The sequence below is a fragment of the Aquimarina sp. BL5 genome (genome assembly GCF_003443675.1).
GTDB lineage: Bacteria > Bacteroidota > Bacteroidia > Flavobacteriales > Flavobacteriaceae > Aquimarina.
This window is the reverse complement of record NZ_CP031963.1, coordinates 5800172-5915514: the sequence shown is the minus strand read 5'-3', so window position 1 is coordinate 5915514 and position 115343 is coordinate 5800172. Positions and strand designations below refer to the sequence as shown.

Here is a 115343-nt window from a genome sequence, read left to right as displayed (position 1 = left end):
ATTTCATTTTTGCTAATTTCTATAAATTAAAAACCGGTAAAGAATGTAAACATTCTTTACCGGTCTAAAAAATTATGGTTTCAATTATTTCACTATAATTTTTTTCACTATTCTCTTATCGTTATTTTTAAGATCAACTAGATAAACTCCCGAACTGTATGCTGATAAATCAACAGTAGTAGTTATTTTGTCTGTTTTAAAACTTTTAACTACACCGCCAATAATATTGTATATAGTAATTTCGGATTCACTATCAAAATCAGCTAATTTAATGGTAAACTCTCCATTTGCAGGATTTGGATATAGAGTTAAAACATTAGGGTCTTCAAACTCTCCAATTCCCAATACAGCAGAACCGATAGGAATTTCCCAAACACCACGTCCGTATGTAGCTACTCTTAATTTACTTGTTCCGTAATGTACTTCTAAATCATTAGATATTACATTAGGTAATCCTTCTCCGTAAACTTCCCAGTCTGTACTTGAGTTATTTCTGTGAAAAACTCCAATATCCGAACATAAGAAAAGATCTCCATCCCCTCCTGTTAAATATAGAATTTTATGCATAGGCACGTTAGGTAATGTTCCAGATATATTGGTCCAATTAGCTCCCGAATCATCAGATTTAAAAACTCTATTTCCATCATTATATCTACCATAACAAATATAAACTTCTGCAGGATTAGTAGAATTCACAGCAATGCTAGTTACTAGACCATTTACAGGTAATGTTAATGTATCCCAACTTGAACCTCCATTGGCAGTTGTATAAACACCATTTCCATCTGTTACGTAAAGAACTTGATTATCTGAAGGAGCTACTGTAATTGCTCTTGGAGATGCACCAGGAGAATTAAGATTAGTCCACGTATCTCCTGAATTAGATGAACTATAAATATCACCAAATCCACCATAAATGGTGTTAGGGTCTGTAGGATCTATCTCCAAAGGCCAAACAAATCTTGCTCCACCTGGTGTATTAAGTCTTGTAGTTCGTGTTGCCCATCCGTCTGTAGTTCTTTCTACATACCCTGCTTGACTACAGGTCCAAGCTACATTAGAATCACTATAATTCCATAGTGCTTCTACTCCATCTGACCCAAAATTTCTATTAATCCATTCTGTTCCATTGTATTGGGTAATATCATTATCCTGAGCACCCGCTAATAAGAAATCTGCATTTTGTGGAGTCCCAGCTACTTTATAATATTGAGTAATTGATAAACCAGAAGATAAATCTTCCCAAACATCATCGGTTGTAATATCACCTCTAAACAAACCTCCATCATTAGCAGAAAAAACAATAGAACTACTCCCAGGAAGGAATTCTAAATCATGATGATCAGAATGTACATAAAAAAATGGAGTTCCAGGAACCCAATATCCATCCAAATATTTTTGCCAAGTAGTTCCACCATTAGTACTTCTCCATCCGTCTACTCCTCCAACAATGATTAAATCTTTATTGTCTGGAGCTACTAATATGGTTTGATTATAACCTCCTTGTGTACTTAAACTAGAAGGTGTAGTTATTGCCAATGAATTCCAAGAAGCTCCTCCATCAGTAGATTGATAAACATTTCTATTGTTCATACCTACTAAAAATTCTGGATCAATAGCAGTAGTAGCAATATCGAAACGACCAGAGCTACCCAACCCCGTTGATGAAGTCGTCCAATTTTCTCCATTATCTGTGGAAATATAGAATAATGTAGATCTACCTCCTGTTGCAAATAAAGTGGTAGCTGATCCTTCTTTATACATTATATCATTAAAACTTGCAGTAGTTGTTTTTAGATTCCAAGTTGTTCCCCCATTAGTGGATTTATATATCCCACCATTAGTTGTTGCAAAAATAGTGTCTGGGCTATTAGGATCTATAAGTAAATGTGCGATTAATCTAGTTTGTGTAACTTCATAATTTAAACCGGTTGCGGTCCAAGTCTCTCCGTGATCTGTCGATTTTAATACTCCAATTGAATTATTTTGGAAACCATCAAAATCTCCCGTAGCCATATACATGATATCACTGTTGGTAGGGTGAAAAACTATATCAGATACTCCTAAATTTGGTATCATATCTCCTTTTGGAGTCCAATTTGCTCCTGCATCATCAGATCTCCAAATTCCACCTCCTGGCGCGCCTACCCAAACTTCATTACTATTAACTGGGTTAAAGGTAACTACATTCAATCTTCCCATACCTGCATAAAAAGTAGTCTCAGATTCTGGAATCACTTTAGGACCTATTAAAGTCCAGCTAACTAAATTTTCACTTTTTTCTACAGGATTATTTTCCTGATATTTATTCCATTCATTATAAGCTATTAAAGGACTTGGAAAAGAACCATCCCCATTGATACGGCTTTCCCAAAAATAAGCCCAACGCTCAAATTGCTTGATTTTTTTTCTATCTGCTCTAGCACTACTTTTGCTAATTGAAGTATACTCCTGGCGTTTTTCTTTTACCACTTCAAAATAGTTACTGTTATCTTTAGCAGGTGAATTACGCCAATCTTGCGCTGTTACTATATAACAACTTAAAACTGTTATAAAAAAAAGGGAAATTTTTCTCATCTATGTGTTAGTTAAAATTAGTCTCTACTAATTAAAACAACAAAAACATACAAAACCCTACTTTTTTTTGAGCTTTACTTTTTGAAAGCTGCGGAAGTCGACATAAATCCTTTGATAAACTTCTTCAGTTTGAGAGAGGGAACTTTATCTATATTTTCTATCAGAAAGCTTTTATCCGCATCTATTTCCCTATAATATCTAGTAATTCTAGGAGCGCTGGTTTGTACACTTAATCTAATCATCCTTAATTCTATATTACTAGGATCGGATGCTATTGCTTCTTCAATTAACTTCTTCCCTTGTTTAAAAAAAGATATTTTATCTCCTCTCTTTTCAGAAAATGAAGCCTTCAGCGTTAGTGCACATCCGTAGTACGCTGATAAAACCGAGTTCCCTTTATAGTTTGCACTCCGTGTTAATTCATAAAACTTCTCGACATTCTCTTTGGAATCTTTTGCGTGCTTACAAGAATTTCTAATTTCAGTAATATCAACTGTAGCGACATTTCCAAAAAGTAAACCAATAAATAAGAGAAAAAATTTCATGTCTTCAATTTATACTTTAACAAAAGTTACTACAACTTTTAGCGCTAGAGTGTCATCATATTTTACAGTACTCTTTACTTTAATTTCTTCTTCGCTATCCGTAAAATCATTCGTAATAACTAAATCTGGAGTCTTTTCTGGATTGATTACAGCCATAAACTTCACATTAGAAGCCTTTTTCATAAACAATGAACATCCTTTTCTGTTTTCTGTAAGCTCCTTAATAATTTGTAACGTACAAACTCCGGGAGTTATCGGATTACCAGGAAAATGACCTTTAAAAATATCACTTTTAGGGTTTAAAGAAACAGTAGTAGTTTGTACACCATCTCTTACAGAATCTTCATTGATTTTATATAAATCAGCTATTAACATATTATTTTTTTAGGAAATTTAAATCTATATTTAGTTTGATATTTTTATGATCAATACGTATGTTTTTAGCTATCAAATCTTTAGAGACATCATTAAAAAGTATAATAAATTTTTCTTTTCTTTTAGTTGTATGAACTATTTTATGCAATCTCATATCTGATTGATTGTAAAAGTAGTAATTACTGCGTTTGTCTCTTACGTTTTTTAGAACATTATATGTATCATCGTAGTATTTTCCTTCAACCGTTCCTCTTTCTTTGATTAATAATGAAAAATCTCTGATCAAGGTATTTAAGATAATTTTCCTATCTAGCTGTTCTACAATTGAATTAATTTTGTACTGATTTTTCTCAAACTCTATATCAAAAAAAGTACTTCCGAATTGTGAGGTAAAAACGATGCGATGCTTTTTTGGCGTTACTTTTTTCAAAATAAGAATACCACTAAATTCATTGCCATACACTGCTATATCTGCTTTATACACATAGTCGATATTAGCGTTCGAAAAATATGCATTCTGTACCACATCATTACTTTTCACTTCAGATTCTGTGAAATTATCTACAGTTGCAACTTTACAACCGAAAACAGATATAATAAGTATACTAATGAGCAAATATCGCATCAGGAATAGGTTTATTTACAGATGTATTCTGAAACTTTATAAGTGTATAATCTCCTGATGGTTCTATTAATTTGACACTGGATACTAAATATTTTTTTGACTCAAAGCTTAAAACAATCTGTTTAAACATATTTTTTAAAGTCTGATCTTTTGGAGACAGTTTTGCTAGATATTGGTTATTATACTTAAAAAAATTCATAGAAAACTGAGTATCATCTAGCATATCACCACTTACACTCTTAGCAATTAAATCATTCAGTTTTTTAAAAACTTTATTCGAAGCAAGATTGATATCACTTTTTTTACCTGCATCGTTAATAAACAGTTTCTTGTTCTTAAAAATTACGCTATACTCATATGGTTTTGTGTAAGACCATTTGATAATATTTGGTGATTTAAAATATAAATCCCCACTACTTTCTATATCATTAGACAGAAAATCAATATGTTTTATTTGCGTAAATGTATTTACAATTGTTTTAGACTGCTTTGCACTGGTGCTTACAGCATTCTTAAAAGTACCTGCTTCCAATTCGGAAAGCGCCACTTCTTGAGCTTGTAGACAAGAAAAATTTATAAATAGGCAAAACAATAAAAATCTAAGCATATGCTTGTATCGAAAATAGTTCATCTATAGTAACTGTTGTAAAATTATTCCTTTGCAAAAATAGCAACAATTGTTCCAATACTGCTACAGTAATTATTTTTGTGTCATGAAGTAGTATAACATCTCCGCCCTTTAGGTTCTTTGTAATTCTTTTAAGTATTACTTTTTCTGAAGGAATTGTTGTATCAAATGATCTCTTATTCCATCCAATAACGGTATGTCCAGTCTTTTTAACAGCTCTAGCAATATTTGGATTTGTAATTCCATATGGAGGCCTAAAAAGCAACGGCTTTTTTTTAGAAAACTTTTCTATTATAGTATCCGTTTCCTTAATTTCATTAGTAAACTTATTTGTACTGTAGATATCAATAAGTTTATCGTGGGTAAAGGTATGATTACCAATTATATGATTTTCTTGAATAATCTTTTTAAGTATATCAGGATGTTTTTCGATTTGCTTTCCAATACAAAAAAAAGTTCCTTTGACATTATATTTATTCAATACTTCCAGGATTTTTAACGTATTAAAATCTGGACCATCATCGAATGTAATGGCTATTTTTTTCTCCGTTAGTTTTGGATTGCTACTTAAACTTTTAAGGAAGTATCCAGATCTTATATTTGTAACTCCATAAGCGGTAATAAAGAACCAAAGAAGCCCTAGCACAAGTAAACTCCACCAAGGAAGTTTATTGAAACCAATTGCGGTAACGATAAGAATACCTGCAATTATGGATATAATATTGACTATTTTCCTAATCAGCATCGTTGCAACAACGCAATACTATGATTTTTTCCAAGATATTGATTATATAAAAGTATATTATTATGGTTACCTGCAGTAACATCATTAACTTTTAATATTGCCGGTACTTGATTTGTTTCAAAAATTTTACAAGCAAGCCAAAACCCAAAACCAGAAGCAACATGAAAATCACCTATCAAATGTTTATAACACAATTGTTCTATATTTGAAAAAATCGAAGATTGTAAATTTTTATAATAATTATCGTGTTTTACATCTCCATTATTACCTAAAACTACGGCATCTATATCTTCTAACGACAATCCTTGACGTAACACAAATTTTTCGATATTTGCCTTTATTTCATCTGGCGTTGCTTCACTTATGGTTTCTACATCTATAATATTAGCTAAACTTTTATCGGTTTTTGTTCCTAAAACCATAAACGTAGCCCCTTCACTAGCAACTGTACCCGATGTATTGGAGTCCAATAAATTAATTACGTCAATATCATCATTTTTAATCTGGCCATCTAATTTATGTAATAAAGTAGAGTTTTTTGCAATTTCATCAATACCACCAACCAAAATATTTTTCCCGGATTCTTCTGACAACATTAACTGAGCATCCATTATACAAGTTTCAAACGAAGCGGCTCCTTGAACGTAAGTAACATTATACGCTTTGCATCCTAACCCTAAGGCTACTTGCCCCCCAACTGTATTATGTGTTGATTGAATAAATAGCGTTGGTGTCAAAAACTGTTCATCATTATGAAGAATGTTTTCTAAAAACTTTTCTGAATCCTGTTTACAGCCCATTCCTGTGCCTGTAATTATAGCATCAGGCATTTCCACTCCAGAATCTTTTAAAGCCATTGATGCGGTTGTTACGCCCATCTTCACAGATTTAGACATCCGCCTCATAGCCGCCGGCTTTATATAGTCTTTATAATTAGGATCATGACATCTAAATATAGATTCATTATAAGGAATTAACACGTCTAAAAACGAATCTGGATCCGTGGTAGGTTGTGCAGAAATACTAGCAATACCATTAATAAAACAATCGCTCATTATTTTGTAAAGATTAAAGTGGAACAATTGCCTCCAAAACCAAAAGAATTGGATAAAATAGTATTCACTTCTTTAGCAACTAATTCGGTTTGCGGGACTAACGAAAACTCTTTCATTTTAGTTTTGAAATTCAAATTTGGGAAAATCAGATTTTCCTTCAGCGATAAAAGCGAATAAATCGCTTCTACAGAACCCGCTGCAGCTAGAGTATGTCCTGTAAATGCCTTTGTAGAACTAAATACAGGTATGCTTTCTTCACCAAAAATTCGAGTCATAGCCACACCCTCTGATAAATCATTATTAGGAGTTGCAGTTCCATGAGCATTTACATAATCAATGTCTTTAGCCGTCATATTAGCAACCTTCAATGCTTTATTCATAGCAAGGTACGCACCTTCTCCATCTGATGATGAAGCAGTTTGATGATAAGCATCATTCGCATTTGCCCAACCAGCAACACGACCTAATACTTTTTTATTTTCTTTTTCTACTATAGCATCGCTCTCTAATACTAAAAAAGCTGCCGCTTCTCCTAAGTTCAATCCTTTTCTGTTATCATCAAAAGGAGTACACTCTGAATCAGATAAAATCATTAAAGTCCCAAAGCCGTTAATGGTAAACTTAGACAAAGCATCTGTTCCTCCAACAATCATTCTGTCAATCTTACCTGCTTGAATCATACGAGCACCAAGCATTATTGCATTTGCAGCAGAAGAACAGGCAGTACTTATTGTAGAAACGTATCCATTAATTCCTAAATAATTAGAAATAGATAGTGTAGTAAAACCAGCATGTTGAGCCTGAATAAATCTTCTATTGTCTTCAATTTCAGTATATTCTAAATAATGTTTTTCGGTAGTATCCATACCTCCAACACTAGTTCCTGAAACAAAACCAGTTCTATATTTATTTATATCTGAGATCTGTGCGTCCTGTAACGCTTCTTTTGCTGCAATAGCTCCAATCATAGCTGTTCTAGAAAAACTATGTAAAGGTTGTAAGCCCAGTTCTTCTTCCAGGATATTATTATTTTTTTTAATCTCCCCCACCATGATTTGATCACTATGACGAGTTTTCAACATCTCGATTCTAGAAATTCCAGGAGATACTGATTTTAAAGCATTAAGATTTTCTTCTACGTTATTTCCTATAGAAGATATGATTCCCATACCAGTAATGGCAATGCCTCTATTCATATTATTTTGTGCGGTGTTTCGAAATATAATCAGCCATTACGCCAACAGATTCAAATATAGCTTTACCTTCTTTTGGATCTTTTAGCTTAATTCCATAATCTTTTTCTAATAATACAATTAGTTCAAGTGCATCAATAGAATCTAAACCTAAACCGTCACCAAAAAGAGGATCATCGTCTCCTATTTCACTTACCTCTACATCCTCAAGACTTAATTGCTCTATTAATTTTTCCTTTAGCTCTTCTGTTAATTCAGCCATACTCATTGATTATATAAATTATTTAATTCTTCTTTTGTCAGCTCTTTTTTACCTTTTTTTGAGAGAAAAGCCAAAAATACGTCATATTTATCATTATCCAAATCTACCCACCCACAAATAACATCGCTTGCTTTTCCGGTATTCATTAAAATTTCAGAATATTTAGACATAAAATCAGCATCAAAACTTTCTGTAACAAAAAATGCATTCTCACTTTTCATCTTATTCCTAATACTTATCTCTCCCATAATGATATTGGGAAGTGTATATACAAAAACTGCTGGAGATGGATAAAAATCCTCCCTATCCATAATACTTGTTTGATGTTTTCTATCTGTATCAAGGCTGGATGATCTATTCGATAAAACCAGTGCAGTATCTTGGTCTATTTTTTCCCTATCCCTGAATAAAACTTCTGAAGCTAAAAACCCTAACTTACACAACTCATCCATTTTATGAAATTTCGGGTACTTTAATTCTAAAAATTTATAAACTCCTTTCGCAAAATCCTTCAAATTATCCGATTCCGAATCAATATATAATTCATCTCCATTTTTAAAGACCTTTTTATCTCGAATGGCACAATAATCTGATATGTAATATTTTTCTTTAATCACAATACTTCTTTTTCTATAACCAGCGCCACATTACATCCTCCAAAGCCAGATGCTGTTTTTAGAACCCGAGTCAATTCTTTTTTATGATTCTTGGCAATTACATTAATGGATTCCGAAACTCCCAATTCTTCAAAACCTAAAGAAGCGAATAGCTCATTATTAATTAAACAATGTCTGGCTATGATACTTTCGATCAAGGCAGAAGCGCCTAATGTGTGGCCGTAATACCCTTTTAGACTATTGATAGGAACACTTTGCATTCCTGCTCTATTAAAAGCAATGGCTTCCATTTCATCATTATATGGAGTCGCTGTACCGTGTGCAGTTATGTAATCTATCTGATTACTCTTTACACCTGCTTCTTTTAAAGCTCTTTTGATACTTATATACAATCCTTCTCCTGTACGTGAAGGTCCAGAAATATGATTCGCATCATTAGCCGAAGCATCACCGCTAATACTGATCGCTTCTTCTGTTACATTCTCCTTATTAGAACTCAACCACGCACTAGCCGCTGCCTCTCCTAAACTTATACCTGTCCTGTTTTTACAAAAAGGTTTACATGGAGCAGTACTTACTGCCTGAAAAGAAAAGAAGCCAGAAAGTGTAAATTCAGAAAGCAGATCTCCTCCGATCACTACTACATCTTCAAAAATTTCGGACTGAATCATTCGTTTTCCAATAGCCAAAGCTAATCCTCCAGAAATACAGGCATTAGATAAAATTACAGGCGTATGATCTAACTTAAAATAATGCTGAATCGTTTTGGAAATACTTGCCAGATAAGCTTTCTCATCAGAATGGCCTCTCAAATTATTAATATTTCCTTTTGTAGTAGAAATAACAACTCCGCATTTATTAATATCTAAAGAAGAATTCTCTGAGAGTAATTTAGAAACAGATAACAACATCATCTTTTCTAACTTAGTATATCCTGAATCATTTGAGACAATTTTCCAAGCTGTAGAGAGTTTATCATTATTAATCACTGCCCCAAAAAATGGTTCTGACCAAATATAATCATCATCCACTTTTTTAATTCCGGTCTGATTTAAGCGAAGGTTTTCTATATTTTCTTCGGTAGAAAATCCAAGAGGAGAAATTATATTATCGGCAACCAAGTAGACTTTTTTCATAATAACCCCACTTTACGTTTCCAATGAAGAAAGAACTCTGGAATATTAAGAGACATATTACCTTCCATATCCAAGAATACTTGCGTTGTTTCGCCTACACAAACTAGTTCCTTATTTTGATTATATACATTATATCTAAAAATCATTTTTGCAGCTGGACTATCTACATACACTGTTTCTACTGTTGCAATATCTCCATATTTAAGCGGTAACTTATGATCACAATTAGAATTAACGATCGGTGTTACATAATCATTATCTTTCACATGAAGGTAAGAAATCCCGTGACTTCGACCAAAAGCTTCTCTTCCTTCTTCGAAATAGGTTATGTATATACCATGCCAGACAATGCTTAAAGGATCACAGTCATTAAATCTGACTCGAACCTCATGAACATGTTTGATATCTGTTATAATTTCTTTAGACCGCTTTTTTCTTTTCATAGTATAATATAGCGATTACGATAGTACTAATAAAAAAACCAATTAGCAAACCAATTTCGGGAAGAATGTCTATCAAACTACCCTTTCTTAAAAAACAATCATAAAAAGCTTCCAATCCCCAATTCATAGGAGAAATTTTTGCTATTAGCTGCATGGTATCAGGCATTGCAAATACAGGAACCCAAACTCCTCCTATTGCAGCTAACAAAACAACTAATACAGCTCCAAAAGGAGCTGCTTGTTCGTGTGAACTAAAAATAGTTCCTAACAAAATTCCTAAGCCAATAGCTCCCAATCCGGAAGATAAAGCCACAAGATATAATAATCCTAGATTATCTCCCAAATCTAAAATAGGTAACCCTAATTCCGGAAAAACATAAATCCCTAAAAGCAAAATTAAGGTAAACTGTAATAAACTTACTAATAGGAACAAAAATGCTTTACCCGCTATAATTGTTAAATAATTGATTGGCGTTGTTTGCAAACGGACGAATGTTCCTTGTCCTTTTTCATGCACGAGATTTAATGATAATGGTAAAATCATAAAGAAAATTGCAAACAATGTCCAAGCCGGTATATTATGCTGTACCGAATTAGGGAGAATTAATTCTCCAGATAACGAAGGGTTTATCTGCTCATATTTTACAAAATTATCTCGATTAAAAGACTTAAGACTTTCTGATGCTCCTAATTCTTTTTCGAAAGCTTCGTAAATCGATTTAGTCTCTATACTTGCTACCAATTTATCTACTGCAAATATTACAGAACTTCTAAAGGTCTCCTGTGTTATCGGATCAAAATAGAGTTTTACTACCTTACCTGATAGTTTTTTTTCAACATCTTTTACTTTTAAAGAGTCCGCAGCACCTTCAAACTCCTCAAGAATTTTAGTAATGTTTTTATCTATTTGTTTCTGAAGTCCATCACTCAATCCTCCAGGAATAACGACTGCTAGTTGGTAGTCACCGGAAGCAACTAAAAGCTTTGCTTTTTCCTCAGTTAACGGAATATTATCTATTTCCGAAATTGGTTCTAGAAACTCTATATTGGAAAAACTCTTTTGAATTTCTCTTGATAACTTGCCTTTATCTTTATCTACTAATAGAATTTCGATAGAGTTACTTGAAATTGATTTAAAAGTAGCATCCTGAATTAATGTAATCGCAATTACCAATAAAATAGGCATTACAAACAATATAATCAACCCTCCAGGATCCCTTAGAAGCAATAAAAATTCTTTTTTTATGGAAGCCAAAAATCTATGCATAATCACGAAGTTCTCTTCCTGTAAGTTCTATAAAAACGTCTTCTAAGTTTCTTGCCTCTTTAGTGTTAGAAATTAATTCGGACGGTGTGTTTTCTGCTATAATCTTTCCTGAATCAATAATCCCTACCAAGGAACACAAATCTTGTGCTTCTCTTAGATGATGAGACGTATAGATTATAGTTGTGCCTGCTTTATTTAACTCTTGAAGCTTAGTTGTTATTGCTTGTTTTGATTGAACATCTACTCCTACAGTAGGTTCATCTAAAAACAGTAACTCTGGATTATGAAGTATTCCTGCAATAAGATTTACTCTTCTTTTCATTCCACCAGAAAATGTTTTAATTTTTTTATCCGCAAAAGGTAGTAATCCTAATTGATCTAAATGAGATAAGACTACTGGTGTTAATTCAGATTTTGTCATTCCGAACATACTCCCGAAATACAGTAAATTCTCCTTTGCAGTTAATTTTGGATACAACGCATACTCCTGAGGCACCACACCTATTGTTTTCCTTATCTCTTTAGCTTGTGTTCTAAAGCTCTTACCGGAAATCAATACTTCTCCAGAAGTCGGTTTAATCAAACCACATAAAATAGATATTAATGTTGTTTTCCCTGCTCCATTGGGTCCTAAAAGACCATATATCTCACCCCTATTAATTTCTAAATTTACAGTATCTAAAGAAAGAAAAGTAGCCCCTTTATATTGTTTAGAGATATTTTTTATCTGAATCAAAGGAGTACTATTCATCATAAACTATTTAATTGCTTTTTTAAGATCTAAAAAGAAAGCTTTCTCAGCTAGAGCAATCATATCTAATTTATCTGCAATTTTATTATAAGCATCGGTTTCTCTGCTTCTATTCTTATATAGCCTGGAAGCATCAATGGCAAAATCTCTCCATTGATCACCAATCACAGTCATTTCTTTCGAAAGTTCTGCAAGTCTTGGGTTTTCCATAATTACGGAAGCTTCTTCTAAAAACGCAGCAAAAATGAATCGAAAACCTCCACCACCAGTTCCTATTTCTTCTTGCATACGCACTAATTGTCCCAAATAATGATTTGTCTTTTTTGCACCAATCTTATCAGGCCATTTACGAATTTGCTTAGCAACATATCTGATCCCTCTATAACCAACTATTGGAACTGGAGCTAACATACGTCTATATGCTTGTTTAATCCCCTTAGTAATCGCTTTTTTAAGATCTATATGATCTGGTAATTGTGTAGGGTAATAAATATGTCCATTTGGTGCAAACGGTCCTTTAGCAAAACGTACTTTCTCCAATTCTTTAGAAGACAAGGTAGTTACTTCTGGCATTACAGGATCACTAATTAAATAGTTATCTCCTTCTTTTCCATAAACAACCAGGTTATGCGCATTAAAGTGAAATCGATACTCATCAGGAAAATACGTTAAATTATAGACTCCTACCTGTAGTCCCACCGGATTATTTTTAGCCAATTCAGCATCAAGTGTTTGCTGTGCTTTTTCTGTAGATTTGAACTTATGTCTTTTAATTTTAAAACCCAGTCTCTTACTAACCCTAGAAAAGATAAATCCGGGAACAGGTCTAAAACTAAATGCAGGTGCAAAATTAACCTTTATAAAAGGTATATATATAAAGAAAACTCCAGAGGCTATACCAAAAACCATTGGTTCACTTATCTTGAGTCCATTATAATTTAATAAATTAGAAACCACCCCATTTTCGCAATGGGCAGATTGGTTGTGTTCAAAGTTTATTTTCAAATCTTTGGATTTTTAAGTTCTTCTAAAGAGACCTCGAAAACTTCAGCGTACTTCTTTAATGTCTTTTCACTTAGTTTTTTAAATATTTTAGCTTTTAAATGTCTTTTTACTTTCCATTGCCAAAAACCAACATATCCAGATAAAACTACAACATCCATTCTATTTAACTCCATATAATATGCGATAGGGCTAAGTTCTCCTTGTTTTATTTTATGGATGGTTTCCTGAAGTTGTTCTTCTATTAATTCTAAAGACTTATTTAGTGCGATCGTTTTTGCTTCCCATCCAGAACTGAGTGCTTTCCCATACTTTCCGTCTTTATCAACTGCATATACTATTTCTTTTATATTTGCTTTGGAAAGACTACTTTCATCCTGAGGCACTTCTTCTTTCTTCATACAACCAAAAAATTAAAATTTAAAGATTTTTATATAACTAAGAATCTACTATAATAGTTTTCATTTCTGAGGTAGCAATTAAATTTCCTACTGAATCATTTACACTAATTTTCACTAATGAAACCTGCATGATTTCTGCAATAATCTCTACAGTAGTTATTAGTTCAGTTCCTATTCTTGGTAAGGTGTGAATAGTAGCATCTTTTATAGAACCTATAAATCCTGTTTTAGGTTTATCGTCTTTTCCACGATTTATATATCCTCTATATCCTCTATGTAAAGCGATACTTTGTGCCATATTTTCAATAATACCTCCTTCTGTAAAATATTCATCAGAAGTCAATATATTATCAGATGTTACTTTTAAACCAGAAACAACCTTTTCTGAATTAAAGTACAATAGCTTATCAATCATCACAAATGGATCTTTTTGCGGAATCAATTTCTTTATGAAATCAATATCTGTTATATCACTTTCTAATTGATTATCCATTAGCACACAGTAAACAAAATATGAAAATATGAAAAACGGCCACTTTCGGGAACAATCACTAAAATCTTATCTCCAAATTTTAATTTTCCAGAATTTTTAAGTTCGTTAATCATTAAATATATAGAAGCAGAACCAACATTACCTACATTAGCTAAGTTAGTAAACCATTTCTCTTTAGGTATATTAACATTTTGGTTTTCTAATTCATCATACAATTTGCTCTCAAAATAAAATGAAGATAAATGCGGCAGAAAATAATCTACTTCGTTTATATCAAAATTATTCTTGTTAATAGCATCCTTGAGACTAGAAACCCCTTTTTGAATAATATGTTTATCCAAAACTTTTACATCTTGCTTTAGTGAAAAAACAGATTCTGACAACCATTCTTCAGGCTCATATTCACTCCAGGGCTTAAGACTTCCATCTTCATTTTTATCTCCTCCAGCATACATACAAGCCTCTAACTCATGAGCATAGGAATATGCCTGCATCCAATCAATACGCAATGGATTTTCTCCTTTAGGTTCATTTTCTAACAAAAAAGCTCCTCCTCCATCGGATAACATCCAACGCAGAAAATCTTTTTTAAAGCCAATAATTGGTTGTTCTTCTAAAGATTTCAAACTCTCTACTTCTTTATCGAACTTTATAGATTGCATCCAAGTAGAAACTCTTTCTGTGCCGGTACAAACCGCATTTTTAGTACTTTCTGATCTAACGGATAGAAATCCATATTTTAACGCACTCATTCCTGAACAACAAACACCAGAAGCAGTATTTAACTCAATACTACCTTTTGTATCTAACAATCCATGTACCATAGAAGCATGAGAAGGCAATAAATTATCAGGAGTTGATGTTCCACAAGAAAGCAATTCTATTTCGTTTTCAGAAAAACCAGAATCACATAGGCTCTTAATTGCTTCTGAAGTAAGCTGAGCATTATTATGAGTTATATTTCCATTATTATCCACGGCATAGTATCTTTCTTTAATACCATTGTTTCTTAAAACAATTCTTCTCGCTCGTGAAGGCTGATCATCAATCATCCCTAGTCTCTTCTCCATTTCATCATTCGAGACCGGATCATTCGGCAAGAAATGCCCTGTTTTTGTTATGTAAACGTTTTTCATAAATATTGATTACTTATCGTAATCTTGTTGATTGATAATATTTGATGTCCTTTTTTATACGTGTATAAAAAGGCAAATAAGTCAACAAAAATATAATAAAAACTATTGGTACAAAAACCCAAATAGCAAATTGGAGGTAATACTCAAAAAAGTTTAACCATTTCGCCCTCCTTTTTGGTGATTTTAGCCCTATCTTATATATTTGCGCTGACCACTTACTAAAGATATGATTTCCAGATTTATCTGATCTAATTAAGAAAGGTTTTATCCGAACTGCTCCATCTTTTACCAACTCTTCTTGTAATGGTTCAAAATTTTCTTGAAAAAGATATTTTTTTATAATTAACCCAAATTTTCCAGCTTCTTTTATATCCTTATCCGATACACCTGGTTTTGGAAAAACACCCAAATATTTGGTTTTCTTTCCCCCCATCATCCAATGCACAATAGTAATAACACTTATATGATTCCAATGACGATCTACAAATGCTATATTCCCGACCAATTCGGTTTTACAATCTACCAACAATCTTTTGACCTTTTCCTGGGCTAGAATCCACATATTCCTAGAACCATTAATGGTTATAATAGGAGTATCTTTTAGCAATACTTTTGCATCATCTCCTTTCAGAAAAGAATTAATTGGAATTGATGGTGAAAGATACCAAACAGTATAGCCAAATATGATCAAATCATACTTTTTATTTTTTATCGAATCAGGAATCGGCTTGTTAGGCTTTGGTATCTGCAAATAAGACTCAGGAAACACCTGTAGAAAATCTTTCTTATCCCACGGAAATTGATAAGGTTCTTCTGGACAAATTTTATGTACTGTAACAGAGCAATTTTCCTCTAGCTGTAGCGGTCTAACGAGATTTGTTAATATATCACCTAATTGACCACTTTGGCTATAATACAATACCAGTACACTCTTCATATGTTAGGGTTTAAGATCATCCCAATAATCATAGTAGTTAAACCATTGCAAGGGATACTTTTTAACCATAATCTCAGTATTTCTGACATACTCTCTTAATACATGGCTAGGTTTGATTGATGTTTCTGAAAATTCAGGCTCGCGCGCATATAAATTATATTGTCTGCCCGATCCTTTCATAATATACATAAAAAGAATAGGTTTTTTCTTTCTTGCTGCTAATTTATAAGGTCCTGAAGGAAATTTTACTGGTTTTTCAAAAAACTCATGTTCAAGATATTGGATTCCTTCAACATATCGATCAGCAGCAAAAATAATTACTTCTCCATTAACCAAAGCATCGTTCATCTCAAAGATATGAGACATATCTTCCTTTATTACAATAAATTTCATTGTGGTATCTGTAGATACAGCTCCGACATATTGCTTAATTTGTTCATTTTCTTGATCCGTAACTATTAGATTAACTCCGGTATCAGTCATATCGAATTCATCAAAAAAATAACGAGCAATATTAAAGCTACCCACGTGTGCACTAAACACAACCCCTCCTTCTCTTTTTTCCAGAAGTCTTTGTATCTTTTCTTTACCATCATAAGTAAATTCAAACTTTCTCTTTAAACCAAAAGAAATAGCTGTCCTATCTATGAGTGTCTGTCCAAAAACAAAATAGTTTTTATAAACGCTTAATACGGATTTAAAAGCAGACTGTTTTAGCCTCTTATTATAGAAATAATAACTTGTTTTAGTTGTGCCATAAGAGAACACAAAATAGTAAGCAGCTACGAATACCAAAACAGAATAAGCAGCATTAAGACCTAAATTCTTTATAAAAAATATGAATATTTTATATCCTAAAGGTGTTCCTTTAGCCTTACCTTCCCATTGGGCCATTGTGTATCTTAAATATTGACTTTACGTTCTATCAAATCATAAAAATCTTTGAAGCTTTCGACACCAACAAAATCATCACCTACCAACTTCACTCCAAAAGTAGCTTCAATAGCTACTACAAGGTCCACATAATCCAAACTATCTAAATCTAATGTTTCTTTAAGGTTGGCGTCAGGAGCAATATCATCCGCTTCAACCTCGAATTCCTCTATCAAAAAGTAATCAACTTTTTCGACAATTACACTTGTTTCCATCATCTTTCTAGTAATTTTTTTTCTATTCTAAACCTTTTTTATGACGATTGCAGAATTTGTGCCCCCAAATCCAAATGAATTCGACAAAAGTACATCAATTTTTTTATCTACCGTTTCTTTTACCAAATTTAACTTTGTCGAATCTTCATCCGGAGATTCTAAATTAATATTAGGTGCTATAAACGAATTATTTAACATTATTAATGAATACACTATTTCGCTAGCTCCTGCCATCCAGCATTCATGCCCGGTCATTGATTTTGTAGAACTAACATATGGTTTTGATACACCAAAAACTTCATTTATTGCTTTAGCCTCATTCGCATCTCCTATGGGAGTTGAAGTCGCATGCGCATTTACATAATCTACATCTTCTGGCTTTATATCAGCCTGTTCTACTGCTCGTTTCATAGCTCTAGCTGGTCCTTCTTGATTAGGTGTTGAAATATGATCTCCATTAGAAGAAAAACCATATCCTGCAACTTCTCCTAGGATAGTTGCTCCTCTTTTCACAGCACTTTCATAGGACTCCATAAATAAAGCCGCACCACCACCACTTGGCACTAATCCGTCTCTTTTACTATCAAAAGGTCTTGACGCTTCTGCAGGATTATCTTCATTTATAGAAAAAACTCCTAGTCCGTCAAAACTACCAAATGCATAATCATTAATTTCCTGAGCTCCACCACATAACACATAATCTTGTAACCCCTGTTTTATCAGTAGATACCCCATTCCAATAGAATGAGATCCACTTGCACAAGCAGCGCTAATTGTAAAATTAACTCCTTTTAATTTAAACACTGTAGACAGATTCATAGTTACCGTAGAGTTCATGGATTTAAAAACCCCACCTGACCCTACCAAAGTAGTATCTTTCTTAACTCTAATTTTATCAATTGCTTCCATCACTGACTCTGCTGTACTATCATTACCAAACAGAATGCCGATTTCTTCATTTTCTAAAAACTTCTCATCAACACCAGCTTGATCAAACGCTTGCTTTGTCGCTATGTATGCATATTCAGATTCGGCACCAAAGCTAACACGTTGCCTTCTGCTTAATTCTTTTTTCAAATTTGGTTTTGGCACAGTGCCTGTCAACGCAGATCGATACCCAAACTCTTTACGAGATTGCTCGAAAACGATACCAGATTTTCCTTGATACAAGGACTCCTTAACTTCTTCAATATTCGTACCAATACAAGAATAAATTCCCATTCCAGTGATAACTACTCTTCGCATAATTAGTTATGAATAAATTCCTCCATTAATATTAACGACTTCCCCTGTTATATATGATGCTTTCTTAGACGCTAAAAAAGCGACTAAATCAGCTACTTCTTCTGCTTCCCCGAAACGATTTACAGGAATCATACGTTTTAATTCTTTCTCATCCATCTCTGCCGTCATATCTGTTTTTATAAAACCTGGTGCCACAGCATTTACTGTAATTTTACGTTTCGCAACCTCATGTGCCAATGCTTTTGTGGCTGCTACCAGCGCTCCTTTAGCCGCAGAATAATTAACTTGACCTGCAGTTCCTTTTACTCCAGAAACGGAAACAACATTTACGATACGACCATAGCGGTTTGTTAACATTTTCTGAATAAGATGATTTGTCACGTTATAAAAACCGTTTAAACTAATATTTAAAACATCGTGCCAATCTTCTGGTTTCATCCACATAAATAAACCATCTCTGGTTATCCCTGCATTGTTAACAATCACTTCTATAATTGCATCTGGATTATCTGCTATCCAACTATCTAGCACCTGATGCGTATTTTCTGAGTCAGCGACATTAAACTTCAGCAATGTACACTGACCACCTTCATCTTCTATTAACTTTTTGGTTTCATTAGCGGCTGCATCATTAGATTGATAATTAATCAAAATAGGATACTCTAGTTCCTTTGACAATTTCACAGCTATTGCTCTTCCTATTCCTCTAGATCCTCCTGTAACAAGGGCGTATTTCATTTACAATTTTGGTTTTAGATCTAATAACTATTGAATTCAATAAAAACAACAATTATTCCAAATTAAGATTTAATTAACAATATTAAAAAATTCCTAACAACTTTAACAATCGTCTAATGTTGTCGGTATATCAAAATCTCTATTTAATTTTAATAAAAGGTTCTAAATTTTTGAACCATTTATCACCTAACAACTTTCCATCAGGCTTTAAAAAGCCCCATTTCTTTTTATATTTCACTCGTGCTAAATCATTTATAAATCCTTTCACAGCTCTTTTACCTAAAAAAGCAGTAATTCCATACTTGGTCTCTATCACCAATTCTCCTTTTGTATTTACAAACCCCCAATCTTCCATTTTAACTGGAGCCAACCCATTAGCAGCAAAATAATCAACATCATCATACTTATAATCAACAACCACTTTACCATTAGTATCAATAAAGCCCCATTTGTTACCATCATAAACACAGGCATATCCATTTTTAAATGCTTTTGCCTCTATAAACTGAGGTTCTATAACCCATTTACCTTCTTTATCTACAAATCCTATTTTATCGTTTTTACGTGCAATCGTATACTTCCCACCATCTTTAAAGTCCCAAATCTTAGTAGCCCCATCAACTTTATTGAAAGAATTAGCGGAAGCAATACCAAATACTTCTTCTCCTTTTTTGGCTCTTACAACACCATTAACATAGTTTCCAACAAATGTGTACTCCGGTTTAATTACAATGTTTCCTTTATTATCAATAATTCCCCATAGTCCTGATTGATTAGCAAATCTAGCATATCCACCTCTAAAACCTTTAATAATTTTATAAGTAGGTTTTACAATAATTTCTCCTTTTGGATTCATTAAACCAACCATTTTACCTTCTCTAACAAAAGCCACACCATCTTTAAAAGGATATAGTTTTTCAGCATTCGAATAAGATAACTCCTTGCCTTGTTTGTCTATATAAATCCATTCTTCGCCTTTAAGAACCATGGCTACTCCACTGTTAAAATCTTCAGCTTTTCTAAACTGTGGTTCTAGAAGCCATTCTCCATTGGGATTGATATATCCCCATTTTTCACCATCCAAAACTAATGCTACGCCGTCTGCAAAACTATTTGCTTTTTTATACTTTGGCTGAATTACAAACTCCGCTTTTTTATTAATGTACCCAAATTTCCCATCTTCTCGCGCCTTTGCAAGTTCTTGAGAAAATACTATTTGTAAACCAAATACTAATGCTAGTGTAATTAAAAGTGCTTTTTTCATCATATTTATATTTAAGGTTTATTTTTAGTGCTTAAAATTAAACATAAGTAAACATCTATAATTTCATATAGCTTTCAACTAAATCTTAATTTAAAATATTTAGTATGCATCATTTTCTTTCAAAAAGTCTTTAACTTTTTGGACAAAAGGATATGTAATATAGTCTTTAGTAAAAGGGGGAACTATTTTTTTGATATCTTCAACCAGCTTCTGAGTTCTGCTTGATAACTTATCGCCAAAATCAAGATATTCTAATGCTTGTACAATAGTCATTAACTCTATTGCTAAAACCTCGAATGTATTTTCTATAACCGTTTTAGTAATATTCGCAGCGTTTGTACCCATACTAACAATATCTTGATTGTCGTTATTATTTGGGATGCTATGCACATACATTGGATTAGAAAGCATTTGATTTTCAGCTGTTGTAGAAACTGCAGTGAATTGAATTCCTTGCATTCCGAAATTAAATCCAAGCTTCCCTAAATTAGCAAAAGGAGGTAATATATCATTAAGTTTAGAATTCAGTAGATAGTTTAATTGGCGTTCTGCAAGCATTGATAATTTGGTTACTACCAACTTAAGCTTATCCATTTCTAAAGAAACATAATCTCCGTGAAAGTTACCACCATGATACACATGTTCGGTTTCTACATCAATGATAGGATTATCGTTTGCAGAATTCAATTCTTCTATTAATATTCTACCAACGTGTTTTATGGTGTCACAAACCGGGCCTAAAATTTGAGGCACACAACGAAGTGAGTAATACTCCTGAACCTTTTCTTTAAAATAAGTATCTCCATTTTGACCAGAATACAAATGCTCTGTGCGGTCTCTGGTAAGTTTACTATCTGATAAATGCTCTCTCATTTTACGAGCAACATCCTGCTGCCCTAAATGGAGCTTGCTATGATTCAATTCTTCTGAAAGATGATCATCATAAGCCTCTACTATTTCATTTATTGCTGAGGAACAGCTAATCGACCAATCTAATAATTTCTGAGCATTAATAACATTAACAATACCTATTCCAGTCATTGCGGATGTTCCATTCATTAATGCTAATCCTTCTCTAATTTTAACCTCGATTGGTTTAAGCCCTAGTTCTTTAAAAACATCGGCAGTATTCCTTCTTTCTCCTTTATAGAAAACCTCACCTTCTCCAATCAGTACAAGAGCCAAATGCGCCAATTGCACTAAATCTCCACTTGCTCCTACTCCTCCGTGTTCAAAAATCAATGGTGTAACATCGTTATTGATAAGATCTTTTAAACCATTAATTACAGATATATTAACTCCTGATTTACCTAATGATAATGTATTAAGTCTAGCTAACATTAGTGCCTTAACAAAATCAGGTTCCATAGCTTTTCCTGTTCCGGAAGAATGACTTCTGATCAAGTTAAACTGTAGTTCTATTCTATCCTTGTCATCAATCTTATATTGAGCCATTGGCCCGAATCCCGTATTTACTCCATAGATGACTTTATTTTGAGAAAACTTTTCTAAAAATTTAAAACTATCATCAACTCTTTTAACTATTGATTCATCTACGGCAAGCTTCTCATCGTTAAAAATTACGCTGAGAAAATCCTTTATTTCTAACCTTTCTTTTAGTTTTAGCATTCGCGAATTAGTAAGTTTTTTCCAATTTTTGTAAAAAAATTCAAGTTTACTCTTTATTTTTACAGAGGGCAAATGTAACGTATTTAATATACCTTTGAAAATTATGAAAAAAGAAAATGTAGATGTACTGGTTATTGGCGCTGGTCCGTCAGGCAGTGTGAGTGCTGCTTATCTTAACAAGCAGGGGGTAAATGTTAAGGTAGTTGAAAAAACCAAATTCCCCCGCTTTCAGGTTGGAGAAAGTTTGATACCCAGATGCATGGATAATTTCAAAGAAGCCGGTCTTCTTGACTGCCTTATGAAACAAGGGTATGAAAAAAAACACGGTGCCCGATTCATCAAAGACGGAGTACATGGGTGTTTTGACTTCAGTAAAAAATATGGAGAGGGTTGGAACTGGACCTGGCAAGTACCGAGAGACCATTTTGACAAAACTTTAATAGACGAAGCTATTAAGCAAGGTGTTAGCGTTGATTTTGAAACCGAAGTTACAAATGTAGAATTTAACGGAACTGATTCTTTAACTACTGTCAAACACAAAGATGGTTCAGAAAGTGAAATCGAAGCCAAATTTATTATAGACTCTAGTGGTTTTGGACGTGTAATTGCGCGTCAACTAGGCTTAGAAGCTGCTCCAAAAATTGCTGAACACGGATCAATTTTCACACAGGTAAAAGACATTAATCGTCCCGAAGGAACTGAAGGAACTTTAATAACTTTTGAAATTATTGAGACCGAAGTTTGGTTTTGGTACATTCCTTTTTCTAATGGGAATACGAGCATTGGCTTTGTTGGACCGATGGAATGGATTAACAAATTTAAAGGAAATACAACAGAAGTGCTCGAAGAGATGATGAAAACTTCCCCTTATTATTATAAGCAATTTAAAGATCTTCCTTATTTATTCGATCCTTATAAAGTAGAAAATATTTCTAAAAATGTTACTAAATTGTTTGGAGATGGTTTTGTTCTTACAGGAAACAGTGCTGAGTTTTTGGATCCAGTATTCTCATCTGGAGTATCATTTGCTACAGAAACAGGCTTATTGGCTGCCAAATTAGCTGTAAAACAATTAAACAGCCAAGAGGTTGATTGGCAAGTTGATTTTGTTGATTACATAAAAGATGGTGTAGAAGTTTTTTCTACCTATGTAAAAGAATGGTATACTGGAAATTTACAAAAGATTATTTTTCATAAAAACGAGAACCCTGTTTTTAAAGAACAAATATGTGCGGTACTAGCCGGATATGTATGGGACAAAACAAATCCATTTGTTAAAAAGCACAAACATATTTTACGAAGTGTTGCCAAATTAGTGGAAATGGAAGAGAGTATGTCTTAGTATAATTTCTTATAAATACATATACTAAAAAAGCTTAGGAAAATGACCTAAGCTTTTTTATTTAACCTTTTACAAAATATTCTAGAAAACTAGTTTAAAATTAATTTCCCTAAAGAACTTCCTTCTCTACTACCTCCATAAATCCAATATGTATTCGTACTCTCTCTAAACTTTGTAGCAGGCTTTACTACTATTTGTTTCTTTTCAAATTCGTCTGGATCTGTTCTAGATATCTCTCCAGTTTCTTCATTAAAAGAAAAAACTACAGGTATCATTTTAGTATAATTTTTTGCCTTTTTTACGTCATCGATTTTAGTTACACCAATATTTTTAGGATCATCGTTAACCACTACTGTTAATTGTCCATTATGATAAATTGGTATCGCACTCAAGTACTCTGGTCCATTACCCAATATCGTTAATGGAAAATATAGTCCCGCAGAAACTGAAACTCCTCCAGAAGCGCCCCAAAAACCAATAGAAAAACCTAATTCAGAAACCACAACTTGTTGTTCTTTAGGAATTACATTGCTCCAATCTAACGTACCATCTTTGTTCAAAGCTGTTACTATTATTTCATTTGCAATATATGTATAAGGTGTTATTCTCATCGGTCCTATACCGCTAGCTCTACCTTCTACTATTAATTTATATTCTGAAAGAACAATTACACCTCCATTATCCCTTTCTACAAAAGCAATATTTCGATAGTAAGGTTTTAAGTCCTTCCCTTTCTTAGCGCGTCTTTCTCCAATTAACTGTTCTTTAACTGCGACAGTAAAGTCATTAAAGGTTTTTTTAACCACTTCTCCTGTACTATAGTCAAAAATCACATCATACATACCTTCTACAGTAGATTCTGCTTTACCGCTTTTCTTTAAATCAGAATAAAAACCTATTGCATGAAGTGTATTATCCTTTGTCTCTATTAAGCCGCAACTTAATGCTCGTTTACCTTCCAGAATAACATTAGTTACTTGTTTTTCGTAACTGTTTTTTGCTAAATATGCATGTATCGTAATATTATTGATACTTGTTTTCTTTTTCTTATCTCTATAACTTTCTGTAGTCGCAATTAACACATCTCCATGTTCATTAACCTGAACATCAGAAAAATCAAAATATTGTCTGTTCTTTTCTTCAAATACAACTTCATAGCTATCACTTAGAACAGAGGTTAACGCATCATCCAAAAGCGTTACCGTGTATTTCAATTGTTCTTTTTTAGAATTAATACCAACGTGTGCTATTAAATAATTAAAATCATCATAGGATGAAGTAAACACAAAAGACCCCTTCTTCTTTTTCCCTTCAACAGGAACAGATAACACTGTGGTTGTATTTACGATTTCATTTCCTGAAACTTCTTTTGCTAAAAAATTATTGGTTTTAGCTTTTTTATCATAATACGAAAGCATTAAAAATATTTTCTTCCCTACAATAGCCAAATCTTCTACCTGTAATTTATTACCATCTATTTTATCAAACTCAAGTAATGTACTATTTTGAAATGCTTTTGTGGAAGCATCAAAAGTTTGTAAGAAATAGCTCTTTTTTTTCCTTGCTAATGCATACACAACACCTTCTTTTTCTCCAGCAATCTGAATAACATCGCCATCTTCAGAAGTTATTGTTTCGCCAAAATCAAGATCAATATTACCTACTTTTAATTGGGCAGATAGCGTTGTGCAGGTAATTAATAATAATAATAATAGTTTTTTCATAATGTAATTTTAAAAAATTTAATCGTTGATTAATAAATCTAATTGGTTCGTATATTTTTTTATTGAATTTTATCACTGCTAATTTTTATTCAAAAAAAAGAGGATGTCTTTCAAAACAGCCTTTCTTTATAAGTAAATTTTCCATTTAAAACATACGTATTATCTGTTAGTGTCAAACAGAAGACAAATGTTACTATATCATTTTTATTTTTTTTAGAAATTTCACTTGTCAGTGAAGCTCTGATTCCGATATCTCCTATCTCAAAATCCTGAATGTATAACATAACTTCTACATTAGATTTTTGAGGCAGCGCATCAAAACAATTAACTGTCAAAATTCTCTAAGGATTATTTTTCAATCGTTACAAAAACAAAACACTCTTTACTACAAAACCCAAAAAATAATCGACAAAAAACCCAATAATAACAAAATTAACTTTTCTTTTAGCGTAAATTTCGTGCAAATATAACAATCTATATATTTATAATCAAAGACATATATCAACTAAGAAAAAACTTGTGTTTTTTGCCTCTCTATGATTAATCATTTTCTCAAAAAAAAATTTATCACAAACCTCTTAATCAACTAGTTACGTCACGAAAACTAATTTCATTTTTTTCAAGACCTAATATTGGATATGTAACATCATAATGCGCCAATTAGTAGTAACAAAATAGAATTCTTCATATTTTCTGTGTCTCAATTAATAAACTTAAACGTTTTTAGAAAAATTACAATTGCAAAAGTGAAGATATTACGATAGAATTACCCCACCCTTTTAGGGCAGGATTTATTACTTTAATTAAAACAGTGAGGAAAATTATTATTTAACTAGAGAAACTCTAAGTAACAGATTATTCTTCTTACCATCATATGCCTCAAAAATCATATCCTGATTAGACAGTGTAGCTACTTTATAAACTTCTAGATTGTCTAAACGAGAATTTCTAATATCACTTCCCGTAAGAATAGGATCTTTGGTTACTTCTCCACTAGTATCATCTATTGTATAGGAAGTTAGGTATAAGAACTCTTTTTTACCATCAAAATATCTTGTAGGATATTCATCAAAAGATCTTTTTAAATTCGTGAAGTCATCTATATGAAATAGATAATGTTTACCTGCATTTTTAAAATTAATATATGACATACTCCTTTTTCCTCTGGCTCCTGTTTGATATTTAGGCAACCTATGAAACCATTTTACAGCTCCCTCCGGAGAAAGTTTAGAAGCAATTACATCTCTATAAAAATATTTGTAAGTCGTTCTTGAACCTGAAGAACTTGATGTGGTAAAAGATTCTACATATCGCTGTTCTCCAAGGATTACTGTACTTCCATCTTCATTATACACCACATCATTAACTTTTAAACTTTCAAAATCTTTTTTATCCTTTTCATCCTGAGTACCTTCATTAATGCGTTCTTCTCTTTTTAGTGCATACTGCTGAGCTATTTCTTCAGGAATATCATTTTTTAAAACAGAACTAATAAGACCAGTTTCATCTAGACTAGCAGAAAATAGACCCGTAGCTTCCAGTTTATTATCATTATTTACGTAAAACCCAGAAACTCTTACTTTTCCCTGCTTATCTAAACCTATGACAGCATCCATAATCGATTTACCCGGTAATTCTATTTTACTTTGAACAATCTCCTTAGGGCTTTCTTTTATTTTAAAAACTTCTGTTCTATACGTATAATCTAACTTATTCTTTTCCTCTGCTTGTGAATTAAATACTGAAGCAGTCATATAAAAACTTCCCTCGTTATCAATGGCAAAATCTTCATTTTCTAATGACTTACTTGAATATGGTAATTTTACTTTTCGACTCCAAAGTAATTTTAAACTTGAATCATATACCTTGATTCCGATTTTATCTGCTTTATCATTAGCTGTTTTTACCCTAAACAATACTAATAACTTCGTTCCATCAAATGATTTTTTGAAAACAAACTTGTTTATTCGCCCACCTGCATCAAAACCATATGTACTTTTAAAACCTACATCATTGTTGATATTATCCTTATCACTACCCACCAAAACTGGTTTCTCTGCTATAATACCCGTAAGTGAAACTTTTTGAGCATATGCTTTATCCTTTACTGTATAAAACACCACTGCTTTTCCATTGAGATTCATTACTGTCTGGAAATCTCCTTTATCTTCGATCACCTGCCTCTTTTTCACATCTTCTTTAAGGTCTTCTAAAGAAAAACGTTGAATGGTCATATCATTTCTACCTTTTTTAATAGCAACCATTCTATCTCCAGAAGCAACATAATATGAGTTAGAGCTTTTAATTCTTTTATACTTTTCTCCAATTTTGAAATTAAATTCTTCAGAAAGAACTGGTTTCTGAGCATATGAGCATATACTTATAAAAACTATAAATAGAAGAAGGTGCTTATTTTTCATTGTAAATGATTTTTTATCTGAGTACATAACGTTTATAATTAGGTCAAGTAACACAAATATATGATTCTTGATTGAAACGTGTATTTTTAAGAAGCTTTATGCCTCTCTTAAATTTTTTGCAGATTTTTTTTAGAATGAAAAAACTGATTTTCAACTTTTTAAAAACACAACCTATATAAAACGAAAATAATGATAAAAAAATGTTGCATTGTAGTCTCATAAAAGCTACATTTGCATCCGCATTTGAGATATTAATGTGGAGTTCATAACATTTTTTTGAATTTAGGAGAGGTGCCAGAGTGGTAATGGAGCAGATTGCTAATCTGTCAACGCGTAAGTGTTGCCAGGGTTCGAATCCCTGTCTCTCCGCAATTATTTCAATAATTCTTGATTTTTAAGAAGTGTCGAAATTTTTGAATAGTTACACTTCGGGGTGTAGCGTAGCCCGGTTATCGCGCCGCGTTTGGGACGCGGAGGTCGCAGGTTCGAATCCTGCCACCCCGACAATAATAGAGTTACGGGCTCGTAGCTCAGCTGGATAGAGCACCTCCCTTCTAAGGAGGCGGTCATAGGTTCGAATCCTATCGGGCTCACAAAAAGTCTTACTTTTTTAAGTAAGACTTTTTTGTTTTAAAAAATTATATAAAAACAAAACGGCTACACTTTAATAGTGTAGCCGTTTTATGTTTTTTATCCTGTCTTAAAATAATTTCTATTTCTTTAATAATTTAAAACTTTGTGTGGAGGAGTTACCATATAGCTTTAGGAAATATAATCCAGTTTCTTTTTGACTTAGATCTAGTTCTATTTTTTGTTGCTTTTTATCTATTGACTGGTCAACAATTACCTTACCCGAAATATCTACTATTCTATATCTAAAATATTGATGTTTTACAGGCAATATAATTTGTGCTACATCCGATATTGGGTTTGGAAATACGAACACTTCTGATTCTGAAATAAAATCATTCAATCCCTGTGATCTATTTTCATTACACGAACCTACTATAAAATCATTCTTTGCGTTCGCTGTATTATTCTCTCCCCCGGTTGGCAAACTATACGTATAATAAAAACTAATCTGATCTCCGGAATTCGCATTAATCTGAAATGGAACATTTGGAGTAACCAGATACCCTGGATATGGTCCGGTCGCAGAAGTACTATAATACAGAATACAAACATTATCTCCCACTCCAGTAATTTCTGGAACAAAAGTTATTGTAGGGTTTGTAGTATCTGATGATACTTCATAGCTATATTGGCTATTCGCTGCCAATCCATTACAATTATTAATGGTAGTACCTTCTGAAGCTCTGAACTCTATAAAATTGATGTTCAGACCATTCGAATCAAAAACAATGCGTAATTCGTGATTTCCACTACTTATTGAAATTCCGGTCACTGAAACCGTTTCATACTCCTGCCAAGCTCCTGTATTAGGTACAGATATCACTTCCGTAATGGCAATTCCATTCAGCTCTAAATGAAATTTACCATTGCCATTAGGGGAGGCTACACGGAAGTCGATATCATAACTATTGTTAGAAGCAGTAGCATTTATATTATATGCCAACCACTCACTGGCTCCAATCCAACCAACATTGTATGATCCACCAAGAATATCTCCCGTATTCTCTATATCTACATTATCCTGTCGATAAGCACCTCCAGTATTTCCGGAAGTAAGATCATGATACCCTACTCCTTCTCCTCCTTCTTTATAATCCTCAGCTTGTATTGTTCCAGGAATAGTTTCAAATGAATTAGTATTTTCATTTACCGTTATAGATGCTACGTCAGAAACTGATCCACTGGACGCAGTAATACTATAGACTCCAATATCTGAACCTATAAACAAACCATTAGCGTCTATAGAACCTCCTGTAGTTGTCCAACTAAAATCAGTATTAAATGGCTCTCCATTCTGATCAAAACCTTGTGCACTAAACTGTACTGTTTCCCCCTGATTAATTTCGACATTATTGGGAGAAACAATTATTGAAGATAAAACTGGAGTTTGCGTAACCTCTTCTTTTGTTAAAGATCTTAGGTTATCTATATAAAATGTATCGCCGCTATCGCTGTTAGGGTCAAATAAAAATACAACGGTATCTATTTGGGCATCACTAACTATTAAGTCTGGAGTTCCTGTAAGAATAAACTCTAATGTATGCCAATTATTTTGTTCTTTTACTGTTGCTTGATAAACACTATGCCGACCGGATGGATAATTATTAGGTGTAGACAATGAACTTGCTTCTAATTGCCAGCTAATAACTGTTCCAACTGGTGCACTTGTATATACATCCATTGCAAATCTCTTATCTTCAGAAACATAAGCACTAGCATCATTAATAAAATCGGTGTCAAAAAATAAAACATCGTATAGCTCTGTATTATCCCTTACATAGCTTGCGGCTTGGGATGAGTTGTTTACTTCATTTGTTCCGGGATTACCTACATTTTCTATATAATTACCTGTAGTAGTATTATTTAATGAAAGATTATTTACTCCATTGTAATTATGAATCATTTCAGAAAATTCATAAGACGGTGGATATTTAGTAATCCCGTATCTCAAGTTATCAAAATAATATGTTTCGGATGTATTAGAATTAGGGTCAAAAAGAATTGAAATCTCATTAATAGATAAGTTAGATGTCCCTGAATCTGGCGATGTAGTATAACTAAATGCTATTGTATGCCATTGATCCTGTTCTTTTACTACACTAGCATATTGACTATTTCTTCCTGCAGGAAAATCACTATCTGATCCCTCACTGTTTTCTAAACTCAAAGAAATCTCAGTTCCTACCGGCGCAGATGTATAAACATCCATAAAAAAGATATTGTCTCCATCTATAAAAGGACTTGAATCTTCTATAGCATTCGTATTAAAACTAACAACATCATATAATTCAAAAGTTCCTCTTTCGTACCTAGCTACCTTTGCACTATTATTGATATCATTTGGAGTTGGATTGGTAACATTTGGAGTATACTCTCCATTTTCAAAAAACAATTCTAATTGATTGATTCCGTCATAATCAGCTATAATAATTTCTTCTAATAAAGTAGGGTAGGGTGCATCCATTTTCCTCATATTATCAATATATACCGTATGTCCTGTATAACTATCTGGATCAATTAATAAAACGAATTGATCTACATCCAAAGCTCCAACACTGGCATCTGGTCTATCCAGCAACTCAAATTCTAAAGTTTCCCATTGATTCTGAGAAATCGTTTTAGCACTATATCTACTATGACGACCTGATGGCCAATCTCCAGACGAAAGTGAACTATCCTCTATCTGTAGAATAAACTCTGTTCCTATTGGCGCATCACTATATACATCTAACCAAATGGACTTTTCTCCTGAAGTGTATTCCAAAGCATTACCGATATTAGTAGTAGTCATGTACAAACCATCATATTGCGCACCAGTAGCTCGGACATATCTCCCTACAATTGAGGAACTGTTGTTACTATTCCCTCCTGGATTTGCAACAGATTCACTTAATGCTCCATCTGTAGTGGAAGTATATGTTAAGTTTCTATTTCCTTCAAAATCCTCAAAAACATATTCTAATGTTTTAACCAGATTAACAGAAACACTCATCTTAAATTCATTGATACCACATTCTGGAACATTTACCACAACTTTCACATCTCCTTCTGTGATACCCCAGTCAACTAAGATAGTATTTGTTCCTTGGCCAGAAATAATACTAGCACCGTTAGGTACTGTCCAACTATAAGATGCTCCTTCTATTGGCGTAATGGTATAAGACTTACCAGTTTCGCCTTCATATACACTATTGTCACCAATAAGTTGTGTATTAAAAGTACCACTATACACTCTAACATAATCAACCTCCATTTGTGTAGGATAATCTGCCGGTGTAGGTTGGATATTTCCAGTATACGGGGTTCCTGGACCGCCAACTGCTACATTAAGAATAAGATACCAATCTCCTTCGCTAAATGGCCAAGGATCTACCGTATTCGCTGGAGTAACGGTATGATATAATTGGTCATCTACATACCAGCGTATTTCTGATGGCTCCCATTCTACTGCATATTCATGAAACCCTGCCGAAAGATCTAATCCTGCATTGAATTCTCTTCCATTATATTGCCAGCCTCCATTAGAATAATGAACAGTACCTCCAATACTTTCTGGGTTTTTATGTTGAGATTCCATAATATCAATTTCACCAGTAAAAGGCCAACTTCCATTTTCTGGTAACATCCAGAATGCAGGCCAAATTCCTCCTGCAGAAGGCAATTTTATACTAGCTTCATATCGACCATATTTAGAATTAAATTTACCAGATGTAATTAACTTTGAAGAAGTAAATTGCTTACCTCCTGCTGATTCATTTTTAGTGGTAATTATCAAATTCCCGTTTTGCACGGTGGTGTTCTCTGGTTGATACCATTGTTCCTCGGCATTACCCCAGCCGCAGAGCGTAGGACATCCATCTCCATTATCAAAACTCCATTTAGTAAGATCTACTGAATTACCAGAGAACTCATCATTAAATATGAGTTCTGAACATTGTGAGTATCCTATTTCATTTGAAAAAATAAGAATAATGCAAACTGTAATAGCTTTAAAAAATAAGCCCTTTTTCATAATTAAAATTTTTAGTTTGTGTTAGATAGTTTTACTTTTTAATAAACCTTGAAATTTTCCAAGTATTGTTTTGATATGTTTTAATAAAATATGTTCCTGATTGCAATGAACTCACATCAATTTTTATGACATCATTACTTTTTGGAGCCTGTATTTTTTTGATTATTTTACCGGAAATATCAACTATAAGTAGATTTGATTCACTGATAACTCCATAAATATTTAATTGGTATGTTGCTGGATTTGGGTATGCTTTTATTTTTAGGTTACCTACTTTAACTTTATCAATTTCATTAAGTCTTTGTGTATTTTGATCTGTTATTTTAATCCAGTTAATGTTCCAACCTCCCGATACGGCATAAATACCAAAAGGATATGTCCCAGCATTTACGTTAACTAAATGGGAAACTGTAGTCCAATTTTGCCATCCACCAGTATTTGGTACACTCACTTCCCCTAGCGCAATGGTTCCTGCATTTAGATCAGCTGATAATTTAGCTCCATTTACTAAACTAGCAACTCGATATTCTATCAGGTAATTACCTGAAGTAGGAAAATTGATATTAGCATACGCCATCCAATCTCCATTATCAATATACCCAACATTTTCACCTCCTTCTATACATGGTTCTACCTGAACTCCATTCATAGCAGAAAAATTTTCCGCTTCAATTAGCAGACTAGATCCATCATTATCAGTTTTTGACACAAGTATAGAGGTCATCTCATCATTCCAATTACCATCATTGGTTAAGCAACTATCATCTGATGTTTTTTCCAAGCTAGCTCCTGTAAAATTATCATCCCAATATAATGTTGCTTTGTATCCTGGATTTACGCGCAAAGAAGACACCATATCATTAGGTATTCCTAAGGCAGCAAGTTGAGCCTTTGTATAACTTCCTTCAGAAAGACCTACAGCAGTTCCTGAATAAGAGCAATCCAGATACAACGTTACAGCAGAATCATTAGGATTTGAATCTCCATCGATTCCACCTAAGGTGATTTTTATATTTCTTGGGTTTGGCGTATGGATTGTTGCCGACTGATTATAAACATCATCGTAAGCAAACGTATATGTTTGGCTTTCGAAGCTGATAACCGTTTGATGGAAAAATTTAGAATACCAATTATAAGGCCAGGTTTGGTAATATTTAGAAGTATCCCCAAAGTCTTGCAAAGTTCCTGAAGGCAAATTTAAATCAACAGCATGTCTTGTAATTGCCGCTACCATTTGAGACTGAACTACTAAATCCCACCGATCTCCTGATGCCATAACCCCACTACCTTCCATAGCCTCTAAAGTTGTTGGCTTGCCAAAAATAGTTCCTATCTGGCCGTCACTATCTCTTCTAAACACAAAATTGGCTCCTTGTACACTTCCTCTCCAGATACCTGCATCTGATGTAAATGCTAATTCCTGACTCGAATATTTAGACCAGATTTCATTAATATAACCATCCATAAAATTTCTTGGAAATGATGCAACCTTCGTTGGAAAATGAATTGAACCATCCGTTGTGTTTAATAAGCTTTTGAACTCACTTGGAGCCGTGCTCTGCCATTGATCTAAAATCTCATTATGTTTCTTTAATTCTCCTACTTTTTTATAAAAATCATCTCCCCAAACTTCTAATCCCATAGGATATTGATATGCATCTACTCTAGATGTATTACACCAAAGACCAAAATCATTAAAGGTTAATTCTATCAATTCAAATTTAATACCTTGATTAGGATCCGTTGGGTTCGCTAAATTGGGAGCAGCATATCCACTAGGAGACCCAGAATGTCCAAAAAAGTATAAATACAACTGACTCTTAAATGAAATCATTATTCGACATCCAGCTATTTTAGGTATCTGAATTGTTTTATTTGGTATATCACTTAGTTTACGAAAGCAATTTGCATATTTCCCATCGAGTCCAGGGCCTTGATTTCCGTCAATAACTGGACCTTGAACAGTATTAATTGAAGAATCCATATTGTTAACTTGACCATTTACGGGATCAACCCATACGTGACCATCTGTAATACCTACTATCGCAATAAAAACCTCATCATCTGGGTATTCTGAAGTATTAGATATTTCATAAGGTAAGGTCTGTGCTTTTACTGTAATACTAAAAAATAATAATAAGCAAAAGAGTTTAAGAATACTACTAGTTTTTGGTTCGGTTTTTAAGAATACTTTTGTTTTCATCATTAAAATGGTTTGTGTAATTAAGTTATTTTTAAAAAAATCATATAAGCAATCCTTAGCTCTATGTGTTTTGCTACATACAGCATTACTATTTCCCTACATTCAAAATTGTTTCAACCTAACAATCTGAACATCAAATATGTTTTTCCCAAGTAGTTTTGATAATTAGAAACACTAAATATTTCAATTATCCATTTCTATGTGTGATATTTATAAAATATCATCATCTTAAATTTGATTTTGGTTGTATAATGAATATATACTAAGCCAAAATCAAGGGTAGAGCTGAATTTAATATTCCTTATTATGACGGTATTTATTTCCAGATTTTGATATAATCAATCTCCAATTGCTTTGGAAAGATTGTATCATCGACTTCTGGACCCCCAAAGTTACCGCCAATGGCAAGGTTAATAATTATATAAAAAGGCTGATTAAAAGGCCAAGTTTTGTCATTTTTTATTTCTGGAGAAAATGTATAAACCAGTTTATTATCTATATAAAACTCTATTTTGTCCTTTGTCCATATTGATTTATAGGAATGAAAACCTTCTTCTACGTTCTCTATTAATGTTTTCCTAGAATTAATAGTATTACCAAAACTCTGTCTAGTATGCAATGAATTATAAATAATATGGGGCTCTTTGCCCACATATTCCATAATATCTATTTCTCCACAGTCCGGCCAACCTCTATCATCTATATTTGACCCGAGCATCCATATCGCTGGCCATAAACCGTGTCCTGTAGGCAATTTTGCCCTAACTTCTATAGTTCCATATTGAAACTCTATCTTGTTCTTAGTAGTTATTCTACTAGACTTATATACATCATTCTCCTTTGTTGCGGTTATTATTAAGTTCCCTCGTTCAAGTCTAGCATTCTCTTTAGTATATATCTGTCTTTCATTATTACCCCAACCACATAAATCTGGACAACCATCTCCTAATTGATAATTCCAATAGGATTCATTTAATCTAGTCTCATCAAAATTATCCTCCCAGATAATTGAACTTGAATCCTCACAAGAAAAAAAGAGTAATGAAAGAATGATATAGGTTAAGAGTTTTTTCAATTTATTTCAATTCAAAATTAGAGGTTATCGTTTTATCAGAACTTCCACCAACAAATACTTCAAATTCTCCTTGTTCAACAATCCATTGATCCTCATTATTATAAAACCCTAAAGTTTCTTTATTTAATTCAAAACTTACCGTTTTAGTCTTTCCCGGCTTCAATGAAATCATTTCAAAACCTTTTAACTCTTTAACTGGTCTCGTTACACTAGCGAAAAGATCTCTAATATATAATTGAACCACTTCTTTACCTTCATAATCTCCAGAATTAGTAATATCGATTGACACAGTTATTTTCGGATTATTAGCAGAAGTATTCTTTGGTTTTATTTTCAAATTATTATACTCAAAATTAGTATAACTCAATCCATGTCCAAAAGCATATAATGGTGTGTTTTCCTGATCAGAATAGTGCGACCAAAAAACTATATCTGGAGCTGGTTCTGTAGGTCTTCCTGTACTTTTATGATTGTAATAAATTGGTACTTGACCTACATTTCTAGGAAAAGACATGGGTAATTTTCCACTAGGGTTATAATCCCCATATAAAACTTGTGCGATAGCATTTCCACTTTGAGATCCTAATTGCCACGCTTCGACGATTGATGGAATATGGGCATCAGCCCAAGGTATTGCTAACGGTCTGCCATTATTTAAGACCAGAACAATATTACTATTTACCTTAAAAACTTCTTCCAATAGTTCTTGTTGTACTCCTGGTAAATCTAATTTTGTTCTACTTCGTCCTTCTCCACTTTGAAAACCTATTTCTCCTAAAACCATCACTACTACATCCGCTTCTTTAGCCACTTTAATAGCTTTTCCGAATTCGCTTTTATCCTTAGTATTAATTTTAGTTTCTGTTACAAATGCAGTATTACCAATTGAGACATCTGTTCCTTTAGCATATACTAATGAATTACCTTTATACTGTTGCATCCCTTCTAAAACAGAAATAGCAGTATTATCGTCAGCAGCGATTCTCCAACTTCCTAAAGGGCTATTTTTATCACTCGCCAATGCGCCAATCAGTGCTATTTTCTGTCCTTCTTTTTTAAGAGGAAGTAGTTTATTATTGTTTTTAAGAAGCACAATAGATTTTTTGGCGACATCTAATACCGCTTCTTTGTTTGCTTTACTACCAATAACAGATTTTTCTCTATTCTCATCACAATATTTATAAGGATTCTCAAATAAACCAAGTTCATATTTTACCCTAAGAATCCTTCTTGCTGAATCTTCTATCAAACGTTCTTCTACTTTTCCTTCATTAACCAAATTAGCTAAATGCTCTACATATAGATAAGATTCCATATCCATATCTGATCCGGCATTGGCAGCCATTTCTGCTGCACTTTTTCCGTCCTTTGCATACCCGTGAGCAATCATCTCGGTTATCGACCCCCAATCAGAAACGATAAAACCGTTAAATCCCCAATCACCTTTAAGAACATCCCTTTGCAACATTTTATTAGCTGTTGCTGGTATTCCATTTAGTACATTAAAAGAATTCATAAAAGTTTTTACACCCGCTTTATTTGCAGCTATAAAAGGTGGAAAAACAATATTATTCAAAGTAGAAGTTCCTATATCTACTGTATTATAATCTTTTCCTGCTTCAGAAAAACCATATCCTGCAAAATGTTTTGCACAGGCCGCTATTGTATTATTTGCAGAAAGATCTTCCCCTTGAAAACCTTGTATTCTTGCAACGCCTATTTTAGCGCCTAAAAAAGGATCTTCTCCTCCACCTTCCATAACTCTTCCCCATCTGGCATCCCTAGATACATCAATCATAGGTGCAAATGTCCAATTAATCCCTGCAGCAGAAGCCTCTAAAGCAGCAACCTCAGCGGATTTTTTTATAGCAGCCATATCCCAACTTGCAGATTCCGCTAGTGGAATTGGGCTCATTGTTTTATATCCGTGAATAACATCGAAGCCAATGATTAAAGGAATACCTAATCTTGATTCTTCTACTGCAATTTTTTGCACCGCTTTTACATCTTTAACACCTCTAACGTTAAGCATGGATCCAACCCAACCTTTACGTAAATGTTCGTATTTTTTAGCGGCTGCTCCTTCTTTGGGCTGAGGGCCTGTTAAATCCCAAAAACCATTATACTGATTCATTTGCCCTATTTTTTCTTCAATAGTCATGATAGCAAGAAGCGAATCTACCTTTGATTCTATTGTTTCATCCAAACCATTATTAGTGGTTACTGTATTAGTCGTTATGTCATTTATCTCTTCTGAAGACGTATTACAACTTATTGATAAAAAGCCGCATAGAATTCCAATACATATGATATAATTCTTTTTCATTATAAATGATCTAAACTATTATTTAAAGTAATGTGAATGTTTATTAGGAAGGCTATCTGTGGTAAATAGCCTTCCAAAAAATAAAAACAATTTAAAAACTAAGTGTATACCTATTGATAAACTCTTACATAATCAATTTCCATAGTAGACTCAGTGAATGAAGGATCTATGGCTCCTCCAAAAGTTCCTCCCATTGCTACATTAAGTATCAGGAAGAAATCATTATTATAAAATGGTAAATTATTAGCATAAGGAAATGTGTGATATGGTGTATCATCAATAGAAAAGACAATTTCTGTTGATGACCATTCTACGCTATATACATGAAAATCTGTCGATGCTCCTGCAACGTTGGTTTCTTCAAAAATCGCATTGCCTCCGTTATTTCCAGGAAAATGAAGCGCACTGGATACTACGTCCTGATTGTTTCCAACGTGTTCCATAATATCAATCTCTCCACAATTGGGCCAACCTACTTCTGTAATATTTGAACCTAACATCCATATAGCCGGCCAAGTACCTCCGCCTGTTGGTAATTTAGCACGAACATCCACCTTTCCATAAGTAAATGAAAATAGGTCTTGAGTTTTTATTCTAGCAGACGTATATCCTCCATTCTCAGCTCTAGCAGTAATCTTCAGCAAACCATCTTCTACAATCACATTGCTGGAATCATCTGTATAAGATTGAGACTCTCCATTTCCCCATCCATTATCTCCTGTACCTATATCATATGTCCAATTTGTTGTACTAGGAGCTCCAGCAGTATCAAACTCATCTGCCCAAACTAGTGTATCGAAAGGCGGCTCCGCAATATCATCGGTCCCACCAGGTTCTTCTGAGGTTATTATAAACCACCAATCAAACTCATTATTTCCATCTGTAGTTCTAAGAATTAGTTCATTTGCAGGCTGATCTGCAAACCTAAAGAGTTCATAACTATGATTACCACCTACGTAATAACCAATAAAACCTATTCCTGATAAGTTTAGAGTTTCTACCCCTCCTGGAGCACTAACAGACCAAGAAGTTGAATAGTCATCTAATGGATAGTTTTCTATATCTGCGCCATTAGGATCTATACTATGCGCTCCTAATTCATCAATTAAATTAACTCTTCCGAATACGGTTCCAGATGGATCTTCAGTTGGATCATCATTTTCAATATTTGTTATATGTGTAAATGTACCATCTGCATTAAAAACATAACGGTCATCATACATACCCACAGTTGCTTTATCATTCGGTGGTGCTGCAAAGAAACCTGAAGGTTCTGTATCTCCTACAGCTCCCAGACCAAAATGCCCTGGAGCCTCGCTTTTGATTCTCCAAGACCCTGTCGTTAACATCGTTATTAACTCTACTGGTGGCTCATACAATACCAATACATCTACTTCTACAGAAGTACTAGATGATACTCCTCCGGTTCCTACCGCTATAACGGTCACAGTATAGGTACTTAAACCTGTAACAGAAAAATCATATGATTTAGTTCCGGATGGAGATGATTCTGCTGTTCCATTAAAAACATACGTATATGTAATGGCGTTATCGGCTGTTGCACTAAAATTTACTGTACCACTTCCATCTCCATTTGGATTGCTAGCATCTGCTCCTACAATATCCACCGTTACTTGTATATTAGATGGGGTAATAATTTCGCCTACGGGCACATCATCTTCTTGACAGCTACCAAACAAAAAAGCCAGCAGTATAAAAATTCCTAAATTATATTTTAATTTTTTCATCTATTTAATTTTTTATTATCGTCGATCATCTAAGGATTCTATAAATAAAACTCATCTAATGAGTTTATAAGTCCAATATGCTCCTCCTATATCTATTGTTACCTCCATAGTATTATTGCTATCCATAAGGGTAACATTATATGTGATCGATGTCGGAACCGGTACGTTTGGTAGTTCTCCTCCATTGACTACTTTAGGTAATCCCAAGTAAGCACCCGCACCATTTAGCGTAATTACACCCGATCCTTCATTAAAAGTATATGAAGCAGGTCCAGATCCATCATGTGGAGAAACTGGTGTTCCACATTGATCTGATGTCACTCCTTGCCAACCTTCCAACCAAGTTTCAGATCCTAAAACATTATTAAAACTTCCGTCAGTAGCGAATATATACTCATCATCAAAATAGCAAGCTCTAGTTGTTATATCCTCTAAACTATTTGCGAAAAAATCACCTGTTCCAGGACCTGGTCCTACCTTAAAGGCTCCTGCTTCTGGCGCAAGTCTCCAAGTTCCAGCAATCAATGGTGTTTCTCTTATAAGTTGATAGGTCCAAAAGGCTCCACCAATATCAATTATTACTTCCATTCTGTTGTTACCATTAGAAAGTGTAACATTATACGTAATAGATGATGGAACAGGAACGTTCGGTAATTCCCCCCCATTTACTACTTTAGGTAATCCCAAATAAGCACCAATACCGTTAAGAGTAATGGTACCTGCACCTTCATCGAATATGTAAGTAGCTGCGCCGGATCCATTATGCGGTGCAACTGGTGTTCCGCATTGATCAGGTGAAGCGCCTTGCCATCCCTCAAGCCAAGTTTCAGATCCTAAAATATTACTAAAACTTCCATCAATCGAGAACACATACTCATCATCAAAATAACAAGCTCTTGTCGTTACATCCTCTAAGCTATTTGCGAAAAAATCACCTGTTCCAGGACCTGGTCCTACTTTAAAAGCTCCAGCTTCTGGTGCAAGTTTCCAAATCCCTTCTAATCCAGATGCAGGCTCTGGTGGTTTATGGAAATAAACATTATCAACAAAAACTATCGCCGTCCCGGAAGGTGCACCCACATATATTAATTGAGCAATATTACTTCTTGTAGTTAATCCAGTGAAATCGGCTAATGGGATATCTAAACTCACCCATTCTCCATTTGTTGGATTAGCTATCGTTATTTCATGTTCTACATCATCTCCACCATCAAAAACTCCATTTGCTCCAAAATCAACTAATTTAATCCTAAACTCAGTCAAATTTGGAGACCAAATATCCGTATGAAAATGAGTCATTGTACTAGCATCTATAGTTGTTGTTGTAGCCTCTATTCCAACGAAATTAAGAGCACTATACTTTTTGGTAGGGTTTCCTTCTATCTCAACATCTTCAAAAGTGGCATCAGACCAAGGTGTACGCCAAGTATCCACGGGAACATCTGCATAAACATCGCTAAACATAGAAACAACATCTTGCGCTGCTCTGGCTGGAGGTATTGGAGCAGAAACTATAGGTTGTAAAATTTCTGTTACTAAGAACTCTTCTGTGTACTCAGTAGTGGCAATAGCACCTCCTTTGGCAACAACCCTAATCGTATATGTTCCTGGTTGTTGGTACAAATATGTAACTGTTTCCCCTATATTAGCAGTCACTGGAGTATCATTTCCTATTTCTCCAAAGTATACATCAAAAGACATTGCATTGTCTGCAGTCGCGGTTACATTTACTTGTTTGGATACAGCAGCATCATTCTCTATAGTGACTACTAAATTTTCTGGAGGGTTAAATGAAACTACTACTTCTTGTGTAACTTCAGTTGTTAATCCAGTTATTCCTTTACCAACTAATCTTAAATCATACGTTCCCTCAGCATAAGTATGTGTGGTACTTTCTCCTATTTTTACATTTTCTGGCTCCAAAGTGTCATCTCCATAATAAATATCAAAGGATACCACTCCATCTCCATTTGGTGTTATAGTCACCAATCCAGTATTATCTTGAGTGATTTGTAAAAGCGCAGCTATGTTTGACGGAGCCACTACATTATCTAGATAGTCTAGATTATCGTCTTCAGCACAGCTCCATACGAAAAGCAAGGACATACATATGCTGAATATATATTTTAAAAGTTTCATCTTCTTCTAGTTTTTGTTTTTAGTATCCTGGATTTTGTTCCCATCTATTCCCTGCCAATTGAATCTCTATCAATGGTATAGGAAACAATTCGTGCTTTCCTGTTACAAAGCCATCTATTTCTGTTGCAGCTCTTCCCGTTCTTACTAAATCAAAAAAGTGATGTCCTTCTCCAACTAGTTCTACTCTTCGTTCTTGGTATATAGCATCTGTCAAGGCGGTTCCCGTAGCTGTTACATCCGGTAATTGAGCTCTAGTTCTCACTCTATTTAGGTAGATTAATGCTTCTCCATCACTACTTGGTGATTTTCTATTATGTGCTTCTGCAGCCATTAGCAGAACATCTGCAAATCTGATTGCTCTGTAATTATTTGGGTTTGTAAGATTGGCATCTCCGGTATTAAGGTCTCCCTGACGAGCAATATACTTTCTATTAAAATATCCTGTATGCTCAAAACCTGTAGAAAAAGTGGCTCCTTGATCCGCTGCCCACGCATCTATATCTAAAATAGCAACATCTAGTCTAATATCGCCTGCTTCGAATGTATCCACAACTTCTTGTGTAGGAACATTAAAACTAAAACCTGAATCAAATTGTGGCCCTGAATAATTTCTAATTCCATTAAAGCCAACTGCTACATTACCTTCACTACATTGTAAACATCCGAAACCTGCTCCTTCTTCATCTGTATATTGAACTTCGAAAACTGATTCTATATTATTTTCTCCTTCTTCTTCGAAGATAGATTCATAATCTGTAACCAAATCATATGGCCCTGCAACTACTTGATCTAAAACAGTAGCAGCTTCAGAGAATTTATCTTGAAATAAATACACTTTACCTAATAAGGCTCTGGCTGCTCCTTGGGTTACGCGGCCCGTTTCTGCTTGTATTGCTGGTAAATTATCTGCTGCAAACTGTAAATCTTCTTCTATGAGTGCATACACATCTTCCTTTGGAGCTCTATCTATCCCAGTCTCTTCTCCAAAAAAAATTCTTTTATCAATTGCTAGTGGTACATCTCCAAACCATTTTACTAGCTCAAAATAATAGTAAGCTCTAAGAAAGCGTGTCTGAGCAATTACTTCTTCCTTACCAGCAAAATCAGTTTTATCCTGAAACTCCATTATATAATTAGCTCTATTCACGCCCGCATACATCCAACTCCATATATCTCTTAGTTGTGCATTAACAGGGGTATGAATCATGTCATCTATTTCTTGTATCCCAGGTGAATCCGATGCGCTTTCTCCTCCTGCTAATGTATTATCAGAAGCTATTTCTCCTAACATTACATTTAAATAAGTGGATTGTAGTAAATCGTACGCCCCAATCAAAGCACTTTGATAATCTTCTTCACTATTAAAAAAACTCTCAGAATTTTCATCTTCTGAAGCTACATCTACAAAATCGTCACTACACGAAATTATCGTAACTAATAGTACAAAAAAGATTATCGATTGTATATTATATTTCATCTTTTTCATTTTGATTAAAATTTAAGATTTACACCTAATAAATATGTTCTTGGCACAGGGTAAAACCCCTGATCAATACCTGCTCCAATAGGACTTGCAGTATTAGGGTCTGGATTTGATTGATACGCTGAAGGATCATACCCTTGATATTCTGTAAAGGTGTATAAGTTATTTATTGAAACATAAATTCTAAACTTATCAATACCAATTGGTTTCATAAATGCATCAGAAAGTGTGTATCCTAATTGTATATTCTGGATTCTTAGATAAGACCCATCTTCTACATAAAAACTAGAAAACAAACTATTACCGTTAGCAGCTGTTGTAACTCTATGAAAAGAATCGGTAGAACCTTCCCCTGTCCATCGTCCTAAAAATCCATTTCTTCTATTGACCAATGGTTGATTACGTTCATAGTTTCTTACCATATCATTACCCACGGAGGCAAATGCATAAGCGGTAAAATCAAAATTTTTATAATCTAAGCCAATATTCAATCCCATTGTAGCATCAGGAATAGGATTTCCGATATCCGTTCTATCATCAGAATTAATTTCTCCATCTCCATTCATATCAATATATCTCAGATCTCCTGGTGCTGCATTAGCCTGTGTAGCGTGTGCTTCTACTTCTGCCTGATTTTGAAAAACTCCATCTGTTTGTAATCCATAGAAATATCCAATAGGCCTACCTGCTTCCATTCTTGATGGAGGATCTTGACCTACACCAAAAGAACCACCTGCTATAAAATTACTATCACTATTAACCGAAATTACTTCATTCTCCAGCAGTGTAACATTATAACTAATATTAAATTTCAAATTTTCTGATAACTTATCGTTATAAGAGATTCTAAATTCATACCCCTCATTCTCTACAATACCTGCATTGATAGTAGGTGGTGATGATCCTGGAGCTGCAACTCCCAGAATCCCCGAAACAGGTGCAACAACTAATAAGTCTTCTGTTCGTTTTTTAAAATAATCAAAAGTGATATCTATTTTATTATTTAATAATCGAGTATCAATCCCTATATCAAGTGTTTTTTGTTTTTCCCATTTAATTTCTGGATTGGAAAGTGCACCAATTGCCTCACCTATTATCAACTCATCATTAATAACATAGGATCCTTCTCCATTTAACAAGGATATAAATTGAAAATCTTTTATTCTATCATTCCCAATTACACCATAACTAGCTCTAAGTTTTAGGAAATTTAACCAACTACTATCATTTAAAAAAGATTCATCAGACATCACCCAACCGATAGAAGCTGAGGGAAAATATCCAAACTTATTTTTAGGTCCAAACTTTGTTGAGCCATCTCTTCTTATTACTGCAGATAGTAAATATTTTCCTTTGTATCCATATTGTAATCTAGAAAAATATGATAACAATCTAGAATCAAAAGTATTTCCTCCATTCTGAAAATTATCAACTACATCTGATGCCTGAGAAATAGTAGCATTAGAAAATGAATTGTCGATAATATCAAAGCCAGTAAAACCAGTAAAAGTTCCTGTTGTCTTAAATACAGACATCCCTAAAAGTATTTTTACATCGTGATCATCTGCAAATATCTTTTCGTACTTTAAGAAATTATCCCAAGTATAATCTCTAAAAAAATTCTTAAACTCTGTAACACTGCTTCTATCTACATTAAACACTTTTCCAGATCCATAAAATACTTCAGGAGAAAATGTTTTACCATCTACTTCAGAATAGTTAAACTGGTATCTAGATTCTGCTGTGAAATCATTTAAAAAATTATATTTCAATGCAAAAGTTGCACCTATTCGATTTACTCTTGTATCATTAAACGTATTTTCTATCTGCGCAATTGGATTTATTACTTCATTACCCAATCCTTCTGCTAAAGTAAAGTCTCCATTTTCATCTCTCACAGATAAAGTAGGCGCCATATTTAATGCATTAAATAACACAGAACCTAAAGCATTTTCTAATAATGTTTTTCTATTGGTTTGTGTAAAAATACCAGAAGTGGTAAACTTCAAGTTTTCAACAATATCCAAACTGTAATTTACCCTACCTGTAAAACGTTCGAAATTAGCATCACTTCCTCCAACAATACCATCTTGTGTTAAATAAGAAACTCCCGCAGAATAAGTAGAATTCTCTCCACCACCTGTAGCACTGAAATTAATATTAGAAATTACAGCTGTTCTAAAAATTTCATCTTGCCAATCTGTGCCTTCTCCTAACTCTGATAAATTGGCAAAAGGTAGCGTACCACCTCCAGCAGCGAAAGACTCATTAATAATAATACCATATTCAGTTGCATTAAGTACCGGAAGTCTTCTTGTGGTTTCCTGAAAACCTGTATATGAATCAAATTCGAATTTTAAATCTGTATTCTTAAATCCTGATTTAGTAGTTATAAGGATAACCCCATTTGCTGCTCTTACTCCATAAATACCAGCTGTTGCATCTTTTAATACATTAATACTTTCGATATCGTTAGGATTAAGTACACTAAGATCTTCTATAACATTGCCATCTACGAGAATTAAAGGCCTACTATCCCCGTTAGTAGATATTCCTCGTATCGATATGGTAGAACTGCTACCAGGAGCTCCAGATTGCGATGTGATATTTACACCTGCAACTTGTCCCTGTAGTGCTTGCTCTACTCTAACTACATTAAGTTCTTCTATAGTTTCGGATCCTATTACAGAAACCGCACCTGTAATTTCTTTTTTTGTTTGTGTCCCATAACCAATTACAATGACCTGTTCTAGTGATTCACTGTCTTCTTCCATGGTTACATTAATAACGAAATTTTGTCCAACTGTTATTTCTTGTGTAGTGAACCCTACATAAGAAAACACAACAACACTTCCGACGGCTACATTGTTCAATGTATATTTTCCATTAAAATCTGTTACGGCTCCGTTTGCAGTGTTTTTAACGATAACATTAACTCCAGGGAGTTCCAATCCGCTTGCATCCTTTACGTTTCCCCGAATCTGAATTTCTTGTGCATTAATAACTGTACTTAAAAAGACAGCTATTAAGAAATAAGTAATTTTCATAAATGTTCTAGTTTGATTTACTCAAATTTACCTACGAACATTAAGAAATCGTTAATAACTAACCCAAACAAAAATCCTACAACATTACATAATAACTAAAAAATTAATAAATTCTTTGCGTAAAACATCAATGAAAACGGTAAGTACTAGGGATTTAATAACTATTAAAAAAATGTAAATAAAATAGTATTGTTACCCAACTATAACGTTAGAGTATAGGTAATGTAGAGGTATTTTAAGATAATGTATGGTTTTAAATTTCGAGAATATAGTTCACTAAGCTATCCGAATGTTCTAATTGTAGTTTTTTTCTTAGTCGATAGCGTTTTATTTCTACGCTTTTAACCGAAATATTAACTAATGAAGCAATTTCTTTAGATGATAAATTTAGCCGTAAGTACGTACAAAATCGTAAATCGTGAGGAGTTAAATTATTGTGTTTCTTTTTGAGTTTCTTTATAAAGTTTTTATCCACGCTATTGAAAGCTTCTTCAAAATGTTTCCAATCATCCTTATTATTTAGGTTTCTATCAATGATTCGTTCTACATTCTTTACTCCGTTTCTTTCAAATTCAGATTTTTTAAGTTCTTTTTTGATAGTATTAAGGATCTCATTTTTCTTAATAATATTCATTGTAGAAGAAGCAAGATCACGATTTTTACTCTCTATATCCTGAGTCAATTTTTCGTTTGTTAGCTTCATTATTTCTCGTTCACTTTCTAATTCTTTTAGTTCCAATTGCTTTTTGTTCTCTTCTACCAATTTTTCTTTTTGTATGGTATAGTACTTTTTATAAGCTCTATGCGTAATTAGTAATAGAACTAATAGCAAAATAGAATAAATCGCAATAGCTACATTCGAAAAATACCAGGGTTTATCGATTACAAACTTATACTCGACTACATTTTTACTTAGAACATTACCTGTTTTTGCTCTAACCTTAAACGTATACTCTCCGAATGGTAAATTTTCAAATATCTTATTGGTTTTAGAGGTCCAACCACTCCAGTCTTCATAGAAACCTTCTAACTTATACTGAAACTTTGATATAAGGAATTTATCATATTCGGGAATTGTATATACAAAAGAAATGGTATTTAAATTAGATTCAAATACACGAACTGAATCAGAAATTTCGACCTGTCTAAATTCTGTAGTTTTTTGTTTTGCCGAAACTTCTTCTAGAATAATAGTATGTTCTTTTGAATTTATTCTGGATAAGTCCAAAATCATATATCCATAAGTAGTTCCTAATAAGTACTTCTCTGCTTCAAGATGCATGATGTTTTCGAAACCATTCATTTCCTTTCTTAGCAAATAAGGGATAGATACTTTAGTTACTTCTAAATTATCAGAAAACTGACTTTGAGAAATATAGTCTAGCTCTTCATCAGTAAAGCTCCAGAGTCCACCTATATTATCTTTTAATAACCTTCCTACATTTTCTTCTTTAGTCTTAAAAACCTGATCAACAACATTATCTTGATCAAAAGCTTTGTTTTCCTTATTATAAAAAGACACTCCTTCTTTATGTGCATAAAAAAAATCATTTTTGTACTTTGCTATACTTGAGTGCTTACCTTTTATAGTAATTGTGTCTTTGACCACTTCTAGCACCTTGGAAAATTCATCATCTACCGTAAGACTAAAAAGTCCTTTGTACTCATGATTGACCCATAATTTACCATCATATATTTCTAAATATCGAGCGGAGTAATCAAATCCTTTAATTTTTTGTTTTAATTTCCATTTTCCGTCTTTTTTTGCCAGCACACTCAATCCTTCATAATTACCTTGCAGTAACCAGTCTGGATGCTCTTTAATAGTACGAAAAATCCAAGTCCCCTGAATCCAACTTATGAGCTCGGACGTATCATTTTCTATTAAAAAAGTTCCATCATTATGCCCACAAAACAATTTGTTATCATAGGAAAAAAGATTCCAAACCTGTCCTTTAGTTCCCTCGACAAAACGGAATGGTTCATTTTTATTAATGTTTTTGTAAAAGACTCCTTGATTTGTTCCTAGATATAAAAAACCTTCAAAAACAATTGAGGTATATACAGTACCAATAGTACCTTTATCATCATTAAAACTTTGAACTGGTGATTTTACGTTTATACAATTAATGCCTTTATCTAATCCTAACCATATATTACCTTCTATATCTTCAAAAGAAGACAAAATTGTATTATTACTTAATCCTTTATTCTGATTAATTTGATATATTATTTCTCCTTTTTGCGATAGATATATTAACCCTTGGGAAATAGTTCCTAAAACAAAGCTTCCATCCTGAAGTGTAATACTACTATAAATGGTAGAATTGCTTAATAGGTCATCGGATGGCGTATTCCACTTACTAACTGTTTCTTTCGAAAACTCAAAAAACCCTTTTGTACTTGTTAGTAATAAAATTCCGTTTTGAGACTTAGAAATATTTACTACTTTATCATTAATAACTTCAGGATCATTTATGGCCAATATTGGACTACCTTTTTCAATTTTATAGATTCCACTATTAACATCCTGATAATATATCGTTCCTTGGACATTGAATATATTAGTTATGGCTGTTTTAGATTCTATAATTGAGATCTCCTCATTGCTAATGTTATAAAGATAAATTCTATCAAGAGACTGAAATAATATCCAGTCGTCTTGATTTACAATGTGCCAAAACTGCTCATCTTCTATAAGCTTTTCTTTTATATTTTCGGTTAGGGAAGTATACTCAAGTTTTCCAAAACTATTTTTTTTCCAATACCCAAAATTCATATAGAATCCTGTATAAATACGTTCTCCAATAACTTTGACCGATCTTATAACCGTTTCATTAGGAGTTGGGTAAAGCTTCCAGTTTGCCCCATTGAACTCTAAAAGCCCCCTATTATTAGCAACATAAATATATTTATTATCTGCTTGAGAAATTGACCAGTTTTGGGTTGCTCCTTTATATTCATCTGGCAAATAGACTTCTATCGGCGGTAATTCCTGTGCGGTAACTATCGTCGTAAATAAAAAAAATAGAAATAAAAATGTCTTTTTAATATATTTCAATTAGTTAAAATAGATATAAGTAGATATTACAATTAAGCATACAATAGCACCGACAATCTTTGTATACTTCCAAGGTGTAATATCCACTTCTTTGGTGTATTGCTGCTCGTATGCTTCCTCTCTTGGATACAATTTACCTATAATTAGCATTATAATGATGTTAACCACAAAAAGAATTGCCATTACGTGCAGAAAATGAGGATATGCAGATGTTTCTATCCTTCCTAATTCTACAAGATCAGTTATTCCATTAGCTTTAGCAGCTTCAACTGCATTACCTTGAAGAATCGGTTTTATAATAAACTGACTAATTATATACAGTACGGATCCAGATATAATACCAATTTTACCAGCAATCGCCGGAACTTTCTTAGTAAGATACCCCACTACTATAATAGTCAAAATAGGAATACTATATATTCCATTCACTTCTTGTAAATAATCAAAAAGGCTTCCTGCTTTTGCAATAAAAGGAGCTACAGCCATGGCTAATATTGCTAATAAAACACCAAAGCTTTTCCCCGCTTTTACCACTTGTTTTTCGCTAGCTTCTTTATTAATATATTCCTTGTAGATATCTAAACCGAATAATGTAACCGAACTATTTAAAGCACTATTAAAAGAACTCAAAATTGCTCCAAATAATACCGCAGCAAAGAAACCTACTAAAGATACTGGTAATACTCTACTGACCAAAGTTGGATATGCCTCATCTGCTACTTCTAACTCTCCATTAAAAAGGTGAAAAGCTATGATTCCCGGTAATACAACAATAATAGGCCCTAATATTTTTAAAAACGAACCTAATAATAATCCTTTTTGACCTTCTTTTAGGTTTTTAGCCCCCAAAGCTCTTTGGATAATAGCTTGATTAGTTCCCCAATAAAATAATTGTACCAACATCATTCCGGTAAATATGGTTGCAAAAGGAATTGAAGAATCACTATCTCCAATTACTTTAAACTTTTCGGGATTTGTAGTCATTAATGTATTTATTCCTTCGGAAATGCTGCCGTCTCCTATTTCTAATAAGCCAAAAACCGGAATCATAATACCTCCTATCAATAATCCAACAGCATTGATCGTATCTGATACCGCTACTGCTTTTAAACCACCAAAAATTGCATAAATAGATCCAATAACACCAATACCAATAACACAAATAATAATGGACCATTCTTTAGATACTCCTAATAATTCAGGAACATCAAACATTGTGCTGATAGCTAAAGATCCGGAATATAATACAATAGGTAAAAACACTACTACATAGCCTGTTAAGAATAATCCAGATGTTATTGCTTTTGTAGTGGTATCATAGCGCCTTTCTAAGAACTGAGGCACTGTAGTGATTCCTCCTTTAAGATATCGTGGCAATAAAAAAATTGCCGTAATTACCATTGCAATAGCTGCTAGGGTTTCCCAAGCCATCACCAAAATACCTTCTGAATACGAAGAACCATTAAGTCCTACTATTTGTTCTGTAGATAAATTAGTAAGTAATAAAGAACCTGCGATTACCACAGCGGTTAGACTACGACCGCCAAGAAAATACCCATCAGAAGATGTCTCGTCGGTTTTTCTTGTAGCCAGATAAGATATGATAGCAACTAAAAGTGTGAATCCTACAAAAGAAATAATGCCCATATTAAAATTTTAATGATTTGTTAAAAATCATAAAAATATCAGATATAATTCAATACCGTTAAGAATAATGCCAAAAAATTAAGACTGTATAGTTTTTGTATAGTTATTACTGAGAATAACACAATGAAAAACAAATGATTATGAAAATCACTTCTTATAATGTACAGTATACCTCCAGTAAGAAAAAGCTCCTAATATAGCCCAGACAAGAAAACTATAATACACTGCTGATGGAGTTACAACCTGATCACCACTAGCGTAAGAATGCAATCCTTTTAAGTAAAAATTCACTCCAAAATATGTCATCAATATAGATGAAACCGCAAACACAGACATCAAATTAAAGAACCATCTGCTTCTTAGACCTGGCACCAATCTCATATGAATTACAAAAGCATACACCATAATACTAACCAGTGCCCAAGTTTCTTTTGGATCCCAACCCCAATAACGTCCCCAACTTTCATTGGCCCACATTCCTCCTAAAAAGTTACCAATAGTTAACATTACAAGACCTATGGTTAATGCCATTTCGTTAATAATGGTAATCTCTTTAATATTGAGATCCATTCTCTTTTTATTAGACTTGGTAGTTAAGACCATCAACAATAACGACAGTACTCCTAAAATGGCTCCTACGAAGAAAGGACCATAACTTGCCACAATAATCGACACGTGAATCAATACCCAATAAGAATCCAAAACAGGTTGTAGATTAGCAATCGCTGGATCCGTCCAGTTTTCGTGAGCAAAAAACAGAATAATTGCCGCTACAAAAGCAGTCGCAGCCACAGTAAGATTACTCTTCTTCCCAAAAGCCAATCCTAATGCCACCGTTGCCCATGCTACATAGATCATAGACTCATACGCATCACTCCAAGGTGCGTGACCTGATACATACCACCTAATTATCAATCCAGATGTATGTACCATAAAAATCAATATAGTAATCCCCATAAAGATTTTTATCAACATTTTTACAAATTTATTCTTGTGATAGAATATACCAAAAATGATGATTAAAATAAATAATACACTTGTAATACCATAGTATCTATACAATGTTCTGAAAATATCATATTTATTTAATGCGATTTCAGCTTTAATTTTGTCATCAGCTGGCATTACTTTACTACCAAATTTTGTCTGAAATGCTTTTATACTCTCTATATATTGATCTGGCTTGCTATAGTCTTCTGTATTTCTTGCTTCCTGTAATGATTGTATATAAATAGGAATAATCTGTCTGGTATAAACAGAATCCATTCCAGTAAATTTATGTTCATTAAGTTCCGGTACAGAAACCCATTTGTTACCTACATCTCCAGGAACTGGGAAAATCTTCAAAATTCCGCCGCCCAGAGCCTGGTTTAAGAGGTAAAACTTTTCATGAGTTTTTAGGAAATCCTTTTCAAAACTACTAGGTGTATTAGTACTACTTGCCTTTTCTAAATAAGGATCTAACTTATAGGAACCGTCTTGCTCTACTAGATCTATTAGAGAAACTCTTCTTTCGGATTTGGAAACACCCAATATCTTTCGGATACTATCATTTTCCCTTTGAATTTCTATAATAGGAATGCTGTACCATATAAATGGATTCTCTACCATCGATACAAAAACCTGATCAGCTGTCAATCCTTCATATGTATCCTTTTTACTTAACTTCCTTAATAATTCTGAAGAAAAAGTATTAACAGGCTTCATCCTACCACGTTCATCCTGTATCACAATACTACCAAATTTCGCAGCGTGTTCTTTACTTGCAGCATTCGCTTTAATTATAGAATCTAGTTTAGCTTTTCCTGGTAAGGTCTGTAAATGATTTACATGATCTGTTTGTTGTTCCTGTTCTAATTGTGCGAAAGAAAAAGTTGAAATAAATAAAGCTACTAAAACAGTTAACTCTTTCTTTTTTATCTTCACTTTGTTAAGCATTTGTTCTAGATCCTTAAACCTGGATCCTCTCGTAAAAAGAATAAGCATTAGTCCAAGATATAATGACATATACCCCGCATAGGTAATCATAGTACCCCAATAATCGTGACTTACAGATAATACGGTACCCTTTTCATCAGGATCAAAAGAAGCTTGAAAAAAACGATACCCTTTATGATCTAAAACATGATTCATATAGATATCATAAGGACGAGGAGCAGTTTTATCTTCAACAATATCTACTTTACTCATGAACGACTTATATACTTTTTCTGTTCCTGGTTGTTTTTCGGCTATAAAATCATTCAACTTTAGAGCAAAAGGAAGTTCTAATCGCTTTGACCCATAGTTGAAGTACATATCCAAGCCTCCTAAAGAAATCTTTTTCATATCATTAGCGTATCCTTTTCCTCCCAATAACTTCACCTCTTTAGTTTCTCCATTAGTGGTTACATCAAAAATCAGTGCATCTTGCTGTCCTTTGTCTTTCACTTCGATCGGGATAACATCATACTTTCCTGTAATTACAGGCTCTGGAATTACAAATTGCATCCCAGCAGTTTGATATAATGATCGTAACATCAGTGGTTGTAAACTATCTTTGATTACCAAGCCTTGCTTTTGATCGGCCATTCTCATATAAGAACCATCAAAAGGTGATTCTATGTAATATTCATCATTCTTATATGTGATATTGATAGCACCTTTAGTAGGGACATTAAAGGCCACTAAAATATTATGGATATTAGAAACTTCTCCTTCTTTTAAATAGTGATCGTGTCTATTACCATCTCCTGCCTCTACTATCTTTAAATAATTCTCTCCAACCTCTGTTTCAACCAATCCCATTTCTGCTCCAGTGATGTATTCTTTATATTGAATAGTAACTGGTTGCTGGTTATAATCGGTATTTATAGTGAAGCTATTATCCGTAGCTTCTGTTAATTCTAATTGCTCGGATACAACACGCCTTCGCGGTTCCCCATTAATTTCTCCATCAAGGAATGCAGTTAAATAGGTGTGTTCGGATAAAAACTCTGAGGTCGTTTCCCCTTCTCTTATCGGCATTACACCTTCGTAACTAATATATCTGGTAACAAATGCTCCTAAAAGTATTAAAATAAAGGAAAGATGTAGCAATAATGTTGCCCACTTATCTTTTTTATACAATTGATAACGTATTATATTCCCACAGAAATTGATCATAAAAAAGGCCATAATGGCTTCGAACCACCAGGTGTTATATATCCAAATTCTTGCAGCGGTTGTACCATAAGCATCTTCTAAAAAAGTACCTACTGCCATAGAGACGGCAAAAACAATAAATAGGATTGCCATTAATCTGGTAGAAAATAAAATACTTGCCAACTTCTTTTGCATTGTAATTTTTTTAGCTCGGCAAATTTAATGTTTTTGAGAGGATAATCAGACATTCTAATTATCCTATTTGTTGGTTTTAACAGAACTATAAAACTTGTCTAATTTTTAAAGTATCTTCCTTATTTTAGCCAAATGATTACAATTGTTATCCTTGGTGCAGGAAATGTGGCGAAACATTTGTATACAGCTTTTTTAAATCAAAAATCTGTAGCAATAGTACAGTGCTATAACAGAAAAGGAATACAAATACATAAAGATCAAGAAGCTGCTACTATTACCAACGATCTAAATGACTTAAAAAAAGCCGACCTCTACATTTTAGCAATCAGTGACGATGCGATAGCAAAGGTATCGAGCTCCTTACCGTTCCAGAATAAATTAGTTGTTCACACTTCTGGAAGTGTACCAATAAACGCTATTGACAATAAAAATTCTCGTGGGGTTTTCTATCCATTACAAACATTTAGCGCAACGAAGAAGGTTGATTATAGTAAAATTCCGTTCTGCATTGAAGCCGATCAAGAAAAGGATGTTATTATTTTAAAGAATCTAGCTTCTATATTATCAAAAAAAATATATGATATCTCTTCTGGACAGAGAAATGTATTACACGTAGCAGCAGTGTTTGTAAATAACTTTACGAATTATATGTTTTCTGTAGGAAATGAGATTTGTGAAGAAAATAATATCCCTTTTGAAATTTTACATCCCTTGATTCAAGAAACTGCCAAAAAAATAATTGAAATAGAACCGGATATTGCTCAAACTGGACCTGCTATTCGCAAAGATGTTCAGACGATTGATCGACACCTAGAAATTCTAAAAAACGATTCACAAAAACAATTATATAAAATGCTTACCAAAGCAATACAATCTAAATATGGAAAAGAGTTATAAAGAATATTTAAAACATATCACCACTTTTATCTTTGATTTCGACGGTGTTCTTACGGATGGAACTGTAATCATTAATACTAATGGAGAGTTACTAAGAACTATGAATATCAAAGATGGCTATGCATTAAAAACTGCGGTTCAGCAAGGTTTTAATCTATGCATCATATCTGGTGGAAAAAATGAAGGAGTTAGAAAAAGATTAGAAGGTTTAGAAATTAAAGATATTTACCTGGGTGCGCATCATAAAGTTGATCAGCTAAACGAATATATGACCAATAAGAATATCAAAATCGAAAATGTATTATATATGGGCGATGATATTCCGGATTTACCAGTGATGAAAATGGTAGGATTGCCAACGTGTCCTCAAGATGCGGTTGCAGAAATAAAAGAAGTTTCTAAATATGTTTCCTTTAAAAAAGGAGGAAAAGGCTGCGTTAGAGATGTCATAGAACAAGTACTTAAAGTACAGGGGAAATGGATCGAAAATTATGATGCCAAAGCCTAAATATTTTACCTATCTAACTCAAAAAGATATTGCTTAAATGAAACTAGTATTTGCTACAAATAATCCTAACAAATTAAAAGAAGTAAAAGCTCTTGTTCCACCTCATATCCAATTACTAAGCTTAGAGGATATAGGCTGTACGGAGGATATTCCTGAAACATCTCCTACAATTGAAGGTAATGCTATACAAAAAGCTCGATATCTAAAAGAAACCTATGGATATGATTGTTTTGCCGATGACACAGGATTAGAGGTAGATAGCCTACAGGGGGATCCTGGTGTCTATTCTGCTCGTTATGCAGGAGAAGCTAAAGATGCTAATGCCAATATGGATAAACTTCTCGACAACCTAAAGAAAAAAAAAGATCGCAAAGCACAATTCAAAACAGTTATTGCTCTTCATATTAATGGTACGTTAGAAACATTTACCGGTATTTGCTCAGGAACTATAGCCGTTCAGAAAAAAGGAGATAAAGGATTCGGATACGATCCCATTTTTTTACCAGATGGATACACCGAAACATTCGCAGAGCTTCCACTAGAAGAAAAAAATAGCATCAGTCATCGAGCGAAGGCAGTAAATCAATTAGTGAAATTTTTAAACAATTAATCTGCTCCTGGAAATGCTAGCATCTCCCCCATTCCTACTGTAAAAAGCCAGTTTCCATAAATTGCATGTTCTATAGATACCAAAGTAGTGGATTTTGTTCTCTGATATGTAAATGCAAATAATAAACCTCCTAAAAAAGTAAGTAGCTGAACTAGAAAACTTCTTAAAAATATATGAGCCAATGAAAAAAGGACTGCGTTTATAAAAATAAACAACCACTTATTCTTAACCAGGGACTCATATCGATCATAAAAGAAAGTTCTATAAATAATCTCTTGTGGCCAAACAGATAAAAAGGTGTAAACAAACAAAATAACAACCCACAAAATCGGTTTCTTGATTACAATAGAAAACAATTTATCTGGAGCTATCCAAAAAACATATAAACTAGTAATTATAATTACAATAGCCAGTTTAATAATAGTTTCTTTCCAAAACGGTTTCCAATACATCCGATCGGGAAACCTAATTTTTAAAAGTCCTGATCTCTTAAGGTGAAACAAAATATAAACAAAGCCGGTAACCGTTAATCCAGCTTTTATTGGCGTAGGGTACGAAAACAAAAAACTAACAGGGAGTAGTACAAATAGAAAGAATAACTCTAATCCTCGGGCAAAAGTAGATTGCATCATTTTTATTTTGCACTAATTTCAGCATAAAAAATGAAACAAATTACTTTTTAACAAATAAAAAAGCCTCCGGGCAAGAGGCTTTCAATTAGGGAAATCAAACTTGGGGATTATTCGATTTTCAATTTTGGGGCAATTGTTAATTGGTATTTTGCAATACCATAAAAACTAATTCAACTTATATCAATCAATAACAACACTTCAAAAGTACACTAACATCTTAATAACATCTCAAAAGCGCTCATAAAAAAGCATACAATCATCGATAAAAAGCGATTTTAATCGATTAAATGCGATTTCTTATGTTCAACAAGTAATTAATCTCTTTAAGACATAATGAAGATAGAGAAGGTATTATTTGTAAGAATATTGAGAATGAAAGAAAATCAACTCATAAAAAAAAGCCTCTTGGGGTATGAGGCTCATTAGTAGGTAAAATTAATTTGGGCAAAAAAAGTTTAGTTCTCTAAATTTTGAAATATTCTATTTATTATGGGGCGAAATATTAAAACTAATTCTATTAGTAACTCTTATTCTTTCACATTTCAAAAATACATGATATACTACAATTTGATAAAAAAAACGGTAGTAATAAAACACATATAATCGTTAAAATACAATTTTAATCGATAAAATACAATTTCATGTATAAAAAATTAAAAAAACGCTCAATAAAGTAAGATTTTTACCAGTTGTGTCCTTTTTTAAATAACTATTAAAAATGCGTAAAACCGTTTGAATCATATTGTACTTGTATTAATTACAAAATCCGGTCTTCCCAATAGCTTCTACTTTATTTCGTTATGAAACGAATGTATATAATAGGAATAAAATATAAGGTTCTTTAAGAGCTTATTAGATATTAGAGAATACCGTAGAGCATAAAAAAAGCCTCATTTCTGAGGCTTTGTAATTTGTCAAATTTAACTTTGGGGGAAATTAAATTTGTTGGGGCAAAAAAACATAAACAATCAATTCCAATTTTTCTCTTTCGGTATATATTTAATTTCTTAATATCCTTCTTTTCAATGGTTCAAAAATATTTCAATATCATATTTTCACAAAGACCATTGAGCAAATATATATTAAAATATCGACAAAAAGCGTTTTTATTCGATAAAATACATTTATAAATATTTTATCACCATATCCATCAATCATTTTTAGAATTAAACGAAAGGAATACGTTGCATAAATTTTATTAATATCGTAACATTACATTCTTAAAATTTCGAATACTATATATGGAAAGTCAAAACATCACTCCTACTGATCCCCAAAACGAAGAAATTATTGAAAACAGAGAATTAAACATTTGGGAAGCATTAATTCCAATTGTTGCGCTAGTAGGTATGTTGTTTTATAATGTATACTTCGCTTTTGGCGATGATGCACTAAGTGGTAGTAATCAATTTGTATTACTGCTGGGTGCCGCTGTAGCTGCCATAGTAGGTTTCTTTAATAAAGTGTCCTATAAACAAATGATGGAAGAAGTTGCTCGCAACGTAAAATCAACTACTGGAGCCTTACTTATACTATTAATGGTAGGTTCGTTAGCAGGTACTTGGCTTATTAGTGGTATTATACCCACAATGATTTACTATGGATTACAAATTCTTAATCCTACTATTTTTCTAGCTGCTTGTGTAATTATCTGTGCCATCATCTCTATAGCTACAGGTAGCTCCTGGACAACCTCTGCTACCGTAGGTATTGCATTAATTGGAATTGGAGACACATTAGGTATTTCATTAGGAATGACTGCTGGTGCTGTTATTTCTGGAGCATACTTTGGTGATAAAATGTCACCTTTATCTGATACCACAAACCTTGCTCCTGCTATGGCAGGAGGAGAATTATTTTCTCATATAAAATATATGACATACACTACGGTACCAACGATAGTGATCACGTTAATTATATTTATAATAATTGGTTTTACACTTAATACTTCTGGTACTCCCGAAATTAGTGAACAACTCGCTGCTATTAAAAGTGCATTTACAATATCACCTTGGTTATTTATTGTTCCGATGATTGTTATTGGGCTTATTATCAAAAAAACACCTCCTTTAATTGCCTTATTAGCTGGTACATTATTAGGTGCTGTTGCAGCAATTATAGCGCAACCAGATATTGTAATGAATATTGCTGGCAGTGAAACACTGGACTTTAACTCTGCATATAAAGGTGTTATGAAAGCTATGACTGTGGACACCGCCGTAGAAACCTCTAGTAAAGAATTAAATGACCTATTCACAGCTGGAGGAATGTCCGGAATGCTAGGTACCATCTGGTTAATCGTGTGTGCAATGGTCTTTGGTGGTGTTATGGATGCCATTGGAGCATTAGCCCGAATTAGTAAAGCCTTATTAAGCCTGTTTGATACTGTATTTGGGTTATTTGCTAGTACTGTTGCAAGCTGTCTAGCACTAAATGTTACTGCTTCTGATCAATATTTGGCAATTGTAGTACCAGGAAGAATGTATGCAAAAGCGTTTAAAGATAAAGGACTTGCTCCTGAAAATCTTAGTAGAACCTTAGAGGATTCTGGAACCGTAACTTCGGTGTTAGTTCCTTGGAATACCTGTGGAGCTTATCAAAGTGGCGTTTTAGGAGTTCCTGTTGTAGATTATTTCTTTTTTGCTATCTTCAATTGGCTGAGCCCTTTTATGACCCTTCTTTTTGCAGCTTTCAGAATAAAAATTAAGCAGTTAGGAGATAAATAAAATATCTTAAAAAAATAAGCGCATCCGACATAGTTGAATGCGCTTTTATTATGCTATCCATCTATAATAGGAATAGGTTTTTTATCATTATCAATAGCAACAAACTTGAACATTCCTGAAACTGCTATTTCACGATCATAGTTATACATTTCCTCCTTATAGATATCTACCTGTACCAAACAACTGGTTCTACCAACCTCATGAATCTTAGCAACCAGTTCTATAATTGTACCCGCAGGGATTGGTTTTTCAAAATCAATTTTACCTGTAGAAATTGTTACTACTTTTTTCCTACTAAAACGGGTAGCGCATATAAAAGAAACTTCATCCATGAGTTGCAATGCAGTTCCTCCAAACAATGTTTCATAGTGGTTGGTAGTATTAGGAAAAACAGCTTTAAAGATTCTAGTCTCCGATTTTTGGATCAATTCATCTATAGTATTCATACAATGGTGATATAGTTTTTTCTTATCAATTTAATGAATAAAGATACTTGTTATACCTGTATCTTTGCGACATAATTTTTAAAAAAATTGCAATGGAAATTATCCAAAGCTTACAATGGCGATATGCTACAAAAAAGTTTAATAACAATCGTATACTCCCTCAAGAGAAAATAGATATACTTACAGAAGCCTTTAACCTTACTGCTACTTCATACGGATTACAACCCTTAAAATTAGTTGTATTGCATAATAGAGAAGTTCAGAAAAAACTTACTGAATACTCCTGGAATCAACAACAGGTTGCAGATGCATCTCATGTGTTGGTTTTTTGCATTGAAAACACAGTTGGCGAAGAATACATTACGAAATATTTTGATAACGTAAAAGCAATAAGAAATACTTCTGATGAAGTACTTAAACCTTTTAGAGAACAACTCGTTGATTCTTTTAAGAACAAACCTGCAGATGAGATTGCCAATTGGGCCTCCAAACAAGCCTATTTGGCTATGGGTAATTTATTAACCGTATGCGCAACTGAAAAGATAGATGCCTGTCCAATGGAAGGTTTTATTCCCGAAAAATATGACGAAGTTCTTAATCTTACCCAACTTGGTCTAAATTCAGTTCTAGTACTGCCTGTAGGTTATCGCGCTGATGATGACATGTTTGCAGAGTTTAAAAAAGTAAGACGCTCTATTAATGAAACAGTAATTGTGTTATAGACAAATACTTGGCAAGATATTTGGAGTATAAAAAATATTCTATTTTTGTCAAGCCCAAAACTTAATACTATGAAAAAAGTAATGCTGTTTATATCATTGATAATTACTTCAGCTTCATTTGCGCAAGAAGACGAATTACATTGGTTAACAGATTTTGAGAGTGCTAAACAAGTTTCTAAAGATAGCAAGAAACCTATCCTTATGTATTTCACTGGCAGTGATTGGTGTGCTCCTTGTATCATGCTTCACGAAGATTTCTTTTCCACCGAAAAGTTTAAAAATCAATCACAAAAGGTAGTTTTACTAAAGGTAGATATCCCTAGAAGAATGGATATAATTTCTGAAGAACAACTAAAAGCAAACAAAAAGCTGTTAAGTAAATACAATAAACAAGGTGGCTTTCCTAATATTATCGCGCTTAATCATAATGGCAAAGTACTTAGTACCCAAGGTTCTTATAGTTCTTCTTTACGAGACCCTAGTAGATACTTTAGTTTTGTAACCACTATTATTGACAACTATTAATTAAAAAGATAAGTTACACATTATATAATCAAAACTCTTTTCGGTATTTTTGCCGAAGAGAGTTTTTTAATTTAACACTTTACCTATGCCAGGATTCGAGCTATTTGGAGCTGAAGAAAAGAAAGAAGTTCAAGATGTATTAGACAATGGAGTTTTAATGCGTTACGGTTTTGATGGTAACCGGAATGGACATCATAAAGCTTTAGAATTAGAAAAAGATTTAGCTTCCAGAATGCAAACCGAATTCGCTCAGGTAGTATCAAGTGGAACAGCAGCATTAACTGTAGCATTAGCTTCTGCAGGTGTTGGATCAGGAGATGAAGTGATTATGCCTACTTTTACATTTGTTGCTAGTTTTGAAGCTATTTTATCTGTTGGTGCTACCCCAATTTTGTGTGATATTGATGATACTTTAACTTTAGACCCTAAAGCAGTAAAAAAAGCAATTACCCCAAGAACCAAAGTAGTTATGCCAGTACATATGTGCGGTTCTATGGCGGATCTAAAAGCATTGAAAACTCTTTGCGATGAACATAAGCTGATTTTATTAGAAGATGCTTGTCAAGCTATAGGAGGAACTTACGATAACAAACCACTAGGTAGTTATGGAGATTTAGGATGCTTTTCCTTTGATTATGTAAAAACGATTACTTGTGGAGAAGGTGGTGGCCTGATAACTAATTCTAAAGAGTATGCAGAAAATGCCCATAAGTATCAGGATCACGGACATGATCATATTGGGAATGATCGCGGTGCAGAAACACATCCATTCTTAGGATATAACTATAGACTATCTGAACTAAATGCAGCTGTAGGGATTGCTCAATTAAGAAAGTTAGACCATACTTTAGGTCTACAAGAAAAAAATTACACTATCCTTCGCGATGCGTTAACCCCTATTCCTGAAGTTACGTTTAGAAGAGTTCCAGAAACTGGGGTAGAAAGTTATGCTTTTTTAAACATATTCCTTCCTACTGAGGATTTAGCTAGAAAAGTACACAAAGCCCTTGGTGGACATGGAGTAGACGCCTGTTTTTATTGGTTTGATAACAATTGGCACTATTATAGAAAGTGGGAACACTTGTTAGAACCTAAATCACTCAATACGCTTTCTGCCGAACAAAAAATAGGGCTTCAAAAAAACAATCAATCCTTTGATGCAAGTGATGCCTGGATGGGAAGAACTATTTCGTGCCTAATAAAAATTGGCTGGTCCGAAAGTGATGTAAAAGAAAGAGCCTCAAAAATGATTGAAGCTCTACGAAGTATTTTATAAAAACTACTTTCTAATAGTTTACATATTCTACTATTTCTAATCCGTATCCAATCATACCTACACGTTTTTGTTGTACAGTATTGGATACCAATCGTAATTTATGAACATTAAGGTCGTGTAAAATCTGAGCACCAATACCAAAATCTTTAGTATCCATAACTATTTTTGGTGCTTTTACTACCTCCTCGCCAGTTTGAATTTCCTTTAGAGCCTTTAAACGATTAATTAAATTAAAAGATTGACTTTCTTGATTAATAAAAACAATTGCACCTTTTCCTTCTTTATTAATTCGAGTAAACATAGCATCTAATCGCTTATCCGCGTTATTAGTTAGCGTTCCTAAAATATCATTATTAAATAGTGTCGAATTAATACGTGTTAACACCGGTTCATTATCGGCCCAGCTTCCTTTTGTTAATGCAATATGAATTTGGTTATTCGTAGTTTGTTTATACGCTCTTAATCTGTATTTACCAAAACGAGTAACTATATCAAAATCTTCTTTCTTTTCGATTAGTGAATCATGCTGCATTCGGTATGCAACCAAGTCTTCGATAGAAACTAATTTAAGATCGTATTTTTTAGCTACTTCTACTAATTGAGGTAGGCGTGCCATAGTACCATCTTCGTTCATAATTTCTACGATCACACCCGCTGGTTTTAACCCTGCTAATCTAGCAAAATCTATAGCCGCTTCAGTATGACCTGTTCTTCTTAAAACACCACCTTCTTTTGCTTTTAATGGAAAAATATGACCTGGTCTTGCCAACTCATGAGATTTTGTTTCTGAGTCAATTAATGCTTGAACAGTCTTAGCACGATCACTAGCAGAAATACCTGTAGTAACGCCATTCCCTTTTAGATCTACAGAAATCGTAAATGCTGTTTCCATAGGATCCGTATTGTTATCAACCATCATATTCAATTTCAGGTCTTCACAACGTTGTTCTGTAATTGGAGTACAAATTAATCCACGTCCGTGGGTTGCCATAAAATTGATCATTTCTGGAGTTGCCTTTTCGGCTGCTGCCAAAAAATCTCCTTCATTCTCTCTATCCTCATCATCAACAACAATGATCACCTTTCCTTGACGAATATCATCAATGGCTTCTTGTATAGTGTTTAATTTGAATTTGTTTTTGGTCTCCGTAACCTGTGACATAACGATACAATTCTTAATTTGATAGCAAAGGTAATTTATATAATTCTTAAATGGAACAGTATCCTCTAATTATCTGATTTTGTTCATATCTTCTTTAATCACATTACGGTAGTAAAAGTAAATTAAAATGTACAATGGTAATCCTAAATAGAAAAATATGTAATTAGGTTTTTCAGTCATATGCTTCATTAATCTATAGAACCTGCTATGACTTATAAAAGATAAAATATAAAACACTAAATACCCAAGATTACTTAACACATTGAAAATAATCAACATTATTTCCGTTTCCACGGATAATTCCTTAGAAATTATTTTAACGATTAAGTTAACAAGAATAGATAAGAAAGCTAAAGTGATAGTCAAAACAGAATATTCGTCAAAATCTTTATAATGCTTTTCAGCCATATCAAAATCAACATTATCCAACTCTCCCTTTAGCTTAAGATTACTTATAGAAATACCTCTTTCATCTAATATCTTTAACGAAGCATTTCTGTACGACTCGTCATAATCATATTGTCTATAGTTTTTAACAATATCTTTCAGTTTATCTGTGTCGTACTCAACCAAAAGATCATATTTAGTTCCATCCACTTCTTCGTCAAAGTGTTCTTCGTTCATCAAAGCTATATCACTAGTAGCTAAATCCTTCTTCTTACTTTTCTTCTTAGACCTCTTTTTAAAAAAATCTCTGAAAGGCTGTATAAGAATATCGAAGCTGACAAAGCCTCTATCTCTTGTTGCGCGATAGGTTAAAAATATACTCAGAGGGAATATAATGAATGTAGAAAGCCAAGATCCAACAAATGGAGGAACACCGCCTTCCTCAGCACCATTTTTTGCAAAAATTCCGATAAAATGATACGTAAGAAAAAGTACTACCCCGATGACAATTGGCAGTCCTAATCCGCCTTTACGAATAATTGCACCTAACGGAGCCCCAACAAAAAACAACAGAACACAAGCAATACCCAACGCATATTTATCGTGCAATGACATCTCATATTTATTAAGTGCTCTTTTTTTAACTTCTAACGTTCTTTTAGATGTTTGTATTCTTCTAATAACTCCATCCACATTAGAAAATGCAAGACTATAGATTTGTGATTTCTGTCTTACATTAAATCGATCATTTATCAAATCTAATGTATCAATCGTTGTTGTTTTTAAGGTATCTATTTTTAGATTTCTATTTAATTCTTTAAATCCATTTCTTCTATTTACATCATCTTGTGTAGATTTAACCTCATCATTTACTTGGATTGATAATGTATCTATTTCATTTTTAAGACCATTTACATTTAGCATGTTATATCCCTTGCTATATTGCTGAGCATCCATATCTACATTATCCAAAGAAGATAAGTCCATATTAAGAACATACTGTTTAAAATAGGTTTTAGCAAATGGTAATTTTTTTCTTTGTTTAGGAGATTTCTGTTGGATTTCATCATAGTAATTTCCATCATTAAGTACCAGTGTAATCAAGTCAGAATCAATACTACCTTTCAATTCTCCATCAGTAGCTTTTATCACAGTAAAATTACCAGCTCTAACTCCTTTTTTATGAATAATTACATCCTTAATAAATTGATCATTATCACCATATTTTTCAGATACCCGTATGTTTATGTCTCCCAAATCATTAAATTGATTGGGAGTAATAACCATGGCAGGTTTGACTTTTACTATATTCTTTCGTAGGTTAACAAACTTCCTTTCTGAATTGGGAATTACTGTATTAGAAAATAAAAATGCTCCAATTCCCACGAAAAAGATAAACACTGACAAAGTTCTCATTGCCCTCTGCAAAGATATACCTGAAGATTTCATTGCGGCGAACTCATAGTTCTCTGCAAAGTTACCAAAGATCATGATCGAAGTAAGCAAAATCGTAAGTGGCAATACCATCGGTATTAACCTAGGTGTAGCGTAGGTTAAAAACTTTATTATCACTGAAAAATCCAAATCTTTTCCTGCCAACTCTGAGATAAACAACCAGATTGTTTGCAATAAAAGAATAAACATGATAATAATAAAGAGTGGGAAAAAAGTCTTTAAAAAAGTCGTTAGAATATATCTGTCAAGTATTTTCACCTATTCGCTACTAAAATAAATCCCGAAATCTTCGGGATGTGTATTGATTATAAATTAATGTCTAAATATATTACTAATCTAAACGATTGATGTAATAATTACTATATTTTGATTCGTCGAAAACAAATAACGTTTTAGAAAGCGGCTGATTTGTTTTAAAACTATTAACCGTAATTGTAATATTTGTTCCATTATTCTGCATAAGAATCAGTTTATAAATATGCTTTGTTTGCTTATCAATTCCTAATAAAATTTCTTTTAATTCACTCTTAGAATCGATTGGAATTAATTTTACAAACTGAATTTTTCTTCCCTGTACATCTTGAACTATATCTAATTTAGAAGTATATCCATCTTCATAAAACGTAAGCATCTTAGATGGTGTAACGCTGGCCTCATCTTCCGCATTTTGAGAAGAAATATTAATTTCCTCATCTTCAGGAATAACAATGTGCAATTTTTTACCATCATACATCTGTTCTGTCCCCATTAGGTTTAAAAGATATTTATCACCTAATAAAGTAACATCACCCCTTGTCTCCTGAGAAACATTTTCTGCAGGATTATTTAAGGCATATTTAAATCCTATGACAATATTATTGTAACTTCTTACCTTAGTAGATACTTCATCTAGAAGTTGTTTTGCATCTTGTGCTTGAGCAGTAGCAATAAAAAGGGTAATTACTAAAAAAAATATTTTCTTTATCATCTATTTATTTCTGTGTATTTAAAAATCTCTTTTATTCTACAAATTTACTATAATTACTCTGAGTCTAATAATTGTTTCAGAGCTATTAAATCAGTAACTAAAACTTGTCTCGCTTTACTTCCTTCAAACGGGCCTACAATACCTGCAGCTTCTAACTGATCAATCAATCTTCCGGCTCTATTATAACCCAATTTAAGTTTTCTCTGTAATAAAGACGCCGAACCTTGCTGTGCTGTGACAATAACTTCTGCTGCCTCATTAAAAAGCTTATCTCTATCTTTTTTATCTATATCAAGACTTGTGCCACTTTCTTCTCCCATATACTCTGGTAACAAGTGTGCATCAGGGTATGCTTTCTGACTACCAATATAATCTGTAATCCTCTCAACTTCTGGCGTATCTACAAAAGCACATTGAATCCTAACTAGATCATTCCCTTGTGTATATAGCATATCTCCACGACCAATTAACTGGTCTGCTCCTCCCGTGTCCAAAATAGTACGAGAATCAATTTTAGAAGTTACCCTAAAAGCTATTCTCGCTGGAAAATTGGCTTTGATCATACCTGTTATCACATTAACAGAAGGTCTCTGAGTTGCGATAATAAGATGTATCCCAATTGCTCGGGCTAATTGCGCTAATCTGGCAATAGGTGTCTCTACTTCCTTACCAGCTGTCATAATCAGATCAGCAAACTCATCTACTACTAAAACAATATAAGGTAAAAACTTATGTCCATTTTCTGGATTCAGCTTTCGTGCTCTGAATTTGGCATTATACTCTTTTATATTTCGCACCATTGCATTTTTCAGCAAATCATATCGGGCATCCATCTCGATACAAAGAGAGTTTAGTGTGTTAATCACTTTATTATTATCCGTTATGATAGCTTCATCTGTATCAGGTAGTTTAGCAAGATAATGACGCTCTATTTTATTGAATAATGTTAGTTCTACTTTTTTAGGATCCACTAACACAAACTTTACTTCTGCAGGATGTTTTTTATACAATAACGAAGTTAAGATGGCATTTAACCCCACAGATTTACCTTGTCCTGTAGCTCCCGCCATTAATAAGTGAGGCATCTTTGCTAAATCTACTACAAAGGTCTCATTAGAAATTGTTTTACCTAGAGATAAAGGAAGCTCCATTTCCGCTTCCTGAAACTTAGATGATGCAATTGCAGATCGCATAGAAACTATTGTCGATTTTTTGTTAGGAACTTCGATTCCAATTGTTCCTTTACCAGGAATTGGCGCTATGATACGAATTCCTAATGCAGCCAACGACAATGCTATATCATCTTCCAGGTTTTTAATTTTCGAAATACGAATACCCGCTTCTGGTACAATTTCATATAAAGTTACCGTAGGACCAACGGTTGCCTTAATCTGAGCAATTTCTATCTTGTAATTTTTAAGCGTCTCTACAATACGATTTTTATTTTCTTCGAGTTCTCCCTGATCAATAGTAATCCCACCATTTTGTATTGAATAATCCTTTAGTAAATCAATGGTTGGGAATTTGAAATTTCCTAACTCTAATTTTGGATCAAATTCACCAAAATCCTTTACCAATTTAGCACTAAGGTTTTCTACGACTTCTTCCTCGACAATAGTCTCTACCTCCATCGCTATATCCTCTGGATTATCTTCTGACTTTATTATTAATTTTTCTGGAACCTCATCGGATTGATTATCAGGATTTCCATAAAATTCATTTACAGTTGTTTTTGTAGACTTGGCAGATTCACTCTCCACGATAGGAGTCTTTTCTTTAACCTTTTCTATAACTGTATCCAAGGATAAATCCTTAGTGTCGCCAAGTGAAACGCTTTCTTTATCAGCTACTTCTGTTTTATTTTCTTTAGGTAAACTTCTAGAACCATTAATCTTTTTACCAGATTGATAATCCTTTGTAATTTCTGTTTGTGTCTTTTTTAAAGAAGCAGATATCTTTTCTGGAGTATATCGTAAACGCACAACAATATAAACAATAGCGAAAAAAGCCAATACCAATACGGTCCCTATAAATCCAATATAATCTTGCATAAAGTCATTAACTTCATACCCTATAATCCCTGCAAGTAAACCACTCTCTTTTTGTACAAATCCGAAAATCACAGAAATCCATAACATTACTAGTGTTCCCCAAAACCAGAATCCCGCTAATTTCTTTCTGTTCAAGTCAAAAAACAAGTAAACCCCTGTCAGAGAAATAAGAACAGGAAGAATTAAAGCTGAAATACCAAAACCTTTAAAAATAAAAAAATCACTCACTTTAGCACCTGAAATACTCAGCCAATTTTTTGCCGAAGAAGTTCTACTCGGAAATTGAGAAATTTCACTTTGATCTATTTTCCAATTAAAGAAAAACGACACAAAAGCAAAGAATAATGCTATTCCTAAAAAGAATAAGAAACTACCCAAAACAACTTTTTGCTGTCTTGATAAAGTAAGTCTTTCTTTTAAAGGAGTTTTAGGTTTTTTTGTGGTTTTCCTTTTTGTTGTTGCTTTTTTTTTTGCCATTTTTTGGATGTGTTATCGCAAAAATACGAATATCTATATTGGAACGTAAAAATGGAAAAAAAATTTTCTAGAATAAATACGGAACATAAATAATACAACCAACAACAACAGCTACTATTGCCGCTATAAAAACTGCTCCTGCCGCAATATCTTTAATAAAACCAATTTTATTGTGAAAATCAGGATGAATAAAATCTGCAATTGCTTCTACCGTAGTATTTAGTCCTTCAATACTCATTACAAGCCCAATAGCAAAAGTTTGTAAAATCCATTCGGTCGCAGTTATATTCATATAAAAACCTAAGGCTGTCATAATAATCGCTATGACAGCCTGTACTTGTATACTTGGTTCAGTTTTAAGTAATATCAATGCTCCTTTTAATGCATATCCACAACCTCGTATCCTACCAGTAATAAAATTAGAAGCTTTACTCATATAAGAGAATTATGCCAGTGTTTTAATCGCTTCAGCATAATTAGGCTCTTGCGCAATTTCTGGTACTTGTTCTGTATGTACAATTGTACCTTCTTCATTCACTACAATAACTGCTCTAGAGTGAAGTCCTTTCATTGGACCGTCAACAATTTCTAAACCGTAATCTTTACCAAACTTCCCATCTCTAAAATCCGAATGATTCACCACATTTTCCAGACCTTCAGCTCCACAGAATCTAGCTTGAGCAAATGGTAAATCTCTCGATACACAAAGAACTTTGGTATTCGACAGATTACTTGCTTCTTTATTAAATTGTCTAACAGATGCAGCACATATCCCCGTATCAATAGAAGGAAATATATTCAGTACTACTCTTGATCCTTTATAATCCGATAGTTTTGCCTCTGACAAATCTGTATTCACTAATTCGAAATCTGGAGCTGTTTCACCTACTTTAGGTAAAGTACCATTTGTATGTATTGCGTTTCCACCTAGTGTTATTGTAGCCATAATAATATTATTTGTGTTTTTTTAGAGCTATAAAATTAGTAAGATTATATGGCATTTTACACAAAGTTTAATGAAAATAAAAAAACCTTCTACTACAGAAGGCTTTTTTTTAATTATTCAAGAAGTTTCTTAGGAATCAATAGACCCCATTACACGTTGCATGAAACTATTTAAAGCTTCTTTTTTAGAAGTACCATCTTTAATCATTTTACTTACTTCTATAGCCCCATACATATTAGAAATCAACTCTCCTATCACATCTAACTCTTCATCTTTTAGAGAAGGAACTTCTGTAAGAGTTTCTAATGTTTCAATCGTTTCTACCACAAAATCCTCATCGTTTTCTTCAATAAAAGAAGTAAGGTGTTTAATTATTGGCAACTTCATCTACTAATTCTTTTAGAATGTCAAATTTATTTGTCTGAACCTGATTTACAAAAACTCCATTTTTAAAAGTGGCAAACGTAGGAAGGTTATCCACTGTAGCCATTTTTCTAGATTCAGGATTTTTTTCAGCATCCACTATAACAAATGCGGTATCATTTTTTTCTGAAGCTAATTTTTTAAATTTAGGCTTCATAATTCTGCAGTTTCCGCACCAAGTTGCAGAGTACTGAACTACTACTGTATTGTTATCTTTTATTACCTCAGAAAGGTTATCCGTTGTTAATTCTTGAACCATAATTTATAAAACTATAAAAGAAACTTCTCCAAAACATAAATTTTGAAGAAGTTTTTAAACTATTATTTCTTAGTGAGAAGCTAAGTAAGAAGCTACTCCATCTCTATTAGCCGACATAGCATCTTTTCCTTCTTCCCAATTTGCAGGACATACTTCGCCATTTTTCTGAACGTGAGCATAAGCATCAATTAATCTCAAAAACTCAGCTACATTTCTACCAACTGGCATATGATTAACTCCTTCATGAAAAACAGTCCCTTCTTCATCTATAAGGTAAGTAGCTCTATAAGTAACATTGTCACCTTCTACAGTCACTACTCCAGTTTCTTCATTATAAGTTTCGTTAGTAATATCCAAAATCCCTAACGTATTAGAAAGATTACGGTTAGAATCCGCTAATATTGGATACGTAACACCTTCAATTCCTCCATTATCCTTAGAAGTATTCAACCACGCGAAATGAACTTCTGGAGTATCACAAGAAGCTCCTATAACAATTGTGTTTCTTTTTTCGAATTCTGCTAAAGCTTCTTGAAAAGCGTGTAATTCTGTTGGACATACAAAAGTAAAATCTTTTGGGTACCAAAATAATAATACTTTTTTGTTGTTATTTTTTGCTTCTTCCAACACATTAAGTTTGAAAGTATCTCCCATATCATTCATTGCATCAACGCTAAGATCTGGAAATTTTTTACCTACAAATGCCATTTTTTCTCTATTTAAAAGTGTGATTAATTATTTTTTTCAAGTGGCAAATATACATCTCCTAATCAAACCTGTATACAAGGATAATTTTAATTTTCTATGTATTGATAGTTTTTGTCAATACATTAAAATTCCTTCAGCCATTTAAAATATTCTTACAATAAAATGAAATACCTTACACAAATTACGGATAAATTGTTCTTTTTACACGATGATTAACACTTCATACAATCTATTTTTGTATTTTCGCTTTAACCATTGACTAAAAACTTAACAAGTTGAGAAACTTTATTAATCAAGTAGTTATAATATTTATAGTATTTATTTCACTAAATACTTTGGCCCAAACTTCATTGGATGGAAATGATATTCAATCGTACATAGAGGAAGCTGAAGTTCTACTAGAAGAATATAAATATGAGCAGGCTTTAGAAAAGGCTCAGATAGCATATAAAACTGCGAAATATAATGATGATGAAAAAAATCTAGCTAAGATTCACGATGTTATTGCTCGCGTACACGAATTGAATAACCAAGAAAGTATTGCTATTACGAATTATAGAACTGCACTTACCTATGCTTCAAGTTCTAAGACTACTTACCTAAAAGCAAAGTTATATAATAATCTAGGAAACCTTTTTATCAAATCAGATTCTACTTTATATAAAGGAATTAAACATTACAATAAAGGTTATCAAATCGCAAAAGAAATAAAGGATACCACGAAAATGGTGAGACCATTATTAAATCTTGCAGAATATTACATTAATAATGATGACTACAAAACCAGTGATGGATATTTGACCAAGGTAAGAGCTTTAATTGGTTCGGATATGAATATATCAAGTCCTCAAAAAACCAAATTAAGCAATTTGCTTGGTAAGTATTTCTTAAGAGTCCGAAGATATGAAAGAGCTAATGAACATTTAGAAAATGCAATAACCTTTGCTACTGATGAAATTAATAATAATAACAATAATAAGATATTAATTTCCACGTATCATAAGGAGCTTGCTACTTCTTATATGACAAAGTATAAAATTCACAAAAACCAAAAAGAGTTTGAATTAGCAACCCCTTTTCTAGAAAAACATTACGAAAGCCTTTCTAAATCGAAAGATCTTACAAAAGAAATTGAGCTACTCAAAGCAACTATAGAATTTGGAGTAGATCAGATGAAAGATCAAGTTGAGCAAGCTAACAAGAAAGATGACGAAAATTATTCTAAAGAGATCAAATGGCAGATCAGTATTATTCTGGGAGTTGTATTAATTTTAATTTCACTTGCATTTTTAATCAGTGCTTACAAGAATAATTTACAAAAGAAGAAACTAAACAACGATCTTATAGAGAAAAACAAAGAACTTGTAAATGCTAAGGAAACTGCTGAACAAGTTTCTACTCTTAAATCACAGTTTATATCTACTGTAAGCCATGAGCTAAGAACACCTCTTTATGGAGTTATAGGTCTTACTTCTCTTCTTATGGAAAATCCAGAAGAGAAAAAGAAAAATGAATATCTAGAATCTCTAAAATTCTCTGGAGATTATTTACTTGCTCTAATTAATGATGTATTACAACTAAGTAAAATAGAAACTAATGAAGTTAAACTAGAAAAAGTTTCTTTCGACTTAAGATCACTCATAGAAGGGATCGTAAATTCGCTTCATTCGAAACAAAAACATAATAGCAATACAGTACATATTGATATCGACCACAATATAAAGACCACGCTACTTGGAGATTCGGTAAGGTTATCGCAAATATTAATCAACCTTATCGGTAACGCTCTTAAATTTACAAACAACGGAAACATCTGGATAAAAGTAAAATGCCTTGATTATCAGGATGATAATTATAAACTACGTTTTATCATTAAAGATGATGGTATTGGTATTCCGAAAAGTAAACAGGAGACTATTTTCGATAATTTTGCACAAGTAAAGAATCAAAATCAGGAATACGAAGGTACGGGACTTGGTTTAGCTATTGTAAAAAAATTAATTCATCTCCATAACAGTGAAATTTTTATCAATAGCGAAGATGGAGTTGGATCTGAATTCGCATTTGATCTGAGTTACGAAAAAGCGATTAAAGAACAGGATATTTCATCCAAAACGGGTGAAACAATTAGTATTGGAACAACTAATTTTAATATTTTAATTGTTGATGATAATAAAATCAATCAGATTGTAACCCAGAACATCTTAAAGAAAAAAGGATATACCTGTAATTTAGCTAGTAATGGTATGAATGCAATAGAAATGGTGAAAAGCGAAAGTTTTGACCTAATTCTAATGGATATCAATATGCCAGAGATGAATGGACTAGATGCTACTACAGTAATCCGAACTTTTAATACGCATATCCCTATTATTGCACTTACGGCGGTAGAAGAAGGAGAAATTAGAGATCAGGCATTATCCGTAGGAATGAATGATGTAATCATTAAACCTTATGACACTCAACAATTCTTCCAGACCATTATGAAAAATATTTCGAAAGTGAAGTATATAAGTTAGATTCTAACAACTATCTCATTGTATAATTTATTCTGTTAAAGCATATCGTACTTATCAATGAATATATTATTTTAGAGCACAATTTCTAAGCTTATTACACAAACATGAACTCAAAAAACACAGGTTTTAATACTATTTGCACCCATATTGGGGAAATAGAAGACAAACAATTTAAAGGAGCAATATCTCCTATTTATCTTTCTACATCATATGCCTTTGAGGATGTGGATATCAAAAGATATCCACGATATTTTAACACCCCTAATCAAGAAGCATTATGTAAAAAAATTGCACGGTTAGAACAAGGAGAATCATCATTGATCTTTGGTAGTGGTATGGCAGCAATAAGTACTACTTTATTGGCTTTTCTTAGAAAAGGTGATCATATAGTTTTACAGCGAACTTTATATGGAGGAACTGTCAATCTGGTGAATGAAGAATTCAATAAATACGGTATAGAATATTCTTTTGTAGATTCCCAGGATGCTAGTGGATTTGAAGAAAAAATTAAAGAAAACACTAAAGTAATATATATTGAAACTCCCTCTAATCCTCTATTAACGATAACAGATATTAAAGCGATATCAGAATTAGCAAAGAAGAAAGGAATTATAACGATGATTGATAATACCTTCGCTTCACCAGTAAATCAAAACCCTATAGAATTAGGTATTGATATTGTTCTACATTCTGCAACAAAATATTTAGGAGGGCACAGTGATATACTTGCCGGAGCCGTTGTTTCTACAGAAAAAAATATTGAACAAATATTTCATTTAGCAAAAAATCTAGGAGGCAGTTTAAGTGATTTTACTGTATGGATGCTAGAACGAAGTATTAAAACTTTAGGATTAAGAGTTAAGCAGCAAAATAAGAATGCAAAAAAAATGGCTAAATGGTTAGAAAAGCACGCTGATATTGAAGCTGTGTATTATCCTGGATTAAAGTCACATCCTGATTACGAAATAGCAAAAAAGCAAATGAAAGGATTTGGCGGCATGTTGTCTTTTGAATTAAAAAAAGGTCTGGATGCAAGTAAATTTCAAAAAGAGCTAAAACTAATCAAAAGTTCTATGAGTCTTGCTGGAGTAGAAAGTACAATCCTTTCCCCTACATTGACGTCACATGCCCTACTTACAGAAGAAGAAAGAGAACATCAAGGAATTAAAGATGGCTTATTGAGATTTAGTGTAGGTATCGAAGAAAAAGAAGACTTGATAAGCGATATAGAACAAGCATTAGAAAAAATTAAGATACTAGAACTTGAACACTAATATGAAATTAGATATTCTAGCTATTGGTGCACATCCAGATGATGTGGAATTAAGTTGTTCGGGCACGCTAGCGAAAGAAATAGATAACGGTAAAAAAGTTGGAATACTAGATCTTACCCGAGGAGAACTGGGAACAAGAGGTACTCCTGAAATAAGAGATCAGGAAGCAAAAGATGCCGCAAGAATACTTGGCGTATTGGTTAGAGAGAATTTGGGTTTTAGAGATGGTTTCTTTACGAATGATGAGACTCATCAACTAGCTATTATTAAGATCTTAAGAAAATATCAACCAGAAATTGTTCTTTGTAATGCGGTTAAGGATCGTCATATAGATCACGGAAAAGGAAGTAAATTAACCAGTGATGCTTGTTTCTTATCTGGTTTACGCAAAATAGAGACATCTATAAATGGTGTGACTCAAGAAGCCTGGAGACCTAAAAAAGTATATCACTATATTCAATGGGAGATTCTTAACCCTGATTTTGTTGTCGATATAAGTGGATATATGGATAAAAAGATGGAAAGCGTAATGGCATATAAAACTCAATTTTACGACACCGACAGTAAAGCTCCATCTACTCCAATATCAAGTAAGAATTTTAAAGACAGTATTGAGTATCGAGCAGCCGATTTAGGTAGAATTATTGGTGTAGAACATGCAGAAGGTTATACCGTAGAACGCTATGTCGCAGTAGATTCCATTTTTGATTTAATATAATTTCATTTTTTGTTTTGTAGAAATATAAAAATGCCTTATTTTTGCAGCCGAAATTAAATGGTGGTTGTAGCTCAGTTGGTTAGAGCATTGGTTTGTGGTACCAAGGGTCGCGGGTTCGAATCCCGTCTTCCACCCTTTAGAAAAAAAAGACTCTGTTTACGCAGAGTCTTTTTAATTTATAGTCAATCAAATTTCTTTACCGTTATAAAAACGTTGGCTACTCACTTCCAATACCATCTACTACTAATCTTTTTTCTCTATTTGCCACTTCCCAAGCTGTATAAAAGACCAATTTAGCTCGTTTAGTCATTAGATCATATTCGATTTTATCCGGAGTATCAGTTATCTGATGATAATCTTCATGGACACCATTAAAATAAAATATAATCGGAATATTATGTTTAGCAAAATTATAATGATCACTTCTGTAGTAGAATCGATTAGGATCGTCTTTTGCGTTATAGGTATAGTCAAGATTCAGTTTGGTATATTTAGTATTTGCCTCTTCACTTAAATTATGTAATTCTGTACTCAATCTATCACTACCTATTAAATATATATAATCACTCTTATCATCACCTTCATGATCTTTATCAATTCGACCAATCATATCTATATTCAGGTTCGTAATAGTATTCTCTAATGAAAAAATAGGATTTTCTGTATAATATTTCGACCCATACAATCCTTTTTCCTCACCAGTTACATGCAAAAATAATATAGATCTTTTAGGTCCCTGACCATCTTTAGCGGCTTTTGCAAAAGCCTCTGCTATCTCCAAGAGGCTAACAGTTCCTGATCCATCATCATCTGCTCCATTATATACATTTCCTTTACTATCCACTCCTACGTGATCATAATGAGCCGACAACACTACTATTTCATCAGGTTTTTCAGAACCTTTTATATATGCCAAAACATTTTCTGAAGATTTTATACCTCCTCTAAAATAACTTTCCGGTATCACCTGAAAATAATCATCATCTCCAATTGGTGATGGGATATTCATTCTTTTATATTGATTTTTTAAAAATTCTGCTGCTTTTTTCTGACCTGGCTCTCCTGTATCTCTACCTTCAAAATCATCTCCGGCAAACGTAAACAAATACTCTTTAAGTTCTTCTGCAGTTATAGTTTCTGCATAAGATGTAACATCCAATTTATCTTCTTTTGCTTTTGAAGAACTAGAACTACCTGTATTTGATGAATTCTGTGAACTGCCGCAGGAATAAAGAATAGATAAACTAAATACAATTAAAATACTTTTCATTAAATTCTTTTTTTTTATAACACTATGCAATATACAGATTTAGAGGGAGATCATTTTGCGAATGTTTTCTTAAAAAAAATTACTAAAATTAATTGTAAAAAATCTTCCTAGAATTAAAAAAGGTTATTATATTTGCACCCGCATTCAGGAAATACCTGATGAGACTAAACACTGGAGAAATGGCAGAGTGGTCGAATGCGGCAGTCTTGAAAACTGTTGAGGGTCACACCTCCGGGGGTTCGAATCCCTCTTTCTCCGCAAAAAGCCTTGTAATCAATTGATTTACAAGGCTTTTATTTTTTTAGTTAACAATATCGAAAATCAAAGTTTTTCATAAGTAAATAGAAAAAGAAAAGGGATCATCCCTAAAGGTTCTGTGCGAATTTGATTTTACACCACTCCCTCCCTTTTTCCACTAACCTATTAAAATGAAGTCGGATTAACCTTTAATTGACTTAAGCTCCTTTACCAAACATGATAAGAATTGCTTCTGCGGGTTTATCCGAATCGTTCCACCATTTATGATTTACATTAGCTGGAATAAATATGGTATTTCCTGCCGAAACAGTGATACGCTCACCATCAACCTCACCCTCAATAGTTCCTTTGATCATTACACACATCATGGGAAACGGATTGGCTTGTTCGCGAGGGTCATCACGTACCTTATCTCCAGGAGAGACACTGTACCAAGCGGTACGTAATCCTTTCTCATAATAAAAAACGGTAAAATTGGAGCCATGTGCTTTCCGTGTAGCTTTCTCATGAAATGGAATTATCTCTGGAAAACCTTTAGTCCAAAAATGAAACGAAAAGGCATTCAAATCACCATCTTCGTCTACAGTGGGTTTGTACCCGTTTATTTCTATAACGCTCATTGGTGTATAATCACTACCAAAAGCTTTTCCCTGAGCTGTTAATGCATTGATCTTTCCTTCGCCAATAGCCTTTAAGGTTTCTAGCTCAATACGATAGACATAAGTTGGAATATTTGGCAACCCCTCTTTGATATTGACCTCCCATTGTTTTTCACTTTTCTTTTTTCCAGTACTTTCAATGGTCCATTTTCCATTAGCTTCTGGCACTTCTATCCCTATTATACGTTTTTCACTGGCATGACGATCATTTTTATAATCGTTAACATAGGTTTTTATGATGCTCTCTGCCTCTTTCTTAGAAGTAATTTTGATTTCCTTAGTAATTTCTGGCAGTACATCGGAAACACTAGTTCCTTGAGCAAATATGCTCGCTGTCAATGTAACACAAAATAGCACGGTAATAATAATTTTCATTCTTTTTGAAGTTTTCATTTGATTAATGATTTAAAAATTCACTTCACAAATGAATAACACAAAAGACTAAAAACTCAATAAACATTAGGCTTTGTGGGGAATGAACAAGTTTTAGGGGCGAGAATGCAATAAACTTAAAACAGTATTAGTGTATTTATTAGATACTGGAATTTCATCTTCAAATTCTTTAAGCTCAATTGACATATTTCTGCGCTTACTATTTTTTATTTTAAAGAAATTTGTGTTGATTAAATATTGGCGATGACAACGACATATTGGTGATATCGGATTCACTATTTGGTTTTCAATATTCTTAAGACTAGAGCGAAATACTATTTTCTCTCTTTTATTATTTGATTTAATATGTATATCCACATAATTATCGTCACTCATAACATACATTACTTCATCAAGATTTAGCTCTATAGGTTTAACTCTAGGTGCAGTAATTTGATATGTTTCTTTTGATGATAGTAACGCAATCTTTTGACGATTAAAATAACTAACAATTCCTAAGGTAAAAAAAGAAACAACTAAACCTATCCCGGAAACCCTTCCTATAACGTTTATATATTCTAATAAAGTAAAATCATTGAACTCTGCCAGAAAACTCTTAACTAGAAACAGAACACCACTCACAAAAAGTATCATTGCTGTATACCATAAAACAGCTTTACCTAATGTCCATTTTTGAAATAGTTTTTTAAAAACACTAGGAACAAGGAATTCCATTGTATAGATAGACAATGAAAAAATGACTCCCATGGCAATGATAATTAATTTAACATACCAGATACCGTTATCGACTATAGCAAATGGCTTAAAAAGTATAATGAATAAACTAGCTATAAACCCTAACAAAAAAATATTAAATATGTTTTTAAAGTTTTTTTTAGGTCTAGGGAATGGTGTGTAAACGAATTTGAACATTACATAAAAATAATTTTAGAAAAAGTCAGTTTAACTTTTATGATTAAACTCATCGTTTTTCATGCTCAAATGTATAAAATTATCTCATCTACAAATGTGTCAACATTGAAACATTTTAACCTTCAGAGTTTTATTTTCTAAATACTAAAGCTTGATTAAAATGAAATATGAAGAGACAGGCTATAATATATTTCACCCTACTCAATAACAAATTACAAACGTTCCCACATTTTATCCGCATTTAACCTAAAGGTACCTAAATGATCAAAACTACATTCAGATGGAGCTATAATAGACAAAAACGGCTCTTCTTTTCTATTTCTATAAAGGTGATACACCTCTCCTACTATAGGTTCAAAAGTGAATTTAGCATTATACACTAAGTTATTATACTCAAACTGCTCAATCAAAACATCATACTGGGCTCTTAGTTCGTCATACTTTGCTTTTACCTGTTTATTTACCTTATGCACATTTGTGTTTTTCCAGGCTATAGTATCTGGAATTGTTATTACAGGAGCACCCACATCCGTTGCATAAGGTTTTAATGCTGCATCGTAACGATTTTCCTCTTCATTATAAACTACCTGATCTGGTTTTTTATCACTCATCTCTATCTTTTTGAAATTTTGTTATGTGTAATCTGTCTTTGTCGGGAACATTTGAATCTACCATCTTCAAAAATACGCTTTTTCATATGTTTCGTTTTTCTGCCTTGCACTCTTTTTCGCCACATTCTAAAACTAGATGGCTTCATTTCTTTACGCATCAGATTAATAACTTGTTGTTCTTTTAATCCAAATTGCATTAAAATAGCATCAAAAGGCGTCCGATCTTCCCAAGCCATTTCAATAATTCTATCTATATCTCTTATCGTTAAATCTTTTTGCATTTCAGTTTAGATTTTTCTATTTGGTAATGTATGTTTTTTTAAAATTCGATAACTTTCCTTTTTTACAAGCGCATCATCTTTCATATCCCACAAGGTATCACTTGCTTTTTTTCGAGTAGTATTTATATCTACTATAGGAAAAGGATAATCGACACCTATTTCAAAGTTATTAAATTGTTGCTCCAGAGGTGGCATTTTATAAGGTTCATGGATATATGCTAATGGAATACTTCTTAGTTCAGGAATCCATTTTTTAATAAAAACTCCTTCCGGGTCATGTTCTATACTATTCTTTACAGGATTATATATTCTAAGTGTATTGATTCCCGTTTCACCTGCTTGCATTTGGAGTTGTGGAAAATGAATACCTGGCTCAAAATCTAAAAACATACTTGACAAATGCGCACTAGCCTCTTGCCAAGGTTGCCAAAGATTATGTGTAAAAAAAGAAACTACTAAAGCCCTCATTCTAAAATTAATATAACCAGTTTCCTCTAAACATCTCATACATGCATCAACTAATGGATATCCAGTTTTTCCTTCTTTCCAGGCGATTTGATATGCTTCAGAAATTTGTTTCTTTAATTTCCTGTACCCTTTATTTATACTCTCGAATTCCATAATATCTTCCATTTCGAATTTTTGTATAAAATGCACCTGCCACTGCAACCTAGATGTAAAAGCATCTATCTGTTTTTTATCACTGGACGTTTCTCGTTGTTTTATGGCGTACTGCCACACCTGCCTTATCGAAAGATTTCCCCAAGCAATATAAGGAGACAAACGACTACAGCCTTTGCGTGCAAGTTCTGGCTTAGAAATATGAAAACTATAATTCTTGTAACGACCTCTGAAAAAAGAGGTCAAATACTCAAATCCTTTAGAGGTTCCTCCTGCTTGAAAATTGCAATCTATTAATGTATCTAAATCAACAATATTAAAAATCTTTTCGAGCTCAGCTATCTTTTCTAGAGAAATAAAACTTTCTGGTTTCGGACTGAAATCAAATTGTGATTGATTCATATAATGCTCACAATCTTCTCTCCAATCCACTCTATTTTGGAGTCCTCTATGAATACCATTATTCGTATTCTCTACCCACTGAATTAAATTATTTTTACAAAAACGTGAGAAAGCCTTATCTCTTTCATAAGTAATTCTAATACCAGTCTCTTGATGAGAGAACACATGATCTATCTTCCAGAATTGTTGCAAAGTGCCAATCGTATGAATAACCTCTGAAGAGACACATAACACCTTTGTATTATAAGGAAGCAACTGTCTATTCAAATCATTAAGTGATTGTTTTATAAAGTTCCAATGTCGCTCGCTGTAATGTTTATCTTCTTTTAGCGTATTCTCGAAAACGTATAGCAATAAGGTTGGCCTATTGGTTGCTATTGCATTATGCACAGCCTCATTATCTTGCAATCGAAGATCTCGCTTAAACCAAACTATATTGACATGTTCTTTATTAATACTCATTAGGGTTTTCGATAATATGATTAGCTCTTTCTTTTAATTTACTTAATTTTTCTTTGTCCATTTTATGCAATAAGCTCAGCATCATGGACATTCGTTGATTATCTTTAAAATATTGCTGTTTTTCATCTAAAAAATTCCAGTAAAGTGAATTGAAAGGACACGCGTCTTCTTCATGTTTCTTTGATACTTTGTAATAACAACTCTTGCAGTAATTACTCATTTTATTGATATAACTACCACTAGAAACATATGGTTTTGTTGCCACCAATCCACCATCTGCAAATTGACTCATACCGCGAGTATTTGTGATTTCTACCCATTCAATAGCGTCGATATAAACACCTAAATACCATTGATCAACCTCATCAGGATCCGTCATTGTTAATAAAGCATAATTACCAGTAATCATCAATCGCTGTATATGATGCGCATATGCATCATCAAGACTCTGTTTAATAGCAGAACTCATACAGTTCATTTTGGTATCGCCTGTCCAATAAAATCCTGGAAGTTTATGGACGTTATTAAGCTTGTTCAGGTTTTTATAACCCGGCATTTTTGCCCAATACATACCCCGCATATACTCTCTCCAACCAAGGATCTGACGCACAAATCCTTCTACCTGTGATATATCTATTTCTTCTTTTTGATTTCTCCAATATTCAATAACCTTAGTAATTACTTCCATCGGATGAAGCATTTTACTATTCATCGCAAAAGAAAGCCTGCTATGAAACAAATATTTTTCATCGAGATGCATAGCGTCTTGATAATCCCCAAAATATATTAATAGATTTTCGCAGAAGTAATCTAATAACAACAAACACTCTTCTCTAGAAGTTGGCCAATCGAACTTTGTTACATTAATGTTTCCAATAGTCTTTACATTTTCCTTTTTAACAAGCTGAACCAAATCGCTAACGTCTTTCTTCAAATCTCTCTGACCAGGAATTTCTGGACTACCTTTCCACTTTTTTCGATTGCTCTGGTCAAAATTCCACTTGCCTCCTTCAGGATCTTTTGTGGTAATCATCATAATATCATATTTCTTTCGCATATCACGATAGAAATATTCCATTGTATACTGTTTCTTACCTCCAAAAAAATCAGAAAAATCTGTTCTAGATGTAAGGAAATGCTCGGTATCAAACACTTCCGTATCTATTGATAATTGATTAGAAAAGTCTTTCAGTTGTTTGTCTAATCTATATTCATCCGGAAGTTGATATTCGAACTTAGTGATGTTTTTTGTTTTTATAATATTTTCGAGATTAGCTACTAAATCCTGTTTATTATCGTGATGATCTAACTCGAAATAGACTATCTCCGATCCCTTATCACTTAACCAAGAAGCAAAATTTCTCATGCTCTGAAAAAAACCTACTACTTTCTGAATATGATGTACGGTATAATCAGTTTCTTGGCGCATTTCGGCCATAAAATAACAAACATCCTCTTGAGTATCCTTGTACCAAGAATGTTCATAATTTAATTGATCACCAAGTAATAGTCGTAGTATCATATATCAAAATAATGTTGGTTGTTGCCAAAGGCTTTGAAATTTTTGTTGCGGATCGTATCGTTGCGACTGAAGCTCTATATTAAATTTACGATCTCTCGGATCATTACCAACTCCTGCCACATACTGCCAGTTTCCGTAATTACTATGAACATCGTAATCAATCAATAGTGACTCAAAATATGCTGCCCCTACCCTCCAATCCAGCTTCAATTCTTTTGCGAAATAAGAAGCTACATTTTGTCGACCGCGATTACTCATCCAGCCAGTATTTTTAAGCTCTATCATATTTGCATTTACAAAAGATTCCTTAGTTTCTCCATGAATCCATTGATGAATACCTTGAATATCTTTTGACCAAGAATAATCTTTATAAAGTATTCCTTCTATTCTAAAGAGATCATTCCCGTGTTTCAAGGAAATATATTTAAAAAAATCTCTCCAAATTAATTCAAAAACAAGCCAGTATGTACTATCGTTTTTTTGTATTTCCTCTTCATATTTTTGCACTTGATGATAAATCGTACGTGCCGAAATAGAACCATTGGACAACCAAGATGACAACTTAGAACTATAATCAACACCTACTAATCCATTCCTTGTCTTCTTATAAAATGAAAGTTTTTTTGTATTCCAAAAATAGTCTTGAATCCTTTGCTTGGCTTGGCTTTCTCCTCCTTTAAAAGGAAAGGCTGTCCTCAAATCTGTTTCGAATTCCTGAAAACCAAGGTCAGATATTTGTGGAATATCAGTAGTATTTTCTAACAAATTGTCTGATGACAAAGGATCTATTACAACTTCAGTTCGAACTGAAGTAAATTTTTCACATTTCTTCCTGAAATTGGTAAACACTTTTGGAATATCCTGAAGATTAAAAGGAATATCATCTGGATGAAAGAGAAACTGATCATATGACTCTACCCATTCTATATTTGGATTCTTTACCTCATTTTTTGTGAAGTCGAAAACCTTTTTTTCTTCCGAAGTCCACTCTTTTTGGAGATATACCTTATCTATTTTATAATCTTCAATAAGTTTTGAGAAAATTTCTTCGGGTTTATTTTGATAAACCAGTAACGTAATATTAAGTTTATTTAAGCTTTCTTTTAATTCTATCACACTTTCTACAAGAAACTTAGCCCTATATTTCTCTGTCTTCTTAAAACCAAAATGATCTAATTCGAACAATCTTGGATCAAAAAAAAACACAGCGATCACTTTATCATTTTCGGATACCGCTTTGAACAAAGAATTGTTATCAGCAATTCTTAAATCATTTCTAAACCATACGAGTCCCGTCTTCATCATGCTTAATAACTAATTTATGTATTCTAAACCTCTCCTTTTATGCTTCCTCTATTATTTCTGCACCTATTGCTACAATACTTTACTTCTTCCCAAACCTTTTCCCATTTCTTTCTCCAAGTAAATGGTCGTTCGCATACTTTACAGATTTTAACAGGGAGATTAGATTTTTTCAAATTAGATTTTTTTGTTTAATAAATAAAAGAAATAATTAAACAAAAATATAACACTAAGATGATCTTAACAAGATACAAACGTTAAGAATAGTCTAATTATAAATTATAACTGTATAAAGTACCCCAGCAACCCAAAAAGAAAAATGGTAGTCCATAAAAACGTACGCAACCAATTAAGATGGACTAATCGATGTATGAGTGTCCTATCAAAAATTCCGTCCGAAATACGACTATGCATCGGAACAAATTGTATAAAAGTCGATAACCAAACTAATACTACTAAAATCAGACTTATCAAACTATAAAAGCTGAAAATCATATAAATGGAAGCCACATTTATCAAAAGTTGACCTATCATCAAAGGCATAACAATCAGAGTTATTCTAAGAGCATATACGCGATGCCATTTGATCAAATCTTCTTTTTGATAATGTTTAAATCCAGGATATATAATAAGCTGTACCATCCAAATTAGAATCAATAATCCAAAATCGAAAAGTAGCTTAACTATTGTAAAATCCATTCTATTTAGAAATCAGGTATTTCGGCTGCCCTTGCATAAGGATACTCTGCTATCTTTTCTAAAGCGTAATAGGTATTCAACCCAGAAATACCCACCGTATTTGTAATACTTAGATCCAAATCTAGATGATCTCCAATATTTGCTTCTGGAATGATTAAGTGCTTTATTTCACCTATCATTAAAATAGTACCGTTCAGACGAATATTTATAGCTTCTACGAATTGCAATCCTATTTTGAGTTGACTTTCTTTAACAAATGGAGCTTCAAATCCTGATATATATTCTTCATTCAATCCGCATTTTTCGAACTCAGAATCATTTCGATCTAATTTCGCAGAGGTATAATGTGCATTTTTCACAAAAGATCTGTCTACATGATTAATTGTATACTGACCATTCTGTAAAATATTTTCGTAAGTGTGTCTGGAAACTTCGCCAATTGGTCTCATAATAAAACCCATAAGGGCCGGATCACTGCCTAAGTGAACTACAGAGCTAAATATTGCAACGTTGGTTTTACCGTCATCAGCGATCGTTCCAATGAGGTTCGCAGGTTTTATGCCGGATACAGCATTTATTATTTTTAGTCGCTGCACACGATCCATAGATGCTATCTGTTCTTTTGTATAATGCATATTTAATAAAAGCTCTTATTTTAAATGGATGAATCAGTCAATCAATTATTTATATAGTTCTGCAACTCTGAAATTTTATCCGATGTATTAAAAACACCTCCATAATACGAAGTTACCGTAGCCGAAGTATCATCTTTAATTCCTCTAGAAGAGACGCATAAATGTTTGGCATCTATAATAACTGCTACATCTTCTGTGTTTAGAATCTGTTTAAGCTCTGTAGCTATCTGATTTGTTAACCTTTCTTGTACTTGTGGACGCTTGGCAAAATATTGTACTATACGATTAAGTTTTGACAACCCAATGACTTTTCCTGATGAGATATATGCAATGTGCGCTTTACCTATTATCGGTACAAAGTGATGCTCGCAATTAGAATAAAACGTAATGTTTTTTTCTACCAGCATTTGATTGTATTTGTATTTATTATCAAACAATGCTACTTTGGGTTTATTCTTAGGATCTAATCCTGAAAAAATTTCCTCAATATACATTTTGGCTACGCGATTAGGTGTCCCTTTTAGCGAATCATCTGTTAAATCCAACCCCATCACATCCATAATCTCTGCAAACAAGTGCGCTATCCGCTCTTTTTTTTCTGTGTCGGACATATCAAATGCATTTTTCTTCATTGGAGTTTCCATTCCGGTACTAATATGGTCGTCACCGATATCATCAATAGAAAAACCTTTTAAATTGTATCCATTAGACTTAAGCAATGTTTCTGTTTCTATTTTCATTCGATTTTTTATTGTATTCTGAAGATCTAGTAGATTTTTCTAAAGCAATATCTTAAGGAAAATCTTTACATCATCAGGTGATTAATAAACTTACAAAATCAAATCTACACAATTGTTTAACCTTTTACACTATTAGTTAAACAAAAATTAACATATTTAATGTATTCTATTTCTAAGAGAAGTAATTTCTCAACTCTTTTTGTGTTACAATCAATTTCCTTTGCTAATATTTGCGCAATTAAGAGTTTGTTGTATTTTTGACTTCTGGTATGATTTTAAAAGTTTATTTTTCGAATCATTTCGGGCCCCATAAAAATTTCGAACTTTCCCAATTACGCTTCGGTAACTAATTATTTTTAATTTTACCGATTATAATAGCACGAATCTTTTAACCAAAATTACTATTAATGAAATCTTTTCGATTTTTTCTTTTTGTTTTTTTTCTTTTTGTTTTTCAATCTGGACATACTCAGGTAAGAAATGAATATCAAATTTCTTTTAAAAATGCTGCACATCACGAAGCTCAAATCGAAGCCGTGTTTACTAATTTGGAAAGCGGCACTATTTCTTTAAGAATGAGTAGAACTTCTCCGGGTAGATATGCTTTACATGAATTTGCGAAAAATGTATATGATGTCAAAATTACAGATAGCAAAGACAAAGATGTTACTGTAACAAGACCTAATCCACATCAGTGGGATGTTTCTGGACATGATGGAACTATTAAGCTATCTTATACACTGTTTGCAGATAGAGGTGACGGAACTTATTCGCAAATAGATGAAACACACGCGCACCTTAATATGCCCGCAACGTTTATGTATGTTCCTACTTTAAAGGATCGTCCAGTACAAGTAACATACTTGGTTCGAGAAGATCTAAAATGGAATGTTGCTACGCAATTGATTCCTTTAGGAGGTAACAAATTCCTAGCTCCTAACTTACAATATTTCATGGACAGTCCAGCGCAAATCAGCAACCATACAGTTAAGGAATTCAAAGTAGCTTCTGGTGGCACTGAGTATACTATAAAGCTAGCATTGCTTCATCAAGGTACCGAGGAAGAAGCGGATCAATATTTCGAACAAATAAAAAAGATTGTTGAACAAGAAAAAGCGGTTTTCGGAGATTATCCAAATTTCGATTACGGAGAATACACTTTCCTGGCTAGTTATATGCCTCAGGTTTCTGGAGATGGAATGGAACATCGTAATTCTACAGTTTTAACAAGTACACTAAGTCTTGCTGATGGAGGAATGGAAAAAAACATAGGTACAGTCGCCCACGAATTTTTTCACGCTTGGAATGTAGAACGTATTCGCCCTAATTCATTAGAGCCTTTTGATTTTGAAGAAACAAACATGTCTGGTGAATTGTGGTTTGCAGAAGGTTTTACAAGTTATTATACAAATCTTATACTTTGCAGAGCAGGTATTATTACGCAAGATCAATATATAGAAAGTTTAAGCAAAACATATAATTATGTTTGGAACTCTCCTGCCCTACAATATTTCAATCCTATAGAAATGAGTTATCAAGCTCCTTTTGTTGATGCAGCTACATCTGTAGATCCTACAAACAGAGGAAATACATTTGTATCTTACTATTCATATGGAAGCATGTTGGGCCTTGCGTTAGACTTATCCTTAAGAGATAAGGACGATTTAAACTTAGATGACTACCTGAAATTAGTCTGGACTAAATATGGAAAAACAGAAATACCATATACGATAGAGAATTTGTTTTTTACACTGAGAGAATATGCTGGAGAATCTTTTGCAGATGATTTCTTTGAGAAATATATTTTTGACAGTCAAATTCCTGACTTTAAAAAACTTTTAGGATCTGTCGCTATCTATCCAAAAACCAATAGTAAAGAACCCTATTTAGGAGTAGAAATAGAATTTAACGAAGATGATAATGCGGTGATCTCAAAATACGTGAAGAAAGGAACTCCTGCATATACCATCGGTTTAGAAAAAGGAGATGTAATTGTAGCAATCGACAATCAGTCTTTTTCTGACATTGATCAATTCAATGGGGTTTTAAAAAAATACAAACCTGGCAAAAAAGCAACTATTGTTTATCGAAGGTTAGATCAAGAGAAAAAAGCGTTTGTTAAGTTCGGTGTTAGCTCTCAAGTAGAGATAACTCAATTCTCTAAACCTAGTAAAAAAGCTTTACTAAAAAGAGAAAATTGGTTAAAGTCTAAATAACACATTTACAATTATTAATAAAAAACAAAAAAGTGTATGAGTAAATCATACACTTTTTTGTTTTTTATTAATTTAAAATTTTAGCCTATCTGATAAAAACTCGATTATCTTCTAGATGCTCTACATAAATCAAGATCAGTTTTAGCTTTATCTAATTGCTCCCTCGTTTCCCTTAATGCAGTCTTATATTCTTCTAGCTTTTTAACCTCTGCCTCTTGTTTTGATAATAAGGCCTTCATCTCTTTAATTTGTCTATAAGAACTTACAATATTCACATACATTTTGTATGCATATGTAGTATCTTTAGGATCAATAGTTTCACTTAGATCCCCTATTTCTGACTCTAAAGATCTATTAATATAATACAGATCTTCTTTTTTATCAGGCCTGTTTAAAGAATCTATCAATTTTTCTATCGTAAACATTCCTTTAGAGAAGTCTTTTTGAAACTTTTCCTTTTTTTCTATAACAGCTTTACGCTCTCTTAATACTTCATTCTCCTTAAAAGGAATTCTGTCAAAATCAAAAAAGAATGCGGTTACGATTAATGCGACTGTAAATAAAAATAGTAAGGCAAATTTTAGTACACTATTTCTTCTTTCTTTACTGTTTTTTGGTTTCATTTCTCTAAATTATAATTTAAATACACATTAATCTAATAAGAAGCTACGTCTGTTTTTAACATCTGGTTTTGCAATAACCTCTTCCTTAACAAATATATTAGAATCTGATTTTTTCCCAATATAATCAAGCTCATTTAATTTCTTAAATAACGAGAGCATTAATTTTGTAAAACTCGATACATTATGCAAAGCCTTATTAATATCAGTATGCTGATATTCTAAGTCCATCATTTCTACCAATACATTCTCAAAGGCTCCTTGATTAAGATCACACCAATCCGATAAATAATTTAATAACTCTTCTTTTCCTGTACCCACGTAAACATCCATATTATTTTTGATTACTCTAGCAAGTGACATCAATTTAGTAATCATAGTAACTGGTGGAAGATGTCTATCATATAACCTAAACTCTGGCAACATTCCTCCTAGATACTGCAAAGTGCCTTGCGTTAACGTTAATACCATCGTTGCAAGCTCATTAGATTGTTTTTTCTGATAGATCTTCTGAATAATATTCATAGAATATTTCTCTATAGCATTAAAAAACGTATGTATTTCTGTATATATATATCGAAGATCCTGATGACTTTGGATGGAAACACATGGTGGAATAAAATCTTCTGCCAAAGACGCTACCCCATCATGAAACTCTATTTTTCCAATCGTAATATGGTGTTTTCCAAACTCTTCTTCATTGGCTTCTGCCATATTAATAATACTAAGACCATATTCCGGTAACACGTGAGGATGTCGTGGCGGTTCTTCATCCGGATCCGCATCTCCAACAGGAACTCTGCCATAAGGGTCTACATTAAGCACTATATAACATTCTTCTTCAGTACGATTGATCTTATATTCTGTATTAATTATACTGCCTTTTTGTTCTAAAGAAGAAGATATTTCTGGCGTAATATTTATGATATACCCGCCTTTGGTAATAGCTCTACATCTATTGAGCTGTACTTTGATAGTATCTTGACCATCCATAGAAAACACCATATCCACAGCATCATCACCTACTAAATCTGGTAACAACCCATAATTAATCGCATTAATATCTTTAGAACCTATTAGCTGCGAAAAATTGGTAAATGCATTATCTGCTTCAATAAAATGATTTTTATTGATCTTCATGCCGTCAATCCAGTTGACACGATGATGATTTTTATTCGTTAATTCCATCCTTTTAAAATATACTTGTTTTAGAATATTTCAGTACAATATTCTTTATACAATTGTTATCCTCTCGGGTTAACTCTAATTCTTTTATCTTAATACCCTTTCCTTTGATTTTTTCACAAAACTCAATAAAAGTAGTTCGCTTTCTGTTCACTATTATTGGTAAGTCAAGATTTCCACATAGATAGTCCTTAAAATCATTAACACTTGCTTTCTTTGTCGAGACAAGAATAAGTTTAGCTTTAAACGATTTTTCATTTATAAAAGGTGCTTTAAACTCTTCTTTAGGATCAACATCAATAGAGCCTTCTCCGATAGGATCCACCGGAATAGTAGATATTTCTCGGACTACAGTCTCATCTCTTCGAACTACCTCTATTATCTTAGGCAATACTTCTATAGTCTGCTTAGTAGCATATTTAAGCTCTCCATTAGGGATTAAGGTAATTGTCTTCTTTCCTTCTGTATTATAAACATACTCAGGATTCTGCTCTTTAGAATTAGCTCCTATAGCATCTTCAAAATTCCATTCCCAAGATGTTGCATTTAGGGTATTATCTTTTACTTTTAATTTTTCTCCAACTCTTATTTTTGGTGTAAGAATTTTAAACTTAGCTTTCTTTAAAGGATCTAAAACCTCTTCTTTCTCTAAAACAGTAATAGTCTGAATTTTTGGACATTTACCATTAACAATCAGTGAAATCGTATATTCTCCAGGCTTCTTATAGGTATGAAAAAGTTTTCTTCTTGTATCCGTTGCAGTACTATCTCCAAAATCCCATTTCCACTCCAGCGCTCCTATTGTTTTATCTTCAAACTCAATAGACTCATCTACTTTAGCTTCGGTTTTACTGTAAGAAAGTTCTATAATTTCGCAAGGAGTGTAATTAACGTATTTAAAGGCAAACACCGTTGCCGTTACCAGTATTGTTATGATAAAAAACAACACTACACTTTTATCCATATGATAATTCGTTGTACTACTTGATTTTTTCATGATTTATTGTTTTCAAAATATAATTAATCTACTACTGTAATCTTATATGGAAACACATTTAGGGATTGTTGTTCCAAAATAGACAAAATGTTACTTTTTAAAGAATCCCACTCACCAGATGATGTTTTTTCTGCTTTGTTTACCAAAAGCTTAACTTCGATACAAGGAATAAGTCCTTTAGAAATATGAATATCGGTTTTAAAACCTTTAGACACCTTTACTTCCTGTACTTTATTACTGCATAATTCATAACAAAGTGCTTTTATATCTTCTCTAGTAACAATTCGATTTCTAGATAGCAAAGCTCTTCTATAAGCATTAAGCCTTTCTTCCATCCCAAGGTTATTTTTACCTTGAAATGTAGATGTTAGAAACAAACTCCCTTTTTGTTTCAAATCAGTTCCCTGATAGATATTTAGTGAATTCCCCGATTTAATTTGATTTGCATCTTCACCATTAGTCACCCAATATTCTACCAAAAGTGTATCCTTCTTCTTATACGGTTTTACCGAAATATAATTCGTTTCTTCTGATGATTTTTTCATGTCAGACACTTTCTTTTCTAATAAAGAAATGTTCTGATTTAATTCGTTTATATTGGATTGTAAAAAATCATTTCCAAAAAAGGAAAAAGAAGCACTTTCATCTTTCAATAATTCAATCAAATGTATCAAATACTCGCGTGCTTTTCTATAATCCAATTTACTTACATTATCTCTTCTAATAACATAAGTACCTTTATCATCTAAAGAAGAATCATTTTCCCTTAACCTATACTCCTTTCCTGAAGTATTAGATATCGATTTTATATCAAGGAATAATTCCTGCGTACTTATTGGGACAATATCTATATAATCCTTTAACTGATAAGAAATACTTTCCCACTTTCTATTAAGGGCAGGAAAAGCATTAAAAGTACAATAAACACTCTCCAAAACCGAATCATCAATAATTCTTGGAAACTCAATCTTAATCCAACTAAAATCAGCTAAATCATCATGATCCTTCTGATTTATAAAGTTAGAAAATTCTTCTGGTATTTTAGCCCCGGAATTCAGTGAAATATTCGATTTTACGGAAATAAAGTGTTTTTTATACAGCTTTTTTATCTGCTGTTCTATATTTCTTGTTTTATTCGGTTTATAATCAAATATAGATTCTAAATTTATTCGTCTTGAAACATTACTATTATAATATCCCGGAAAAACATCTACAGACTTACCGTCTATATAAAAAGTTGCATTTTTAAGATGATGATAAAAAAGTTCATTCTCTTGTACATCTAATAACTCAAAATAAAAGGACACATCCTTTAACGCAATTTTCTCATGCTCGGATGAGACACCTAAATATAAAGTAGAATTTGGCAATGAACCTCCCTTGTTAAAGGACAAAGGACTTATTGTCTTCCTCTTACCTTCTAACTCAAAAATCTTATCTCCACAAATCATACGACTAATAGTCGCATCAATTAATTCGTTTTTCTGAATTGGGGAAAAATATATATTTTTCAGTTCAGTGCTAGCATTCTTTGTTTTTACTTTTTTCTTATAATACAATAAATGCTCTGGTGTAATTGTCGATTTCTTCTCAATTGGTTCAGAATAAACTATTCCATGTGCTGGTCTCGATCCATATAAAGTTTCTGGAGTCATTAATTGAATCAACCGCTCTGTTATTCGGGTCTGAGAATTATCAATTTCTCCAGAAATTTTTTCTATTTCCGAAGCACAAGCTCCAATAAGAAGAGATACAACAGGATCAAAAGAACTTTCTATTTCATTAGGAGAAACTCCCCAAAGGGAAGCTGCCTTTTTGATCATTCTGTTTTTAATCTGAACTTTATTTTCTAAACCCATAAACCCTTTTAAAATGAAAGTGGAGCTATATAAAACCTTTCTAGGCAAGAGAACTGTTCATTAGTTCTACTAACAATGCCATTCACTTTTATCTCTACACGTTTCTTAATTCTATTTAAACTTCCTCTATTTTTAAATTCCTCCTGTTTTATAACCACATCTACGGTTACTTTTTTAAGTCTTTTTTCCTGAGAAACAATACTTTCAACTAAAGACTCAGAAATTGTATTTCGCAATTTATTCGTACTTGTTAGATTATCAAAATCCACATTCCAGATAGAACACCCAAATGACTCGTCAAAAGTACATTCACCAAAATATGATGTTGTAATCAAATGAATATAACCAATAATAGATTGTATAAGGTCACAATTATCAATTTCCTTATTCTTAATAATTTTAAAAGTATTTAAAGGCAATTTATAATAAGAAGTAATCATAAATAATAATTTGTGTACTTTAATAAACTTCGTTAGCAAATGCAATTTAATAAACATTTTATTTATCAGCACTTCATAATTCAATAAACTAACTAAAAAAATAACAATCTTTTATTTTCTTATTTTATTTTAGTGTTATCAATACCTGAAGAGTAGAAAATTACTATAAGTTTTTTATATTTGTGTAAATTTTATTTTTCAAATGAACACACTTTACAAAACTTTCTTTTTATTTATTATCATTGTTGGGGCAATGAGTTGTGGGGGTTCTAAAAAAGCAGAACAAGAAGCATTAGCCCAAGCTAGGAGAGATTCTATTGCTTTGGCAAAACAAAATGCGATCCAACCTATTCAAAAAAAATATGGAGCTATTCTTGGGATTCCTCCAAAAAAAATAAACAATGTTCCCTTATTTGAGTTTATTGATGATTGGATGAACGCTCCATATAAACTTGGTGGAAATACTAAACAAGGGATTGATTGTTCTTATTTTACTCAATATATTTTTCATGATGTTTATGGAAATCTAATCGAAAGAACCGCTCAAAAACAGTTCGACGCACCAGACACCAATAAGTTTAAAGGACAACATAATCTTAAACAAGGGGATCTTATATTTTTTAATAATAAAGGATCAGAACGTAATGAAATTACACACGTAGGATTTTATCTTGGTAATAATCGATTCGTACACTCTACCTCTAGAAGAGGGAATTCTGGTGGAAATGGTGTGCAAATTAGCGACTTAACAAAACAACCTTGGAAAAGAATGTTTGTTGCTGGAGGAAAAAAACCTAAATTTAGCAACAATACTACCGAAAATTAAAAAAAGTAACATTCTTTATACCAACTAAACGAATGAGCGACAAACAGGTACAAGATGTATATCAAGAGCTAATAAGTACATATCAAAATCTAAAAGCGGAAATTTTCGTGACTGAGATTTTAGAAAATTCTGATTTAGATCTAACGGACATTGACGTTTTTAATAAAAGTACTTTTTCTAGATCCTATAGACGGGACGTGATTGATTTTAAAGTAGATTCCTATTCCGGAAATACAGATAAGTTACAATTCAATCTAGCTAGAAACAGTCTTTATGATACGCTACCGGAAGGATTATTCCACGAACCTGTTAAAGCCAAAAGCAACATTTCGTTTACCGAATTACATCAAAAGCAAAAAAAGCAAGAAAAAGACGCTCGATCCTTTTTCTCTCCTTTGGAAAATGAATTTTTTACTCAAAAAGTTAATATAGAAAAAAGCGAAAGAAAATTAATTAATGAATTTGCCAATTTAAAGACAGATTTTCTTTTGAAATTTTGGAATTTAGACCCCGATATTCCTACTGACTATAGCATTAAATTATTACAGTTATTACCATATGTTCATAAAATATCCGGTGAAATTGAACTTACAGCTTTAAGTCTGGAAAAGATTATCGGAGAGAAAGTTACGATTGAAAAAAAATACGCGACAGTAGATAAAAACATCCACGAAGTATCTACGGAACATCAACTGGGTGTGGATCTTGTTTTAGAGCTTAAGGAAACAATTATATCCTATCCTTGTTGGGAAATTACTATAGGACCTGTCAACGAAAAAAATATTGATAAATACATAGTGAGTGGTGCTACTAAAAAATTTATTACTATCTTTTGTGACTATTTTATCCCTATGGAAATAGATACAAAAATTAATGTAACATATTCGAGTAAAGAAGAAACATTTGTATTACATGAGACTAACAGTCCCAGAATGGGTCTAACAACTATGATATGAGTTTGATATTACAATCTGCAGCACTAAATGCTGATTTTTTTAAGGTGGGAATAATACTATTAGCCGTTAGCGTTATACTAATGGGGGTTGTTGCCGGGCTAAAGAAACTTTTTGTCAAAAATAAAAAGAAATTCTTCCTGTACATGCTAGTAGTCCTTTTATTATTCGCTGCTACAGCTTTATTAAGTAATGAGAAGGTTCTTAATGATGTTCCGTTAAATAGTTTTATTGGGTTTCAAGTTATCTTTTTATGCTTAGGTTCATTACATGTCCTAGCAATGCGTAAATTTTTCCCTAATTTATTAGATGACAACCCTACTCGTTTCTGGCCTGAATTTTTATACACTATAATTACCATATTTATTGGCCTTATTACATTCCTATTTGTAGTTGGGATTTATAAACCGGAATACAAATATATATTTGCCGCATCTTCAATTTGTTTCCTCATCCCCATAATGATTGTTAAACTATATGAATTTGCTGTTTCTGTTCCAGTACCTATATTTAAGAAGTGGTTCTACCCTATTGACAAGAAAATGAAAGACCCTAAAGATGATGAACTAATAAATCCTTTAGTTATCTCATTTGAATTCAATAAAGGAGAGAACATCGAAGAGTTAAGTAATTTTAGACTAAAGGCTCCTGAAAAGATGGAATTTGGCAAGCTTTTCTACTTCTTTATTAATGATTATAACGACAGACACCCTGAAGGAGAAATTGAGTTTTTGGATGATAAAAACAATCCGTATGGATGGATTTTTTATACTAAACCCAACTGGATGGGTATGCAAACACATGTAGACTTTACCAGAACGATTGAAGGAAACAACATAAAGGAAAATGATGTAATCATTTGCAAGAGAGCATAAAAAAATATTGTTAAAATATTGTTAAAAAAGATCTTAAAAATGTTCGTTGAGATCTTTTTTTTATTAGATAAACTTCACGATAAAGTGCAAATTCCCTGAAAACAGTGTAGTCCTTTTCTTTCTTAATTTACTGATTATAGACCCTTTAACAATCTAAGGGTGATTTAGACTTAAATATATTTTACTATCTTTACACTGTACAAGTTACGTTTATTATTTATTATTATTATTAATTTAAAAATTATTTATTATGTCTTTTAAAGCAAAATTAAAAGTTGGTGGAAATGAGTACAACGTATTAAACTGTAATTACGGTTTATCTCAAGAAACTGACGCAACAGGTCGTCCATCTTCTGTAACCAGAGGAGGTATGATTACTATTGAAGTAGAGTCTACTTCAGATACTAGTTTATCTGATTGGATGTTCAATAATTTTGAAATGAGAAGTGGTTCAGTAGTATTCTTAAAAAGAGATACTGAAGCTACTTCTAAAGAATTAAAGTTTACTGATGCTTATGCAGTGAAATACAAAGAAAATTTTGATGCTACTGGTAAAAATCCAATGGTTGAAATCTTAACTATTTCTGCAAGAGAAATAGGAATCGGAAACGGTGAGCATGTAAACGAGTGGGTATAATCCATATCGTTTTATATAAGATTTATGTTAAGGGAGTGGTTTTTTCACTCCCTTTCTTATCTTAAGTCATCATTTCCTCTTTTTACATTCTTGTAAACAATAATGGAACTGATAAAGTAGTTATTAATACTAAAATTATTACTTATGTCATTTTTAGCAAAATTAGATCTTGATGGGGAAGAGATAAACATTTTGGATTGCTCTTTTACCTTCAGACAAGATACAGATTACACAGGGAGACCTTGTGCAAAGCCACAGGGAGGACAAGTTAGTTTACTTATAGAATCCACAGCGAGTACAGATTATCTAGATTGGTGTATATCACCATCGATTACCAAAAATTGTAAAATGACCTTTTTTAGAAGAGATAATATGTCTAGCCTTAAAAATGTAGAGATTAAAGATGCCTACTGCATTGAATACACAGAGCATTTTAATGCAGAAAGTGCAAAACCTTTGCAAATACATCTAGTACTCTCTGCCAAAGAAATTACAATTAAAGGAACTACGTTTACCAATAATTGGCCCTCTAAGGCATAATCCTATAGATCTCAATACTATAAGGGTAAACCTAAAAGAGTTGTGGAAATAGCAAAATATCTTCGCCTAAAACATAATGCCCTTAAGGTTTATGAATAGTTGCGAATCACAAAGTATTTAGTGAGTCTCTAAAAATCAATTTAATGGAAGACACCTTTATTTACACAGGTGTTTTCCTATTAAATTATAACGAGTTAAAGAAGTTTTGAACAAAACACCTTCGACCTAAGAACCTCTTATAACTCTTTCTTTTTCAAAGAATAAACAAAAAGCATATACTATTTTAATGAAAAAAAGCGACAACCAGTAAGCTCTAATTTAAAAATAGTAACTTTATAAAAACTTAGTAAAACGGTATTATCAACTTACATACTATAAGTTGATGAATCACTAAAAAACAAAAACGTATGGCATTACAATCTACTACACAAATATTTATTGGCGGATCACCAATAAATGCTTACAAACGATTAATGCTACATCAGGAAATTGATGCGCACCATATACTAGAGTTAGTCTGCAGAATGGATGTTCTGGAGAATATTACAGGAGACATCGCATCTCAAACCAAAAATTATCTTGGACAAATTATCACAGTCCAAATATCATCATTAGGTACGCTATCCGGTTATAGAGAATTCGAATTTAAAGGTGTCGTTACTTCTGTAAATAGCACTATGGGATTCCATCAGCAAAATGGTGATTTGGTTACCATAAAAGCACATAGCTGCAGTATTATTGCAGATGACGGACCTCACTACAATTCTTTTAATGACGTGGATTTGGCAACTATTTTAGACGAAACCTTTAAAGGATACGACCAATCTAAATTAGAAACTATTTTTAACCCTTCTGGTTCTGATAATATCCATTACAGTGTTCAGCATAAAGAAAGTGCTTTTCAATACACCAGTAGATTAGCAGCACAATATAGTGAATGGTTTTACTATGATGGAAGCGCTTTAGTATTAGGAAAACCTGAAGATCAAGAAGAGGTTACATTGACATACGGTCATGATTTACAGGAATTTTCGTTGGATCTAAAACCTTCATCTAACAGTTATAAATACTTTACCAATGACTACTTAACTGATGGGCAACATGAAAAAACCACTAGCACGATAAGCTCTGGAGTAAACGGATATAACGGATTTACTAGCAATAAAGGGGATGAAATCTTCCCAAATGAGACGAATGTATATTTAAATTCATATAACGATCCTTCTCTAAAACAACGATTAGATACACACGTAGAGCAGCAGAAAAAAGCGGAAGAGATAAAGCAAGTAGTATTTAAAGGATCAAGTGATAACCCAGGTGTAAAAATCGGGCAAGTGGTAACCATTAAGGGAGAAGGCGCGGATTATGGAAGTTTTAGAATCACTAGTGTTACACACACCAATACTGAGAACGGAAGGTATCAAAATAAATTCGAAGGAGTAACTGCTGATTTGGATGTGTATCCAAACACCAATTTTATGGCGTTTCCAAAAAGTGAAACCCAGGTGGCAATTGTAAAGGAAAATAGTGATCCAGACGGAATTGGTAGAATTCGTGTACAATTTCCTTGGCAAAAACAAAATGGTGAATTATCACCTTGGTTAAGAATTGTAACACCTCATGCAGGTGGAGAAAAAGGGTTTCATTTCATTCCTGAGGTAGATGAAGAAGTATTAATTGGTTTTGAAGGAGGTAACGCAGAAAGACCATACGTGCTAGGTACATTATATACTGGAGGAGCTAATCCTGCTGGTTGGAATACACAGAATAATGACGTTAAAGCTTTACGAACAAGAAGCGGTCATACGGTAGAATTAAATGATGCAGATGGCTCAGAGTTCATCATGATCACGGATAAAAATCAAAATATCATACATATAGATACCGCCAATAATGACATTACCATTTCTGCAGGAGAAAACATGACGCTAAACGCGAAAAACATGCAGATAAACGTAGATGAAAATTTAGATATATCTGTTGGCAAGAATAAAAGCGAAACAATTTCTGAAGATTATTTTATAAGTGCTACTAATGAGGATCGCCAAATTGGTGAAACCATTAAAGTAATAAGTAGTGAGTATAAACAAGAAGCTCAGGAAATAACCACCGATGCGAGTGGTGAAATTAAAACGAACGCAGGCGGTAAAATTACCATTGCAAGTGCAGAAACAGTGGAGTATGGAGAATAATCTCATTTTGGAAGTTATTTTTTAAAGTTTTGCTATAATTAATAAGATTTATGGGAAGTATTGGATTAACAGCAACATCATCAGGAGCACAAGAGACTAGTAGAAATGTACTCAGCGGAGTAAATGTACAAACTGCTCCCGTTCACGTTGGTAATGCTGAATATGAAGAATTAACTCCAGAGGATTCTGTAGATGTTATAGTAGGTGTGTTTTTTGATGGAACATTAAACAATAGAGCTAACACAAGAGCCAGATTAGAATACAATAACAAGATCAATGGTCAAAGTTATGATAGAAATTCTGCAAATGGATATACAAATTGGATAGGAATCAAAAGAACAGGAAGTTATGATAATGACGAGTCCAATGTCTCTCGCATGGAGCCAGCTTACGAAAAGATTAGTGAAGAAAAAAAACATCAGCTCTCTGTATATATAGAAGGTATTGGAACTGAAGATCATGAAAGTGATAGCACCTGGGGGAAAAGTATGGGGAAAGGCGCTACTGGAGTTAAAGGAAAAGTAAAAAAAGGATGTGAAGAAATCGCAAAATTAATTAATGCATTAGGGGTTGAAAAAATAAATAGTATTTATATTGATGCATATGGGTTTAGCCGGGGAGCCGCAGCTGCAAGAAATTTTGTTTTTGAGATCAATCAGAAGAAAGGAGATCAGAAAGAAATTTTAATGGATGGACTATACCAATATACAGGACAGTTATATCAAGAAGACGGTGGTGTACTAGGAGAAAAACTAATAGAATATGGGCTCGAAATCAAGCTAAAACCTCAAGCTAGGTTTGTCGGTTTATATGATACCGTAGCATCTTTTGGAGTATATCATCAAAATGACGTTAGACAACTCAACTTGGATGCTATAAAAAAAGCTCGTTTCACATTTCAGTTGGCAGCAAATGACGAACATAGAAGTAATTTTATGCTCACTAAAATTGGTAGTGCCAGAGGAAAAGAAAAATATTTACCAGGAGTACATTCAGATATTGGTGGAGGATATACCGACGATTATAATGAAGAAGTTACTCTGGATTATGGAGGATATTTACCCACATTAGAAGAAGAACGCACTAGGCTTATTGAACAAGGATGGTACTTACCACCTCAAATTTGGGTAGATGATGTATGGGGTACGGTAAAGGCTGAAAGAACAGGAATCTCTAATGAATATAGTTACATCCCTCTGCACATTATGGTAGAATATTCCATAAAGAAAAAACTGGAGTATGATCAAGACCTAATTGTCAGCGATTATCCTATAATAGATGACTCTGAAAAAAGAGTGAAACTTACCGAAGTAAAAACACGTTTGGATCAATATGTAAATGATCAAAATGATGAACTTGGCTTCAATAATCCTACCGATGAGGAAATGTTAAAAGCATTACGTAATGAATATTTCCACTTCTCTGCTCACTATAATGACCGGGTTCTAGGAGTTTTACCTCCTATGAAACCCAATAGAGAAAATGGCGTAAGAACTAGAGGAACTTTAGAAGGAGATTTAAATGACTAGAGTATATCTTTTATTTTTAATTGTATCTATAACTTATTTGAGTTCCTGTAAAAAATCAGATAAAGTAGGTATACAAGAAACTGGATCAATAATGGCAAATACCCAAAAAGAAAAAAAATACGACTGGTTACCAACAGAATGTGCTCCCGAAATCTATCCTGTTAGAATACACGAAGGATATTTGATTACAAAAGATGGAAGTTCTATTGAGATACCTAATGGAGGTAGAACTGTTCAGAACGGATGGGGGCAAATTGGATCCACATATATTGTCGGAGATGAACTAAAGCCGATACCACAAAAATTAAAAATCACTTGGATTTCTTATGCTGAAAACAAGTTTTATAGTGGCGACTTTGATTTACCTTCAGAAAAAATGAGTCAGCTTTTTGAAAAAGGATTTTTAGATCGTAGAAATAAAAAAGATAACTATTCAAGGATAGTTGTAGGTCTGGCCCCAGGAGGAATTGTTTCTGTATGGATGCTTGGTTCTGGTTCTACTGTGGAGATAGCGCAGTTTGTTGCCCAGGAAACAGATATGAAAATCAATGATTTAGTCCCAAATACTAATTTAGACCGAGAAACTTATGTTGCTAAGAGAATGAACGGTTTAAAAGAAGATAAACTTCAAAAATTAAACGAAGTTGGTATCAGAACTGATATCTGGAATTTATATAGGAAACGTTTTTTTTGGAAGCCTGTATACAATTTTAAAAGCCAAGCAGAAGCTACAAAAATTCTTATTGATTTTTTTAATGGTGAACGTATTTATACTTTTAGTAAAAATCCATCATTAACCTCTTTTCAAGATTTTGCGGTTCCAAAATACACACGATTCTATTGGGTAGATAATAATAAAAATGAATTTGGAAGTAAAATATATTTTGATGAAAAGGAAATGTATGAAACTTTTGATAAAATCTTTGCAAACCCTAAAGTTAAACAGGCTGTTTTAAATTTTGAAGTAGACAAATATAATAGTAATATAAAAGTATTTGTTGAAAGTGACGTTGAACGTTTAGAGTTAAAAAAAGCTACGATAAAAAGTATATGAAACTTCTAATTAACAGAATTTTATAAAAACAATGCAACGCGCCCTATCTCATATCACCCAAACCATCAAACTCAACGGAGAGCGGGTTACGCGTACCTATACAGCAGAGGTAATAAATCGTATAGAACAGGGGAAAAACAAATCTCATTCGGCAGTTGGAATCGAATTTGACCTTACTTTTTACGGTATGGATCAAGAAGGATTATTAAGCTATAGAATAGAAGTTAAAAAACGATTTCTACTAAATGAAAAGTTTAGCATTATCCGTAATGTAAACAAAGCTGAAAAAATCGCGCTAAGGGTAGCAACTATTAATGATGTGTTGGAATTTAGAGCTGATAAAAGTTTTAAGCTAAATAGAATAGTTAATACTCAAGAAATAAGGCAAAAATGGAAAGACATTAAAACAGAGCTCTTAGAAGAATTTCCGGATCTGTTAAAAATGATTAGCGACTTTGACTGGCAATTACAAGAAGATAATATTCAACAAGTATTTTTAGAAGATAACTTTTATCAGTTTTTCTTTTCGAATATTTTTTATAGAGAATTTGAAAACAAAAGGGCTATTGAACAACCGAAAGTTGTGGCAAATGCATTAGGTACAATTAATATCCCAATTATAGAACAAAAAAAAATTACCAAGCAAGATATAGGTTTCACTAAAGTAACGATTACATCAGATGCAGAAATGGATATTGATCATAAAAAGTTTCCATTAGCTAAGCTTAACGGGTTTTTAGGCAAATTACCAACGAATCCAGGTGATAAACACACGCTTGATTTTGATTATAAAGGAACCTATAAAGTAAAACCGGAGTTTGGATTAGTTACAAAAGGAACGTTGGAATACTCCTTTGAGGTAAAGAATTTATACAAAAAGGCGACTACTGTAACCTTTAATTTAGAAAAAGATGAGTAGTAAAATATATGTATTAGACGGGGCGTTACTAGAATGTAATCAGGGATTTGTGCCTGCCAAACTTTTAGTAACACAAAATCAAAAAGTCAAAATCCAAGGTAAGTTTAAAGCCACAGATATGGACAATCAGGTGCCTGCAACTTTTGGTCAGTGTAAGCTAAAACCGACCAGTGGCGGATATTTACCGTGTATGCCTGCTTTACAAAAATGGACAAAAACTACGAAAACATCCACCTTAGGAGGTAGTAAAAAATTCTTATACGAAGATTCTGAATGTATGTGTGCTACTGGTGGTAAAATAACCATCATGCAACCTATGCAAATCAATACCGCTGGAAGTACCAGTGAAAAGTTTAAAGAAATCGCCATGACCATTCCCGGTGCAATGATGGGTAATGACAAAGCCCCCAAAGTAGTAGAAAGCTATTGGATGGACGAAGAAGGTAAAGAAAAGATTGGCGAAATTAAATATGGTGAGAAAGCAACCATGTTTATTAGAACAGAAAATGTTGATCCAGGACAGTCTATATCTATTAAAGTAAAAGATACCGGAGATAATAAGATAGATGGACAACAAAACTCCCTTACCTACTCAGGTAACATACTCGAAGATGGTACAGCAGAATTAAGCCTTTTAGAAACCCAAGAAGACTGGAATAAAGAATAGCACTATGAGCAGAGAACGGGAATTAGTTATGGAAATCCAGGTGGCCGGCAGGACATTTTATGAAGAAGAAGAAACACTGACCATCATAGGCGACGAAGCTGAAATCTTAGAGGCATATTTTGCAGAAAAAACGGTAAAAGAGGAATCTCTAAAAGATGGCACGTACCAATACACTTTTGATAAATTAACGAGTACAGATAGCAAAACGAAACGATCCAATGTAGCCAAGGCTATCCATAAAAGTATCAATGATGAAATATCATCACAACATAAGGAAGTAAAGCTCGCAGATATTACCAAAGTTATTAATGAAAAGGAAACAGGTAAAAAATGGCCTTTGCAAAGTCATGCAAAAGATAGCACCCTAACTTTTGATCAATATAAAAAAGAAACAAAAACATATTATAAAAAAATTACTTCTGCTCCTATGGGATATCAGGTATATCTCATTACAGAGACCAAAAATCTTAAAGACAAAAAAGTAAAACTTAAGATTCATGAAAAAGAAAGTGATCTTAAATTACTCAAGACCAAAGACGATATACTTCCTGTGTTAGTATTTGCAAAAAAAGAGGATACTACTACAGAAACAGAAGTTAGTGATTGGATTGAGATTGATGTAAAAGAAGAAAGCGGAAATAAAGAAGATGGAAATTTATTTTTATATAAAGAAGAAAATGAAAACAAGATCGAAGTAGGGATCAAAAAAATACAATTACGCCCTAAAGAAGATAAAATCAAAACTGAAGGTGAAGACGCTCATAAAAGTTTTGAAGGTTGGCAGGAAGCATTGTATATACGGGAAGATGAAACCCAAGAAGGTAAGAAAGCAATTAAAGAAGCTGAAGATAGTAAAGCAGTTCGAGACGCTGAAAAAGACACTATACAAAAATTCGATAAAGACGCAAAAAACAAAACATATCCTGCAGGGGATATAGATGCCCCTAAAACTGCTATTGCAGGGAAGGCAATAGAATATATTCTGGATATAGATATAGATGATAAAAACTATCGCCATAAAGACAAGGCTACCGAAGAAGATAAGAATAATATACGTTGGTCTTTTTATGTACAGGGCGAGTCAAAAACTGATAAAAAAAGCACCTATATCACCTCAAAAAGTAAACCAGGATTTTATACCTATGCCAAGACAGAAGTTGTAGATGGGAAAAATAAACTAACTATTGTTTTTGATGAAGCTTTAAAAGGTAAAAAAGTACAAATAGAACCTTTTAGAGGATCTCCTGATTTAAGTATAAACCCTAAATTTGTAAGAACAACAACAGTACAGAAAGCCCCTGAACCCAAAATTTCTAAACGAGAAACAACATCTCTATGGCTAACTTCTCAATATGAAAATAAAGAAAAGGATTTTAAGAGTTATTTTAAACTTGAAACTCCTGGCTTGTTGTTTCCATTTAGAAGTATTCCGTTAAATCATCCAGATGGTTTTAAAAATAATAGTTATAAAGTTTGGAACTATCGTCTACACGAAACAAAAGCTCCTACCTTTGGATACAAGAGAAATCCAGGGATGAGAATTCACGCAGCAAGAGATTTATATTATGAAGTAAAAGAACCTATTTATGCCATATTTGATGGAGTTGTTAAACGAAAAAAAGACTTCTACTTAGATACTTGGGTTATTGAAATAGAACACGATTTTGAATATAAAAAAGGACATAAATTAACGGTAAGATATGGAGAAGTTAATAAAAGTAATATTCTTGTCAATGTTGGTGATAAGGTGAAAAGAGGACAACCAATAGCCGAAATAGGATTATTATATAACAGTAAGAAAAAAACCTACATTGTTCAACCTTCTCCGGATAAAAGAGGAATGTTACACATTGAGATGTATACTGGCGAAGAAAGTGGACCATTAACTGATCCTAATGTTAAATATAGTGATATGCTTTACGCAAAATCTACGAATTATTCTACAGGAAGATCTTTTAAAAGAAGAAAAGACTTATTTGACCCTTTAACTCTTTTAGACAAAATGTATATTAACTCTAAGAAAGAAGGATTAATGAAATAAAGAATAATTATGAAAAAAGTTGTTTTAGTATTATTAGTATTATTTCTTTCCTGTAAAAACAATAAACATCCTGATCTAAACAATGGTCAGGTGATTGTTCAGCAGACAAATAAAAATATTAAAGAAACTATTGCGGATAATCAGAATAGTTTTACTATTGAAGAACTTATAGGTCAAAAACTTATCGGTATGGAATCAAATCAAGATGATAAAGAGAATGATCCCTATAAAAAATACTCGGTAGACTTTACTGGTGCTTGTTATTCAAGCGACCTTTGTGTAATAGAAGTAAATAAAAATCAATTAGCTATTAGTAATTATTATGATCCAAAGATAAAGGTAAAAATTGATATTGAAAATATTATATCTGAAGATAATAAACTTATTCTTAAATTAAAAAATGACAGCTTAACTAAGCTGACACTTACAAAGTTTATAAATGATCTCTCTTTATATAAAATAGAAATTAATGGAAGTAGTGTTACCGAAGAAATTCGAATGAGTAAATACATTGCTAATGAGAATATTATTTCTAAGTTTGGAGGAATTGATTGTGGTAATTTTGATGGATAGATATGGAAAATACTTAAGTATCAAAATAAGGTTATAACTTATGCCAAAACAGATGTTATAAATAGTAAAATAAATTAACGATCGTTTTTGATAAAGCGTTAGAAGGTAAAACGATACAAATAGAACCTTATAGAGGATCACCAGATCATAAAGTATCTTAAGACTGGGTATATGAAAATACTCTAAAAGAGATCAAAATTTCTAAAAAAGAAACTACAGCTCTTTGGCTAACTACTCAATGTGATAGTGTTGAAAACCCTAATGAACCAATAAAAAAGTATTTTAATGGAGCTCTAAAACTAATTGCACCTGATACTATCCATATATATCATGATGGATATATTAGTAAACTAAATTTTGAAGCTCTTACGAAAGTAAAATACAGATATCATAACAAAAATGGTGATGTTTATAATATATGCTCCTGTGATCTATTCGAAATAGATAAAAGAAAACAGGGTGTATCTAATTATAAAGTAACAGCCCACACTGTTGAATCTGGATACGATGCAAACAATATAGTTACATATTCTCACGCTGCAAGCAGAAAAAATACTCTTATCCTGACGGAACAATAAGGACGTATGGAAAGTTTTATCATCCACAAAAAGGTACTAATTACAGATTAGTAACTTATGAAAAAGGATCAGGAAAAGCTTTAATTGTGAAAATGCCAGATCAACTTAATAGAACGATAGGAGATCAAAAAATTGTCTTTAATTTTACTAAAACAGCAAGGAGATATTGTGGGCCAGAACACTTTGCTGGTTTTATTGGTGTACTAGCGGAAATTGAATATACTAATATTAAATCTGGTGGTAGTTGCGAAAAAGATGGAACATCTTTTCCAAGTGTGAAACATATAAATGGACAAAGTATAGATACTAATTATCTTGGAAATAACACAAAAGATCAAAAAGTTATTGACGCATTACATAACTTTGGATTTACTGAAATTTTAAGAGGTAAAAACAAAAAAGCCTTTAATCACGCCAGTGACGGAGGAAAACTTCACAACAATCATCTTCATTCGGGAGAGTTTGTAGGAAAATACAGATAATATGGACACAATCAAATTTGGTTTAATTATAATATATATATTATTAGTAACTAACTCTTTATTTAGTTGTAAATACAATGAGAAAAACGTTAACACAACTATAAATGATTCAATTGCTATTAATAGCGATCAAAATAGGTTACTAGAAGATACTTTAATGACAAAACTCCCAATAGGAAAAAAAGAGTTGTTATTGAAAGATATAGAAAGGAAAATTGCAAAAGATTCTTCTTTACTATTAGAGATTCTCAAATATTATGACACCATCAATGGTATTGCAAGTATTCATTTTAAAACTATTGAGGATACAAATTTCAGTTCTTTTTACAAACCTAATTTATCTGATTCTAAAAATTCCAAAGATTCAGTTTTTCTAAAATCAGAAGGAGGATATAACTTTTTTAATTTAGTAAAAGAATTATCTATTGTAAACGACAAAAAACTATTAATTTTTGAAGGAAAATCCTCAAGTTTAGATTACGACGGTAATATGATTTTTACTAATAGAAAGGATTTAGTTATTCTTGATAATAAGAGCAATCTTGTAGATGCTCTGAATATTTATTATAGTTATCGTGACGGCATTTTTGCAAAGACCAAGCTATTTTTTATTGATGAAGATTATTACATTTCAATTAGATACTATATGGAAGACGAAGAAGGAAAAGCAAACTTTTCGGATATTGAAAAATTCAAGATAACTAATGAAGGTAAAATAATAGGGATAACTGATTAGATGTATTTATTTCGAGTGAATAATAAAATACTGAATTGGAGTTTTACAAAAAAGAAGAAGATATCCAATCGTATAGCAGACACTCTGTTGGAACCACTATTAAAGAAGGTGATATTAAAGAATTTACTGCGTCTATTAGTTTTAGACAGTTTTTTACTGACCCTAGCCAATTATCCTATGAAATATATTATTACCAACAAGGAGTACGCAAAGGTGGAGGGATTAAATTAGACATCGATACAGCAGTAACTCGTAAAAAAGGAACCAAAGAAAAACCACCACAGGCTGTCATCAATTTTGAAATACCGGATAAATATTTGGCTGGAGATAATAAAAACAGCCAGGTATTGGTTATATCTTACTTAGATATTGGGGAAGGTAAATACTATCCAAATCGATATAATGGTTCAGAAAGATATATAGGTGTTATTGGCGGTATTAACGAACTAAAACCCCAAACCATTGGCAGTATGAGCGTTACCAATATGAATCATACCTACCATAGTAATGTACGTGTAAATACATTAGAAAATCTTAAGTCAGGAAACGCGTGGAAGAAGTAAATCCAATGAGTTCTAAAAAATTAAAAAAGAAAATAAAAAAGGGGTTAAATACGTATCTTAAATTTGAGATTACAGATTCCTTCAAAAAAATTGATAAAAAATTTCTAAAACAATATAAGAAACGGGAAGTTTTTGAAAAAATTGATGACCGCACAGTTGTTATCGATACTATGAGAATTCTTTCAGCCTATGCAGGAGGTATCCTATCTGTTTTCGGACTTATTTTATTGTTTATTATTGCTCCTGACAATAGTTTTCTCACAATTCCATGGATTGTTTTTTATTCAATACTTTTTTTAGTATTTATTCTATCTTTAATATATGCATTTACAATATCAAAACAATATATAACACTGGATCGAATAAATGGATTATTTATGTTTCCAAGAAAATTATATGGGCAACCATTTACAATTAAATTTGATGAAGCTGTAGTATATTGGGTAGGAACTGGAGGGGCATCTGGTAATATAGACATGAAACTTGCAGTAGCATATCCTAATAATAAGTTTTTAGGAACATATCTTAGTGCTCATATAGAACCTTACTATGAAATTTGGTCTTTTTACGTCTGGTATATGGATAAAAATCGTCCTTTACCTCCGGGAGATGCATTTGATCCGTATAGGGAAAAAGATTTTCTAAGACGTAGAGCTGAAGGTTTTCCGCCTCCATTATATAAGAGTTATATTCCAACTCCAGAAGCAACTCCAGCGCAGCAAGCAGAGCGAGAACAATATTGGACTGACGAACAATACACCGAAAAATTTGAACGAGAAGAAGAATCCGAATGGTATGATCCTCAAATTCATGAAGATTGGGAAGTAACTACTTTTTATGAACCAAATACAAAAATTCCAGTTGCGAATCGATATGTAAAATTTATTTTTAATGACGGTCGCATTATATATGCTAAAACAAATGAAGATGGAAGTCTGCATGAACCACCAGAAAGTGAAGACTTTGAAATGCAGTTTGTTAATATCAAAAAATAATGTTTGGCAAAAAAGTTAAACATAAGATTGAAGCAAACTATGGACTTAATCCATGGAAGTATCGTAAGTTCGACTTATTATATTGAATTGAATAGATCAAATGGTACAATATCATTTCCTCTATCAATTTTCAGACTAAAAAAGAAAATTTATTTCAAAAACATAAAAGTTAAGAGGTTGCGACTTCTTGACACGGAAGGTAATACTGGATCAGATTTTTGTTATCTAGCAATAACAAATTATAGCTTCTTTTTCAGAACAAAAATTTATAAAGATTTAGAATATCCTTGGCAAGAAAATTTATTATTAAGTGTTTGGTCATTCTATGTATGGTATATGGATAAAAACAGACCCTTACCTCCTGGAGATGCCTTTGATGAGTTTCGCCAACAATATTATGACCGTCGCAAAGCAGCAGGATTCCCAAAACCATTACATCCAAGTGCTATAAAAACTCCAGAAGCAACCCCAGCCCAACAAAAAGAACGTGAAGCTATTGGTGGGTGGTAATTTTAAGTAATGAACGTTATCTAGGTGCTAAAAAACTACAAGGCCAACGCTTGATGTTGTCAGATATGATGTAAAATGAAGATATCGAATAAAAAGTATTCAATCAGGCAAAAAACGCCTAATTTTCGTTTTCGATATAAAAAATCAAAATGAGTTCAATGAAAACATATAAAAAACACACTATAATATTGATACTATTTTTCTTGCATGGATTAAATTCTTCTGCACAAACCGATATAGAAGAAAAAGAAGATTTAATAACAATTTTAAAAAACAATGAATGGTTCTGTCATCAAAAATTTTTATTGGATACAACGATCAGAAAATATGATTTAATTGCTATTGAATCTAAGGAACAATTTAGAGACTCATTAGGAGCTCCTATTGTTGGCTTTTATAAAGATCGTTTTGCTAGTTATGAAAACATTCCTAGGTGTGGTAATGACCCTAGTACAGATTCTAGTATTTATGGAACCTATAAAATTTTTGATAAAAAAAATATAAAAGTGGAAATAAATGTACCTGTAGGAAATGAAATTATCATATTAGATAACGGTTCTTTTGTTCCTAAACAAACTAAAAAAAGTACATTTTTCTTTAAAATAATGATTAATGGAGAAAATAAAATTTCCCTAGAAAAAATGTAAAAAGTTAATTAATTCAATTTATAAAACGTTTAACAACAAAATTTTCTGTTTTTAAACAAAAAAAGACTATCACAAAGTTACATTTGCAATGAAATTCATTTTCGATAGAAGTCAAAATAGAAATACGAGGCAATTCCGTGATTCAAAAATTTGCACCTATACTAATCATAGTATTACAAATCATGAGTTTTATTTGGCACCTATTACCTACTAGTAATCACTCTCATATTCCTATAGAATTTATTAGAATGATTATTTTTGGCGGAATTTCAGTATTATTATTGATAATAACGACCATTTTATATATTATACATAAGCCTACTGGTTTGTTATGGAAAATTACATGAATTTTCAAAATTTTGAGAAAAAAGATGGAGGCGATTTTGATGGTTATGGAACAATAGTATCTTTGAAATTTCTAAATACTACTAAATGAAAAAAAAGTATCTTTTTTTATTGCTATCTGTTTTATTTAGTAGCATTTATAATATAACGGTGAACGCTCAAGAAATCAATACTGATATTAAGAAAAGTACTTCTGTTAATGAACAATCCGAAGTTGAGTATTTATCCGAAATCATGTTTATTAATAATGATTATCTACTTGAAGGAGATATCAAAACCCTAAAGTCTTTTGTAAAAAAACCTGATGCTATTAAAAAACAAAAAGACGATTGCGGTGCTATCATAGAAGACTCTAATGAAATATGGTATTATTTAAATTGTAAAATTGAAGTATCAAAAACGAGATATGCATTCAGGGAAATAGATTTAAAATCTTCTAATTTCACTATTAAACATAAGAATGTAATTTTTTCAAAAAATTATACACTTTTAAATTTTAAAGAAGATTTCCCAGTTTCCTTTATAAAAAATAAGAGTGAAGAAAAAAATGGAATAATTACAATAAACATGTTTTCACATCCTTTATCTGATGATCTTTATATATTTACATTTCGAAACGAAAAACTAGTGGAGCTTCGTTATTTCTTTCCTTGCTAATTTTTCTAGTTCTACTTAACAACTCAAAACCCAATACGAAAGTGGAGAAGTATCTATCCTAGTATTCAATTATAAAAGTAATTAGTAGTAATGTACTTGGTAAAATACTGAGTCTCCTTTTACTGAAAAAAGGATATACACTGTCTATTGAACCATCAACGTTAACGGAATTGCATAAATACTTAGCATAGGTTGACCATCGGCATTCTTAGCAGGAGTAACCACCTGCATATTATTGATAATTAATTTCAGGTCATATGTTAGTTCTTCATCCGGGGATTTTGCTTTTATATTTTTCACTACTCCATCAACATCAATAGCAAAAAAGACAAATACCTTAATTCTCTGAAGATCTAATAGAGTACTATACTTACTTAAATTCAATTCATCCACAATACGATTTCGAATAACCTTATTTAAACAGCCGCTACCTTTTGATTCCTCACACCCTTCCAAAACTGGATATTCCGTAACTACCGAGTCTTCAAAACTTCTTTTCGGTACCGTTACCTCCTTAAAAACAGAATCAATCTTTTGCTGGGCAACAACCTCTTCTTCAATTGTAATCTCTTGTGGAGGTGAAAAACTAACGAGCTCATCTTCAATCTTCGTTACCCTAAACTTGATTGGTTCAAAAAAACTAAACACAATATTTTCTCCAATTTCAACAGGCATAACAATTATTGGAGTTTCTTTTTCAATAGAAATGATATTTTCTCCTTCAATGGTGCGCCACTTGCTATTTTCAAATTCCTTGATATTTCTTAAAACTTCTTTATTACCACCCTTATATATAAATGAAAAATTACCATCCCACCTAAAATACAATATAATTTTACCTAACTCCTTAAGTAGCTTTTTTTCTTTTTTATCTTGAAATTTACCTTCAGGAACTATCACCTCTTCAATCTCCCATTTACCAGATACAAAATCATTATCAACTTGTTGACTTAAAAGAATAGAAGAATTAATAAAAAATATAAATAGGCAACTAATAGATTTAGAAAGCATCAAACAGAGAATTTAGAGTAATATTATATGAATTTTAATGGAGAAAGATAACAAATTCCATAGATACTCCACTTTATTATTAAAAAAATCCTTATCCGAAAAAAAGGGTTTTAATTATAACTTTATGAAGGCTATCCTGTTAAATACCTTATATAAGAATCAAACTCAAATAGTAACAAGAGATTTCTAATAATCATACCGAAATAAAACTTTTTTCAACTATTAGGGTAACATTTTCATCAACTTCTGTATCTAAGGTTGATGATGATGAAAATGAATGGGGAAAACAACCCTTTTTTATGTAAGAAAACGTAAAAATAACCCTGTTAACTATATCACTTTTAAAAAATTAAGTATTTTTATGAGAGATTGGTTAAATACTATTTTTGACACTTTTTAGACAATTCTTATATATTCAGAATTCTTCCCCAAATCGTTCAGATTGTCTATAAAGTTAACTATAACAGGTAATAGTACACTAAATGTAAATACATATAGAATTTCATTATTAGGATACTCTATAAAACAGAAAACAACGAGAAATTATGGCTCTGCAATCAAACACACAAATATTTATAGGTGGATCTCCAATATCTGCATATAAAAAATTAATGCTTCATCAGGAAATCGATTCGCATCACGTTCTTGAACTTTTATGCAGAATGGATGTATTAGAAAATATCTCTGGGGAAATAGCATCCGAAAGCAAAAATTATCTAGGCGAGATTTTGACAGTAAAAGTTTCTTCTCTTGATACTATCAATGGATATAAAGAATTAGAATTTAAAGGAATAGTAACTTCTGTTAGCAATACCAAAGGATTCCATCATCAAAGTGGAGACATGGTTTCTATAAAAGCACACAGCTGCAGTATCATAACCGATGATGGACCTCATTATGACTCGCATAGTGACGTTGGACTCTCTGAAATATTAGACAAAACATTTCAGGGATATGATAAATCCAAACTCGAAACTAATTTCAGCCCGCAGAACTCTGAAACCCTTCATTATAGTGTGCAACATAACGAAAGTTCATTTGAGTACGCTAGTAGACTGGCTGCGCAATACAGTGAATGGTTTTTCTATGATGGAAGCAAACTTGTGTTTGGAAAACCTGAGGATAAGGACACTACAGAATTAAATTATGGTCATGATTTACAAGAGTTCTCTTTAAACCTCAACCCTACTCCTAATAACTTTAAATATTTTACCAACGATTATCTAACAGATGAGCAACACGAAATGGCAACGGCTCAGGTAAATTCTGGTGTTAACGGATTTAATGGGTTTACAAGCGAAAAAAGTGATGCAATCTTTGCAAAAGAAACCAGTGTCTATGTAAACTCCTATTACGATCCTCAATTAAAGAAACGATTAGACAAACATGTAGAACAACAAAAAAAAGCTACTGAAATAAAACAAGTCCAAATCCATGGAACAAGTGATAATCCAGGAGTAAATCTGGGACAAGTTGTAAAAATAAAAGGAGAACAATCTGATTATGGGAATTTCAGAATTATTAGTGTTTCGCATAGTTCTACCGAAAACGGAAAATATCAAAACCGTTTTGTAGGTGTAACTGCTGATCTAGATGTATATCCTAACACCAATATGATGGCTTTTCCTAAAAGCGAGTCTCAAGTAGCAACAGTAATGGATAATGCTGATCCGGAAGGAATGAGTAGAATAAAGGTTCAGTTTCCTTGGCAAAAAGCAACTGGAGAAGAAACACCATGGCTTCGCGTGTTAACTCCTCACGCTGGAGGCGGAAAAGGTTTCCAATTCACACCTGAAAAAGATGAAGAAGTAATTGTAGGTTTTGAAGGTGGGAATGCAGAAAGACCTTATG

The 115343-nt window shown here is 32.8% G+C and carries 101 protein-coding genes and 5 tRNA genes (2 of these 106 running past the window's edge); 37 read left to right on the top strand and 69 right to left on the bottom strand.

The features are described from left to right. From D1818_RS24860 to hutH, 26 genes are all read right to left on the bottom strand, one after another. On the bottom strand, nucleotides 1-7 hold the 5' end (the start) of the coding sequence (locus tag D1818_RS24860; protein ID WP_118463202.1) for a hypothetical protein. The gene continues 434 nt to the left of window position 1, outside the view; the window shows 7 of its 441 coding nt (coding positions 1-7); the start codon lies at nucleotides 5-7; the stop codon falls past the left edge of the window. A gap of 77 nt (nucleotides 8-84) precedes the next feature. Next, nucleotides 85-2577 (bottom strand): T9SS type A sorting domain-containing protein, encoded by a 2493-nt coding sequence (locus D1818_RS24855; RefSeq protein ID WP_118463200.1) that lies wholly within the window; start codon nucleotides 2575-2577, stop codon nucleotides 85-87. A gap of 74 nt (nucleotides 2578-2651) precedes the next feature. After that, complete coding sequence (locus D1818_RS24850) at nucleotides 2652-3122, bottom strand: hypothetical protein (protein ID WP_118463198.1); 471 nt, start codon at nucleotides 3120-3122, stop codon at nucleotides 2652-2654. Nucleotides 3123-3131: 9 nt separating this feature from the next. After that, the gene (locus tag D1818_RS24845) at nucleotides 3132-3497 is read right to left on the bottom strand and encodes a 3-hydroxyacyl-ACP dehydratase (protein ID WP_118463195.1); all 366 of its coding nucleotides are present in this window, start codon (nucleotides 3495-3497) and stop codon (nucleotides 3132-3134) included. 1 nt (nucleotide 3498) lies between these two features. Continuing rightward, nucleotides 3499-4122, bottom strand: a complete 624-nt coding sequence (locus D1818_RS24840; protein ID WP_118463192.1) for a hypothetical protein — start codon at nucleotides 4120-4122, stop codon at nucleotides 3499-3501. Beyond that, the gene (locus tag D1818_RS24835; protein WP_158596955.1) at nucleotides 4103-4729 is read right to left on the bottom strand and encodes an outer membrane lipoprotein carrier protein LolA; all 627 of its coding nucleotides are present in this window, start codon (nucleotides 4727-4729) and stop codon (nucleotides 4103-4105) included. Before D1818_RS24835 ends, D1818_RS24840 begins: the two co-directional genes overlap by 20 nt. Continuing rightward, entirely contained in the window at nucleotides 4722-5495 is a 774-nt protein-coding gene (locus D1818_RS24830) for a polysaccharide deacetylase family protein (RefSeq protein ID WP_118463186.1), read from the bottom strand. The genes D1818_RS24835 and D1818_RS24830 overlap by 8 nt, the downstream gene beginning before the upstream one ends. Then, nucleotides 5489-6550, bottom strand: coding sequence for a beta-ketoacyl synthase N-terminal-like domain-containing protein (locus D1818_RS24825; protein WP_118463183.1), 1062 nt, complete (start codon nucleotides 6548-6550; stop codon nucleotides 5489-5491). Before D1818_RS24825 ends, D1818_RS24830 begins: the two co-directional genes overlap by 7 nt. Beyond that, entirely contained in the window at nucleotides 6550-7746 is a 1197-nt protein-coding gene (locus D1818_RS24820) for a beta-ketoacyl synthase (RefSeq protein WP_118463180.1), read from the bottom strand. Before D1818_RS24820 ends, D1818_RS24825 begins: the two co-directional genes overlap by 1 nt. A gap of 1 nt (nucleotide 7747) precedes the next feature. Then, nucleotides 7748-8005 carry a phosphopantetheine-binding protein gene (locus D1818_RS24815; protein WP_118464118.1) on the bottom strand — a complete coding sequence of 86 codons (258 nt, stop codon included), beginning with the start codon at nucleotides 8003-8005 and terminating at the stop codon, nucleotides 7748-7750. A 2-nt stretch (nucleotides 8006-8007) separates the two neighbouring features. Next, entirely contained in the window at nucleotides 8008-8622 is a 615-nt protein-coding gene (locus D1818_RS24810; RefSeq protein ID WP_233558567.1) for a hypothetical protein, read from the bottom strand. After that, complete coding sequence (locus D1818_RS24805) at nucleotides 8619-9758, bottom strand: beta-ketoacyl synthase N-terminal-like domain-containing protein (protein ID WP_118463177.1); 1140 nt, start codon at nucleotides 9756-9758, stop codon at nucleotides 8619-8621. The genes D1818_RS24810 and D1818_RS24805 overlap by 4 nt, the downstream gene beginning before the upstream one ends. After that, nucleotides 9755-10201 carry a thioesterase family protein gene (locus tag D1818_RS24800; RefSeq protein WP_118463174.1) on the bottom strand — a complete coding sequence of 149 codons (447 nt, stop codon included), beginning with the start codon at nucleotides 10199-10201 and terminating at the stop codon, nucleotides 9755-9757. Before D1818_RS24800 ends, D1818_RS24805 begins: the two co-directional genes overlap by 4 nt. Continuing rightward, nucleotides 10179-11468, bottom strand: coding sequence for an ABC transporter permease (locus D1818_RS24795; protein ID WP_118463171.1), 1290 nt, complete (start codon nucleotides 11466-11468; stop codon nucleotides 10179-10181). Before D1818_RS24795 ends, D1818_RS24800 begins: the two co-directional genes overlap by 23 nt. Then, complete coding sequence (locus D1818_RS24790; RefSeq protein ID WP_118463168.1) at nucleotides 11461-12219, bottom strand: ABC transporter ATP-binding protein; 759 nt, start codon at nucleotides 12217-12219, stop codon at nucleotides 11461-11463. The genes D1818_RS24795 and D1818_RS24790 overlap by 8 nt, the downstream gene beginning before the upstream one ends. 6 nt (nucleotides 12220-12225) lie before the next feature. Beyond that, nucleotides 12226-13224, bottom strand: a complete 999-nt coding sequence (locus D1818_RS24785; RefSeq protein WP_118463165.1) for a BtrH N-terminal domain-containing protein — start codon at nucleotides 13222-13224, stop codon at nucleotides 12226-12228. Beyond that, the gene (locus D1818_RS24780) at nucleotides 13221-13622 is read right to left on the bottom strand and encodes a hypothetical protein (protein ID WP_118463161.1); all 402 of its coding nucleotides are present in this window, start codon (nucleotides 13620-13622) and stop codon (nucleotides 13221-13223) included. The genes D1818_RS24785 and D1818_RS24780 overlap by 4 nt, the downstream gene beginning before the upstream one ends. 37 nt (nucleotides 13623-13659) lie before the next feature. Next, a complete protein-coding gene (locus D1818_RS24775) occupies nucleotides 13660-14115 on the bottom strand; it encodes a hypothetical protein (protein ID WP_118463158.1) in 456 nt (151 codons plus the stop codon). Further along, the gene (locus tag D1818_RS24770; protein WP_118463155.1) at nucleotides 14115-15251 is read right to left on the bottom strand and encodes a beta-ketoacyl-ACP synthase III; all 1137 of its coding nucleotides are present in this window, start codon (nucleotides 15249-15251) and stop codon (nucleotides 14115-14117) included. The genes D1818_RS24775 and D1818_RS24770 overlap by 1 nt, the downstream gene beginning before the upstream one ends. 13 nt (nucleotides 15252-15264) lie before the next feature. Then, nucleotides 15265-16188: a dialkylrecorsinol condensing enzyme DarA gene (locus tag D1818_RS24765; RefSeq protein WP_118463152.1), complete on the bottom strand. Its 924-nt coding sequence runs from the start codon at nucleotides 16186-16188 to the stop codon at nucleotides 15265-15267. A 3-nt stretch (nucleotides 16189-16191) separates the two neighbouring features. Beyond that, entirely contained in the window at nucleotides 16192-17082 is an 891-nt protein-coding gene (locus tag D1818_RS24760) for a lipid A biosynthesis acyltransferase (protein WP_118463148.1), read from the bottom strand. Nucleotides 17083-17090: 8 nt separating this feature from the next. Further along, complete coding sequence (locus D1818_RS24755; protein ID WP_118464112.1) at nucleotides 17091-17336, bottom strand: phosphopantetheine-binding protein; 246 nt, start codon at nucleotides 17334-17336, stop codon at nucleotides 17091-17093. Between the two features lie 27 nt (nucleotides 17337-17363). Beyond that, nucleotides 17364-18584: a beta-ketoacyl synthase gene (locus D1818_RS24750; protein ID WP_162897312.1), complete on the bottom strand. Its 1221-nt coding sequence runs from the start codon at nucleotides 18582-18584 to the stop codon at nucleotides 17364-17366. A gap of 3 nt (nucleotides 18585-18587) precedes the next feature. Beyond that, a complete protein-coding gene (fabG, locus tag D1818_RS24745; protein ID WP_118463142.1) occupies nucleotides 18588-19319 on the bottom strand; it encodes a 3-oxoacyl-ACP reductase FabG in 732 nt (243 codons plus the stop codon). A gap of 139 nt (nucleotides 19320-19458) precedes the next feature. Continuing rightward, the gene (locus D1818_RS24740; protein ID WP_158596954.1) at nucleotides 19459-20583 is read right to left on the bottom strand and encodes a WG repeat-containing protein; all 1125 of its coding nucleotides are present in this window, start codon (nucleotides 20581-20583) and stop codon (nucleotides 19459-19461) included. A gap of 99 nt (nucleotides 20584-20682) precedes the next feature. Next, nucleotides 20683-22212 (bottom strand): histidine ammonia-lyase, encoded by a 1530-nt coding sequence (gene hutH, locus D1818_RS24735; RefSeq protein WP_118463135.1) that lies wholly within the window; start codon nucleotides 22210-22212, stop codon nucleotides 20683-20685. Nucleotides 22213-22315: 103 nt separating this feature from the next. Between hutH and D1818_RS24730 the strand changes: the two genes are divergently transcribed. Beyond that, on the top strand, nucleotides 22316-23554 hold the full coding sequence (locus D1818_RS24730; protein ID WP_118463132.1) for an NAD(P)/FAD-dependent oxidoreductase: 1239 nt from the start codon (nucleotides 22316-22318) through the stop codon (nucleotides 23552-23554). Between the two features lie 89 nt (nucleotides 23555-23643). On the opposite strand, the gene D1818_RS24725 is transcribed toward D1818_RS24730, so the two are convergent. The 3 genes from D1818_RS24725 to D1818_RS24715 all read right to left on the bottom strand — a co-directional run bounded on the left by D1818_RS24725 (nucleotide 23644) and on the right by D1818_RS24715 (nucleotide 27698). Further along, nucleotides 23644-25278, bottom strand: a complete 1635-nt coding sequence (locus D1818_RS24725; protein ID WP_118463129.1) for a hypothetical protein — start codon at nucleotides 25276-25278, stop codon at nucleotides 23644-23646. 110 nt (nucleotides 25279-25388) lie between these two features. Further along, the gene (locus D1818_RS24720) at nucleotides 25389-25613 is read right to left on the bottom strand and encodes a hypothetical protein (RefSeq protein WP_118463126.1); all 225 of its coding nucleotides are present in this window, start codon (nucleotides 25611-25613) and stop codon (nucleotides 25389-25391) included. Between the two features lie 489 nt (nucleotides 25614-26102). Next, the gene (locus D1818_RS24715) at nucleotides 26103-27698 is read right to left on the bottom strand and encodes a hypothetical protein (RefSeq protein WP_118463123.1); all 1596 of its coding nucleotides are present in this window, start codon (nucleotides 27696-27698) and stop codon (nucleotides 26103-26105) included. Between the two features lie 285 nt (nucleotides 27699-27983). Here D1818_RS24715 and D1818_RS24710 point away from each other — a divergent pair. The 3 genes from D1818_RS24710 (at nucleotide 27984) to D1818_RS24700 (ending at nucleotide 28291) form a co-directional block, all read left to right on the top strand. After that, nucleotides 27984-28067 (top strand) — tRNA-Ser (locus D1818_RS24710). A 60-nt stretch (nucleotides 28068-28127) separates the two neighbouring features. Further along, nucleotides 28128-28202 (top strand) — tRNA-Pro (locus tag D1818_RS24705). A 15-nt stretch (nucleotides 28203-28217) separates the two neighbouring features. Beyond that, a tRNA-Arg gene (locus D1818_RS24700) sits at nucleotides 28218-28291 on the top strand. A 119-nt stretch (nucleotides 28292-28410) separates the two neighbouring features. On the opposite strand, the gene D1818_RS24695 is transcribed toward D1818_RS24700, so the two are convergent. From D1818_RS24695 to ccsA, 11 genes are all read right to left on the bottom strand, one after another. Continuing rightward, nucleotides 28411-32343, bottom strand: coding sequence for a family 16 glycosylhydrolase (locus tag D1818_RS24695; RefSeq protein ID WP_118463119.1), 3933 nt, complete (start codon nucleotides 32341-32343; stop codon nucleotides 28411-28413). A 31-nt stretch (nucleotides 32344-32374) separates the two neighbouring features. Then, nucleotides 32375-34546 (bottom strand): beta-1,3-glucanase family protein, encoded by a 2172-nt coding sequence (locus D1818_RS24690; protein WP_158596953.1) that lies wholly within the window; start codon nucleotides 34544-34546, stop codon nucleotides 32375-32377. A gap of 316 nt (nucleotides 34547-34862) precedes the next feature. Continuing rightward, nucleotides 34863-35621, bottom strand: coding sequence for a family 16 glycosylhydrolase (locus D1818_RS24685; RefSeq protein ID WP_118463113.1), 759 nt, complete (start codon nucleotides 35619-35621; stop codon nucleotides 34863-34865). Between the two features lies 1 nt (nucleotide 35622). Further along, the gene (bglX, locus tag D1818_RS24680; protein ID WP_118463110.1) at nucleotides 35623-37947 is read right to left on the bottom strand and encodes a beta-glucosidase BglX; all 2325 of its coding nucleotides are present in this window, start codon (nucleotides 37945-37947) and stop codon (nucleotides 35623-35625) included. Between the two features lie 110 nt (nucleotides 37948-38057). Continuing rightward, a complete protein-coding gene (locus tag D1818_RS24675; RefSeq protein WP_118463107.1) occupies nucleotides 38058-39695 on the bottom strand; it encodes a family 16 glycosylhydrolase in 1638 nt (545 codons plus the stop codon). Nucleotides 39696-39746: 51 nt separating this feature from the next. After that, entirely contained in the window at nucleotides 39747-41834 is a 2088-nt protein-coding gene (locus D1818_RS24670) for a hypothetical protein (RefSeq protein ID WP_147406169.1), read from the bottom strand. A 19-nt stretch (nucleotides 41835-41853) separates the two neighbouring features. Further along, complete coding sequence (locus tag D1818_RS24665; protein ID WP_233558595.1) at nucleotides 41854-43311, bottom strand: RagB/SusD family nutrient uptake outer membrane protein; 1458 nt, start codon at nucleotides 43309-43311, stop codon at nucleotides 41854-41856. A 14-nt stretch (nucleotides 43312-43325) separates the two neighbouring features. Continuing rightward, nucleotides 43326-46364: a TonB-dependent receptor gene (locus D1818_RS24660; RefSeq protein ID WP_118463098.1), complete on the bottom strand. Its 3039-nt coding sequence runs from the start codon at nucleotides 46362-46364 to the stop codon at nucleotides 43326-43328. A 253-nt stretch (nucleotides 46365-46617) separates the two neighbouring features. Next, nucleotides 46618-49425 (bottom strand): triple tyrosine motif-containing protein, encoded by a 2808-nt coding sequence (locus D1818_RS24655; RefSeq protein WP_118463095.1) that lies wholly within the window; start codon nucleotides 49423-49425, stop codon nucleotides 46618-46620. Continuing rightward, nucleotides 49426-51072 carry a solute:sodium symporter family transporter gene (locus D1818_RS24650; RefSeq protein WP_118463092.1) on the bottom strand — a complete coding sequence of 549 codons (1647 nt, stop codon included), beginning with the start codon at nucleotides 51070-51072 and terminating at the stop codon, nucleotides 49426-49428. It abuts the gene before it with no gap. Nucleotides 51073-51219: 147 nt separating this feature from the next. Further along, nucleotides 51220-54390, bottom strand: coding sequence for a cytochrome c biogenesis protein CcsA (gene ccsA / locus D1818_RS24645; RefSeq protein ID WP_118463089.1), 3171 nt, complete (start codon nucleotides 54388-54390; stop codon nucleotides 51220-51222). 132 nt (nucleotides 54391-54522) lie between these two features. On the opposite strand from ccsA, the gene D1818_RS24640 reads away from it, so the two are divergent. The 3 genes from D1818_RS24640 to D1818_RS24630 are packed head-to-tail and all read left to right on the top strand — an operon-like array spanning nucleotide 54523 to nucleotide 56405. Further along, nucleotides 54523-55287 carry a Rossmann-like and DUF2520 domain-containing protein gene (locus D1818_RS24640; RefSeq protein WP_118463086.1) on the top strand — a complete coding sequence of 255 codons (765 nt, stop codon included), beginning with the start codon at nucleotides 54523-54525 and terminating at the stop codon, nucleotides 55285-55287. Further along, the gene (locus D1818_RS24635) at nucleotides 55271-55795 is read left to right on the top strand and encodes an HAD family hydrolase (RefSeq protein ID WP_118463083.1); all 525 of its coding nucleotides are present in this window, start codon (nucleotides 55271-55273) and stop codon (nucleotides 55793-55795) included. Before D1818_RS24640 ends, D1818_RS24635 begins: the two co-directional genes overlap by 17 nt. Nucleotides 55796-55832: 37 nt before the next feature. After that, entirely contained in the window at nucleotides 55833-56405 is a 573-nt protein-coding gene (locus tag D1818_RS24630) for a non-canonical purine NTP diphosphatase (RefSeq protein ID WP_118463080.1), read from the top strand. Here D1818_RS24630 and D1818_RS24625 read toward each other — a convergent pair. After that, nucleotides 56402-57034, bottom strand: a complete 633-nt coding sequence (locus tag D1818_RS24625) for a type II CAAX prenyl endopeptidase Rce1 family protein (protein WP_118463077.1) — start codon at nucleotides 57032-57034, stop codon at nucleotides 56402-56404. The genes D1818_RS24630 and D1818_RS24625 overlap by 4 nt on opposite strands. Before the next feature lie 1244 nt (nucleotides 57035-58278). Here D1818_RS24625 and nhaC point away from each other — a divergent pair. After that, on the top strand, nucleotides 58279-59763 hold the full coding sequence (nhaC, locus tag D1818_RS24620; RefSeq protein ID WP_118463074.1) for a Na+/H+ antiporter NhaC: 1485 nt from the start codon (nucleotides 58279-58281) through the stop codon (nucleotides 59761-59763). A gap of 53 nt (nucleotides 59764-59816) precedes the next feature. Here the strand turns inward: nhaC and D1818_RS24615 are convergent, their stop codons facing one another. After that, complete coding sequence (locus D1818_RS24615; protein WP_118463071.1) at nucleotides 59817-60209, bottom strand: acyl-CoA thioesterase; 393 nt, start codon at nucleotides 60207-60209, stop codon at nucleotides 59817-59819. Nucleotides 60210-60301: 92 nt separating this feature from the next. On the opposite strand from D1818_RS24615, the gene D1818_RS24610 reads away from it, so the two are divergent. The 3 genes from D1818_RS24610 (at nucleotide 60302) to D1818_RS24600 (ending at nucleotide 62732) form a co-directional block, all read left to right on the top strand. Then, the gene (locus tag D1818_RS24610) at nucleotides 60302-60931 is read left to right on the top strand and encodes an NAD(P)H-dependent oxidoreductase (protein ID WP_118463068.1); all 630 of its coding nucleotides are present in this window, start codon (nucleotides 60302-60304) and stop codon (nucleotides 60929-60931) included. A 69-nt stretch (nucleotides 60932-61000) separates the two neighbouring features. Next, nucleotides 61001-61456 (top strand): thioredoxin family protein, encoded by a 456-nt coding sequence (locus D1818_RS24605; protein WP_118463065.1) that lies wholly within the window; start codon nucleotides 61001-61003, stop codon nucleotides 61454-61456. Between the two features lie 85 nt (nucleotides 61457-61541). Continuing rightward, a complete protein-coding gene (locus tag D1818_RS24600; protein ID WP_118463062.1) occupies nucleotides 61542-62732 on the top strand; it encodes a DegT/DnrJ/EryC1/StrS aminotransferase family protein in 1191 nt (396 codons plus the stop codon). A 10-nt stretch (nucleotides 62733-62742) separates the two neighbouring features. On the opposite strand, the gene ribB is transcribed toward D1818_RS24600, so the two are convergent. The 9 genes from ribB to D1818_RS24555 all read right to left on the bottom strand — a co-directional run bounded on the left by ribB (nucleotide 62743) and on the right by D1818_RS24555 (nucleotide 71567). Next, a complete protein-coding gene (ribB, locus tag D1818_RS24595) occupies nucleotides 62743-63894 on the bottom strand; it encodes a 3,4-dihydroxy-2-butanone-4-phosphate synthase (RefSeq protein WP_118463059.1) in 1152 nt (383 codons plus the stop codon). Between the two features lie 69 nt (nucleotides 63895-63963). Beyond that, nucleotides 63964-65994 (bottom strand): LptF/LptG family permease, encoded by a 2031-nt coding sequence (locus D1818_RS24590; protein WP_118463056.1) that lies wholly within the window; start codon nucleotides 65992-65994, stop codon nucleotides 63964-63966. Nucleotides 65995-66067: 73 nt separating this feature from the next. Then, on the bottom strand, nucleotides 66068-66700 hold the full coding sequence (locus D1818_RS24585; protein WP_370449414.1) for an outer membrane lipoprotein carrier protein LolA: 633 nt from the start codon (nucleotides 66698-66700) through the stop codon (nucleotides 66068-66070). A gap of 56 nt (nucleotides 66701-66756) precedes the next feature. Further along, entirely contained in the window at nucleotides 66757-69231 is a 2475-nt protein-coding gene (locus D1818_RS24580) for a DNA translocase FtsK (protein WP_118463050.1), read from the bottom strand. Between the two features lie 67 nt (nucleotides 69232-69298). Next, nucleotides 69299-69667, bottom strand: a complete 369-nt coding sequence (locus tag D1818_RS24575) for a diacylglycerol kinase (protein ID WP_118463047.1) — start codon at nucleotides 69665-69667, stop codon at nucleotides 69299-69301. 9 nt (nucleotides 69668-69676) lie between these two features. Next, nucleotides 69677-70177: a thiol peroxidase gene (gene tpx, locus D1818_RS24570; protein ID WP_118463044.1), complete on the bottom strand. Its 501-nt coding sequence runs from the start codon at nucleotides 70175-70177 to the stop codon at nucleotides 69677-69679. A gap of 129 nt (nucleotides 70178-70306) precedes the next feature. Further along, nucleotides 70307-70564, bottom strand: a complete 258-nt coding sequence (locus D1818_RS24565; RefSeq protein ID WP_118463041.1) for a hypothetical protein — start codon at nucleotides 70562-70564, stop codon at nucleotides 70307-70309. Next, entirely contained in the window at nucleotides 70545-70859 is a 315-nt protein-coding gene (locus tag D1818_RS24560; protein WP_027392863.1) for a co-chaperone YbbN, read from the bottom strand. The genes D1818_RS24565 and D1818_RS24560 overlap by 20 nt, the downstream gene beginning before the upstream one ends. 69 nt (nucleotides 70860-70928) lie before the next feature. After that, entirely contained in the window at nucleotides 70929-71567 is a 639-nt protein-coding gene (locus D1818_RS24555) for a peroxiredoxin (protein WP_118463038.1), read from the bottom strand. Nucleotides 71568-71842: 275 nt separating this feature from the next. On the opposite strand from D1818_RS24555, the gene D1818_RS24550 reads away from it, so the two are divergent. The 4 genes from D1818_RS24550 (at nucleotide 71843) to D1818_RS24535 (ending at nucleotide 76213) form a co-directional block, all read left to right on the top strand. Further along, complete coding sequence (locus tag D1818_RS24550) at nucleotides 71843-74086, top strand: response regulator (RefSeq protein ID WP_118463035.1); 2244 nt, start codon at nucleotides 71843-71845, stop codon at nucleotides 74084-74086. Between the two features lie 104 nt (nucleotides 74087-74190). Next, on the top strand, nucleotides 74191-75360 hold the full coding sequence (locus D1818_RS24545; RefSeq protein ID WP_118463032.1) for a PLP-dependent aspartate aminotransferase family protein: 1170 nt from the start codon (nucleotides 74191-74193) through the stop codon (nucleotides 75358-75360). 1 nt (nucleotide 75361) lies between these two features. After that, nucleotides 75362-76078 (top strand): bacillithiol biosynthesis deacetylase BshB1, encoded by a 717-nt coding sequence (gene bshB1 / locus D1818_RS24540; protein WP_118463029.1) that lies wholly within the window; start codon nucleotides 75362-75364, stop codon nucleotides 76076-76078. Nucleotides 76079-76137: 59 nt separating this feature from the next. Then, nucleotides 76138-76213: transfer RNA gene (locus tag D1818_RS24535), tRNA-His, on the top strand. Nucleotides 76214-76295: 82 nt separating this feature from the next. Here the strand turns inward: D1818_RS24535 and D1818_RS24530 are convergent. Next, nucleotides 76296-77348, bottom strand: coding sequence for a M28 family metallopeptidase (locus D1818_RS24530; protein ID WP_118463025.1), 1053 nt, complete (start codon nucleotides 77346-77348; stop codon nucleotides 76296-76298). Between the two features lie 173 nt (nucleotides 77349-77521). On the opposite strand from D1818_RS24530, the gene D1818_RS24525 reads away from it, so the two are divergent. Continuing rightward, nucleotides 77522-77606 (top strand) — tRNA-Ser (locus D1818_RS24525). 197 nt (nucleotides 77607-77803) lie between these two features. On the opposite strand, the gene D1818_RS24520 is transcribed toward D1818_RS24525, so the two are convergent. The 11 genes from D1818_RS24520 to folE form a co-directional block, all read right to left on the bottom strand. Further along, nucleotides 77804-78658 (bottom strand): cupin domain-containing protein, encoded by an 855-nt coding sequence (locus D1818_RS24520; RefSeq protein WP_118463022.1) that lies wholly within the window; start codon nucleotides 78656-78658, stop codon nucleotides 77804-77806. A 93-nt stretch (nucleotides 78659-78751) separates the two neighbouring features. Next, a complete protein-coding gene (locus tag D1818_RS24515; protein ID WP_118463019.1) occupies nucleotides 78752-79570 on the bottom strand; it encodes a LytTR family transcriptional regulator DNA-binding domain-containing protein in 819 nt (272 codons plus the stop codon). A gap of 212 nt (nucleotides 79571-79782) precedes the next feature. Further along, nucleotides 79783-80181, bottom strand: coding sequence for a DUF2452 domain-containing protein (locus D1818_RS24510; RefSeq protein ID WP_118463015.1), 399 nt, complete (start codon nucleotides 80179-80181; stop codon nucleotides 79783-79785). A 2-nt stretch (nucleotides 80182-80183) separates the two neighbouring features. Continuing rightward, nucleotides 80184-80462: a TIGR03643 family protein gene (locus tag D1818_RS24505; RefSeq protein ID WP_118463012.1), complete on the bottom strand. Its 279-nt coding sequence runs from the start codon at nucleotides 80460-80462 to the stop codon at nucleotides 80184-80186. A 6-nt stretch (nucleotides 80463-80468) separates the two neighbouring features. Beyond that, nucleotides 80469-81947: a cryptochrome/deoxyribodipyrimidine photo-lyase family protein gene (locus D1818_RS24500; protein WP_118463009.1), complete on the bottom strand. Its 1479-nt coding sequence runs from the start codon at nucleotides 81945-81947 to the stop codon at nucleotides 80469-80471. Next, nucleotides 81937-83469, bottom strand: a complete 1533-nt coding sequence (locus D1818_RS24495; protein ID WP_118463004.1) for a cryptochrome/photolyase family protein — start codon at nucleotides 83467-83469, stop codon at nucleotides 81937-81939. Before D1818_RS24495 ends, D1818_RS24500 begins: the two co-directional genes overlap by 11 nt. A gap of 3 nt (nucleotides 83470-83472) precedes the next feature. Then, nucleotides 83473-84771, bottom strand: coding sequence for a DASH family cryptochrome (locus tag D1818_RS24490; protein WP_118464109.1), 1299 nt, complete (start codon nucleotides 84769-84771; stop codon nucleotides 83473-83475). A 26-nt stretch (nucleotides 84772-84797) separates the two neighbouring features. Then, nucleotides 84798-84947, bottom strand: a complete 150-nt coding sequence (locus tag D1818_RS24485; RefSeq protein ID WP_118462990.1) for a DUF2256 domain-containing protein — start codon at nucleotides 84945-84947, stop codon at nucleotides 84798-84800. 103 nt (nucleotides 84948-85050) lie between these two features. Next, nucleotides 85051-85470, bottom strand: coding sequence for a hypothetical protein (locus tag D1818_RS24480; protein WP_233558577.1), 420 nt, complete (start codon nucleotides 85468-85470; stop codon nucleotides 85051-85053). 5 nt (nucleotides 85471-85475) lie between these two features. Further along, nucleotides 85476-86105: a flavin reductase family protein gene (locus tag D1818_RS24475; RefSeq protein ID WP_118462987.1), complete on the bottom strand. Its 630-nt coding sequence runs from the start codon at nucleotides 86103-86105 to the stop codon at nucleotides 85476-85478. 41 nt (nucleotides 86106-86146) lie between these two features. After that, nucleotides 86147-86845: a GTP cyclohydrolase I FolE gene (gene folE, locus D1818_RS24470; protein WP_118462983.1), complete on the bottom strand. Its 699-nt coding sequence runs from the start codon at nucleotides 86843-86845 to the stop codon at nucleotides 86147-86149. Between the two features lie 407 nt (nucleotides 86846-87252). Here folE and D1818_RS24465 point away from each other — a divergent pair, with 407 nt between their 5' ends. Continuing rightward, nucleotides 87253-89061 carry a M61 family metallopeptidase gene (locus D1818_RS24465; RefSeq protein WP_118462968.1) on the top strand — a complete coding sequence of 603 codons (1809 nt, stop codon included), beginning with the start codon at nucleotides 87253-87255 and terminating at the stop codon, nucleotides 89059-89061. Nucleotides 89062-89165: 104 nt separating this feature from the next. On the opposite strand, the gene tssO is transcribed toward D1818_RS24465, so the two are convergent. Genes tssO through D1818_RS24440 form a run of 5 tightly spaced genes read right to left on the bottom strand, consistent with a single transcriptional unit; the run spans nucleotide 89166 to nucleotide 94162 of the window. After that, nucleotides 89166-89684 carry a type VI secretion system TssO gene (tssO, locus tag D1818_RS24460; protein WP_118462965.1) on the bottom strand — a complete coding sequence of 173 codons (519 nt, stop codon included), beginning with the start codon at nucleotides 89682-89684 and terminating at the stop codon, nucleotides 89166-89168. Nucleotides 89685-89711: 27 nt separating this feature from the next. After that, nucleotides 89712-90869 carry a hypothetical protein gene (locus D1818_RS24455; protein ID WP_118462962.1) on the bottom strand — a complete coding sequence of 386 codons (1158 nt, stop codon included), beginning with the start codon at nucleotides 90867-90869 and terminating at the stop codon, nucleotides 89712-89714. Nucleotides 90870-90873: 4 nt separating this feature from the next. Then, nucleotides 90874-91863: a PKD domain-containing protein gene (locus tag D1818_RS24450; protein WP_118462959.1), complete on the bottom strand. Its 990-nt coding sequence runs from the start codon at nucleotides 91861-91863 to the stop codon at nucleotides 90874-90876. 23 nt (nucleotides 91864-91886) lie between these two features. Next, the gene (locus D1818_RS24445; protein ID WP_240338272.1) at nucleotides 91887-93686 is read right to left on the bottom strand and encodes a type VI secretion system baseplate subunit TssF; all 1800 of its coding nucleotides are present in this window, start codon (nucleotides 93684-93686) and stop codon (nucleotides 91887-91889) included. A 44-nt stretch (nucleotides 93687-93730) separates the two neighbouring features. Then, a complete protein-coding gene (locus D1818_RS24440) occupies nucleotides 93731-94162 on the bottom strand; it encodes a GPW/gp25 family protein (RefSeq protein ID WP_118464103.1) in 432 nt (143 codons plus the stop codon). Between the two features lie 202 nt (nucleotides 94163-94364). Here D1818_RS24440 and D1818_RS24435 point away from each other — a divergent pair, with 202 nt between their 5' ends. The 19 genes from D1818_RS24435 to D1818_RS24345 all read left to right on the top strand — a co-directional run bounded on the left by D1818_RS24435 (nucleotide 94365) and on the right by D1818_RS24345 (nucleotide 112481). Next, nucleotides 94365-94988, top strand: a complete 624-nt coding sequence (locus tag D1818_RS24435; protein ID WP_118462951.1) for a C40 family peptidase — start codon at nucleotides 94365-94367, stop codon at nucleotides 94986-94988. Between the two features lie 32 nt (nucleotides 94989-95020). Next, nucleotides 95021-95944 carry a hypothetical protein gene (locus D1818_RS24430; RefSeq protein ID WP_118462948.1) on the top strand — a complete coding sequence of 308 codons (924 nt, stop codon included), beginning with the start codon at nucleotides 95021-95023 and terminating at the stop codon, nucleotides 95942-95944. Continuing rightward, on the top strand, nucleotides 95941-96816 hold the full coding sequence (locus tag D1818_RS24425) for a TssN family type VI secretion system protein (protein ID WP_118462945.1): 876 nt from the start codon (nucleotides 95941-95943) through the stop codon (nucleotides 96814-96816). Before D1818_RS24430 ends, D1818_RS24425 begins: the two co-directional genes overlap by 4 nt. 250 nt (nucleotides 96817-97066) lie before the next feature. Then, nucleotides 97067-97453, top strand: a complete 387-nt coding sequence (gene tssD / locus D1818_RS24420; RefSeq protein ID WP_118462942.1) for a type VI secretion system tube protein TssD — start codon at nucleotides 97067-97069, stop codon at nucleotides 97451-97453. Nucleotides 97454-97597: 144 nt separating this feature from the next. Next, complete coding sequence (gene tssD / locus D1818_RS24415) at nucleotides 97598-97993, top strand: type VI secretion system tube protein TssD (protein ID WP_118462939.1); 396 nt, start codon at nucleotides 97598-97600, stop codon at nucleotides 97991-97993. Nucleotides 97994-98400: 407 nt separating this feature from the next. Continuing rightward, nucleotides 98401-100185 carry a type VI secretion system Vgr family protein gene (locus tag D1818_RS24410; RefSeq protein WP_118462936.1) on the top strand — a complete coding sequence of 595 codons (1785 nt, stop codon included), beginning with the start codon at nucleotides 98401-98403 and terminating at the stop codon, nucleotides 100183-100185. A 50-nt stretch (nucleotides 100186-100235) separates the two neighbouring features. Continuing rightward, a complete protein-coding gene (locus D1818_RS24405; protein ID WP_118462933.1) occupies nucleotides 100236-101714 on the top strand; it encodes a DUF2235 domain-containing protein in 1479 nt (492 codons plus the stop codon). Next, nucleotides 101707-102768 carry a DUF2931 family protein gene (locus tag D1818_RS24400; RefSeq protein ID WP_118462930.1) on the top strand — a complete coding sequence of 354 codons (1062 nt, stop codon included), beginning with the start codon at nucleotides 101707-101709 and terminating at the stop codon, nucleotides 102766-102768. The genes D1818_RS24405 and D1818_RS24400 overlap by 8 nt, the downstream gene beginning before the upstream one ends. A 31-nt stretch (nucleotides 102769-102799) precedes the next feature. Then, on the top strand, nucleotides 102800-103687 hold the full coding sequence (locus D1818_RS24395) for a hypothetical protein (RefSeq protein ID WP_118462927.1): 888 nt from the start codon (nucleotides 102800-102802) through the stop codon (nucleotides 103685-103687). Next, the gene (locus tag D1818_RS24390) at nucleotides 103680-104354 is read left to right on the top strand and encodes a DUF4280 domain-containing protein (protein ID WP_118462924.1); all 675 of its coding nucleotides are present in this window, start codon (nucleotides 103680-103682) and stop codon (nucleotides 104352-104354) included. The genes D1818_RS24395 and D1818_RS24390 overlap by 8 nt, the downstream gene beginning before the upstream one ends. Nucleotides 104355-104358: 4 nt before the next feature. After that, nucleotides 104359-106395: a M23 family metallopeptidase gene (locus D1818_RS24385; RefSeq protein ID WP_118462921.1), complete on the top strand. Its 2037-nt coding sequence runs from the start codon at nucleotides 104359-104361 to the stop codon at nucleotides 106393-106395. 9 nt (nucleotides 106396-106404) lie between these two features. Further along, nucleotides 106405-106968: a hypothetical protein gene (locus tag D1818_RS24380; RefSeq protein WP_118462918.1), complete on the top strand. Its 564-nt coding sequence runs from the start codon at nucleotides 106405-106407 to the stop codon at nucleotides 106966-106968. A gap of 670 nt (nucleotides 106969-107638) precedes the next feature. After that, on the top strand, nucleotides 107639-108028 hold the full coding sequence (locus tag D1818_RS24375; RefSeq protein WP_118462915.1) for a hypothetical protein: 390 nt from the start codon (nucleotides 107639-107641) through the stop codon (nucleotides 108026-108028). Nucleotide 108029: 1 nt separating this feature from the next. Then, complete coding sequence (locus D1818_RS24370; RefSeq protein WP_118462911.1) at nucleotides 108030-108764, top strand: hypothetical protein; 735 nt, start codon at nucleotides 108030-108032, stop codon at nucleotides 108762-108764. Between the two features lie 35 nt (nucleotides 108765-108799). Further along, a complete protein-coding gene (locus tag D1818_RS24365) occupies nucleotides 108800-109327 on the top strand; it encodes a hypothetical protein (protein WP_118462908.1) in 528 nt (175 codons plus the stop codon). Between the two features lie 5 nt (nucleotides 109328-109332). After that, nucleotides 109333-110322: a DUF2721 domain-containing protein gene (locus D1818_RS24360; protein WP_147406262.1), complete on the top strand. Its 990-nt coding sequence runs from the start codon at nucleotides 109333-109335 to the stop codon at nucleotides 110320-110322. A gap of 3 nt (nucleotides 110323-110325) precedes the next feature. Then, nucleotides 110326-110832 (top strand): hypothetical protein, encoded by a 507-nt coding sequence (locus tag D1818_RS24355; RefSeq protein ID WP_120752623.1) that lies wholly within the window; start codon nucleotides 110326-110328, stop codon nucleotides 110830-110832. Nucleotides 110833-110990: 158 nt separating this feature from the next. Continuing rightward, the gene (locus tag D1818_RS24350; RefSeq protein WP_118462897.1) at nucleotides 110991-111479 is read left to right on the top strand and encodes a hypothetical protein; all 489 of its coding nucleotides are present in this window, start codon (nucleotides 110991-110993) and stop codon (nucleotides 111477-111479) included. Between the two features lie 432 nt (nucleotides 111480-111911). Then, a complete protein-coding gene (locus D1818_RS24345; RefSeq protein WP_118462894.1) occupies nucleotides 111912-112481 on the top strand; it encodes a hypothetical protein in 570 nt (189 codons plus the stop codon). A gap of 144 nt (nucleotides 112482-112625) precedes the next feature. Here D1818_RS24345 and D1818_RS24340 read toward each other — a convergent pair whose 3' ends face one another. After that, nucleotides 112626-113492 carry a hypothetical protein gene (locus D1818_RS24340; RefSeq protein ID WP_118462891.1) on the bottom strand — a complete coding sequence of 289 codons (867 nt, stop codon included), beginning with the start codon at nucleotides 113490-113492 and terminating at the stop codon, nucleotides 112626-112628. Nucleotides 113493-114037: 545 nt separating this feature from the next. Here D1818_RS24340 and D1818_RS24335 point away from each other — a divergent pair. Next, nucleotides 114038-115343: the 5' portion of a type VI secretion system Vgr family protein gene (locus tag D1818_RS24335; RefSeq protein WP_118462888.1), read on the top strand. The gene runs 482 nt beyond the window's last position; only the first 1306 of its 1788 coding nucleotides appear in the window; its start codon is at nucleotides 114038-114040; its stop codon lies beyond the right edge, outside the window.

Bases quoted from the DNA above. Each gene is read 5' to 3' on its own strand.
- D1818_RS24855 (WP_118463200.1), bottom strand. From the start codon at position 2,577: ATGAGAAAAATTTCCCTTTTTTTTATAACAGTTTTAAGTTGTTATATA.
- D1818_RS24850 (WP_118463198.1), bottom strand. From the start codon at position 3,122: ATGAAATTTTTTCTCTTATTTATTGGTTTACTTTTTGGAAATGTCGCT.
- D1818_RS24845 (WP_118463195.1), bottom strand. From the start codon at position 3,497: ATGTTAATAGCTGATTTATATAAAATCAATGAAGATTCTGTAAGAGAT.
- D1818_RS24840 (WP_118463192.1), bottom strand. From the start codon at position 4,122: ATGCGATATTTGCTCATTAGTATACTTATTATATCTGTTTTCGGTTGT.
- D1818_RS24835 (WP_158596955.1), bottom strand. From the start codon at position 4,729: ATGCTTAGATTTTTATTGTTTTGCCTATTTATAAATTTTTCTTGTCTA.
- D1818_RS24830 (WP_118463186.1), bottom strand. From the start codon at position 5,495: ATGCTGATTAGGAAAATAGTCAATATTATATCCATAATTGCAGGTATT.
- D1818_RS24825 (WP_118463183.1), bottom strand. From the start codon at position 6,550: ATGAGCGATTGTTTTATTAATGGTATTGCTAGTATTTCTGCACAACCT.
- D1818_RS24820 (WP_118463180.1), bottom strand. From the start codon at position 7,746: ATGAATAGAGGCATTGCCATTACTGGTATGGGAATCATATCTTCTATA.
- D1818_RS24815 (WP_118464118.1), bottom strand. From the start codon at position 8,005: ATGGCTGAATTAACAGAAGAGCTAAAGGAAAAATTAATAGAGCAATTA.
- D1818_RS24805 (WP_118463177.1), bottom strand. From the start codon at position 9,758: ATGAAAAAAGTCTACTTGGTTGCCGATAATATAATTTCTCCTCTTGGA.
- D1818_RS24800 (WP_118463174.1), bottom strand. From the start codon at position 10,201: ATGAAAAGAAAAAAGCGGTCTAAAGAAATTATAACAGATATCAAACAT.
- D1818_RS24795 (WP_118463171.1), bottom strand. From the start codon at position 11,468: ATGCATAGATTTTTGGCTTCCATAAAAAAAGAATTTTTATTGCTTCTA.
- D1818_RS24790 (WP_118463168.1), bottom strand. From the start codon at position 12,219: ATGAATAGTACTCCTTTGATTCAGATAAAAAATATCTCTAAACAATAT.
- D1818_RS24780 (WP_118463161.1), bottom strand. From the start codon at position 13,622: ATGAAGAAAGAAGAAGTGCCTCAGGATGAAAGTAGTCTTTCCAAAGCA.
- D1818_RS24775 (WP_118463158.1), bottom strand. From the start codon at position 14,115: ATGGATAATCAATTAGAAAGTGATATAACAGATATTGATTTCATAAAG.
- D1818_RS24770 (WP_118463155.1), bottom strand. From the start codon at position 15,251: ATGAAAAACGTTTACATAACAAAAACAGGGCATTTCTTGCCGAATGAT.
- D1818_RS24765 (WP_118463152.1), bottom strand. From the start codon at position 16,188: ATGAAGAGTGTACTGGTATTGTATTATAGCCAAAGTGGTCAATTAGGT.
- D1818_RS24760 (WP_118463148.1), bottom strand. From the start codon at position 17,082: ATGGCCCAATGGGAAGGTAAGGCTAAAGGAACACCTTTAGGATATAAA.
- D1818_RS24755 (WP_118464112.1), bottom strand. From the start codon at position 17,336: ATGGAAACAAGTGTAATTGTCGAAAAAGTTGATTACTTTTTGATAGAG.
- fabG (WP_118463142.1), bottom strand. From the start codon at position 19,319: ATGAAATACGCCCTTGTTACAGGAGGATCTAGAGGAATAGGAAGAGCA.
- D1818_RS24740 (WP_158596954.1), bottom strand. From the start codon at position 20,583: ATGAAAAAAGCACTTTTAATTACACTAGCATTAGTATTTGGTTTACAA.
- hutH (WP_118463135.1), bottom strand. From the start codon at position 22,212: ATGCTAAAACTAAAAGAAAGGTTAGAAATAAAGGATTTTCTCAGCGTA.
- D1818_RS24730 (WP_118463132.1), top strand. From the start codon at position 22,316: ATGAAAAAAGAAAATGTAGATGTACTGGTTATTGGCGCTGGTCCGTCA.
- D1818_RS24725 (WP_118463129.1), bottom strand. From the start codon at position 25,278: ATGAAAAAACTATTATTATTATTATTAATTACCTGCACAACGCTATCT.
- D1818_RS24715 (WP_118463123.1), bottom strand. From the start codon at position 27,698: ATGAAAAATAAGCACCTTCTTCTATTTATAGTTTTTATAAGTATATGC.
- D1818_RS24695 (WP_118463119.1), bottom strand. From the start codon at position 32,343: ATGAAAAAGGGCTTATTTTTTAAAGCTATTACAGTTTGCATTATTCTT.
- D1818_RS24690 (WP_158596953.1), bottom strand. From the start codon at position 34,546: ATGAAAACAAAAGTATTCTTAAAAACCGAACCAAAAACTAGTAGTATT.
- bglX (WP_118463110.1), bottom strand. From the start codon at position 37,947: ATGAAAAAGAATTATATCATATGTATTGGAATTCTATGCGGCTTTTTA.
- D1818_RS24675 (WP_118463107.1), bottom strand. From the start codon at position 39,695: ATGAAAAAATTAAAATATAATTTAGGAATTTTTATACTGCTGGCTTTT.
- D1818_RS24670 (WP_147406169.1), bottom strand. From the start codon at position 41,834: ATGAAACTTTTAAAATATATATTCAGCATATGTATGTCCTTGCTTTTC.
- D1818_RS24665 (WP_233558595.1), bottom strand. From the start codon at position 43,311: ATGAAATATAATATACAATCGATAATCTTTTTTGTACTATTAGTTACG.
- D1818_RS24660 (WP_118463098.1), bottom strand. From the start codon at position 46,364: ATGAAAATTACTTATTTCTTAATAGCTGTCTTTTTAAGTACAGTTATT.
- D1818_RS24650 (WP_118463092.1), bottom strand. From the start codon at position 51,072: ATGGGCATTATTTCTTTTGTAGGATTCACACTTTTAGTTGCTATCATA.
- ccsA (WP_118463089.1), bottom strand. From the start codon at position 54,390: ATGCAAAAGAAGTTGGCAAGTATTTTATTTTCTACCAGATTAATGGCA.
- D1818_RS24640 (WP_118463086.1), top strand. From the start codon at position 54,523: ATGATTACAATTGTTATCCTTGGTGCAGGAAATGTGGCGAAACATTTG.
- D1818_RS24635 (WP_118463083.1), top strand. From the start codon at position 55,271: ATGGAAAAGAGTTATAAAGAATATTTAAAACATATCACCACTTTTATC.
- D1818_RS24630 (WP_118463080.1), top strand. From the start codon at position 55,833: ATGAAACTAGTATTTGCTACAAATAATCCTAACAAATTAAAAGAAGTA.
- D1818_RS24625 (WP_118463077.1), bottom strand. From the start codon at position 57,034: ATGCAATCTACTTTTGCCCGAGGATTAGAGTTATTCTTTCTATTTGTA.
- nhaC (WP_118463074.1), top strand. From the start codon at position 58,279: ATGGAAAGTCAAAACATCACTCCTACTGATCCCCAAAACGAAGAAATT.
- D1818_RS24615 (WP_118463071.1), bottom strand. From the start codon at position 60,209: ATGAATACTATAGATGAATTGATCCAAAAATCGGAGACTAGAATCTTT.
- D1818_RS24610 (WP_118463068.1), top strand. From the start codon at position 60,302: ATGGAAATTATCCAAAGCTTACAATGGCGATATGCTACAAAAAAGTTT.
- D1818_RS24605 (WP_118463065.1), top strand. From the start codon at position 61,001: ATGAAAAAAGTAATGCTGTTTATATCATTGATAATTACTTCAGCTTCA.
- D1818_RS24600 (WP_118463062.1), top strand. From the start codon at position 61,542: ATGCCAGGATTCGAGCTATTTGGAGCTGAAGAAAAGAAAGAAGTTCAA.
- ribB (WP_118463059.1), bottom strand. From the start codon at position 63,894: ATGTCACAGGTTACGGAGACCAAAAACAAATTCAAATTAAACACTATA.
- D1818_RS24580 (WP_118463050.1), bottom strand. From the start codon at position 69,231: ATGGCAAAAAAAAAAGCAACAACAAAAAGGAAAACCACAAAAAAACCT.
- D1818_RS24575 (WP_118463047.1), bottom strand. From the start codon at position 69,667: ATGAGTAAAGCTTCTAATTTTATTACTGGTAGGATACGAGGTTGTGGA.
- tpx (WP_118463044.1), bottom strand. From the start codon at position 70,177: ATGGCTACAATAACACTAGGTGGAAACGCAATACATACAAATGGTACT.
- D1818_RS24565 (WP_118463041.1), bottom strand. From the start codon at position 70,564: ATGAAGTTGCCAATAATTAAACACCTTACTTCTTTTATTGAAGAAAAC.
- D1818_RS24560 (WP_027392863.1), bottom strand. From the start codon at position 70,859: ATGGTTCAAGAATTAACAACGGATAACCTTTCTGAGGTAATAAAAGAT.
- D1818_RS24555 (WP_118463038.1), bottom strand. From the start codon at position 71,567: ATGGCATTTGTAGGTAAAAAATTTCCAGATCTTAGCGTTGATGCAATG.
- D1818_RS24545 (WP_118463032.1), top strand. From the start codon at position 74,191: ATGAACTCAAAAAACACAGGTTTTAATACTATTTGCACCCATATTGGG.
- bshB1 (WP_118463029.1), top strand. From the start codon at position 75,362: ATGAAATTAGATATTCTAGCTATTGGTGCACATCCAGATGATGTGGAA.
- D1818_RS24530 (WP_118463025.1), bottom strand. From the start codon at position 77,348: ATGAAAAGTATTTTAATTGTATTTAGTTTATCTATTCTTTATTCCTGC.
- D1818_RS24520 (WP_118463022.1), bottom strand. From the start codon at position 78,658: ATGAAAACTTCAAAAAGAATGAAAATTATTATTACCGTGCTATTTTGT.
- D1818_RS24515 (WP_118463019.1), bottom strand. From the start codon at position 79,570: ATGTTCAAATTCGTTTACACACCATTCCCTAGACCTAAAAAAAACTTT.
- D1818_RS24510 (WP_118463015.1), bottom strand. From the start codon at position 80,181: ATGAGTGATAAAAAACCAGATCAGGTAGTTTATAATGAAGAGGAAAAT.
- D1818_RS24505 (WP_118463012.1), bottom strand. From the start codon at position 80,462: ATGCAAAAAGATTTAACGATAAGAGATATAGATAGAATTATTGAAATG.
- D1818_RS24500 (WP_118463009.1), bottom strand. From the start codon at position 81,947: ATGAGTATTAATAAAGAACATGTCAATATAGTTTGGTTTAAGCGAGAT.
- D1818_RS24495 (WP_118463004.1), bottom strand. From the start codon at position 83,469: ATGATACTACGACTATTACTTGGTGATCAATTAAATTATGAACATTCT.
- D1818_RS24490 (WP_118464109.1), bottom strand. From the start codon at position 84,771: ATGAAGACGGGACTCGTATGGTTTAGAAATGATTTAAGAATTGCTGAT.
- D1818_RS24480 (WP_233558577.1), bottom strand. From the start codon at position 85,470: ATGGATTTTACAATAGTTAAGCTACTTTTCGATTTTGGATTATTGATT.
- D1818_RS24475 (WP_118462987.1), bottom strand. From the start codon at position 86,105: ATGCATTATACAAAAGAACAGATAGCATCTATGGATCGTGTGCAGCGA.
- folE (WP_118462983.1), bottom strand. From the start codon at position 86,845: ATGAAAATAGAAACAGAAACATTGCTTAAGTCTAATGGATACAATTTA.
- D1818_RS24465 (WP_118462968.1), top strand. From the start codon at position 87,253: ATGAAATCTTTTCGATTTTTTCTTTTTGTTTTTTTTCTTTTTGTTTTT.
- tssO (WP_118462965.1), bottom strand. From the start codon at position 89,684: ATGAAACCAAAAAACAGTAAAGAAAGAAGAAATAGTGTACTAAAATTT.
- D1818_RS24455 (WP_118462962.1), bottom strand. From the start codon at position 90,869: ATGGAATTAACGAATAAAAATCATCATCGTGTCAACTGGATTGACGGC.
- D1818_RS24450 (WP_118462959.1), bottom strand. From the start codon at position 91,863: ATGAAAAAATCAAGTAGTACAACGAATTATCATATGGATAAAAGTGTA.
- D1818_RS24445 (WP_240338272.1), bottom strand. From the start codon at position 93,686: ATGATCAAAAAGGCAGCTTCCCTTTGGGGAGTTTCTCCTAATGAAATA.
- D1818_RS24440 (WP_118464103.1), bottom strand. From the start codon at position 94,162: ATGATTACTTCTTATTATAAATTGCCTTTAAATACTTTTAAAATTATT.
- D1818_RS24435 (WP_118462951.1), top strand. From the start codon at position 94,365: ATGAACACACTTTACAAAACTTTCTTTTTATTTATTATCATTGTTGGG.
- D1818_RS24430 (WP_118462948.1), top strand. From the start codon at position 95,021: ATGAGCGACAAACAGGTACAAGATGTATATCAAGAGCTAATAAGTACA.
- D1818_RS24425 (WP_118462945.1), top strand. From the start codon at position 95,941: ATGAGTTTGATATTACAATCTGCAGCACTAAATGCTGATTTTTTTAAG.
- tssD (WP_118462942.1), top strand. From the start codon at position 97,067: ATGTCTTTTAAAGCAAAATTAAAAGTTGGTGGAAATGAGTACAACGTA.
- tssD (WP_118462939.1), top strand. From the start codon at position 97,598: ATGTCATTTTTAGCAAAATTAGATCTTGATGGGGAAGAGATAAACATT.
- D1818_RS24410 (WP_118462936.1), top strand. From the start codon at position 98,401: ATGGCATTACAATCTACTACACAAATATTTATTGGCGGATCACCAATA.
- D1818_RS24405 (WP_118462933.1), top strand. From the start codon at position 100,236: ATGGGAAGTATTGGATTAACAGCAACATCATCAGGAGCACAAGAGACT.
- D1818_RS24400 (WP_118462930.1), top strand. From the start codon at position 101,707: ATGACTAGAGTATATCTTTTATTTTTAATTGTATCTATAACTTATTTG.
- D1818_RS24395 (WP_118462927.1), top strand. From the start codon at position 102,800: ATGCAACGCGCCCTATCTCATATCACCCAAACCATCAAACTCAACGGA.
- D1818_RS24390 (WP_118462924.1), top strand. From the start codon at position 103,680: ATGAGTAGTAAAATATATGTATTAGACGGGGCGTTACTAGAATGTAAT.
- D1818_RS24385 (WP_118462921.1), top strand. From the start codon at position 104,359: ATGAGCAGAGAACGGGAATTAGTTATGGAAATCCAGGTGGCCGGCAGG.
- D1818_RS24380 (WP_118462918.1), top strand. From the start codon at position 106,405: ATGAAAAAAGTTGTTTTAGTATTATTAGTATTATTTCTTTCCTGTAAA.
- D1818_RS24375 (WP_118462915.1), top strand. From the start codon at position 107,639: ATGCCAGATCAACTTAATAGAACGATAGGAGATCAAAAAATTGTCTTT.
- D1818_RS24370 (WP_118462911.1), top strand. From the start codon at position 108,030: ATGGACACAATCAAATTTGGTTTAATTATAATATATATATTATTAGTA.
- D1818_RS24360 (WP_147406262.1), top strand. From the start codon at position 109,333: ATGAGTTCTAAAAAATTAAAAAAGAAAATAAAAAAGGGGTTAAATACG.
- D1818_RS24350 (WP_118462897.1), top strand. From the start codon at position 110,991: ATGAAAACATATAAAAAACACACTATAATATTGATACTATTTTTCTTG.
- D1818_RS24345 (WP_118462894.1), top strand. From the start codon at position 111,912: ATGAAAAAAAAGTATCTTTTTTTATTGCTATCTGTTTTATTTAGTAGC.
- D1818_RS24340 (WP_118462891.1), bottom strand. From the start codon at position 113,492: ATGCTTTCTAAATCTATTAGTTGCCTATTTATATTTTTTATTAATTCT.